This window comes from Pseudomonas sp. IT-P218 (assembly GCF_949767605.1).
GTDB lineage: Bacteria > Pseudomonadota > Gammaproteobacteria > Pseudomonadales > Pseudomonadaceae > Aquipseudomonas > Aquipseudomonas putida_AE.
In genome coordinates this window covers 1-108,724 of the sequence record NZ_CATKQQ010000007.1, presented here as the reverse complement: position 1 = coordinate 108,724, position 108,724 = coordinate 1, and the positions used below count along the sequence as shown (strand labels likewise).

The 108,724-nt window shown below is 61.8% G+C and carries 114 protein-coding genes and 3 pseudogenes; 49 read left to right on the top strand and 68 right to left on the bottom strand.

What is annotated here, in order from left to right; translation table 11 throughout:
• Positions 1-3: 3 nt before the first annotated feature.
• From ACM6I6_RS05600 to glnT, 4 genes are all read right to left on the bottom strand, one after another.
• A complete protein-coding gene (locus ACM6I6_RS05600; protein ID WP_046817536.1) occupies positions 4-1,326 on the bottom strand; it encodes an FMN-binding glutamate synthase family protein in 1,323 nt (440 codons plus the stop codon).
• A 20-nt stretch (positions 1,327-1,346) separates the two neighbouring features.
• Positions 1,347-2,030, bottom strand: a complete 684-nt coding sequence (locus tag ACM6I6_RS05595) for a protein glxC (protein ID WP_046817537.1) — start codon at positions 2,028-2,030, stop codon at positions 1,347-1,349.
• A gap of 11 nt (positions 2,031-2,041) precedes the next feature.
• A complete protein-coding gene (locus ACM6I6_RS05590) occupies positions 2,042-2,947 on the bottom strand; it encodes a class II glutamine amidotransferase (RefSeq protein WP_414919564.1) in 906 nt (301 codons plus the stop codon).
• A gap of 141 nt (positions 2,948-3,088) precedes the next feature.
• On the bottom strand, positions 3,089-4,423 hold the full coding sequence (glnT, locus tag ACM6I6_RS05585; RefSeq protein ID WP_274077848.1) for a type III glutamate--ammonia ligase: 1,335 nt from the start codon (positions 4,421-4,423) through the stop codon (positions 3,089-3,091).
• 274 nt (positions 4,424-4,697) lie between these two features.
• Between glnT and ACM6I6_RS05580 the strand changes: the two genes are divergently transcribed.
• Positions 4,698-5,297, top strand: a complete 600-nt coding sequence (locus tag ACM6I6_RS05580) for a helix-turn-helix domain-containing protein (RefSeq protein WP_008061438.1) — start codon at positions 4,698-4,700, stop codon at positions 5,295-5,297.
• A 730-nt stretch (positions 5,298-6,027) separates the two neighbouring features.
• Here ACM6I6_RS05580 and ACM6I6_RS05575 read toward each other — a convergent pair.
• Positions 6,028-7,230 (bottom strand): NAD(P)/FAD-dependent oxidoreductase, encoded by a 1,203-nt coding sequence (locus ACM6I6_RS05575; RefSeq protein WP_414919563.1) that lies wholly within the window; start codon positions 7,228-7,230, stop codon positions 6,028-6,030.
• A gap of 290 nt (positions 7,231-7,520) precedes the next feature.
• On the opposite strand from ACM6I6_RS05575, the gene ACM6I6_RS05570 reads away from it, so the two are divergent.
• Positions 7,521-8,090: an RrF2 family transcriptional regulator gene (locus ACM6I6_RS05570; RefSeq protein WP_274077398.1), complete on the top strand. Its 570-nt coding sequence runs from the start codon at positions 7,521-7,523 to the stop codon at positions 8,088-8,090.
• A gap of 3 nt (positions 8,091-8,093) precedes the next feature.
• Here ACM6I6_RS05570 and ACM6I6_RS05565 read toward each other — a convergent pair whose 3' ends face one another.
• Both ACM6I6_RS05565 and ACM6I6_RS05560 read right to left on the bottom strand, forming a co-directional pair.
• Complete coding sequence (locus ACM6I6_RS05565) at positions 8,094-8,432, bottom strand: hypothetical protein (RefSeq protein WP_274077399.1); 339 nt, start codon at positions 8,430-8,432, stop codon at positions 8,094-8,096.
• Positions 8,433-8,505: 73 nt separating this feature from the next.
• A complete protein-coding gene (locus ACM6I6_RS05560; protein WP_274077400.1) occupies positions 8,506-8,724 on the bottom strand; it encodes a hypothetical protein in 219 nt (72 codons plus the stop codon).
• A 180-nt stretch (positions 8,725-8,904) separates the two neighbouring features.
• Between ACM6I6_RS05560 and ACM6I6_RS05555 the strand changes: the two genes are divergently transcribed.
• Entirely contained in the window at positions 8,905-9,141 is a 237-nt protein-coding gene (locus ACM6I6_RS05555) for a hypothetical protein (protein ID WP_274077401.1), read from the top strand.
• A 92-nt stretch (positions 9,142-9,233) separates the two neighbouring features.
• Here ACM6I6_RS05555 and ACM6I6_RS05550 read toward each other — a convergent pair whose 3' ends face one another.
• From ACM6I6_RS05550 to ACM6I6_RS05530, 5 genes are all read right to left on the bottom strand, one after another.
• Entirely contained in the window at positions 9,234-10,247 is a 1,014-nt protein-coding gene (locus ACM6I6_RS05550; RefSeq protein WP_274077402.1) for an ABC transporter substrate-binding protein, read from the bottom strand.
• Entirely contained in the window at positions 10,244-10,786 is a 543-nt protein-coding gene (locus ACM6I6_RS05545; RefSeq protein ID WP_414919562.1) for a sigma-70 family RNA polymerase sigma factor, read from the bottom strand. Before ACM6I6_RS05545 ends, ACM6I6_RS05550 begins: the two co-directional genes overlap by 4 nt.
• Positions 10,787-10,954: 168 nt before the next feature.
• The gene (locus ACM6I6_RS05540; protein ID WP_414919561.1) at positions 10,955-11,746 is read right to left on the bottom strand and encodes a phosphate/phosphite/phosphonate ABC transporter substrate-binding protein; all 792 of its coding nucleotides are present in this window, start codon (positions 11,744-11,746) and stop codon (positions 10,955-10,957) included.
• A 134-nt stretch (positions 11,747-11,880) separates the two neighbouring features.
• Positions 11,881-12,822, bottom strand: coding sequence for a fatty acid desaturase (locus tag ACM6I6_RS05535; RefSeq protein ID WP_414919560.1), 942 nt, complete (start codon positions 12,820-12,822; stop codon positions 11,881-11,883).
• A gap of 168 nt (positions 12,823-12,990) precedes the next feature.
• Entirely contained in the window at positions 12,991-13,188 is a 198-nt protein-coding gene (locus ACM6I6_RS05530) for a DUF2188 domain-containing protein (RefSeq protein WP_274077406.1), read from the bottom strand.
• A 219-nt stretch (positions 13,189-13,407) separates the two neighbouring features.
• On the opposite strand from ACM6I6_RS05530, the gene ACM6I6_RS05525 reads away from it, so the two are divergent.
• A complete protein-coding gene (locus ACM6I6_RS05525) occupies positions 13,408-13,770 on the top strand; it encodes an NUDIX hydrolase (RefSeq protein WP_414919559.1) in 363 nt (120 codons plus the stop codon).
• A gap of 10 nt (positions 13,771-13,780) precedes the next feature.
• On the opposite strand, the gene ACM6I6_RS05520 is transcribed toward ACM6I6_RS05525, so the two are convergent.
• From ACM6I6_RS05520 to ACM6I6_RS05485, 8 genes are all read right to left on the bottom strand, one after another.
• Complete coding sequence (locus ACM6I6_RS05520; RefSeq protein ID WP_274077408.1) at positions 13,781-14,554, bottom strand: 1,6-dihydroxycyclohexa-2,4-diene-1-carboxylate dehydrogenase; 774 nt, start codon at positions 14,552-14,554, stop codon at positions 13,781-13,783.
• A 134-nt stretch (positions 14,555-14,688) separates the two neighbouring features.
• The gene (gene benC, locus ACM6I6_RS05515; RefSeq protein ID WP_406592445.1) at positions 14,689-15,702 is read right to left on the bottom strand and encodes a benzoate 1,2-dioxygenase electron transfer component BenC; all 1,014 of its coding nucleotides are present in this window, start codon (positions 15,700-15,702) and stop codon (positions 14,689-14,691) included.
• 10 nt (positions 15,703-15,712) lie between these two features.
• On the bottom strand, positions 15,713-16,201 hold the full coding sequence (gene benB / locus ACM6I6_RS05510) for a benzoate 1,2-dioxygenase small subunit (RefSeq protein ID WP_414919558.1): 489 nt from the start codon (positions 16,199-16,201) through the stop codon (positions 15,713-15,715).
• On the bottom strand, positions 16,198-17,562 hold the full coding sequence (benA, locus tag ACM6I6_RS05505) for a benzoate 1,2-dioxygenase large subunit (RefSeq protein WP_323608056.1): 1,365 nt from the start codon (positions 17,560-17,562) through the stop codon (positions 16,198-16,200). The genes benB and benA overlap by 4 nt, the downstream gene beginning before the upstream one ends.
• Before the next feature lie 235 nt (positions 17,563-17,797).
• Positions 17,798-18,757, bottom strand: a complete 960-nt coding sequence (locus ACM6I6_RS05500) for an AraC family transcriptional regulator (protein WP_274077412.1) — start codon at positions 18,755-18,757, stop codon at positions 17,798-17,800.
• A gap of 198 nt (positions 18,758-18,955) precedes the next feature.
• Complete coding sequence (gene catA / locus ACM6I6_RS05495) at positions 18,956-19,885, bottom strand: catechol 1,2-dioxygenase (RefSeq protein ID WP_414919557.1); 930 nt, start codon at positions 19,883-19,885, stop codon at positions 18,956-18,958.
• Between the two features lie 50 nt (positions 19,886-19,935).
• Positions 19,936-20,226 carry a muconolactone Delta-isomerase gene (catC, locus tag ACM6I6_RS05490; protein ID WP_007978984.1) on the bottom strand — a complete coding sequence of 97 codons (291 nt, stop codon included), beginning with the start codon at positions 20,224-20,226 and terminating at the stop codon, positions 19,936-19,938.
• A 10-nt stretch (positions 20,227-20,236) separates the two neighbouring features.
• Positions 20,237-21,376 carry a muconate cycloisomerase family protein gene (locus tag ACM6I6_RS05485; protein ID WP_274077415.1) on the bottom strand — a complete coding sequence of 380 codons (1,140 nt, stop codon included), beginning with the start codon at positions 21,374-21,376 and terminating at the stop codon, positions 20,237-20,239.
• Positions 21,377-21,503: 127 nt separating this feature from the next.
• Between ACM6I6_RS05485 and ACM6I6_RS05480 the strand changes: the two genes are divergently transcribed.
• Positions 21,504-22,403 (top strand): LysR family transcriptional regulator, encoded by a 900-nt coding sequence (locus ACM6I6_RS05480; RefSeq protein WP_274077416.1) that lies wholly within the window; start codon positions 21,504-21,506, stop codon positions 22,401-22,403.
• On the opposite strand, the gene ACM6I6_RS05475 is transcribed toward ACM6I6_RS05480, so the two are convergent.
• Both ACM6I6_RS05475 and ACM6I6_RS05470 read right to left on the bottom strand, forming a co-directional pair.
• Positions 22,400-22,639 carry a DUF1652 domain-containing protein gene (locus ACM6I6_RS05475; protein WP_323608055.1) on the bottom strand — a complete coding sequence of 80 codons (240 nt, stop codon included), beginning with the start codon at positions 22,637-22,639 and terminating at the stop codon, positions 22,400-22,402. The genes ACM6I6_RS05480 and ACM6I6_RS05475 overlap by 4 nt on opposite strands.
• Positions 22,640-22,735: 96 nt before the next feature.
• The gene (locus tag ACM6I6_RS05470; protein WP_414919556.1) at positions 22,736-23,635 is read right to left on the bottom strand and encodes a polysaccharide deacetylase family protein; all 900 of its coding nucleotides are present in this window, start codon (positions 23,633-23,635) and stop codon (positions 22,736-22,738) included.
• Between the two features lie 229 nt (positions 23,636-23,864).
• On the opposite strand from ACM6I6_RS05470, the gene ACM6I6_RS05465 reads away from it, so the two are divergent.
• Positions 23,865-24,548 carry an SOS response-associated peptidase gene (locus ACM6I6_RS05465; protein WP_414919555.1) on the top strand — a complete coding sequence of 228 codons (684 nt, stop codon included), beginning with the start codon at positions 23,865-23,867 and terminating at the stop codon, positions 24,546-24,548.
• A gap of 178 nt (positions 24,549-24,726) precedes the next feature.
• Complete coding sequence (locus ACM6I6_RS05460; RefSeq protein ID WP_274077420.1) at positions 24,727-24,996, top strand: hypothetical protein; 270 nt, start codon at positions 24,727-24,729, stop codon at positions 24,994-24,996.
• A 132-nt stretch (positions 24,997-25,128) separates the two neighbouring features.
• Here ACM6I6_RS05460 and ACM6I6_RS05455 read toward each other — a convergent pair whose 3' ends face one another.
• The 3 genes from ACM6I6_RS05455 to ACM6I6_RS05445 form a co-directional block, all read right to left on the bottom strand.
• Positions 25,129-25,275: a hypothetical protein gene (locus tag ACM6I6_RS05455; protein WP_274077421.1), complete on the bottom strand. Its 147-nt coding sequence runs from the start codon at positions 25,273-25,275 to the stop codon at positions 25,129-25,131.
• A gap of 70 nt (positions 25,276-25,345) precedes the next feature.
• Entirely contained in the window at positions 25,346-25,657 is a 312-nt protein-coding gene (locus tag ACM6I6_RS05450) for an AzlD domain-containing protein (protein ID WP_175649005.1), read from the bottom strand.
• Positions 25,657-26,355 carry an AzlC family ABC transporter permease gene (locus ACM6I6_RS05445; RefSeq protein WP_274077422.1) on the bottom strand — a complete coding sequence of 233 codons (699 nt, stop codon included), beginning with the start codon at positions 26,353-26,355 and terminating at the stop codon, positions 25,657-25,659. Before ACM6I6_RS05445 ends, ACM6I6_RS05450 begins: the two co-directional genes overlap by 1 nt.
• 412 nt (positions 26,356-26,767) lie before the next feature.
• Between ACM6I6_RS05445 and dapA the strand changes: the two genes are divergently transcribed.
• The 3 genes and pseudogenes from dapA (at position 26,768) to ACM6I6_RS05430 (ending at position 28,522) form a co-directional block, all read left to right on the top strand.
• Positions 26,768-27,643: a 4-hydroxy-tetrahydrodipicolinate synthase gene (gene dapA, locus ACM6I6_RS05440; RefSeq protein ID WP_323608051.1), complete on the top strand. Its 876-nt coding sequence runs from the start codon at positions 26,768-26,770 to the stop codon at positions 27,641-27,643.
• Positions 27,644-27,694: 51 nt separating this feature from the next.
• A complete protein-coding gene (locus ACM6I6_RS05435) occupies positions 27,695-28,063 on the top strand; it encodes a DUF2784 domain-containing protein (RefSeq protein ID WP_274077424.1) in 369 nt (122 codons plus the stop codon).
• A 29-nt stretch (positions 28,064-28,092) separates the two neighbouring features.
• Positions 28,093-28,522: pseudogene (locus tag ACM6I6_RS05430) on the top strand (LysR family transcriptional regulator).
• 3 nt (positions 28,523-28,525) lie between these two features.
• Here the strand turns inward: ACM6I6_RS05430 and ACM6I6_RS05425 are convergent.
• The 6 genes and pseudogenes from ACM6I6_RS05425 to ACM6I6_RS05400 form a co-directional block, all read right to left on the bottom strand.
• A complete protein-coding gene (locus ACM6I6_RS05425; RefSeq protein WP_414919554.1) occupies positions 28,526-30,079 on the bottom strand; it encodes a sensor domain-containing diguanylate cyclase in 1,554 nt (517 codons plus the stop codon).
• 95 nt (positions 30,080-30,174) lie between these two features.
• Positions 30,175-30,942, bottom strand: coding sequence for an ABC transporter ATP-binding protein (locus ACM6I6_RS05420; protein ID WP_406592437.1), 768 nt, complete (start codon positions 30,940-30,942; stop codon positions 30,175-30,177).
• Between the two features lie 20 nt (positions 30,943-30,962).
• Positions 30,963-31,676 carry an ABC transporter permease gene (locus ACM6I6_RS05415; protein WP_274077427.1) on the bottom strand — a complete coding sequence of 238 codons (714 nt, stop codon included), beginning with the start codon at positions 31,674-31,676 and terminating at the stop codon, positions 30,963-30,965.
• Positions 31,673-32,362 (bottom strand): ABC transporter permease, encoded by a 690-nt coding sequence (locus ACM6I6_RS05410; protein WP_406592436.1) that lies wholly within the window; start codon positions 32,360-32,362, stop codon positions 31,673-31,675. The genes ACM6I6_RS05415 and ACM6I6_RS05410 overlap by 4 nt, the downstream gene beginning before the upstream one ends.
• 58 nt (positions 32,363-32,420) lie before the next feature.
• Positions 32,421-33,119, bottom strand: a pseudogene (locus tag ACM6I6_RS05405) (ABC transporter substrate-binding protein); the annotation flags it as partial.
• Entirely contained in the window at positions 33,062-34,255 is a 1,194-nt protein-coding gene (locus ACM6I6_RS05400) for a M20 aminoacylase family protein (protein ID WP_414919553.1), read from the bottom strand. The pseudogene ACM6I6_RS05405 and the gene ACM6I6_RS05400, both read right to left, overlap by 58 nt.
• Before the next feature lie 132 nt (positions 34,256-34,387).
• Between ACM6I6_RS05400 and ACM6I6_RS05395 the strand changes: the two genes are divergently transcribed.
• On the top strand, positions 34,388-35,341 hold the full coding sequence (locus ACM6I6_RS05395) for a LysR substrate-binding domain-containing protein (protein WP_414919552.1): 954 nt from the start codon (positions 34,388-34,390) through the stop codon (positions 35,339-35,341).
• Positions 35,342-35,347: 6 nt separating this feature from the next.
• Here ACM6I6_RS05395 and ACM6I6_RS05390 read toward each other — a convergent pair whose 3' ends face one another.
• Positions 35,348-35,875 (bottom strand): DUF3087 family protein, encoded by a 528-nt coding sequence (locus ACM6I6_RS05390; RefSeq protein WP_414919551.1) that lies wholly within the window; start codon positions 35,873-35,875, stop codon positions 35,348-35,350.
• On the opposite strand from ACM6I6_RS05390, the gene ACM6I6_RS05385 reads away from it, so the two are divergent.
• The 4 genes from ACM6I6_RS05385 to ACM6I6_RS05370 all read left to right on the top strand — a co-directional run bounded on the left by ACM6I6_RS05385 (position 35,874) and on the right by ACM6I6_RS05370 (position 39,174).
• Positions 35,874-36,113, top strand: coding sequence for a hypothetical protein (locus tag ACM6I6_RS05385; RefSeq protein WP_274077433.1), 240 nt, complete (start codon positions 35,874-35,876; stop codon positions 36,111-36,113). The two genes, ACM6I6_RS05390 and ACM6I6_RS05385, sit on opposite strands and share 2 nt — an antisense overlap.
• Entirely contained in the window at positions 36,110-37,483 is a 1,374-nt protein-coding gene (gene ppnN / locus ACM6I6_RS05380; protein WP_323608044.1) for a nucleotide 5'-monophosphate nucleosidase PpnN, read from the top strand. Before ACM6I6_RS05385 ends, ppnN begins: the two co-directional genes overlap by 4 nt.
• Before the next feature lie 384 nt (positions 37,484-37,867).
• Positions 37,868-38,608 (top strand): response regulator, encoded by a 741-nt coding sequence (locus ACM6I6_RS05375; protein WP_323608043.1) that lies wholly within the window; start codon positions 37,868-37,870, stop codon positions 38,606-38,608.
• Between the two features lie 353 nt (positions 38,609-38,961).
• The gene (locus ACM6I6_RS05370) at positions 38,962-39,174 is read left to right on the top strand and encodes a hypothetical protein (protein WP_274077436.1); all 213 of its coding nucleotides are present in this window, start codon (positions 38,962-38,964) and stop codon (positions 39,172-39,174) included.
• A gap of 68 nt (positions 39,175-39,242) precedes the next feature.
• Here ACM6I6_RS05370 and ACM6I6_RS05365 read toward each other — a convergent pair whose 3' ends face one another.
• Complete coding sequence (locus tag ACM6I6_RS05365; RefSeq protein WP_323608042.1) at positions 39,243-40,673, bottom strand: FAD/NAD(P)-binding protein; 1,431 nt, start codon at positions 40,671-40,673, stop codon at positions 39,243-39,245.
• Positions 40,674-41,015: 342 nt separating this feature from the next.
• On the bottom strand, positions 41,016-41,579 hold the full coding sequence (locus ACM6I6_RS05360; protein WP_414919550.1) for a helix-turn-helix domain-containing protein: 564 nt from the start codon (positions 41,577-41,579) through the stop codon (positions 41,016-41,018).
• Between ACM6I6_RS05360 and ACM6I6_RS05355 the strand changes: the two genes are divergently transcribed.
• The 7 genes from ACM6I6_RS05355 to ACM6I6_RS05325 all read left to right on the top strand — a co-directional run bounded on the left by ACM6I6_RS05355 (position 41,574) and on the right by ACM6I6_RS05325 (position 48,907).
• Positions 41,574-42,599, top strand: a complete 1,026-nt coding sequence (locus ACM6I6_RS05355) for a DMT family transporter (protein ID WP_323628279.1) — start codon at positions 41,574-41,576, stop codon at positions 42,597-42,599. The two genes, ACM6I6_RS05360 and ACM6I6_RS05355, sit on opposite strands and share 6 nt — an antisense overlap.
• Positions 42,600-42,846: 247 nt before the next feature.
• Entirely contained in the window at positions 42,847-45,765 is a 2,919-nt protein-coding gene (locus ACM6I6_RS05350; RefSeq protein WP_323608039.1) for a monovalent cation/H+ antiporter subunit A, read from the top strand.
• Complete coding sequence (locus ACM6I6_RS05345; RefSeq protein ID WP_007986256.1) at positions 45,765-46,109, top strand: Na+/H+ antiporter subunit C; 345 nt, start codon at positions 45,765-45,767, stop codon at positions 46,107-46,109. The genes ACM6I6_RS05350 and ACM6I6_RS05345 overlap by 1 nt, the downstream gene beginning before the upstream one ends.
• A complete protein-coding gene (locus ACM6I6_RS05340) occupies positions 46,106-47,791 on the top strand; it encodes a monovalent cation/H+ antiporter subunit D (protein WP_274077441.1) in 1,686 nt (561 codons plus the stop codon). The genes ACM6I6_RS05345 and ACM6I6_RS05340 overlap by 4 nt, the downstream gene beginning before the upstream one ends.
• On the top strand, positions 47,788-48,276 hold the full coding sequence (locus ACM6I6_RS05335) for a Na+/H+ antiporter subunit E (protein WP_274077442.1): 489 nt from the start codon (positions 47,788-47,790) through the stop codon (positions 48,274-48,276). The genes ACM6I6_RS05340 and ACM6I6_RS05335 overlap by 4 nt, the downstream gene beginning before the upstream one ends.
• The gene (locus ACM6I6_RS05330) at positions 48,273-48,551 is read left to right on the top strand and encodes a K+/H+ antiporter subunit F (RefSeq protein WP_008063386.1); all 279 of its coding nucleotides are present in this window, start codon (positions 48,273-48,275) and stop codon (positions 48,549-48,551) included. The genes ACM6I6_RS05335 and ACM6I6_RS05330 overlap by 4 nt, the downstream gene beginning before the upstream one ends.
• Positions 48,548-48,907, top strand: coding sequence for a Na+/H+ antiporter subunit G (locus ACM6I6_RS05325; protein ID WP_274077443.1), 360 nt, complete (start codon positions 48,548-48,550; stop codon positions 48,905-48,907). The genes ACM6I6_RS05330 and ACM6I6_RS05325 overlap by 4 nt, the downstream gene beginning before the upstream one ends.
• A 186-nt stretch (positions 48,908-49,093) precedes the next feature.
• Here the strand turns inward: ACM6I6_RS05325 and ACM6I6_RS05320 are convergent, their stop codons facing one another.
• From ACM6I6_RS05320 to ACM6I6_RS05305, 4 genes are all read right to left on the bottom strand, one after another.
• On the bottom strand, positions 49,094-49,531 hold the full coding sequence (locus tag ACM6I6_RS05320; protein WP_274077444.1) for a DUF3995 domain-containing protein: 438 nt from the start codon (positions 49,529-49,531) through the stop codon (positions 49,094-49,096).
• A gap of 103 nt (positions 49,532-49,634) precedes the next feature.
• Positions 49,635-50,648, bottom strand: a complete 1,014-nt coding sequence (locus ACM6I6_RS05315) for an ABC transporter substrate-binding protein (RefSeq protein ID WP_414919549.1) — start codon at positions 50,646-50,648, stop codon at positions 49,635-49,637.
• A 118-nt stretch (positions 50,649-50,766) separates the two neighbouring features.
• Positions 50,767-50,970 (bottom strand): hypothetical protein, encoded by a 204-nt coding sequence (locus ACM6I6_RS05310; protein WP_274077446.1) that lies wholly within the window; start codon positions 50,968-50,970, stop codon positions 50,767-50,769.
• Entirely contained in the window at positions 50,970-51,419 is a 450-nt protein-coding gene (locus tag ACM6I6_RS05305) for a hypothetical protein (RefSeq protein ID WP_274077465.1), read from the bottom strand. Before ACM6I6_RS05305 ends, ACM6I6_RS05310 begins: the two co-directional genes overlap by 1 nt.
• A gap of 430 nt (positions 51,420-51,849) precedes the next feature.
• On the opposite strand from ACM6I6_RS05305, the gene ACM6I6_RS05300 reads away from it, so the two are divergent.
• The 3 genes from ACM6I6_RS05300 to ACM6I6_RS05290 all read left to right on the top strand — a co-directional run bounded on the left by ACM6I6_RS05300 (position 51,850) and on the right by ACM6I6_RS05290 (position 52,854).
• On the top strand, positions 51,850-52,089 hold the full coding sequence (locus ACM6I6_RS05300; RefSeq protein WP_274077466.1) for a hypothetical protein: 240 nt from the start codon (positions 51,850-51,852) through the stop codon (positions 52,087-52,089).
• 155 nt (positions 52,090-52,244) lie between these two features.
• Positions 52,245-52,475, top strand: coding sequence for a hypothetical protein (locus ACM6I6_RS05295; RefSeq protein ID WP_274077447.1), 231 nt, complete (start codon positions 52,245-52,247; stop codon positions 52,473-52,475).
• A gap of 139 nt (positions 52,476-52,614) precedes the next feature.
• Positions 52,615-52,854, top strand: a complete 240-nt coding sequence (locus ACM6I6_RS05290; protein ID WP_274077448.1) for a DUF2789 domain-containing protein — start codon at positions 52,615-52,617, stop codon at positions 52,852-52,854.
• A gap of 2 nt (positions 52,855-52,856) precedes the next feature.
• Here the strand turns inward: ACM6I6_RS05290 and ACM6I6_RS05285 are convergent, their stop codons facing one another.
• From ACM6I6_RS05285 to ACM6I6_RS05275, 3 genes are all read right to left on the bottom strand, one after another.
• Positions 52,857-53,066: a hypothetical protein gene (locus ACM6I6_RS05285; RefSeq protein WP_406592481.1), complete on the bottom strand. Its 210-nt coding sequence runs from the start codon at positions 53,064-53,066 to the stop codon at positions 52,857-52,859.
• Between the two features lie 120 nt (positions 53,067-53,186).
• Positions 53,187-54,410, bottom strand: coding sequence for a methyl-accepting chemotaxis protein (locus ACM6I6_RS05280; RefSeq protein WP_414919567.1), 1,224 nt, complete (start codon positions 54,408-54,410; stop codon positions 53,187-53,189).
• Between the two features lie 630 nt (positions 54,411-55,040).
• Positions 55,041-55,445: a TraR/DksA family transcriptional regulator gene (locus tag ACM6I6_RS05275; protein WP_007935965.1), complete on the bottom strand. Its 405-nt coding sequence runs from the start codon at positions 55,443-55,445 to the stop codon at positions 55,041-55,043.
• Positions 55,446-55,808: 363 nt separating this feature from the next.
• Between ACM6I6_RS05275 and ACM6I6_RS05270 the strand changes: the two genes are divergently transcribed.
• Positions 55,809-56,423, top strand: coding sequence for a glutathione S-transferase (locus tag ACM6I6_RS05270; protein WP_323608028.1), 615 nt, complete (start codon positions 55,809-55,811; stop codon positions 56,421-56,423).
• 271 nt (positions 56,424-56,694) lie between these two features.
• On the opposite strand, the gene ACM6I6_RS05265 is transcribed toward ACM6I6_RS05270, so the two are convergent.
• Positions 56,695-57,624: a hypothetical protein gene (locus ACM6I6_RS05265; protein ID WP_274077452.1), complete on the bottom strand. Its 930-nt coding sequence runs from the start codon at positions 57,622-57,624 to the stop codon at positions 56,695-56,697.
• Positions 57,625-57,943: 319 nt separating this feature from the next.
• Between ACM6I6_RS05265 and ACM6I6_RS05260 the strand changes: the two genes are divergently transcribed.
• Together ACM6I6_RS05260 and ACM6I6_RS05255 are read left to right on the top strand one after the other, a co-directional pair.
• Positions 57,944-58,627 carry a response regulator transcription factor gene (locus ACM6I6_RS05260; protein ID WP_020796732.1) on the top strand — a complete coding sequence of 228 codons (684 nt, stop codon included), beginning with the start codon at positions 57,944-57,946 and terminating at the stop codon, positions 58,625-58,627.
• A complete protein-coding gene (locus ACM6I6_RS05255) occupies positions 58,605-59,999 on the top strand; it encodes a HAMP domain-containing sensor histidine kinase (RefSeq protein ID WP_323628268.1) in 1,395 nt (464 codons plus the stop codon). Before ACM6I6_RS05260 ends, ACM6I6_RS05255 begins: the two co-directional genes overlap by 23 nt.
• A 137-nt stretch (positions 60,000-60,136) precedes the next feature.
• Here ACM6I6_RS05255 and ACM6I6_RS05250 read toward each other — a convergent pair whose 3' ends face one another.
• The 3 genes from ACM6I6_RS05250 to ACM6I6_RS05240 are packed head-to-tail and all read right to left on the bottom strand — an operon-like array spanning position 60,137 to position 62,390.
• Positions 60,137-60,547 carry an SRPBCC family protein gene (locus ACM6I6_RS05250; protein ID WP_323608027.1) on the bottom strand — a complete coding sequence of 137 codons (411 nt, stop codon included), beginning with the start codon at positions 60,545-60,547 and terminating at the stop codon, positions 60,137-60,139.
• A 26-nt stretch (positions 60,548-60,573) separates the two neighbouring features.
• The gene (locus ACM6I6_RS05245; RefSeq protein WP_274077455.1) at positions 60,574-61,371 is read right to left on the bottom strand and encodes an SDR family NAD(P)-dependent oxidoreductase; all 798 of its coding nucleotides are present in this window, start codon (positions 61,369-61,371) and stop codon (positions 60,574-60,576) included.
• Between the two features lie 2 nt (positions 61,372-61,373).
• The gene (locus ACM6I6_RS05240; RefSeq protein ID WP_323608026.1) at positions 61,374-62,390 is read right to left on the bottom strand and encodes an aldo/keto reductase; all 1,017 of its coding nucleotides are present in this window, start codon (positions 62,388-62,390) and stop codon (positions 61,374-61,376) included.
• A 117-nt stretch (positions 62,391-62,507) separates the two neighbouring features.
• On the opposite strand from ACM6I6_RS05240, the gene ACM6I6_RS05235 reads away from it, so the two are divergent.
• Both ACM6I6_RS05235 and ACM6I6_RS05230 read left to right on the top strand, forming a co-directional pair.
• A complete protein-coding gene (locus ACM6I6_RS05235; RefSeq protein WP_274077457.1) occupies positions 62,508-63,407 on the top strand; it encodes a LysR substrate-binding domain-containing protein in 900 nt (299 codons plus the stop codon).
• 161 nt (positions 63,408-63,568) lie between these two features.
• Positions 63,569-64,489 (top strand): LysR substrate-binding domain-containing protein, encoded by a 921-nt coding sequence (locus tag ACM6I6_RS05230; RefSeq protein ID WP_274077458.1) that lies wholly within the window; start codon positions 63,569-63,571, stop codon positions 64,487-64,489.
• Here the strand turns inward: ACM6I6_RS05230 and ACM6I6_RS05225 are convergent.
• The 3 genes from ACM6I6_RS05225 to ACM6I6_RS05215 form a co-directional block, all read right to left on the bottom strand.
• On the bottom strand, positions 64,410-65,003 hold the full coding sequence (locus ACM6I6_RS05225) for a DinB family protein (RefSeq protein WP_274077459.1): 594 nt from the start codon (positions 65,001-65,003) through the stop codon (positions 64,410-64,412). The two genes, ACM6I6_RS05230 and ACM6I6_RS05225, sit on opposite strands and share 80 nt — an antisense overlap.
• A 326-nt stretch (positions 65,004-65,329) precedes the next feature.
• Positions 65,330-66,643, bottom strand: a complete 1,314-nt coding sequence (locus tag ACM6I6_RS05220; protein ID WP_323608024.1) for an MFS transporter — start codon at positions 66,641-66,643, stop codon at positions 65,330-65,332.
• Between the two features lie 280 nt (positions 66,644-66,923).
• Complete coding sequence (locus ACM6I6_RS05215; protein ID WP_414919548.1) at positions 66,924-67,712, bottom strand: SDR family oxidoreductase; 789 nt, start codon at positions 67,710-67,712, stop codon at positions 66,924-66,926.
• Between the two features lie 155 nt (positions 67,713-67,867).
• Between ACM6I6_RS05215 and ACM6I6_RS05210 the strand changes: the two genes are divergently transcribed.
• Positions 67,868-69,034: an iron-containing alcohol dehydrogenase gene (locus tag ACM6I6_RS05210; protein ID WP_414919547.1), complete on the top strand. Its 1,167-nt coding sequence runs from the start codon at positions 67,868-67,870 to the stop codon at positions 69,032-69,034.
• Between the two features lie 12 nt (positions 69,035-69,046).
• Entirely contained in the window at positions 69,047-69,361 is a 315-nt protein-coding gene (locus tag ACM6I6_RS05205) for an NIPSNAP family protein (RefSeq protein ID WP_274077463.1), read from the top strand.
• 119 nt (positions 69,362-69,480) lie between these two features.
• Here ACM6I6_RS05205 and ACM6I6_RS05200 read toward each other — a convergent pair whose 3' ends face one another.
• Entirely contained in the window at positions 69,481-70,422 is a 942-nt protein-coding gene (locus ACM6I6_RS05200; protein WP_414919546.1) for a LysR family transcriptional regulator, read from the bottom strand.
• Positions 70,423-70,651: 229 nt separating this feature from the next.
• Between ACM6I6_RS05200 and ACM6I6_RS05195 the strand changes: the two genes are divergently transcribed.
• Together ACM6I6_RS05195 and ACM6I6_RS05190 are read left to right on the top strand one after the other, a co-directional pair.
• Positions 70,652-71,671 (top strand): GlxA family transcriptional regulator, encoded by a 1,020-nt coding sequence (locus ACM6I6_RS05195; RefSeq protein ID WP_274077903.1) that lies wholly within the window; start codon positions 70,652-70,654, stop codon positions 71,669-71,671.
• A gap of 100 nt (positions 71,672-71,771) precedes the next feature.
• Entirely contained in the window at positions 71,772-72,080 is a 309-nt protein-coding gene (locus ACM6I6_RS05190) for a DUF2388 domain-containing protein (RefSeq protein WP_274077904.1), read from the top strand.
• 72 nt (positions 72,081-72,152) lie between these two features.
• Here ACM6I6_RS05190 and ACM6I6_RS05185 read toward each other — a convergent pair whose 3' ends face one another.
• Positions 72,153-72,944 carry an SDR family NAD(P)-dependent oxidoreductase gene (locus tag ACM6I6_RS05185; protein ID WP_408600573.1) on the bottom strand — a complete coding sequence of 264 codons (792 nt, stop codon included), beginning with the start codon at positions 72,942-72,944 and terminating at the stop codon, positions 72,153-72,155.
• A gap of 125 nt (positions 72,945-73,069) precedes the next feature.
• Between ACM6I6_RS05185 and ACM6I6_RS05180 the strand changes: the two genes are divergently transcribed.
• Positions 73,070-74,014, top strand: coding sequence for a GlxA family transcriptional regulator (locus tag ACM6I6_RS05180; protein ID WP_274077906.1), 945 nt, complete (start codon positions 73,070-73,072; stop codon positions 74,012-74,014).
• 27 nt (positions 74,015-74,041) lie between these two features.
• Positions 74,042-74,701 (top strand): methyltransferase family protein, encoded by a 660-nt coding sequence (locus ACM6I6_RS05175; RefSeq protein ID WP_414919545.1) that lies wholly within the window; start codon positions 74,042-74,044, stop codon positions 74,699-74,701.
• 108 nt (positions 74,702-74,809) lie between these two features.
• Here ACM6I6_RS05175 and ACM6I6_RS05170 read toward each other — a convergent pair whose 3' ends face one another.
• From ACM6I6_RS05170 to ACM6I6_RS05150, 5 genes are all read right to left on the bottom strand, one after another.
• Positions 74,810-75,424, bottom strand: coding sequence for an HAD-IA family hydrolase (locus ACM6I6_RS05170; RefSeq protein WP_414919566.1), 615 nt, complete (start codon positions 75,422-75,424; stop codon positions 74,810-74,812).
• 103 nt (positions 75,425-75,527) lie between these two features.
• Entirely contained in the window at positions 75,528-75,935 is a 408-nt protein-coding gene (locus tag ACM6I6_RS05165; RefSeq protein WP_274077909.1) for a response regulator, read from the bottom strand.
• Positions 75,936-76,127: 192 nt separating this feature from the next.
• Positions 76,128-76,394, bottom strand: a complete 267-nt coding sequence (locus tag ACM6I6_RS05160) for a pentapeptide MXKDX repeat protein (RefSeq protein ID WP_274077910.1) — start codon at positions 76,392-76,394, stop codon at positions 76,128-76,130.
• A 54-nt stretch (positions 76,395-76,448) separates the two neighbouring features.
• Complete coding sequence (locus ACM6I6_RS05155; protein WP_414919544.1) at positions 76,449-77,234, bottom strand: molybdopterin-dependent oxidoreductase; 786 nt, start codon at positions 77,232-77,234, stop codon at positions 76,449-76,451.
• On the bottom strand, positions 77,231-77,848 hold the full coding sequence (locus ACM6I6_RS05150) for a cytochrome b/b6 domain-containing protein (RefSeq protein ID WP_323608016.1): 618 nt from the start codon (positions 77,846-77,848) through the stop codon (positions 77,231-77,233). The genes ACM6I6_RS05155 and ACM6I6_RS05150 overlap by 4 nt, the downstream gene beginning before the upstream one ends.
• 158 nt (positions 77,849-78,006) lie before the next feature.
• On the opposite strand from ACM6I6_RS05150, the gene ACM6I6_RS05145 reads away from it, so the two are divergent.
• Positions 78,007-78,948, top strand: coding sequence for a class I SAM-dependent methyltransferase (locus tag ACM6I6_RS05145; protein ID WP_414919543.1), 942 nt, complete (start codon positions 78,007-78,009; stop codon positions 78,946-78,948).
• Here ACM6I6_RS05145 and ACM6I6_RS05140 read toward each other — a convergent pair.
• The 3 genes from ACM6I6_RS05140 to ACM6I6_RS05130 form a co-directional block, all read right to left on the bottom strand.
• Positions 78,932-80,296, bottom strand: coding sequence for an MFS transporter (locus tag ACM6I6_RS05140; protein ID WP_414919542.1), 1,365 nt, complete (start codon positions 80,294-80,296; stop codon positions 78,932-78,934). The genes ACM6I6_RS05145 and ACM6I6_RS05140 overlap by 17 nt on opposite strands.
• A 37-nt stretch (positions 80,297-80,333) precedes the next feature.
• Complete coding sequence (locus ACM6I6_RS05135) at positions 80,334-81,410, bottom strand: C45 family autoproteolytic acyltransferase/hydolase (protein ID WP_414919541.1); 1,077 nt, start codon at positions 81,408-81,410, stop codon at positions 80,334-80,336.
• 151 nt (positions 81,411-81,561) lie between these two features.
• The gene (locus ACM6I6_RS05130) at positions 81,562-83,289 is read right to left on the bottom strand and encodes an amidohydrolase (RefSeq protein WP_414919540.1); all 1,728 of its coding nucleotides are present in this window, start codon (positions 83,287-83,289) and stop codon (positions 81,562-81,564) included.
• Positions 83,290-83,394: 105 nt separating this feature from the next.
• On the opposite strand from ACM6I6_RS05130, the gene ACM6I6_RS05125 reads away from it, so the two are divergent.
• Positions 83,395-84,306, top strand: a complete 912-nt coding sequence (locus tag ACM6I6_RS05125; RefSeq protein WP_414919539.1) for a LysR family transcriptional regulator — start codon at positions 83,395-83,397, stop codon at positions 84,304-84,306.
• Positions 84,307-84,310: 4 nt separating this feature from the next.
• Here the strand turns inward: ACM6I6_RS05125 and ACM6I6_RS05120 are convergent, their stop codons facing one another.
• Positions 84,311-85,084, bottom strand: a complete 774-nt coding sequence (locus tag ACM6I6_RS05120) for a helix-turn-helix transcriptional regulator (protein WP_414919538.1) — start codon at positions 85,082-85,084, stop codon at positions 84,311-84,313.
• A gap of 111 nt (positions 85,085-85,195) precedes the next feature.
• Between ACM6I6_RS05120 and ACM6I6_RS05115 the strand changes: the two genes are divergently transcribed.
• Both ACM6I6_RS05115 and ACM6I6_RS05110 read left to right on the top strand, forming a co-directional pair.
• Positions 85,196-86,299: a polyamine ABC transporter substrate-binding protein gene (locus tag ACM6I6_RS05115; protein WP_414919537.1), complete on the top strand. Its 1,104-nt coding sequence runs from the start codon at positions 85,196-85,198 to the stop codon at positions 86,297-86,299.
• A 154-nt stretch (positions 86,300-86,453) separates the two neighbouring features.
• Entirely contained in the window at positions 86,454-87,584 is a 1,131-nt protein-coding gene (locus ACM6I6_RS05110) for a P1 family peptidase (protein WP_414919536.1), read from the top strand.
• Between the two features lie 391 nt (positions 87,585-87,975).
• Here ACM6I6_RS05110 and ACM6I6_RS05105 read toward each other — a convergent pair whose 3' ends face one another.
• On the bottom strand, positions 87,976-88,599 hold the full coding sequence (locus ACM6I6_RS05105; RefSeq protein WP_414919535.1) for a TetR/AcrR family transcriptional regulator: 624 nt from the start codon (positions 88,597-88,599) through the stop codon (positions 87,976-87,978).
• Between the two features lie 146 nt (positions 88,600-88,745).
• Here ACM6I6_RS05105 and ACM6I6_RS05100 point away from each other — a divergent pair, with 146 nt between their 5' ends.
• Complete coding sequence (locus ACM6I6_RS05100; RefSeq protein ID WP_414919534.1) at positions 88,746-89,186, top strand: hotdog fold domain-containing protein; 441 nt, start codon at positions 88,746-88,748, stop codon at positions 89,184-89,186.
• Positions 89,187-89,224: 38 nt separating this feature from the next.
• Positions 89,225-89,332, top strand: a pseudogene (locus tag ACM6I6_RS05095) (outer membrane lipoprotein carrier protein LolA); the annotation flags it as partial.
• On the opposite strand, the gene ACM6I6_RS05090 reads toward ACM6I6_RS05095, so the two are convergent.
• The gene (locus ACM6I6_RS05090; protein ID WP_414919533.1) at positions 89,313-89,993 is read right to left on the bottom strand and encodes a GNAT family N-acetyltransferase; all 681 of its coding nucleotides are present in this window, start codon (positions 89,991-89,993) and stop codon (positions 89,313-89,315) included. The pseudogene ACM6I6_RS05095 and the gene ACM6I6_RS05090 overlap by 20 nt on opposite strands.
• Before the next feature lie 196 nt (positions 89,994-90,189).
• Here ACM6I6_RS05090 and paoA point away from each other — a divergent pair, with 196 nt between their 5' ends.
• The 3 genes from paoA to paoC are packed head-to-tail and all read left to right on the top strand — an operon-like array spanning position 90,190 to position 93,961.
• Positions 90,190-90,813: an aldehyde dehydrogenase iron-sulfur subunit PaoA gene (gene paoA, locus ACM6I6_RS05085; RefSeq protein ID WP_414919565.1), complete on the top strand. Its 624-nt coding sequence runs from the start codon at positions 90,190-90,192 to the stop codon at positions 90,811-90,813.
• Entirely contained in the window at positions 90,810-91,766 is a 957-nt protein-coding gene (locus ACM6I6_RS05080) for an FAD binding domain-containing protein (protein WP_274077920.1), read from the top strand. Before paoA ends, ACM6I6_RS05080 begins: the two co-directional genes overlap by 4 nt.
• On the top strand, positions 91,763-93,961 hold the full coding sequence (paoC, locus tag ACM6I6_RS05075; protein WP_414919532.1) for an aldehyde oxidoreductase molybdenum-binding subunit PaoC: 2,199 nt from the start codon (positions 91,763-91,765) through the stop codon (positions 93,959-93,961). The genes ACM6I6_RS05080 and paoC overlap by 4 nt, the downstream gene beginning before the upstream one ends.
• Before the next feature lie 103 nt (positions 93,962-94,064).
• On the opposite strand, the gene ACM6I6_RS05070 is transcribed toward paoC, so the two are convergent.
• The 3 genes from ACM6I6_RS05070 to ACM6I6_RS05060 all read right to left on the bottom strand — a co-directional run bounded on the left by ACM6I6_RS05070 (position 94,065) and on the right by ACM6I6_RS05060 (position 98,137).
• Positions 94,065-96,554 (bottom strand): TonB-dependent siderophore receptor, encoded by a 2,490-nt coding sequence (locus ACM6I6_RS05070; protein WP_414919531.1) that lies wholly within the window; start codon positions 96,552-96,554, stop codon positions 94,065-94,067.
• A 116-nt stretch (positions 96,555-96,670) separates the two neighbouring features.
• Positions 96,671-97,624, bottom strand: coding sequence for a FecR domain-containing protein (locus ACM6I6_RS05065; protein WP_323608006.1), 954 nt, complete (start codon positions 97,622-97,624; stop codon positions 96,671-96,673).
• Between the two features lie 3 nt (positions 97,625-97,627).
• Positions 97,628-98,137 (bottom strand): sigma-70 family RNA polymerase sigma factor, encoded by a 510-nt coding sequence (locus ACM6I6_RS05060; protein WP_323608005.1) that lies wholly within the window; start codon positions 98,135-98,137, stop codon positions 97,628-97,630.
• A gap of 315 nt (positions 98,138-98,452) precedes the next feature.
• Between ACM6I6_RS05060 and ACM6I6_RS05055 the strand changes: the two genes are divergently transcribed.
• Entirely contained in the window at positions 98,453-101,881 is a 3,429-nt protein-coding gene (locus tag ACM6I6_RS05055) for an Ig-like domain-containing protein (protein ID WP_414919530.1), read from the top strand.
• Between the two features lie 101 nt (positions 101,882-101,982).
• On the opposite strand, the gene ACM6I6_RS05050 is transcribed toward ACM6I6_RS05055, so the two are convergent.
• The 3 genes from ACM6I6_RS05050 to ACM6I6_RS05040 all read right to left on the bottom strand — a co-directional run bounded on the left by ACM6I6_RS05050 (position 101,983) and on the right by ACM6I6_RS05040 (position 104,646).
• A complete protein-coding gene (locus ACM6I6_RS05050; RefSeq protein WP_406592870.1) occupies positions 101,983-103,089 on the bottom strand; it encodes a DUF3616 domain-containing protein in 1,107 nt (368 codons plus the stop codon).
• 164 nt (positions 103,090-103,253) lie between these two features.
• A complete protein-coding gene (locus tag ACM6I6_RS05045) occupies positions 103,254-103,823 on the bottom strand; it encodes a YceI family protein (protein WP_414919529.1) in 570 nt (189 codons plus the stop codon).
• A 154-nt stretch (positions 103,824-103,977) separates the two neighbouring features.
• Positions 103,978-104,646, bottom strand: a complete 669-nt coding sequence (locus ACM6I6_RS05040) for a phosphoribosyltransferase (RefSeq protein ID WP_414919528.1) — start codon at positions 104,644-104,646, stop codon at positions 103,978-103,980.
• Between ACM6I6_RS05040 and ACM6I6_RS05035 the strand changes: the two genes are divergently transcribed.
• Positions 104,634-104,795 carry a hypothetical protein gene (locus tag ACM6I6_RS05035; RefSeq protein ID WP_274077928.1) on the top strand — a complete coding sequence of 54 codons (162 nt, stop codon included), beginning with the start codon at positions 104,634-104,636 and terminating at the stop codon, positions 104,793-104,795. The two genes, ACM6I6_RS05040 and ACM6I6_RS05035, sit on opposite strands and share 13 nt — an antisense overlap.
• Before the next feature lie 128 nt (positions 104,796-104,923).
• On the opposite strand, the gene ACM6I6_RS05030 is transcribed toward ACM6I6_RS05035, so the two are convergent.
• On the bottom strand, positions 104,924-105,829 hold the full coding sequence (locus ACM6I6_RS05030) for a LysR family transcriptional regulator (RefSeq protein WP_414919527.1): 906 nt from the start codon (positions 105,827-105,829) through the stop codon (positions 104,924-104,926).
• A gap of 242 nt (positions 105,830-106,071) precedes the next feature.
• On the opposite strand from ACM6I6_RS05030, the gene ACM6I6_RS05025 reads away from it, so the two are divergent.
• Both ACM6I6_RS05025 and ACM6I6_RS05020 read left to right on the top strand, forming a co-directional pair.
• On the top strand, positions 106,072-106,680 hold the full coding sequence (locus tag ACM6I6_RS05025) for a cysteine dioxygenase (protein ID WP_323608000.1): 609 nt from the start codon (positions 106,072-106,074) through the stop codon (positions 106,678-106,680).
• The gene (locus tag ACM6I6_RS05020; RefSeq protein WP_414919526.1) at positions 106,677-108,260 is read left to right on the top strand and encodes a rhodanese-related sulfurtransferase; all 1,584 of its coding nucleotides are present in this window, start codon (positions 106,677-106,679) and stop codon (positions 108,258-108,260) included. Before ACM6I6_RS05025 ends, ACM6I6_RS05020 begins: the two co-directional genes overlap by 4 nt.
• Positions 108,261-108,724 lie beyond the last annotated feature (464 nt).

Here is a 108,724-nt window from a genome sequence, read left to right as displayed (position 1 = left end):
GTATCAGTACCCCGAACCCGGAATCCAACTGGTCCCCGCCAGCGGCACCCGTGCCATGGCCGCCGATTCCACCGTCAACGCCACCAGGTCCTCCGGATCCAGGTTATGCAGGTGCGACTTGCCGCATGCCCGGGCCATGGTCTGTGCCTCCAACACCAACACCCGCAAATAATTGGCCAGACGGCGACCGCCTTCCACCGGGTCCAGGCGCTTGGACAATTCCGGGTCCTGAGTGGTGATCCCGGCCGGGTCGCGGCCGTTCTGCCAGTCGTCATAAAAACCGGCGGCTGACCCAATCTTGTGCAGTTCTTCATCCAGGCGCGGGTGGTTGTCGCCCAGCGCAATCAGTGCCGCCGTGCCAATCGCCACCGCGTCCGCGCCCAGCGCCATGGCCTTGGCCACGTCGGCTCCGTTGCGAATCCCCCCCGAAACGATCAGCTGCACCTTGCGGTGCATGCCCATCTCTTGCAAAGCCTGTACCGCTTGCGGGATGGCCGGCAAAATCGGGATGCCCACGTGTTCGATAAACACTTCCTGGGTCGCCGCCGTGCCCCCTTGCATGCCATCGAGCACGATCACGTCGGCCCCGGCCTTCACCGCCAGCTTGACGTCGTAGTACGGCCGGCTCGCGCCGATCTTCACGTAGATCGGTTTTTCCCAATCGGTGATTTCGCGCAGCTCGGCGATCTTGATCGCCAGGTCATCCGGGCCGGTCCAGTCCGGGTGACGGCAGGCGCTGCGCTGGTCGACACCGATCGGCAAGGTGCGCATGCCGGCCACCCGCTCGGTGACTTTCATGCCCAGCAACATGCCGCCGCCACCGGGTTTGGCGCCCTGCCCCAGGACGATTTCGATGGCGTCGGCCTTGCGCAGGTCATCCGGGTTCATGCCGTAGCGCGACGGCAGGTACTGATAGACCAGGTGCTGCGACTGCCCGCGCTCTTCCGGGGTCATGCCGCCGTCACCGGTGGTGGTGCTGGTACCGGCGATGGTCGCGCCGCGGCCCAGGGCTTCCTTGGCATTGGCCGACAACGCACCGAAACTCATGCCGGCGATGGTAACCGGAATCTTCAGGTGGATCGGCTTCTTGGCGAAGCGGTTGCCGAGGATCACATCGGTGCCGCACTTTTCCCGATAGCCTTCCAGCGGATAGCGCGACACGCTGGCGCCGAGCAGCAGCAGATCATCGAAGTGCGGTACCTTGCGCTTGGTGCCGCCGCCGCGAATGTCATAGATGCCGGTCTCGGCGGCGCGCTGGATTTCCTGGATGGTCAGGCGGTCGAAGGTCGCGGACTCGCGCAGCACCGGAGTATTTTTCTCGCTCATATCTATTCTCCTCGCGTGGATCAGTACGCGGACGCGTTATCGACTTTGAAGTTGTACAACTGACGGGCCGAGCCATAGCGCTTGAAGTCAGCCGCCTTGTGCTCAAAACCGGCGCGGTTGAGCAGCACCTGCAGTTCTTCCAGGTGCTCGGCACGCATCTCTTTCTCGATGCAATCGGAGCCCAGGGACGCGACGCTGCCCTTCACGTAGATGTGGGTTTCGTACAGCGAATCCCCCAGCGCATCGCCGGCATCGCCGCACACCACCAGGCGCCCGGCCTGGCCCATGAAGCAGCTCATGTGACCAATGCTGCCGCCGACCACGATGTCGATGCCCTTCATGGAAATCCCGCAACGGGCCCCGGCATCGCCTTCGATCACCAGCAAACCGCCATGGGCGGTGGCGCCAGCGGCCTGGGATGCACTGCCCTTGATGCGCACGCAGCCGGACATCATGTTTTCCGCGACACCGACGCCGGCGTTGCCGTGAACGGTGATACTCGCTTTCTGGTTCATGCCGGCGCAGTAGTAACCGGCATGCCCCTGGATATCGATGGACACGGCCTGGTTCACGCCAACGGCGAGGTTGTGCTTGCCGTTGGAGTGGGTCACCACCCATTCGCGGTCTTCTACGTTGTGCACCTGGTCATGCAGCGCCTGGTTGAGGTCGCGCACGCTGGCGATGGAAAGATCGATGGTTTTCATGTGTGCGCTCCTTAAGCTGACTCGCGTTCCCAGATGTACAAGGTGGCCGGTGCCGGCTCCCAGATCCTGGCGTTTTCAATGCCCGGCAGGCTCGACAGCGCCTGATACTCCGAGGCCATGGCCACGTAGTCGTCAGTCTCGGCGAGGATCGCCGGCTTGCAGGCGATCGGGTCGCGGATCACCGCAAAGCCGTTGCGGGTGCCGATGGCGAAGGTGAAGAAGCCGTCGAGGTCCTCCAGCGCATGGTCCAGCGCCTCTTTCAACGAGTCGCCTTGCTGCAGGCGCCAGGTCAGGTAACCGGCGGCCACTTCGGTGTCGTTGTCGGTTTCGAACTGGATGCCCTCACGCTTGAGTTCCTGGCGTAGGCGGAAGTGGTTGGACAGCGAGCCGTTGTGCACCAGGCACAGGTCGGCGCCGGTGGAAAACGGGTGGCTGCCTTCCATGGTCACCGCGCTTTCGGTGGCCATGCGGGTGTGGCCGATGATGTGGCTGCCCTGCATGCCGGCCAGGCCAAAGCGCTGGGAAATCTCCTGGGGCAAGCCCATGCCCTTGAGGATCTCGATGCTTTGCCCGGCGCTCATGATGCGCACGCCCGGCGCCAGTTCGGCGAGGGCCAGGCGTACCGGCGCCTCCTCGGCGTTGATCTTCAAGACGGCGGCGCTGGCGTTCTGAAACCAGTCCAGCGAGCAACCAAGCCGGCCTTCCAGTTCACCCATCAGGGCGCTCCAGTCGAAGCTTTCGCTGGTGGCCTGCAGGGTCAGCTTGACCCAGCCATCGGCCACTTCATCGCCATAGATGGCGAAGCCGGCACTGTCCGGGCCACGATCGGTCATGGCCTGCAACATCGGTTCGAAAAGCTGGCCCAGCCGGGATTCCAGCTGCGGGTTTTTCAGGTAAAGACCTACGATTCCGCACATTAGAACAGTCCTCACTTCGTTCGGGAGCTGCAAGCTTTGAGCTGCAAGCAATCCGCATAGATAGAAATATTCGTGACACGCCGCCAACCCGCTGTTACTTGCGGCTCGACGCTTGCAACTCGTAGCTGCCGCCCAGCAACCTCAGAAAAACTCCGTATAGCGCGCGATTTCCCAGTCACTCACATGGCGGCTGTACTCCACCCACTCCATGCGCTTGAGCTTGATGAACTCGCCGACGATCTGCGGGCCCAGCACTTCGGCGAACAACGGGTCGGCCTCCAGCGCATCGCAGGCTTCCTTGAGCGACTGCGGCAGGGTCTTGATGCCGCGGGCGGCGATCTGCTCCAGGCTCAGGCTGTAGAGGTTTTCGTTGCAGACGTGATCGATTTCCAGCTGGCGGTCGATGCCGTCCAGGCCCGCGGCGATGATCGCGGCGCTGACCAGATAGGGATTGCAACCGGCGTCCGGCAGGCGAAATTCCAGGCGGCCATAAGGCACCCGGACCATTGCCGAGCGGTTGTTGGCACCAAAGGCGATGAACGCCGGTGCCCAGGTCGCGCCGGACAACGAATTGCCCACCACCAGGCGTTTGTAGGAGTTCACCGTGGGGGCGGCGAAGGCACACAGCGCCGGCCCATGAGCCAGCAAGCCGGCAGCGAAGTGATAGGCCATTTTCGACAGGCCCATGCCGCTCGGGTCGCTGGCGTCATGGAACAGGTTCTTGTTCTCGGCGCTGCTGATCGACAGGTGAAAGTGCATGCCATTGCCGGCGCGTTTCGGGTCGGGCTTGGGCATGAACGAACAGATCATGCCCAAGTCATTGGCGATCTCGCCGGCGGCCATGCGAAAGAAGGTGAAGCGATCCGCCGAGGTCATGGCATCGCTGTAGGTGTAGTTGATCTCGAACTGGCCGTTGGCGTCTTCGTGATCGATTTGATAGACCTCGAAATCCACCGCCTGCAAGGCTTCGGTCAGGCGCTCGAGGAACACCCGGGAGCGCGACAGGCCTTTGTAGTCGTAGCAAGGCTTGTCCAGGTTGTCGCTGAGGTCGACCAGTTGCAGCTTGCCCTGCTCGTCGCGACGCATCAGGTTGAACTCCGGCTCCAGGCCGGTATTGAGGGTCCATCCCTTGTCCTCCAGACGGCGGATCTGCTGCTGCAACACGTAACGGCTGTCATAGGGATGGGGTTTGCCATCGACGTGACCGACGCACACCACCCGGCCATACCCCGGCTGCCAGGGCACCGGTGTCAGCGTGGACAGGTCGCCGCGGGCCATGAAGTCGGGACCGTGGGGCTCCATGCCCATGCCACTGATCGCGAACCCGGCAAAACCGGCGCCCTCTTCGGCCACCGTCTTGAGCCCACAGATCGGCACCGATTTGGTCTTGGCCGCGCCATGGATATCGACAAACTGCGCAAGCACGTATTTGATCCCGTGCTTGTCGATAATGCGCTGTGTCTCTGCTGGCAACATTGCTCGTCACTCCTCGCGAAAGGCAAATCAGTTGTGGGTTGGCCCTGACTTTCTCTTTATTCCTGAAAAGAAAGTTTGTTTCCCAATAGGAATGCAAGGCCCTTGCCAGCTTCGCGAGTGACTCGTGAAAAGCGTTATCTGTGCTGTTTATATGGGAAAATTCTTTTCCCCATGGGAATATTGATCGGTATATGCGCGCCCGGACGCCGCGATTTGCACTTTCCCAGTGCGAAACTAATATTACTGAACGGAAAGTGTGCAGGATCCGATGACTATGCCGACCGAAACCGCCCCGCGCCTCAAGCTTGAGCAATACCTGGGTTTGCAGATCAAGCGCCAGCGCCAGGCCCAGGACCTGAAGCTGGCCGATGTGGCCAAGATTGCCGATATCAGCCAGGGCATGTTGAGCAAGATTGAAAACGCCCAGGTCTCCACCAGCCTCGACACCCTCAGCCGTCTGTGTGACGTGCTGGGCCTGCCCCTGTCGAAACTGTTCAGCGAGTACGACCAGCAGGATGGCAGCGCGTTATTGGTCAAGGCTGATCAGGGGATGGAGGTGGTTCGCCGCGGGACCGAGAAAGGTCATACCTACCATCTGCTCAATCACACCCGTGGCCCGAAGAAGAGTTTCGAGGCCTACATGGTGAGCATGGATGACGCCAGTGAAGAGTTTCCGACCTTCTCCCACCCGGGGACGGAGTTTTTGCATTTGCTGGAAGGTGAGTTGATTTATCGCCATGGCAATCAGCTGTATCGCATGGAGGCCGGGGACAGCCTGACCTTCGAAGGGGAAATTCCCCATGGGCCGGAGGAGTTGGTGCAGGTACCGATCCGGTTGTTGTCGATCATGAACTACGGTAGCGACAAAGAATGATTTCGAAGGGCTCTTTGTCTTTCCCCGTAGGTGCTGGGCCAGCGAAGTCAGCATAACGGCCACCCTCGCATCGCCAGCAAGCCGGCTCCTACAGATTTGTGTACTGCCCCACAATCCGCAGGCACCCGAAAACCTGTAGGAGCTGGCTTGCCAGCGAAGGCAGCATAACGGCCACCCTCGCATCGCCAGCAAGCCGGCTCCTACAGATTTGTGTACTGCCCCACAATCCGCATGCACCCGAAAACCTGTAGGAGCTGGCTTGCCAGCGAAGGCAGCATCATGACCACCATCGCATCGCCAGCAAGCCGGGCCCAAAGAGGCGCGTCATGCCACAAACCCAACATACCCCGCAGATCCTGTAGGAGCTGGCTTGCCAGCGAAGGCAGCATAACGGCCACCCTCGCATCGCCAGCAAGCCGGCTCCTACAGATTTGTGTACTGCCCCACAATCCGCAGGCACCCGAAAACCTGTAGGAGCTGGCTTGCCAGCGAAGGCAGCATCATGACCACCATCGCATCGCCAGCAAGCCGGGCCCAAAGAGGCGCGTCATGCCACAAACCCAACATACCCCGCAGATCCTGTAGGAGCTGGCTTGCCAGCGAAGGCAGCATAACGGCCACCCTCGCATCGCCAGCAAGCCGGCTCCTACGGAGAAATGTCCATTTGCATTTAAAAATCCCGCCCGGATATTCCGGACGGAATTTTTTCAATCACACAACCTCACCCCATTCACGCAATCGGAATCAACGGATCCGCTGCCGCCCAGGCGCTTTCACGGTTGGCCGCCGGTGGGTAGATCCACACGGTGTTGATCTGGGTCTTCAGCGACTTGCCTTCCTGCCGGGTCAGCTTGACCTGTCGGTCCCAACCTTCGGTGTACACCGCTCCCCAGGCCCCCAGGTCCAGGCAGGTCACGTATTTCGGCTGGCTGTACGGTGTCGGGTCCACGCCGAGGATCTGTGCGGCGACGTTGTTGCCGGCATGACGGCCCAGCACGATGGCGTGCTGGCAGGTCATGAGTGCATGGTTGCCAATGTCATCACTGGCCGCGTAGGCCACGTCGCCGGTGGCGAAGATGTCGGGCTGGCCGATGACTTGCAGGTGAGCGTCGACGTGCAGTCGGCCCAGGTGATCGCGTTCGGCGGGGATCTGCTCGGTCAGCGAGCTGGCACGCACGCCGGTGGTCCAGATCACGGTCCTGGCGTCGATGCGCTGGCCGTCGGACAGGGTCACGCCGTTTTCATCGACGGCGACCACTGAGGCGTTGAGGTGCCATTTCACCCCGGTTTCCTCACTGGCTTCGGCAATCTTCTCGGTGATTTGCGGGCCCATGGAGCCGCCGACCTTATTCCCACGATCGACGATGATCACGTTGATGTCCGCCCCCTCCCCCAGGATAGCGCGCAAACGTGTGGGCATTTCAGTCGCCGTTTCGATGCCGGTGAAGCCACCGCCGGCGACCACGACCGTGTTGCGAGACTGGCTCTGCGGCTGATTGACCAGGGACTTGAGGTGGGCTTCCAGGCGCATGGCCTGTTCGATCTGGTCGACGTCGAACGCATGCTCGACCACACCCGGGGTGTCCGGCAGGGCGAGACGGCTGCCGGTGGCCAGAACGAGTTTGTCGTAGATGCAGACCTGTTTTTCGCCCTGGGCATCAACATACCCGACACGTTTCTGCTCGACGTCGATGGTCTCGGCGGCGCCCTTGATGAACCGCACGCCGATCTCATCGAACAGTTCGCCGATCGGCGCGGCCAGTTGGTGGGCGTTCGGCTCGTAGAAGCGTGGACGCACACGCAGTTCGGCTTGAGGCGCCAGCACCGTCACCTCAACGTCATTGTGGCCGTGGATATCGAACAGGCGAGTAGCGCTCAAAGCGGTCCACATGCCACCAAAACCTGCGCCAATTACCAGGATGCGTTGTTTCATTTTTAACTCCAGGGGAAAAACAGGCAATGAAATGGGCTCAGGGGGTTGGCACTCGCATTCGCTTGGATGCGGCTTTCGCTCCCGACCTGATAACTACGACTTTATTGTTCGCAGTTAAATCGAGCAAGATGTTTTTCTCAATGGTTCGAATCGATCCCATCGATACAGCGGCCAAACCGCACTGAATCTGCAGCCTGGAAGGCCTTTGCAGCGCCTGGAGAAAAATCGCGATCGTTGCCCGGCTAAGGGTCAGCTGCTAATATTTGCGACTACATTAGTCGGAGATCGATATGTCTCTTTACAGCGCGGGTGTCGAGTACGGCATTCACTGCCTGATTTTCCTGGTGGGCAATGGTGGTGAGACCCGCGAGGCGAGCGTGCGGGACCTTGCAGAGTTGCAAGGCGTGCCGCTGGACTATCTGGCAAAAATCTTCACCAAACTGGCCAAGGCAAAACTGGTGGTGGCCACCGAAGGCGTGCGTGGCGGCTTCAAGCTGGCGCGGCCCGCCGATGAGATCAGCCTGCTGGACATCGTCAATGCCATCGACGGGGCCAAGGCCATTTTCGAATGTCGGGAAATCCGCGGTCGTTGTGCGTTATTTGCAGGCGAGGTGCCCGAATGGGCAGTGGACGGCCATTGCTCGGTGCACGGCGCCATGTTGACTGCGCAGAAGCGCATGGAAGAAGCCCTCGCCCAGCAGACCATCCTGGACATCGCCAGGAGGGTCGGGCGAAAAGCACCGGCGCAGTTCAATGCGCAGGTCGAGAGCTGGATGAACGATCGGCGGGAAAAGAAAGGCACCGCGAGTGCCCAGGGCAATGTCGATCAGCTTATCCAGGTCACCGAGATCGACGGCTGAACCCTACAGGCAGTCCCGCACCGCCTGGCGCATGACCCCTGACTTTGCCCACGGCGGCCCCTGGTAAAGCGAAACCCGACTGCCGTCCTTGTACTTGACGATATCCAGCACTTCATCGGCGGTTATGATGCTCGGCGCGGTGATCCGGTAGCCGTTGGAAATCGATGTCTGGGTCGTCTTGGCGATCTCTTTTTGCCATGCCGGCAATACACACGCTGCTACTTCCTTGGGTAATTTGTCGCTCGGCTTATTGTAGTTCGGCTCCCCTGGCACCAGGGACGCGGGCAACGAACACCCCGCCAGCAACGCCATTACCACTCCCCCCATCAACACTCGACTCATGAAGCATCCTTAAACCTGAAAAAATAAAATGTAGCCTGTTGCCGCGCTGACAGCCATTTTGTTGCATCGAGCCTCAGTGACCGACGCTTTGATCGCCGGTGTCCGGGTAGGTTCGCTCGTTGAGATAAGTCGTCCATCGTTCGAAGGCTTCGTGTTGCCATAAACTGACCCGCTCCCATTCCGCCCCGCTGAACTGGTGCTCGGAAATCAGCTTCATCATTTCGCTGGTGGCCGCATCCAGATCGGCCTTCAGTTCCTGGGCATGCGCCCGGAAGTCATCGGTTGTCGTCATTTTGAATGGACCCTGCCCTGGTAAAATGTCGGCACTTCAATACGACAGCAAACGACAGCGAATCTTGCGAAGGGCGCAAAATTCCCGACCAAAGGTAGCCCTTTGGCATCAGAAGAACACTACGCCCCGCCGCGGGAATGGGTCTAAAATTTCGTAGCACGAAGTTACGGGAGATCAGTCATGTGGCTTAACGAACATGAACAAACGCTTCGGCGTGATCTGCAAGGGCTGGCATCGGACCTGCGCTGGTCGGCGGTTGAGCTGTTGCGCATCGCCGAACGATTGCGCCTGTCAGGCAACGAGGTCGACGCCGAAGCCGTGAAGCGCCTGTGCGATTTGTTCCAGGGCGATGAACAACGGCTGTCGGGTTATGCCGAGGAAGTGAAGGCCAAGATCATCAGTCGACACAAGGCCTAATAGCGGGGGGCATGGGGTGAAAAGGGCACTCTGCATCCTCCCTACCCTGATCACGGTGCTGGCGGGCTGCAGCACCGATTCAGAAAACCCGCTTACAATTTCGCGGTGACACGCTCAGCCACCTCCTCCGGCACCCAGCCCTTCCAGACCTGCGGCTGATCCCGCAGGAAGGCTTCTGCCACCTGACGCGGTTGCAGGCGCTTTTCGCTCATTTGGCCGAGAGTATGGTTGAGCAGGTCGATCGGCAGGTCGACCTTTTCGAAGAACGCCACCAGGTCCGGGTACTGCGCCTTGAAAGGCGCGGACACGCCGATCGCCAGGCTCGCCGGCATTGACCGGGTGCCCTTTGGATGCGGGTTGTTGGCGTCGGCCAGGGTCTTCCAGGCTTCGGCGTCGAACGCCGGCTCGTCGAGTTTCACCAGTTTGAAACGCCCCAGCAGCGGCGTGGGCGACCAGTAGTAGAACAGCACCGGTTTGCCGCGACGGATCGATGACGCCACCTCGGCATCCAGTGCCGCACCCGATCCGGTGCGGAAGTTGACGAAGCTGTCGGTCAGGCCATAGGCCTTGAGTTTCTGGCTGTTGACGATCTCCGAGGTCCAGCCGGTCGGGCTGTTGAGGAAGCGTCCACGGCCCGGGTCTTCCGGGTCGCGGAACACGTCCTTGTAGCGGGTCAGGTCGGCGACGGATTTCAGTTCCGGGGCCAGGGGCTTGATGCCACGTTCAGGGTCGCCCTTGATCACGTATTCCGGCACCCACCAGCCTTCGGTGGCGCCTTTGACCGTGTCGCCCAGACCGAACACTTTGCCCTGCGCAGCGGCTTTGACCCACGCCGGACTGCGCCCGGCCCACTCTTCGCCGATCACCTGGATATCGTTTTTGGCCAGTGCCGCTTCGAGGCTGACGGTGCTGCCCGGCAAGGTATCGGTCGGGTAGCCGTAACCTTTCTCGACGATCAAGCGCAGGATTTCGGTGATCAGGCTGCCGCTTTCCCAGGTGATGTCGCCGAAGTGGATCGGCGCGGCTTTTTCTGCGGCGGGAACCTGGGTTGCCACCAGGCTCAGGGCCAGCAGCGAACTGCCGAGCAAGGTTTTGAGCGATTTCATGCAGACCTCCAGTTCAGGGAATTCAAGGGTTGGTTGGCGCAGTGCCGGGCACACAGGGCTTGGGAGCGCGTCATGTAATCGCTGACCGAGCGTTGGGAAATGCCCAATCGGGCGGCAATCTGCGGGTAGGACAGGCCGTCGACTCGCGACAACAGGAAGGTCGCCCGAACCTTGCCCGGCAAGCGTTCAAGGGTGCGGTCGAGGCCATGCAATGTTTGGGTCAGTTGCGCCTGTTCTTCAGGCGAGATCGCTTGCTGTTGATCAACCTGTTGCAACTGTTCGAGGTGCTGGCGTTCCAGGTCGCGACGGCGCCACAGCTGATAGAGCAAGCGCTGGGCAATGGTGGTGAGCAAGGCGCGGGGCTCGCGGATCGGGGTCAGTGCTGGCGATTCGAGCAACTGCAGGAAGGTCTCGGCCGCAATGTCTTCGACGCTGGAACTGGCGCCCAGGTGCCGGCGCAACCGAGCGCACAGCCAAGGGTGATGGGCGCGGAACAATGCGCCCATGTCGTTGCGATGGGAAAGGTCGGTGCCGGACATAGAGGCTCCAAGGGTTAGGGGTCGCTGAATGTCCGGTGATCCGGTGGCGCGATCCTAGCAAGGAGCCTTATTCATTAATAATACTAAAAAAGAATTTTTATATTCCTTTTAAGGTCAAAAGATCGCAGCCTCGCTTTGCGAGATAACTCCTACAGGTGAAGATCCTGCCTACCTTAATCGTCCATACCCCAAATCCTCGGCCTCTCGCTGATAGGCGAGAACGATTTGATAGTCGCTTTCGCTGGCCGGCAAAACCTCCTGCAGTCTCAGGATTTCCCTGACTTCGGGCAATTGCTGCAGCGTCATGTTCATTACCTGCTGCATCTCCGCGACCTGTGCATCGGTGGCGCTCGCGGCCGTAATGAACGGCAAGGTCGGGCTGAATGCACTGCGACCGACTATTCGCAAGCCAGCCACTTCGTCTTCGGCGTGTCGCGCCAGATAGGCAAAGGTCACGCTGTCGATGGCCGCCAGGTCCGCTTTGTCTTCACGCACCCAGCGCAGGCTTTCCCGGTGGCTGCCGCTGATTCCGACACGGGCAAAAAACCGCCCCTCTCGCTGCAGCGCAGCCAGGCGGTGACGCAGCAGGTTCATGCCGCTGTTGGAATCTTCGCCGTTGATCACGCCACGGCTGCCGCGAAATGCGGGCAAGCTGCGCCGTGGATCATCGGCGCGACTGAGCAACAGGCTGCAATGATTGCCGCCGCTGGCGTCCGGCAGTTCGTAACGAGGACGACCGATGACCCGCACTCGCCCATGTAACACGGTCATCAGCGGGTAGCCGCAGGTTTGCGTCAGCAGCAAGTGCGGCGACAGCCAGAGGTCCAGTAGCGAAAGGCCCTCGGCATCGCGGCGCGTGGCGCCCAGTTGCTGGAGGATGAGTGCCAGCCAGCGCTCGTTGGCTTGGCGGACCGGTTCGGGGGCGACGTACATCAGTAATTCAGCCAGGTGTTGTGTCATCGAAATATTCCAATACAACGACATTCAAATGTGGGAGCGAGCTTGCTCGCGATAGCGGCGTGGCAGGCACATCAATGTTGGATGTCATGGCCTCTTCGCGAGCAAGCTCGCTCCCACAGGGAATTCATTCGCAATCAGTGAAAAGGGTGCCGCGGGCTGTCGATGGCCCTCACCCCGTGCCGGCGCCATAACTGGCCATAACCCTGCACCAGAAACCCGCCGCTGCGCGCCAGCCATTGCTCGCGACGCGCCTGATAAGCGCGGGGCAAGTCGTACCAGGGCAGCCCCGGCAAATCGTGGTGCACCAGGTGCAGGTTGAGGTTCAGGAACAGCCAGCGCCACGGCCAGGCGGCTTCATTGAGGACCGTCCTGTGCTCGGGCGCGGCATGGGGCCGGTGTTCGTAGTAGGAGCGAATCATGGCAATCGACAGCGCCGGCACGCTGACCAGCAACAGGTAATGCCACACCGGCAGCACGCTGTAGCGGGCGATGAACAGCAACATCAACAGGGTCAACGTGCCGTGGCTCAACCACATCAACCAGGCCTGTCGCTCACCCGCCTTCAAACGCTGCAGTTCTTCCCTTGCCAGCGCCAGCAAAGCCAGCGGAGCGCCCAGGAGGAAACGCCCCAGCACGGTTTTGTTCAGCCAGTGCAGGCCTTGCTCGAACACTGAACTGCCCTGCCACTGCCCGGCGCTCAGGTAGCGGCTTTCCGGATCGCGGCCCGGCAGGGTCAGGTCTTCATCGCGGTGATGCAGCAGATGGCTGTCGCGATACAGGGTGTAGGGATACCACACGGCGAACGGCGCGTAGCCGAGGATCTTGTTCAGCCATACCCAGCGGGTGGGATGACCGTGCAGCAGTTCGTGCTGCAGCGACAACCAGAGCACCAGCAACGGGATCAACAACAACGTGCTGCACCACAGGCCCAACCAGTGACCGCCCAGCATGATGCCGAACCAGCCGGCGTACACGCCGATCAGCAGCAGCCAGGTCGGCCACTCGGTGCGAGCGGTCAGGCGTTGGCGCAAGGTGTCGATTTCTACACGGTGGGCGTTGTCGAAGTAATGGGGCATGGCGTTGCTCGGATCGGGGACCAGTCCCCTTCTGTGCAACGGCGCCGGGTTTTCTTGCAGATTATTTTTGTCGAGTTCTACAGGGATCAATTGTGGGAGCTGTTCGCTCCCACATTGGTTGCGCAATCAAGACCCGGTATCCATAGGACCGGGGCCTTGAGCCTGCCTTCATGTCGCTTGCTGATTGCGAGGCTTGGTTGAGCGGGCTTTATAACCCGGCAGCGCAGCCGCAAAGGCCAGCGCCTCTTCCCGACTGGCAAACGAGCCCAGCCGGTCGCCCTGGGTGCAGACCCGCCATGGGCCGTTGTTCACACTCAGAACGTCATAGCCGTTCATGTGCATCTTGTTCAACATCGGAACGCTCATAGTCACCTCCATCTTGGCAGTGATCACAGGGTTGACTTGCCTACCTTACACCCCCCTGCCGTGAAGAGGCCGACCAGACGTCGAGTCAGGCCAGTGGCAGCGAGATTGCACTTTTAGACACCTTTGTTGTTCAAAATGTCCAGGAAAGCTTGCAACGGATTACGGCCCGAATATTGCATTTTTGTTACACTTATGTGACAGCCTGGATTGAATGAACAGATGAAAGTACGTGCAACCGTCATTTGCGAGCACGACCGCCATATCCTCATGGTGCGCAAGGCCAGAAGTCGCTGGATGTTGCCCGGCGGCAAGGTCGAGCGCGGTGAGACCGTGCAGGATGCTGCATTGCGCGAGTTGCAGGAAGAAACAGGGCTGGGCGCCGAGGATATGCTGTACCTGATGGAACTCGAAACAGGGGGCACCCGACACCATGTCTACGAAGCATCGTTGCTCGATGCGGAGCAGGCGCGACCGCTAAACGAGATTTTCGATTGCCTCTGGTACCCGCTGGATTCGGTGCAGAACTTGAACCCCAGCGACGCCACGCTGCAGATCATCAGAGCGTTTCAGCGTCGCCTATAGTCAACCCGCCTCAGCCTTGGTCGCCACCGCCCACCGGCATGACCATGCCGGTGATGTAGGACGCCTCGTCGCTGGCGAGGAACAGAATGGCGCCGGCCTGCTCATCCAGCGTGCCGTAACGCTTCATCAAACTGCTGTCGAGGGTCTGATCGACGATCTGCTGGTACCAGACCTTCTCTTGCTCAGTCTGCTCGGCCGCATTGCGCGGCACTCGCCGCGGCGGTGCCTCGGTGCCGCCAGGCGCCGTGGCGTTGACCCGAACGCCGCGACCGGCGGTTTCGAACGCCAGGCACGCGGTCAGCGCATTCACCCCGCCCTTTGCTGCGCCGTAGGGCACACGGTTGACGCTGCGGGTGGCGATCGACGACACGTTGACGATAGCGCCACTGCCCTGCTCCAACATGTACGGCAAGGCGGCATGGCAGCACCACAGGGTCGGGAACAGCGAACGGCGCACCTCGGCCTCGATCTGCGCCGCTTCGTAGTGCTCGAACGGCTTGGCCCAGATGGTCCCGCCGACGTTGTTGACCAGCACGTCGAGACGAGCGAAACGCTCGATGGCGGTTTGCATGACCCGGTTGCATTCCTCGTATTGCTCAAGGTCGGCGGTCAGGGCCAGGACCTGGCTGTGCGGGGCCAGTTGTTGCTGCACTTCGAACACCAGGTCCGAGCGATCGACCAGGATCAGCTTCGCGCCTTCAGCGGCCATGCGCTCGGCAACGCACCGCCCGATGCCCTGGGCCGCCCCGGTGATCAGCGCGACTTTGTCGTGGAATCTGTTCATGTGTACCTCACACGCCGCCCCCTGTAGGAGCTGCCGCAGGCTGCGATCGTTTGATCTTGATTGTAAAAAACAAAATCAAAAGATCGCAGCCTGCGGCAGCTCCTACAGGGGAGGCGTCGTCGTATGGAGTGGGTTCAGGCCGCGCTGGCGGCGAATTTCTCGTAGTAGAAATTGGCCGGCGCAATGCCCTGCTCACGGATGAACTGGCTGACCGCTTCGACCATCGGCGGCGGGCCGCACAGGTACAGATCTACGTCGCCATCGTTCAAGTGCTTGGGTTCGATGTGCTGGGTCACGTAGCCCTTGCGCGGGTGCTGGCTGTCGGGGCTGGCCACGCAGGCGCTGTAGGTGAAGTTGGGGATGCGGGTGGCGAAGGCTTCCAGGCGGTCGAGTTCCACCAGGTCGAAGTCGTGGGTCACGCCGTAGATCAGGTGCAGCGGGTGTTCACTGCCCTGCTCGGCGATCTTCTCCAGCATCGCGGTGAACGGCGCCAGCCCGGTGCCGCCCGCCAGCAGCAACAACGGCCGACGGATATCGCGCAGATAGAAACTGCCCAGGGGCCCGGCCAGGCTCATGCTGTCGCCGGCCTTGGCCATGCCGGTGAGGAAGCTGCTCATCAGGCCGCCGGGCACGTTGCGAATCAGGAAGCTGACTTCACCGTCGCGCTGCAACGAGCTGAACGAATAGGCGCGGGTCTGCTCGCTGCCGGGAATGCCCAGGTTCACATACTGACCCGGGAGGAATGCCAGCTTGCTCAAGGACTCGCCCTTGATCGACAGGGCAATGGTGCTGTCTGACAACTGGCGCACGGCGCTGATGGTGGCGTCATAGCTGGCCTGGCTGGTGCGGCAGACATCCGAGGACACCGGCACCCGCACCACGCAATCGCTCTTGGCGCGCATCTGGCAGGTCAGGACATAACCTTGCCCGGCTTCTTCGGGGCTTAAGGCGTCTTCGATGTACTCATCGCCCAGGTCGTAGCTGCCCGCTTCGGCAAAACACTTGCAGGTGCCGCAGGCGCCGTCACGGCAGTCCAGCGGAATATTGATGCCCTGGCGGTACGCGGCATCGGCCACGGTTTCGCCGGCATTGGCGTCGATGAACCGGGTGACGCCGTCTTCGAAGTTGAACGCAATGGAATGGGTCATGACGGCAGCCTCACAAGTGGTAAACATCGATGACCTGGCGAACGTAGTCGTTCTTCAGGATCACTTTCTTGGCCTTGATCAGAGGGTTTTCACCGCGTACGTCAAGGGTGTAGAAACTGCCGCCGAAATAGCTGTCGACGGTCTTGTAGCGAAAGCTCAGGGTGTGCCAGTTGAAGCGCACCTTGCACAGGCCGTCGGCTTGTTCCAGCAGCTCGATGTTGCTGATGTTGTGGGAGGTGCGGGTGTCCGGCACGGTGGCACTGGAACGCTCGGTCTTGATGCGGAAGATGCGGTCTTCGAGGCCGGTGCGGTTGCCGTACCAGATCAGCGAGATTTCCCGCTGCGGGTCTTCGGTCAGTTCGTCGTTGTCGTCCCAGGACGGCATCCAGTAGGTCGCGTCGGGGGCATACAGTTCCAGCCACTCGTCCCACTGGCGGTCATCGAGGTAGCGTGCTTCGCGATAGAGGAAATCGCGCACCGCTTCATAGGAAATGGTCATAACACATCCTCCACGGCGATCAGTTTCGACTGCTCGGCCGCCAGGGCCTTGAGCATGGTCTGCTGCCAATACTTGTGTTGCAGCACGAACAGGCCTTCGTCTTCGGTGCGCACGCCGCTGAGCAGCGGGTGCAGGTCGATTTCCTTGGCCGCGTCATCAGCGCCTTCGATCCAGTGTTCGGCGCCACGGGACATGTCGTTCCAGGTGGTAACGCTGCCCTGGTAGCTGGTCTGGCAGGAGCGGAACTCTTCCAGGTCGTCCGGCGTGGCCATGCCGCTGACGTTGAAGAAGTCTTCGTACTGACGAATCCGGCTCGAACGCGCGTGATCGCTTTCGCCCTTGGGGGCGATGCAGTAGATGGTGATTTCGGTGCGGTTGACCGAGATCGGCCGGGCGATACGGATCTGCGAGCTGAACTGGTCCATCAGGTAGACGTTGGGGTACAGGCACAGGTTGCGCGAGTTCTCGATCATCCAGTCGGCGCGGGCCTTGCCGAAATCTTGCGCCAGCTCATCGCGACGCTCGTACAGCGGACGGTCCTCGGGGTTGGCCCAGCGGGTCCAGAGCAGCATGTGGCCCTTGTCGAAGGAGTAGAAACCACCGCCCTGCTTGGCCCAGCTGCCGGCGCTCATGGTCGGGTTGGTGTCACCGGCTTCACGCTGTTTGCGCTGGTTCTGGGTGGCAGCATAGTTCCAGTGCACGGAGCTGACGTGGTAACCGTCGGCACCGTTTTCGGCGGTGAGTTTCCAGTTGCCTTCGTAGATGTAGCTGGAAGAACCGCGCAGCACTTCCAGGCCGTCGGTGGACTGGTCGACGATCATGTCGATGATCTTCGCCGACTCGCCCAGGTGCTCGACCAGCGGCAGCACATCGGCCTTGAGGCTGCCGAACAGGAAACCGCGATAGGACTCGAAGCGCGCCACCTTGGTCAGGTCGTGGGAGCCTTCGCAGTTGAAGCTCGACGGGTAGCCGGCGTTGGCCGGGTCCTTGACCTTGAGCAGCTTGCCGGAGTTGTTGAACGTCCAGCCGTGGAACGGGCAGGTGTATGAGCTTTTGTTGCCGGACTTGTGCCGGCACAGGGTCGCGCCGCGATGACTGCAGGCGTTGATGAAGGCGTTGAGCACACCGTCCTTGTTGCGCGCGATGAAGATCGACTGGCGCCCCATGGTGGTGGTGTAGAAATCGTTGATGTTGGGGATCTGGCTTTCGTGCGCCAGGTACAGCCAGTTGCCTTCGAAGATGTGTTCCATCTCCAGATCGAACAACCGGGGGTCGGTGAACATCTCGCGTTTGCAGCGATAGAGGCCCTGCTCTGGATCGTCTTCAAGCAGGGATTGCAAATATTCGGGTCGCAGGGTCATGGCCGCCGCCTCCATTGTTATTGTCCAGGCAGGGGTCATGCTAGGACGGGGCGATGGGGCGGACTATCCGCGGGGTGCAGACCTTTATCCGTTTTGTGCAGGGGCTTGGGATGGACACCGCCCCCCCCCTTGTAGGAGCTGGCTTGCCAGCGAAAGCGGTGGGTCAGGCAACTTCAATGTCGCCTGATACGCCGCCTTCGCTGGCAAGCCAGCTCCTACAGGGGGTCGGGTTGACTCAGTGGCGGCGCTTGAGGGTGTCCGATGGCAACTCGCCGAACTGCTTGCGGTAGCTGTCGGAGAACCGGCCCAGGTGCAGGAAGCCGTAGTCCATCGCCACTTCGGTGACGTTGCGCACGTTGCAGGTCGGGTCGCTCAGGCAGGCGTTGATGCGTTCCAGGCGTTTCTGGCGCAGGTAGTTTTTTGGCGTCAGGCCGGCGTTGCGTTCGAACAGTCCGTACAACGAGCGCAAGCTCATGTGCGCCTGGCGCGCCAGCTCTTCGCTGTCGATGTCCTGCTTGAGGTTATTGGCGATGTAGTCGGCAATCGCCTCGAAGGTGGCCGTTTGCGAGCCCAGTTCAAGGCGACAGACGTTGGTCTTCATCAGACTGAGCATCTTGCTGACGATGATTTGCGTGTAATGCTCCTGCACCCTGGGAATCTGCTCGCTGGATTCGGCCTCCTGGCAGATCATCGCCAGCAGATTGACGAAGCCTTCCAGTTCATTGAGCTGATAACGGTTTTCCAGGAACCGCACGCCCTGCCCCGGATAGCGCCAGCGCTGCTCATCGCAGACGGACTCGAACAAACGGGTGGGGACTTTGAGGATGAATTTTTCGCAATCGGCGGAATACGTCAGGTCCACCGGATCGTCGGGGTTGATCAGCAACAGTTCGCCGGGGGCGAAGTAGTGCTCCTGGCCGTGACCGCGCCACAGGCAGTTGCCGCGCAGCAGCACTTGCAGGTGGTAAATGCTCTCCAGCGCACCGGAGGTCACCCGCACACTGGCGCCGTAGCTGATGCGGCACAGGTCGAGACTGGCGAATTTACGATGATCGAGGCTGGCCAGCGGGCGGCCGGCTCGGGGCATGAGGATGCAGTGATTACCGACGTGCTGATTGACGTAGCCGGACACCGCGTAGGGGTCGGCCTGGTCGAATACTCTGCTGCGCTGACTCAACAGTTGAGTTTGCATCATCGGGTCACTCTCGTTGTTATTATGGTTTGCGTCGGGACATTCTAGAACACTGGGTCATTCGCTCGGGATAATCCAGACCGTTAACCGAAACCCCCTGTGGGAGCGGGCTTGCTCGCGAAGGCGGAGTGACAGTCAACATAAGTGTTGAATGTTAAACCGCCTTCGCGAGCAAGCCCGCTCCCACAAGGGGGGTTGCTATCAGTCTTCCAGTGCGCGAACCCGCTCGTGGCGCTGCTGCTCTTCAGGCTGGGCGGTAGACTGCAGGGTGAAATCGAACTCGATTTCGGCAAAACGACCGCTCACACCATGGGCCGCCGCGCGCTGTTGATCGTCGCTGAAAGTGATCTTGGCGATCAGCTCGTCACGGGTGGCGTAGGCGAAATCGTCATGCAGGTATTTCTCACCATCCAGGTTGATCTGGGTCGTCAGGTGGCGATGGTCCGGCGCGGAAATGAAGAAGTGCACGTGCGCCGGGCGCTGGCCATGACGGCCCAGTTGATCGAGCAGTTGCTGGGTCGGACCGTCCGGTGGGCAGCCATAACCCGACGGCACGATGCTGCGGAAACAGTAGCGGCCTTCGGCATCGGTGACGATGCGGCGACGCAGGTTGAAATCCGATTGCGTAGGGTCGAAGTACGAGTAGGTACCACCGGTGTTGGCGTGCCACACGTCGACCACGGCACCGGCCAGGGGCTCGCCAGCGGTGTTGAACACGCGGCCTTGCATGAACAGGGTCACACCCGGGTCGACGCCGTCATCCAGACGGGCTTCGCCTTGGGACAGCGGTGCACCGGCCACGTACAGCGGGCCTTCGATGGTGCGCGGGGTGCCGCCGGACTTGCCGGCCTGCTCGTCTTCGGCGTCCATCAGCAGGTCAAGATAGTGCTCAAGGCCAAGACCGGCCACCACCAGCCCGGCTTCCTGGCGCGCACCCAGCACGTTCAGGTAGTTGACCGCTTTCCAGAACTCTTCCGGGGTCACGGCCAGGTCTTCGATGATGTTCACCGAGTCACGCAGGATGCGGTAGATCAAGGCCTTGGTGCGTGGGCTGCCGGCATCGTTGTGCAGGCCGCTGGCCTCTTCGAGAAATTTCTGGACTTCGGCAGTGTGGGAAATCTTTACGTTCATCAGGGGTTCCTCATCTTGTAATTATTAGCGTAGCGCTGGACAGGCTGGGCTCAGCGGTCGTCGTCACGGATGGAAGAAGGATGCCGGCACATCGCGTCGATCTCGATGGCCATGTACGGAAACAGCGGCAGTTGCATCAGCAGGTCATGCAGTTCCTGGACGCTGTCGACATCGAACACGCTGTAGTTGGCATAGTGCCCGGCGATGCGCCACAGATGACGCCACTTGCCCTGCTCTTGCAGGCGCTGGGCCAGGGCCTTTTCGTCGGCCTTGAGCCTGGCCGCCGCTTCGGGATTCATGTCGACCGGCAGGTTCACGGTCATTTTTACGTGGAACAGCATAATGCTCTCCTCAGGCTTGATGAATAGTCTTGTCGCGACGGAAGAACGCCAGGCGCTCCTCATCCAGGCTCAGGCCCAGGCCCGGCGTGTTGGGGACATGCAGTTCGAAATCGCGATAGACCAGCGGCTCGCTGAGGATGTCCTCGGTCAGCAGCAGCGGGCCGAACAGCTCGGTGTCCCACGCCAGTTTGTTCAGGGTGACAAAGGCATGGGCCGAGGCCATGGTGCCGATTCCGCCTTCGAGCATGGTGCCGCCGTACAGGGCGATCCCGGCCGCTTCGGCGATCGAGGCGGTGCGCAACACGGCGCGTGGGCCGCCGTTCTTGGCGATCTTCAGGGCAAACACCGAGGCCGCGCCTTCGCGTGCCAGGTTGAAGGCATCTTCCACGCACTCGATGGATTCGTCGGCCATGATCGGCGCCGGGCTCATGGCATTCAGGCGTGCCATGCCGGCGCGGTTGTTGCGCGAGATCGGCTGCTCGATCAGGTCGATGCCGTTGGTGCCCAGGATCCGGCAGGCGCGCAATGCCACCGCTTCGTCCCAGGCCTGGTTGACGTCGACCCTGACGCTCGCGCGATCGCCGAGGGCTTTCTTGATCGCGATCACGTGGGCCAGGTCGCGATTGACCTCGCCGGCACCGATCTTCAGCTTGAAGATGCGGTGGCGGCGCAGGTCGAGCATTTTTTCCGCTTCGGCGATGTCCTTCTCGGTGTCGCCGCTGGCCAGGGTCCAGGCCACGGGCAGCGAGTCACGCACACGGCCGCCCAGCAACTCGCTGACCGGCAGGCCCAGGCGTTTGCCCAGGGCGTCGAGCAGCGCGGTTTCCAGGCCGGACTTGGCGAAGGTGTTGCCACGGATGCTGCGCTCGAGGCGCAACATCGCGGCATTCACATTGCTGCTGTCCTGGCCGATCAGCAAAGGCGCGAAGTGTTTGTCGATGTTGGTCTTGATGCTGTCGGGGCTTTCGTTGCCATAGGCCAGGCCACCGATGGTGGTGGATTCGCCGATGCCTTCGATGCCATCGGCACAGCGCACGCGAATCACCACCAGGGTCTGGTTCTGCATGGTGTGCATCGCCAGCTTGTGCGGGCGGATGGTCGGCAGATCGACGATGATCGTCTCGATCGATTCAATGGCTGTAGCAAGCATTTCGATACCCGTCAGGTTCTTGAAGTTCTGAGCCCGATTCTCATACGGCTTTTTCCGGGCGGCCAATATAGAATTGGTCTGGCTTGATACCTTCAAGGTATGCAACCGCTGAAGATCCGGAGGCTCCATGGAACTGCGTCACCTGCGTTACTTTCAGGTGTTGGCTCAAACCCTCAATTTCACCCGCGCCGCCGAACGGCTGCACATCGCCCAGCCGCCCTTGAGCCGGCAGATCCAGCAACTGGAGGATGAACTGGGGGTGATGCTGCTCGAGCGCGGCCGGCCGCTGAAGCTGACCGACGCCGGGCGTTTTTTCCATGAGCACTCCACCGCCCTGCTCGACCAGTTGCACAAGGTCTGCGACAACACGCGGCGCATAGGCCTGGGGGAAAAGACCTGGCTGGGTATCGGCTTTGCGCCATCGACGCTGTACGGCGTGCTGCCGCAATTGATTCGCCGCTTGCGCAGCGGCGAGCCGCTGGAGCTGGAACTCGGGCTGTCGGAGATGACCACGCTGCAGCAGGTCCAGGCCCTCAAGGCCGGGCGCATCGACGTCGGTTTCGGCCGCATCCGCATCGACGACCCGGCCATCGTCCAGACCGTGCTCACCGAAGACCGCCTGGTGGCCGCCCTGCCCGCCGGCCACCCGCTGCTGGCGGGCCCTGTCAGCCTGCGCGACCTGGCCAAGGAGCCCTTCGTGCTGTACCCCGGCAACCCGCGCCCCAGCTACGCCGACCACGTGATCGCGCTGTTCGAATCCTATGGGGTGAGCATCCATGTGGCGCAATGGACCAACGAGCTGCAGACGGCGATCGGGCTGGTGGGGGCCGGGATAGGCATCACCCTGGTGCCGGCCTCGGTGCAGTTGCTGCACCGCGACGACATCGGTTTCACCCCGCTGCTGGAAGACAACGCCACCTCGCCGATCATTCTCAGTCGGCGGGTCGGCGACGTGTCACCGGGGTTGAACCATTGTTTGCGGGTGATCGACGAACTATTGCCACATACGATCACGCGTGGTGTTTAACCGGCGAAGGCGCGGCGCCCGGCGCTCATCTCGGTGCGCAGTTCACCGATGAAGTCGGAGATGGCCCGCATGCTGGTCAACTGCTCGGTCGATACGCCGGCAAGCATCAGCTTGACTTGCCCGTTGGCGGGATCAAAGACCTCGATCCGCAGCAGCCCGCCACTCTCCGTGCATTGACAGGCCAGGGGCTTAAAACCGGACTCCAGAATGTTGCAAAGGGCTGAAATGGCGACCATGGCCGTTGCCTCCGTGGCGGGTTGATCAGAACGGATCCAATCAGAATAGATGCGTTTGGCCAAATGTGCGCCAGTCCATTAGTGATATCCACTTCATCAATGACTGTTGTCTTTCCAGATCCAGTTCCAGATCCCCGGTAATTGCGCCGGCTGTGAACTGTCGCGCAGCGTGCGCGCCATGGCGGCCCGTTGCAGCGCGGCGGTGTCGTCGTAAAACGCCATCGGGGCGACGCTCACCCCTGTCGCCCGTGCACTGTCGAGCAAAATCTGCAGGTACTCGCGGGCATGCCGGGCGGTGTAGCGATTGAGGTCGTGGAAAGTCACCACCACCGGAATCACCCCATCCACCACCGGTAGCTCGCCGCGGGCAATGCGCTCGCGCACCTCGGACATCGAACGCAGCATATGGGCGCGGCGCCGGGGGCTGGCGTTGAAGCCCCAGATCTTGCCGTCGTTGGCGCTCAGGTCGGTCAGCAGCACATGCAGGCCATGCTGCTGATAGGCGGCGAACGTGCGTTTGTCGTAGCTCCAGAATGGCGGGCGCAACAGGGTCGGCGGCGCACCGGTGATCGCGGCGATGTCGGCACCCCCCTCGTTGAGCGCCTGCTCCAGTTCCTGATCGTCGAGGGAGCGATGATTGGTGTGCGAAGGCGTGGCCGTGTGGAAGGCCAGGATATGCCCGGCATCACGTTCGCGGTGCATGACCGCCCGCCCGATGTCACTGGCGCCGGCCCGTGGGGCGCGGGTCTGGACGAAAAATACCGCCTTGATCCCGGGTTGCACAGGATTGATCGCCAGGCTGTCGAGCACGGTCTCGGTCGGGTTCCAGAAACTCGAGGCGCTGGGCCCGTCGTCGAACGTCAGCAGAAAGCGGATCGGTGGTTGCGCGCGCAAAGCCTGTTCGGTTTGCGGGGTCATTTCGATGGGAGCGGCGATACAGCCCAGCAGACCGACTGCCAGGGTGCACACCGATAGAACCTTGAGCAGCTGTTTCATGTTTCGCCTTGGGGCAGACCCGCACACAGCGGCGGGCCGAGGTTGGATAAGGTACACAGTGTTTGGTTCCGGTGCTCGCCCGGGCGTTGGCTCAGTTCGCCAGGGCCAGCCCGCGATGACGGCGTTACGGCCACCATCGCATCGCCAGCAAGCCGGCTCCTACAGCGCTCGGCTGAACTCAGATTGTTCAAACATCTATGCTCAATAATCCAGCCGGAGGGTTCGATCGATGTGTGGACGATTGTCGCAATACCGGGGCATCCACGATTTCGTGGCGGTGCTGAGCATTCCCGATGCCTTGCTCAACCAGGTCGGCGATCAGCCGCTGGGGCGCTACAACGCCGCGCCCACCACCCAGCTCGCGCTGTTGCACCTGGAGAACGACGGCCTGCACGCCGACTCGCAGCGCTGGGGCTGGCGACCGCACTGGGCGAAGGATCGTGCGGCGCCGATCAATGCGCGGGTCGAGAAAGTCGCCCACGGCCCGTTCTTTCGAGCGATCTGGCCCCATCGCGCCATCTGCCCGGTGGACAACTGGTTCGAATGGGTCGATGCCGGGGACGGCACCCGGCAACCCTGGCTGATTCGCCGGCGCGACCAGGGGCCGGTCTTCTGTGCGGCGATCGGGCAATTCCCGATGGGCGGTGCAGCCCCCAGGGACGACGACGGCTTTGTCATCATCACCGCCGACAGCGCGGGCGGCATGCTGGACGTGCATGATCGTCGACCGGTGGTGTTCAACGCCGAACTGGCGCGGGAATGGCTGGACCCGGCGACGCCCAGGGAACGTGCCGAGCAGATGGCGCTGCTACAGGGCGAAGAAAGTGGCGCTTTTGAGTGGTACCGGGTCGACAAGGCGGTGGGCAATGTCAGGAATCAGGGGCCCGGATTGATTGACGCTTTGAAGGAATAACACCTGTAAAAGCATGGCACTTTGATGCTTCCACCGCTTGTCAGACAACGCCATGGTCTTACATACATTTGTCGGCACTGCCGCTAGGATTCGCGCCGTATTGCCGAGTGGCATACCAATTGACCAAAGAGTCAACAATTAAGGAAATCCCATACATCAAGCCTTGCAGAGAACTCAATTGCGCGACGATTTTACAATTGATCAAGTCGCGAGTCTGGCGTGCATTTATCTTACAAAGACAGAGCACTACCAACTCGACTGTTTCATCGGGCAATACATACAGACCCGTAACTTGCTTTCCATTCCCAATATCAAAGAAGTCCTGAGTTCAATACTCGAAAGCTATCCGGGCAAGCCCCCGGTGATGGTCAACGAACTGAACGCCTGGATTGACAGGAAGCTGGGTTATCGGGCCACGCACCCTGATTTCCCGCCGTTGCTGGAATAAACGCAACCCTGTAGGAGCGGGCTTGCTCGCGATGGTCGTCAACGATGACGCGGGGTACCTGATGCCCCGCGGCGTTCTCGAGTTTTTCGCGAGCAAGCTCGCTCCTACACAGTTGCAGTGTTCGCAGGTTGCTTAAAACTTGCGGTCAGGTTCCGACAAATCCTTGCCATCGTCGGGATGTTTCCAGTCCGGAGTCGAACGCTTCTGCTGTTCGATTTCTTCTTCCGTCGGTTCATCCTCGTCTACATCCGGATCCGGTTGTTTTTGCTCTGTTGCCATGTGCTCACCTCTCTTCCTGAAAAGGGATTGGTCATCAACTTGAAGCGTAGAACAATTTCCCGCGCCCGACTTACAGCCACCAACGCAGCAAAAAGAAAAAGCCCATGCTCAACAACATGCTGAGCAGGGTGTTGCGGGTGTACAGCACCAGGCCGACGGCCACCAGCGAACTGATCAGGTAGGGGTTGTCCCATTGCAGGTTCAGTTGCTTGTCCGGCATGAACACGATCGGCCCGCAGATCGCGGTCAGCATGCCCGGCACGGCGAAGCCGAGGAACTGCCGGGCATTGCTGCTCAGGCGCACCGGCAGACGCGGTTCGAGGAACACATAGCGGTTGAGAAACACCAGCACGCCCATGCCGAAAATAACTGCCCAGACCATCATGTGCGTGCTCCATGGAATTTGTTGCAGATAAACCCGGCGGTCATGCCGGCCAGCCCCGACAGCACCAGGGCCGAGCCCCATTGCCAGTAGCTGAACAGCACCGAGCAGAACAGCGAGACCGCGACGCAGACCACGGTCGGCACGTTGCGCACCACCGGGGTGATCAGGGCGATGAAGGTGGCCGCGATGGAGAAGTCCAGCCCCAGGTGTTCCAGGCCGGGAATGCTGCTGCCAAGCACAATGCCCGCCAGGGTGAAGAGGTTCCAGGCGATGTAGAACGTCAGGCCCACACCCAGGGCGTACCAGCGATTGAACTGTTGCCTGTCGTGCTGGCTGACCAGGGCGAACAGTTCATCGGTGAGCAAGAAGCCCAGGCCCGCGCGCCAGCGCCCCGGCAACGGCGAGATCACCGAACGCAGGCTCATGCCGTAGAGCAGATGCTGGGAGGTCAGCAGCAAAGTGGTCAGCAGGATCGAAAAGATCCCGGCCCCGCCCTTGAGCATGCCGATCGCCACCAATTGCGCGGCGCCGGCAAACACGATGCTCGACAAGCCCTGGCCTTGCAGGGGTGTGAGGTTGGCTTCGATGGCCATGGACCCGGCCAGCAAGCCCCAGGGGGCCGTCGCCAGGGATAACGGCATGATCGCCACGGCGCCACGTAAAAACGCGCTGCGCGGCATGAGTGAGTTGGACATAACGCTCTGCAGCCAGGGAAAGACCGCAGACTTTGCCAGCAGTCACGGCCGATGGCTTGAACAATCTTGCGCAGTTTGCACTGGCTGCTGCCTCGCTCAACATGACGATGCCGCATTTTCCTGATTGACAAACCACCCGCCGGCTTTTAAAACTGGGCGCCTCATTCAGGGTGTAAACAAAGATGTCCGCAACCTTCAATCTCGACGCTTGTGTCATTGGCTTGACTGCCAAGGCCCAGGCTCGTGTTGCGCGCACCCTTAAATCGAAGAAACAGTCGCTCATGTGACCGGGGCGCGCTGTCCCGTCAGATGAGCTGACAGGACATTGAGCGCGACGGACCACCCGCCCCTTGCTTACCTCCTCCTGCCCTTCTGACGGTGACGAAATCGGTCAACCATCAGGAGAAAGTGCATGTCATCGTTCCAAGGTATCTGGGTTCCCCTCGTTACGCCGTTCCACCATGGCGCCATCGATTTCATCGGTTTGCGCCGGCTGGTCAGCCATCTGCTGGAAAGTGGCGTCGACGGCCTGATTGTCTGTGGCACCACCGGCGAACCGGCGGCCATGGGCAAGCACGAGCAGCTGGCGGTGCTCGATGCGGTGCTGGAGCAGGTGCCGGCTGAGCAGGTGGTCATGGGCCTCGCCGGCAACAACCTGATCGAGCTGCTGCACTTTCAGGAGGAGATTCTCAAGCGCCCGGTGGCCGGCCTGCTGGTGCCGCCGCCCTATTACATCCGGCCGTCCCAGGCCGGGCTCGAAAGGTTTTTCCAGACGGTCGCCGATGCCTCCAGCGTGCCGCTGATCCTGTACGACATCCCCTACCGCACCGGCGTGACCTTCGACCAGGGGACCTTGTTGAACATCGTCGCCCATGAGCGCATCGTCGCGATCAAGGACTGTGGCGGCAACCTGAACAACACCCTGGCATTGCTGGCCAGCGGCAAGGTCGACGTGCTGTGCGGTGAAGACAACCAGATCTTCAATGCCCTGTGCCTGGGCGCCAAAGGCGCGATTGCCGCATCGGCGCATGTCCATACCGATCGTTTCGTGACCTTGTACCGACAAGTTCGCGACCACCAGCTGGCGGCCGCCCGTGCCACGTTCTTCCAGCTGCTGCCGCTGATCCAGAGCCTGTTCATCGAACCCAATCCCGCGCCGGTGAAAACCGCGCTGGCCCTGCAAGGTTTGATCGGCGATGAGCTGCGCGCGCCGATGCAACGCAGCAGCGAGGCCATGGTCACGCGTTTGAAGGAGGTGCTCGGCGCGCTGGCCAGCGACAATCGATAGAGCGCCAGGCAGTATCATGGCGCGATTGAACTGCCGCGCCAGGAGGTCGACATGCTCTACCGAATCGCCGCCGACGGCCTGGTGCTGTTGCACCTGGCGTTCATTGTGTTCGTGGTGGGCGGCGGCCTGCTGGTGCTCAAATGGCCGCGCCTGATGATGTGGCACCTGCCTGCCGCCACCTGGGGCGTGGCGGTGGAGCTGTTCCACCTGCCCTGCCCGCTGACACGCTGGGAAAACAGCATGCGCCAGGCCGCAGGGGAAACGGGCTACGGCGCTGGCTTCATCGAACACTACGTGTGGCCGATCATTTACCCGGCAGGGCTGACGCCGGCCATCCAGCTCGGACTGGGCGGTGCAGTACTGCTGGTTAACGTACTGGTCTATCTTCGATTGATCCGGCAGAGGAAACGCCGACTGTAACGCCTACGGCAAACACGAGGACCCGGTCCATGCTGTCGACTGAAGACCTGACGCTGCTGCAAGCGATCCGCGAGACCGGCAGCCTGTCGCGGGCCGCCGCCTACCTCGGCAAGGCGCCCTCGACGGTGTCCTATGCCGCGCGGCAACTGGAAGAACGCTCCGATGCCCTGCTGTTCGATCGCCGGCGCTATCGCCTGCAACTCACCCCGGCGGGTGAATTGCTGGTCAACGAGGCGGCGCGCCTGATGCAGGACGTAGCTACCCAGGCACCGGGTCGGCTCGTTACTGAGCAATGGCTCGCTGGTTGAAAAGCAGATTGCCGACCCGCGCGAGCCGAACATCCTGTATGCCGGCTGGCGCGGTGATCACGACGGGCGTGCTTTGGGCTGGTGGCTGGAAAAGCTCAAGCAATCCTACCTGTGCACCCGGCTGGTACAGGGCAGCGACCGCTTTGCCTGAGCCTCAGTTGGCAATCACGCTCATGTTGCGCCCGCTGGCCTTGGCCACGTACAGCGCCTTGTCGGCCGCGCCGATCAGCTCGCCGGTCTGGGCTTGCGACGCCGGATCGTAACCGCAGACCCCCACGCTGACGGTGACCTTGCCATCCGGACTTTCACTGTGCGGCAAGCTGGCGGCCTGCACCGCATGGCGGATTTTCTCCGCCAGCAGGAAAGCGCCGACGTAGTCAGTCCCCGGCAGCACCACGGCAAACTCCTCGCCGCCAAAACGCGCAGCCAGATCGCCAGGGCGCTTGATGTGCTCGGTAATGATCCCGGCGATCTTGCGCAGGCACTCATCGCCGGCCAGGTGGCCGTAGCGATCGTTGAAAGGCTTGAAGTGATCGACATCGATCATCAGCAGCGCCAGTCCCGACACGTTGTGCCGGGCGCGGCTCATTTCCGCCTGGATGAACAGGTCGAACTGGCGTCGATTGGCCAGGCCCGTGAGCGCGTCCTCCAGCGCCAGCAACTCAAGGTTGCGATTGAGCTCCAGCAGCCGCTCCTGTGTGCCGAGCAACTCGCCCTGGATGCGGTCCTGCTTCTTCATCAACCGGATCAGGCGATAACCGAGCACCCCCAGTCCCCCGAGCAGCAGCGCGACGATGCCCGCACTGAGCAAGGACTCCTGGCGCCAGCTGGCCAAGACTTCATCCTTGTTCAGCGCGGTAAAGACGATCAGCGGATACCCCTCGACCCGGCGAAAGCCCACGACCCGCTCGACGCCATCCACGATCGATCGCATCGTTGCCGTCCCCGAACTGCCCTGTGGCAACAGCCGGGTGAACAATGGGCTCTTGGCCAGGCTGGTGCCGATCTCCGCCTCGTGGAACGGCCGGCGCACGACGATGCTGGCATCGTCGGCGATCAGGTTGATCACGCCGTTCCTGCCCATGTCGATGCCATCGTAAAGCTGCAGGAAATGGCTGAGGTAGATCGTGGCCAGGGCCACGCCGGCAAAACGGCCGTCCGGATAATTGATCCGCCGTGACACCGTCATGATCCATTCACCGCTGGAGCGGCTCTTGATCGATGGGCCGATGTGCGGGCCGCGGTCTGGATGGTCGCGATGATAGATGAAGTACTCACGGTCGGAGTTGTTCGCGCCCCCCACCTCGGCACCATTGGAGTTGGCGACCCACTTGCCGGTTTCGTCATAGACGAACAGCCCATGGAGCTGACGCAACTCACTGCGCTGGGCGCGCAGCAAGCGTTGCAGGCGATCGAGCCGGCCCTGTTCGATGCCGTCGTTCTCCAGGCGATCGACCAGGGTGAACAGCAGCGTGTCGGCTTGCTTGATCGACGCCTGTGCCTGGGAGGCCAGGGTCTGCGCAAGGTTGGACATCGCCACTTCCTTGTCATGCAGATGGTACTGGCGCGAGCTCCAGGTTTCCCAGCTCACGATCACTACCATCGACAGGCAGACGGCGATCATCAGCGTCACGGCCGAGCGAGTCTTGAGCCTGGCGACGCCGTAGCGGTTTTTTTCGATACGCTCGTTGTTAGACGGATGCCCCATGAAACTCCCTGGATACTCATGCCATGGCGAATTGTCCCATTCGCCATTTTAACCACGACCAGTATACATGGGCTGTTGCGACATTCCGTGCAGCGTTACTTCAGGCTCCCCGCCAGGAACTGCTGCAGCCGCTCGCTTCGCGGATACTCCAGGACGCTGGCCGGTGCGCCCTGCTCCTCCACCCGGCCCTGATGCAGAAACATGACGTGGTTGGAGACCTGCCGGGCGAACGCCATTTCATGGGTGACCACCACCATGGTCCGGCCCTCCTCGGCCAGTTGCTGCATGACCTTGAGCACCTCACCGACCAGTTCGGGATCCAGCGCGGACGTCGGCTCGTCGAACAGCATCACCTGCGGCTCCATGGCCAGCGCCCGGGCAATGGCCACCCGCTGTTGCTGGCCGCCGGATAGATGCACCGGATACTGCCCTTCCACCTTGGCGGGCAGGCCGACCTTGGCGAGGTAATGCCGCGCCCGCTCCGTCGCCTGCGCCCGACCGACGCCGAGCACGCTCATCGGGCACTCGATGATGTTGTCCAGCACCGTCATGTGGCTCCACAGATTGAAGTGCTGGAACACCATCGACAGCTGGCTGCGCATGACCCGCAATTGTCCGGGATCGACCACGCACAGCTGTCCCCTGGCATCGCGGCGGGTCCGCAGTTCTTCGGCATTGACGATGATGCGCCCGGCCGATGGCTGTTCGAGATGGTTGATGCAGCGCAGAAACGTGCTTTTGCCGGATCCCGAGGAGCCGATGATGCTGATCACGTCGCCGGCGCGGGCCTTGAGCGATACCCCCTTCAGGACTTCATGGCTGCCGTAGTTCTTGTGCACATCTTCAACGATCAATTTATACATTCGAGCAAGTCCAATAGGGGTCAGTGCGTGCGCGGCTTGAGGTAGGCCAGCCAATGCAGTTCGCCACGACGAAACAGCCAGATCAGCAAAAATGCGCTGGCGGCATACAGCAGCCCGGCAATACCGAAAGCGGTAAAGGAGGCGTAGGTCGCCGAATTGACGTCACGGGCAATCTTCAGCAAGTCGGGGACCGTGGCGGTAAATGCCACTGAGGTGGAATGCAGCATCAGGATCACTTCGTTGCTGAAGAACGGCAGTGCCCGACGCAGGGCCGACGGCAATACGATGCGCCGATAGAGGGTCCACCGCCCCATCCCGTAGGCCCTGGCCGCCTCGATTTCGCCATGGGGCGTGGCCCGGATGGCGCCGGCAAAGATTTCGGTCATGTAGGCACAGGTATTGAGCCCGAACGCCAGCACCGTGCAGTTGAATCCGTCACGGAAGAACGCGTTGAGAAAGTCCTGGGAGCGGACCACATGCAGGCTGTACACCCCGGTGTAGAAGAACAGCAGCTGGATGTACAAAGGCGTGCCGCGAAACACGTAGGTGTAGCACCAGACCGGCAAGCGCAGCAGCGGATTGCGACTGACGCGCGCGATCGACAACGGAACCGCCAGCACAAACCCGATCACCACCGAAAGAATCAGCAGCCACAAGGTCACCGCCAACCCGGAAAAGTGTGGCCCGTCGCTCCACAGGTAAGCCTGCCAATACTCTTCGAGAATACCGTTCATAGCGCGGTCTTCCTGACACCGACCGAGTAGCGGTGCTCCAGCCACAGCAGGACGACGTTGGACACACTGGTGATCGCCAGGTAGATCAGGCCGCCCACCAGGGTGAAGTAAAAGAATTGCATCGAGCCCTTGCCCGCATCCTGGGTGGCCTTGACCACATCGGTCAGGCCGATGATCGATACCAGCGCCGTGGACTTGATCAACACCTGCCAGTTGTTGCCGATGCCTGGTAGTGCGTGGCGCAGCATTTGCGGCAGGAGCACCTTGCGAAAGGTTTGCCCACGGCTCATGCCGTAGGCCCGCGCCGCCTCGACCTGGCCTGCCGGCACGGCCTGGAACGCCCCCCGGAAGGTCTCGGTAAAGTAGGCCCCGTAGATGAACGCCAGCGTCACCACGCCTGCCAGGAAGGGGTCGATCTCGATTTGCCCGATGCCCAGCCAGTCGGTCATGCGGTTGAGCAGCATCTGCAGGCTGAAGAACAGCAGCAACATGATCACCAGGTCCGGCATGCTGCGGATAACCGTCGTGTAGCCGGTGGCCAGCGCTCGCAACAAGCGATTGGACGACAGCTTGGAACTGGCCCCGAGCAGCCCTGCCAGGACCGCGATCAGCAGCGACCAGAGCGCCAGTTTGATGGTGGCCAGGGTGCCCAGCAGAATCTGCGGGCCAAAGCCTTCCAGAAGCATTTCACTCTCCTTCTTCTTATTGAGTGTTCTTATTGGATGGGCTGAACGGGCATGCCGGTCATTTCGCGCCGTAGACGTCGAAATCGAAGTACTTCTTGTTGATCCGTTCGTAAGTGCCGTCGGCGAGAATCGCCGCCAGGGCCTTGTTCAAGTCCTCGCGCAACTCGACATCGTTCTTGCGCACACCGATGCCATCGCCCACGCCGAAAAACTGCGGATCGTCCAGGGTGGCGCCGGCGAACTCGTAATCCTTGCCCACGGCCGTGTTCAAGAATCCGTAACTGGCCTGGATAGAGCCCTGCAGCGAAGCGTCGAGGCGTCCCACCACCAGATCGGCATACACCTGGTCCTGGTTCTGATAGGACAGGACTTCCACGCCTTTTGAACCCCACACGGCCTTGGCATAGGCCTCCTGCGTCGAGCCCTGCTCCACACCGATGCGTTTGCCCTTGAGCGATTCAAGGGTTGGCAGCAAACCCGAGCCGCGCTTGACCACCAGGCGAGCCGGCGCATTCGACACCTTGTCGGTGAACGCAATCTGCTCCATTCGCTTGGGCGTGACCGTCATCGAAGACGCCACCGCGTCGAACTTGCGCGCCAGCAAGCCCGGGATCATCCCGTCCCAGCTGCTCTCCACCCAGACGCAATGCGCCTGCAACTGCGCGCAAAGCGCCTCGGCAATGTCGACCCCGAAACCGGTCAGCGTGCCGTCCCGCTGCTTGTATTCCAGCGGCGGATAGGTGGGGTCCACCCCCAGTAACTCGCGCCGATCGGCAGGCACGCATCATTGAAGTCGTAGCCGGGGTTGTGCAGCAGGCAGCCGCTGTCCCCATCGCCGTTGCCGATCACCAGATAGCTGCCGGGGCATTGCTCGAGGATGAAGGCAAAGTCTTCACTGGCGGTGAAGGGGCGCAGGTCGTCGATCAGCTGCTCGTCGCCTAACCAGTCACGGGCGACGGCGCGGGCAAACGCGGTCGACGCGGGATCGTTGATCAGTACCGGATGGCAATGCTGGTAATCGATATGCGCCTGGGCGCCGAAACTGGCGGCCTGTGCAGTGACCAGCGCGGTAATCCGCGATTCGAGCAACTGGCGAATCTCGGGGGTCAGTGCGCGCACGCTCAGGCTCATCTCGGCGCTGGCCGGGATGACATTCGAGGCGCTGCCGGCATGAATGGAGCCGACGGTGATGATCGCCGTGTCTTGCGGGTTGACGTTGCGCGAGACGATGCTTTGCAGGGCGATCACGATCGAAGCGCAGACCACCACCGGGTCGACGGCCTTGTGCGGTACCGCACCGTGACCACCGGTGCCGATGATCTTGATCGTGACCGTGTCGGCAGAGGCCATGAACGGCCCGCTGTAGAATCCCAGATGCCCGACGGGATGACCCGGCACGTTATGCAGGGCGAAAATCGCATCGCAGGGGAAACGCTCGAGCAGGCCGTCCTCGAGCATTTTCCGCGCACCACCCAGACCTTCTTCAGCCGGCTGGAAAATCACCTGCAGCGTGCCTTTGAATGCCCGGGTTTGCGCCAGGTACCTGGCCGCTGTCAGCAGGGTTGCCGTATGCCCGTCGTGGCCACAGGCATGCATGACCCCGTCGTTGCGACTGGCGTAGGGCAATCCTGTGGTTTCCTGAATCGGCAGGGCATCCATGTCCGCCCGCAAGCCGATGGACCGGCCCTCACCATTTTTCAGGGTGCCGACCACGCCCGTCTTGCCCACACCGGTGCTGACCTCGAATCCCCACTGGCGCAAGCAGCGGGCCACCAGTTCGCTGGTAGCAAACTCCTCAAAGCCCAGTTCGGGATGCGCGTGAATCTTGTGACGCAACGCAATCATTTCATCTTGTAGCGCTGCAATACCTGGCAGCACCTGGCCGGCATCCATTGTCGTTCTCCTTCGATTGAGGCGGCGCGCCTTGGAAAGCGCTGCTGGAATCGATCTTAGGGAACAGCCCCTGGGCTGGGGAGGCCCAGTTTGGTTATGATGACAACCAATGGTTGTCTCAAGGGTTAGCAGATGAAACTGCATCAATTACAAGCACTGATCGCCAGCGCCGAGACCGGCAGCATCCGCGCCGCCGCCCGTTCGCTGAACATCTCCCAGGCGGCCGTGACCAAGGCGCTGCGGGAGCTGGAAACCAGCCAGCAGTTGCCCTTGTTCAGCCGAACCCCCAGCGGCCTGAACTTCACCGAGTACGGCAAAGTCCTGCTGACCCACGCGCGCCTGGTGATCAAACAACTCGAACATGCGCAAACCGAACTCGATCACATGCGTGGCAAGGCCCAGGGCAGGCTTTGCGTCGGGGTCACGCCCTGGATCGCCCTGACATTCCTGCCTGAAGTGGTCCTGGCATTTCGCGAGCGGATGCCGCACATCAGGCTGGAACTGTACGAAAGCCTGATGGCCGTGGCCCAACCACTGCTGCGCGACGGCAGCATGGATTTCGCCATCGGCCAGCTGCACCCGGCGCAGACCACCCAGGAATTTGCCTGTGAAACCCTGCTCGACTACCAGACGTCGGTGCTGATGCGCGAGGGCCATGCGCGACAAAATGCGCGTTCGATCCACGAACTGCTGGACCAGAACTGGACCCTGAACTATGCGCCGGACGGCCACGCCGGGTTGATGCAGGCATTGTTCTGGCAACACGGCGCGCAAATCGACGAGAACCGCATCGTCCGGGCCCATTCACTGGCCATCTTGCAGATGCTGGTCGAACGGGCGGACATGTGCACCTGGGGCCCTTCCATCGTCAGCATTGCCCCGCCGTTCCTCGGACGCCTGGTGGCCCTGGACCTGAACGAACAATTCGAATCCCGGCAGTTGAGCATCGTGACTCGGCGCAATGGCGCGTTAAGCCATTCGGCCCAGTGTTTCACCGAGTGCCTGCTGCAGGTCATTCGTCGGCATGCGCGTTCGGCCAGGAAGGAAGACCGGCAACTCTTCGAAACACTGCGCCTGCGGGTTTGAGCGGGTTCAACTGCGCGGCGGCTTCAGGGCTTCGAGCCAGGCCTGGTTCAATCGGGTTTGCCGGGGGTCGATACCCAGCGCCTGCATCCGCGCCTCATGCTGCTGCATTTCCCGGTGCAATTGCGCATCATCGCTGGAGTTACCGTCCAGTTGATGCATCTGGCTCAATCCCAGGTGATAGAAGCGCAACAGCTTCATGGCGTCCGGATCCCCCGCCTCCACGGCGGCCTTGAGGTGGTGCATGACGTTGGTGATGCTCATCAGGCTGCGCTTGAGCTGCCAGCTGTAGACCGCCGGTGCCATCCATTCCTGATGCCAGAACAGCTTGCGCATCAACCCGGCCATGATCAATACCGCGGCAAACACTCCGCCGATGTTGAAGCGCAGGTTGTCCCCGCCGGGCTCGCCGAACAAAGTCACCGCCGCGGTGGACAGGGCCATCGCCAGCGCCAGGAAGATCAGCGCGATCATCACCGTGCTGCGCCGCGTCCGTTGCCGATAGTCGTCGGCGTTCATCGGCTGGATTTCGAACATGACGTCGGGATTCCTTGGCTTCAATGGTAAAAAGGCTCGCAGGACAAAAAGACCGCGGGTCATTATCGCCTCTGCGACGGATTTAGCTATGCTGGGGCTCCTTTTCATCTATACATCATCAAAAGGAGGACGTGGCGAGACCGCGCAGTTCGTGCCATCTTCTTTCATGGATACTCTCTATTCGGATGCCATTCGTTGTTTGCGCGTGAATGACATCGTTTTAAGGATCATTGAATGACCCAACGACAAGTAATCAATGCTTCGGTCAGCCCGAAAGGCAGCCTGGAAACACTCTCTCAACGGGAAGTCCAGCAACTGAGCGAAGCCGGATCCGGCAGCACCTACGACATCTTCCGCCAGTGCGCCCTGGCCATCCTCAACACCGGCGCCCACGTCGATAACGCCAAGACCATCCTCGAAGCCTACAAGGACTTCGAAATCCGCATCCACCAGCAAGACCGCGGCGTACGCCTGGAACTGCTGAACGCCCCGGCCGACGCCTTCGTCGACGGTGAAATGATTGCCAGCACCCGTGAAATGCTGTTCAGCGCCCTGCGCGACATCGTCTACACCGAAAACGAACTCGACAGCCAACGCATCGACCTGAGCACCTCCCAGGGCATCAGCGACTACGTCTTCCACCTGCTGCGCAACGCCCGCACCCTGCGCCCCGGCGTCGAGCCAAAGATCGTGGTGTGCTGGGGCGGTCACTCGATCAACACCGAAGAATACAAATACACCAAGAAAGTCGGCCACGAACTGGGCCTGCGCAGCCTGGACGTGTGCACCGGTTGCGGCCCCGGCGTGATGAAAGGCCCGATGAAAGGCGCCACCATCGCCCATGCCAAGCAGCGCATCCACGGCGGGCGCTACCTGGGCCTGACTGAACCCGGGATCATCGCTGCCGAAGCACCGAACCCGATCGTCAACGAACTGGTGATCCTGCCGGACATCGAGAAGCGCCTGGAAGCCTTCGTCCGCGTCGGCCACGGCATCATCATCTTCCCCGGCGGTGCCGGTACCGCCGAAGAATTCCTGTACCTGCTCGGCATCCTGATGCATCCGGACAACCAGGGCCTGCCCTTCCCGGTCATCCTCACCGGGCCGAAACATGCCGCGCCCTACCTCGAACAGCTCGACGCGTTCGTCGGCGCCACCCTGGGCGAGGCCGCCAAGAAGCACTACCAGATCATCATCGACAACCCGGCGGAAGTCGCCCGGCAGATGACCCAGGGCCTCAAGGCGGTCAAACAGTTCCGTCGCGAACGCAACGACGCGTTCCATTTCAACTGGCTGCTGAAGATCGACGAAGGTTTCCAGCGCCCCTTCGACCCGACCCACGAAAACATGGCCAACCTCAAGCTGAGCCGCGACCTGCCGGCCCACGAACTGGCCGCCAACCTGCGCCGCGCGTTCTCCGGCATCGTCGCCGGCAACGTCAAGGACAAGGGCATCCGCCTGATCGAAAAACACGGCCCGTACCAGATCCGTGGTGACGCGGCCGTCATGCAGCCGCTGGACCAACTGCTCAAGGCCTTCGTCGCCCAGCACCGGATGAAACTGCCGGGTGGGGCGGCTTATGTGCCGTGTTATCGAGTGGTTGCGTGATCAAGTTGATGTAAATTGTTAAACGCGAGCCGAAGCCAAATGCTTCGGCTTGTTGTTTCCAGGATCAGCCGCTGCGGTGCATCTGTCTGACAGGCGACCACTCTCTCGCGGCCGTACCCGATCTACTGTGGGAGCCGGCCTGCCGGCGATGGCGTCCTGAGAGCCGACGATTGTCTGTCAGGTGTACTTAGTCAACAAATAATAGGTCGTCTCTCAGGCCGCCATCGCCGGCAGGCCAGCTCCCACAATGGGTTGGTTACAGCCGTGAGTGATTAGTTGGCTGTAAGGCCGTCATCGATGCGATGCGGCGACCAGACAAGCCAGCGTCTACAAAATGTATGGTTGGCCCAGCGGCCGGCAACGACAAAAAAAGAGGATCGACCGATGGACCACGTCAACCACATCCTGATCGTCGACGACGACCGTGAAATTCGCGAACTGGTCGGCAACTACCTGAAGAAAAACGGCCTGCGCACCACCGTGGTTCCCGACGGCCGGCACATGCGCAGCTTCCTCGAAAGCAACCAGGTCGACCTGATCGTGCTCGACATCATGCTCCCCGGCGACGACGGCCTGGTCCTGTGCCGCGAACTGCGCGCGGGCAAGCACAAGGCCACGCCGATCCTGATGCTCACCGCACGCAATGACGAAACCGACCGCATCCTCGGTCTGGAAATGGGCGCCGACGACTACCTGACCAAACCCTTCGCCGCCCGCGAACTGCTGGCGCGGATCAACGCCGTGCTGCGCCGCACCCGCATGCTGCCACCCAACCTGCTGATCAGCGAAAGCGGGCGAATGCTCGGCTTCGGTCGCTGGCGCCTGGACACCACCGCCCGTCACCTGCTGGACGAAGACGATACCCTGGTGGCCCTCAGTGGCGCCGAATACCGGCTGCTGCGGGTATTCCTCGATCATCCGCAACGGGTGCTCAGTCGCGACCAGTTGCTCAACCTGACCCAGGGCCGCGACGCCGACCTGTTCGACCGCTCGATCGACTTGCTGGTCAGCCGCCTGCGCCAACGGCTCAAGGACGACTCCCGGGAACCGACCTACATCAAGACCGTGCGCAGCGAAGGCTACGTATTCTCCTACCCGGTGGAAATGCTCGATGCGCACAGTTGATGGGGATCTTTGCGCAGGTTTGTATCCGTTTGTATAGAAACCCGGTCTGGATACGCACAAGCCCATTTCGGACCGTTCAGGCACACATCAGCGATACACCGAAATATCAGCGCTACTGATCGCGGTCTCCAAAACAACAGATATCCATTGTGGGAGCGAGCTTGCTCGCGATGACGGCGTGTCAGTCAACATCATTATCGACTGACCGGTCCCCATCGCGAGCAAGCTCGCTCCCACAGTTTTCGTACAAGGATCACTGTTCTCGATAACGACTATGCGTACAGGTGTTTTTTCATCGCGATGCTCCAGCCCTACAGTGGCCACATCTTCTTCCCACGCTCTGGAGCATCATCATGAAAAGCATCATCGGTATCGGCTTCGCCCTTGCGGTTCTTGGCAGCACTGGCGCCATCGCCGCCCCACACGCCACCTCGCCCATCGTTGCAGCGGTGAAAGTCAGCCAACCGGCCTCACAGAACATGAACACCGTCAGCGCTGACCACAAAGACAAACTCTACGTCGCGGAAAACCGTCCTGAGTTCGGCTCCAAATATCAGCGTTATTGATCAACGGCCTTGGGCTGCCTGAAACAGGAAACCCCGCCAAATGCGGGGTTTCTTCAATTGCGCAACCTTTACGGCGATGCCAGACGCGCGGCCAACGCCTTGGCCTGACTGGCCACGTCCGTCACGGCGGTGCTCTCCCACCACATCCCGCGCAACGGTGGCCCCATGGCAAACAAGCGGCTGGCAGCCTGGCCATCGGCATCCAGCACCGCGCCGTCGACCTTTGCGGCGATGCCGAGTGCCAGGTGTCCCGGCTGGATCAGCCCGCGCGCCAGCAGTTGCCGGGGCAGCGGTCGAGCCACCCGACGCCAGTCGTATTCGATGCCGCTGGAGTTGATCAACGCCGCGCCACTGACCACCACCGTTTGCCCTTCGCCCCGACGGCGGATACGAATACTCACTGCTTGACCCAAAGAAGGTTCCAGCCCTTTGAACGACGCTGCCTGAATCCGCAACCGCCCTTCCCCGTGCAAGCGCTCCACCAGCTCGGCGCTCAGCGGCGGCGAGCGATGGTGATGGCTTTCCCACCACGGCCGGACATGCCTGACGAACTGACGGCGTTGCACGTCGCTGGCCTGGTTCCACAAGCGCCCGATGTGCGCCCGCACCGTGTCCAGTGGGGCCTGCCAATCGATGCCCTGGTCGATGGCGTCGCGGCAATGTCGGCGCAATTCACGTACCAGCTGTCGCGGCGTGCGAATGCTCGGGTCCTCGGCGAGGAAATCGACCCAGGCCGGTGGCTGGCGCCGCACATGGGGCAGCAGGCCGTGACGGGAAAACACTTCGATCGGCCCGCGATGACCGGCCTGTTCCAGCGACACCACGGCATCGACCATGGTCAGGCCCGAGCCGATGATCAGCACCGTCGACTGCGGATCGAGCTGCTGCATCGCCGCCACATCCCACGGGTCGAGTGCCGCCGCGTTCAAGCCACTGGACTCAGTCTGCGGCGTGCGCGCAGCCGGGAACATGCCCGTCGCGAGCACCGCAAAAGAGCCTTGCAGTCGCTGGCCGTCGCTCAAGGTCAAGTGCACCGACTGCGGATCGGTTTGCAGATCAACCACCTCGGCCCGCACATGCTCGACCGTTGAGCCGCTCAATGCCCCCACCGCTTGCGCCTCGGCCAGGCGTTGCTGCACATACAGGCCGAAAATCCCCCGCGGCGGGAACAGTTCACTGATGGGTACATGCTGCTCATCCGACTCCGGCCAGCCACCGGCCGCAATGTAGTCGGTCAGCCACTGGGTCAGGTCATCGGCATTGTCCGGGTCGACGCTCATGCGCGCCGCGTTGCCGTTGAGCGTATGCCCCAGCTCCACGGCGCTGTAGGCCTCGCCGCGCCCCAGCTCGGCGCGCGGTTCGATCACCAGCACCTGGCGCTTGCCCGGCAGGCGCACCAACTGCGCCGCCAGCATCGCGCCGCTGAGGCCGCCGCCGATGATCAGGATGTCTGCGTGACGGATGGCGTCAGTTGCCTGTCCGTTTCGGGTTTCACTCATGCCGTTCTCACTGATCAGTGTTTATCCTCGACGATAATAGGCGCCAAACCCATGGAAGGCTCATCGAGCAGTACCAAAGTAGGATGCGTCGGTCGAGGTCATGGATGTTCAACCCACAGGCGTCGGCGCCAGGAGCCTCGGTCCAATGTGGGAGCGGGCTTGCTCGCGAAGAGGCCGGCACATCCAACATCGTTTTCGTCTGTCACACCGCTTTCGCGAGCAAGCCCGCTCCCACAGGGGGTTTGAGGCGACCACAGAATTTGTGAACGACCCAGGAACCTGTAGGAGCCGGCTTGCTGGCGATGGCTCGGCCCCCCCGCAGTCCCGGCGACTGGCCAACAGTCAGATCACCACGTTACGCACAAACCGCACCGCCACCGGCCCATCGTTGCGATAGGAGTGGGGCTGGTTACTGGCGAACATGAAGAACTCGCCAGCGGCGATCTTGTGCGGCACATCGCCGACCATCACCGTCAGGCAGCCTTCGAAGACGTAGAACTGTTCGCTCCAGCCATCGGCGTCCGGCTCCGAGGGGTAAAGCTCGCCCGGTTCGAGGCGCCATTCCCAGAGTTCGACTTCACGGCTGGCGTTGGCCTTGGCCAGCAGCACCGCCTTGCTGCCGGGGATCGTACCGGTCCAGGCCAGCTCGTTGATGCGGCTGTGGTCGCGCACATCGGGGGCCTGGATCAGGTCGCTGAAGGCCACGTCCAGTGCTTCGGCCACCCGGTCAAGGGTGGTCAGGCTGACGTTCTTTTCGCCGGCCTCGATGGCCACCAGCATCCGCCGGCTGACCCCGGATTTTTCCGCCAACGCGGTCTGGCTCATGTCGGCGGCATGGCGCAACCGACGAATGTTCTGGCTGACGTGCTGCAGGACCGAAGCCCGGGGCGAGGAATCTTTGTGCACTATATTGCTCACTTGGTGGTGTTGCGCAGTATACTGCCCAACTTGCGACGCATTGTGCGTCCCCCTCATATAGTGTGCAAGATCATGACGTCGGCGAACTCCTCCCAGGCTTCCTCCCGTTTCCTGCGGCTCAGCAAGGCCGAATGCGTGCTGGTGCTGATCACCATGGTCTGGGGCGGCACCTTTTTGCTGGTCCAGCATGCGATGACCGTCAGCGGCCCGATGTTTTTTGTCGGCCTGCGCTTTGCCGCCGCCGCGATCATCGTCGCCCTGTTCTCCTGGCGCAGCCTGCGCCAATTGACCCTGTTCGAACTCAAGGCCGGGGCCTTTATCGGCGTGGCGATCATGCTCGGTTACGGCTTGCAGACGGTGGGGTTGCAGAGCATCCCCAGCAGCCAGTCGGCATTCATCACCGCGTTGTACGTACCCTTTGTGCCGCTGCTGCAATGGCTGGTGCTGGGACGTCGTCCTGGGCTGATGCCCAGCATCGGCATCATGCTGGCGTTTACCGGGTTGATGTTGCTGTCGGGGCCTTCCGGCGCGGCGCTGAACTTCAGCCCCGGTGAAATCGCCACGTTGATCAGCGCCATTGCCATTGCGGCCGAGATCATCTTGATCAGCAACTTTGCCGGCCAGGTCGATGTGAAACGGGTGACGGTGGTGCAATTGGCGGTGACGTCGCTGCTGTCGTTCCTGATGGTGGTGCCGACCCAGGAACACATTCCAGACTTCTCCTGGCTGCTGTTGTGCAGTGCGCTGGGATTGGGCGCGGCGAGTGCGGCGATCCAGGTGGCGATGAACTGGGCGCAGAAGAGTGTTTCGCCGACCCGGGCGACCTTGATCTATGCCGGCGAGCCGGTGTGGGCCGGAATTGTCGGGCGGATCGCCGGGGAGCGGCTGCCGGCGATTGCGTTGCTCGGTGCGGGGTTGATCGTGGCGGCGGTGATTGTCAGTGAGTTGAAGACCAAGGGTAAGGCCGTTGTTATTGAGGAAGAGTTGGAGCGGGAAACCCAGGGTTGAACCGCAATATTTGCGGCGTTTGATAAACAGCTTTCGCGAGCAAGCCCGCTCCCACATTTGGAACGCGTTTCACCCTGTGGGAGCGGGCTTGCTCGCGAAGGGGCCAGACCTGCTGATTACCACCCTTCGAAACAATGATAAACAAGACTTTTCCGTCTACCTTGTAGGATTCTGCGACAGCTTGGCGTTTGGCGATCCGGGAGCTGGCACGTATGATGCTTCATAAACTTCCGCAGATTAGAAGCCTATGTCCCTGATAGTTCTACTGCTTCTGCCTTTTTTAGGCAGCTGTCTGGCAGCGGTGCTGCCACACAACGCGCGTAATACCGAATCACTTCTGGCTGGCCTGGTTGCCCTGATCGGCACTGTCCAGGTCGCCCTCCTGTACCCGCAAATCGCCCATGGCGGCGTGATCCGCGAAGAATTCTTCTGGCTGCCGAGCCTGGGTCTGAACTTCGTCCTGCGCATGGATGGCTTCGCCTGGCTGTTCTCGATGCTGGTGCTGGGCATCGGCACGCTGGTGTCGCTGTACGCCCGCTACTACATGTCGCCGGACGATCCGGTGCCGCGGTTCTTCGCGTTTTTCCTGGCGTTCATGGGCGCCATGCTCGGGCTGGTGATCTCCGGCAATTTGATCCAGATCGTGTTTTTCTGGGAACTGACCAGCCTTTTCTCGTTCCTGTTGATCGGCTACTGGCACCACCGCGCCGACGCCCGACGCGGCGCCTACATGGCGCTGATGGTCACCGGCGCGGGTGGCCTGTGCCTGCTGGCGGGGGTCATGCTGCTTGGCCATGTGGTCGGCAGCTATGACCTGGACAAGGTCCTGGCCGCCGGCGACATGATTCGCGCACATGCCCTCTACCCCATCCTGCTACCCCTGATCCTGATCGGCGCACTGAGCAAAAGTGCGCAATTCCCCTTCCACTTCTGGCTGCCCCACGCCATGGCCGCGCCGACACCGGTATCGGCCTATCTGCACTCGGCGACCATGGTCAAGGCCGGGGTGTTCCTGCTGGCCCGGCTGTGGCCGTCGCTGTCCGGCAGCGAAGAATGGTTCTACATCGTCAGCGGCGCCGGCGCCTGCACCCTGTTGCTCGGCGCCTATTGCGCGATGTTCCAGAACGACCTCAAGGGCCTGCTGGCCTACTCGACCATCAGCCACCTGGGCCTGATCACCCTGCTGCTGGGCCTCAACAGCCCGCTGGCCGCCGTGGCCGCGGTGTTCCACATCCTCAACCATGCCACCTTCAAGGCCTCGCTGTTCATGGCCGCCGGGATCATCGACCACGAAAGCGGCACCCGTGATATCCGCAGGCTCAGTGGCCTGTTCAAACTGATTCCGTTCACCGCGACCCTGGCCATGGTCGCCAGCGCCTCGATGGCCGGGGTACCGCTGCTCAACGGCTTCCTGTCCAAGGAGATGTTCTTCGCCGAGACCGTGTTCATCAACGCCACGGCCTGGATCGAAGCCACCCTGCCGATCGTTGCGACCATCGCCGGGACCTTCAGCGTCGCCTACTCCCTGCGCTTTACCGTGGACGTGTTCTTCGGCCCGACCGCCACCGACCTGCCCCACACGCCCCACGAGCCGCCGCGCTGGATGCGTGCGCCGGTCGAGCTGCTGGTGTTCACCTGCCTGGTGGTGGGGATCTTCCCGGCGCAAGTGGTCGGCCCGTTGCTCGCTGCCGCTGCGCAGCCGGTGGTGGGCGGCACCCTGCCGGAGTACAGCCTGGCGATCTGGCACGGCCTGAACGCGCCGATGATCATGAGCCTGGTCGCCATGTCCGGCGGCATTCTCTTGTACCTGCTGCTGCGCAATCAGCTCAAGCGCGGACGTTTCCGTTACCCACCGCTGATTGGCCGGTTCAACGGCAAGCGTCTGTTCGAACGCCTGCTGGTGATCAAGATGCGCCTGGCCCGGCGTCTTGAGCGACGGATCAGCACCCGGCGCCTGCAAACCCAATTGTTCCTGATGGTGCTCGCCGCCGTGCTGGCCGGGTTGATCCCGATGCTGCACAGCAGCCTGCATTGGGGTGATCGGCCGAAGATTCCGGGGTCGATCGTGTTCGTCATCCTCTGGCTACTGGCGATTGCCTGTGCCCTCGGTGCCGCGTACCAGGCCAAGTATCACCGCCTGGCCGCCCTGACCATGGTCAGCGTCTGCGGCCTGATGACCTGCGTGACCTTCGTCTGGTTCTCGGCCCCGGACCTGGCATTGACGCAACTGGTGGTCGAAGTGGTGACCACGGTGCTGATCCTGCTGGGCCTGCGCTGGCTGCCACGGCGAATCGAAGAGGTCTCGCCACTGCCGAGCAGCCTGCGCAAGGCGCGCATCCGCCGTATTCGAGACCTGCTGCTGTCGGCCGTGGTCGGCGGCGGCATGGCGTTGCTGGCCTATGCGATGTTGACCCGGCAGACGCCAAACGACATCTCCTCCTTCTACCTGAGCCGCGCCCTGCCCGAGGGCGGCGGCAGCAACGTGGTCAACGTGATGCTCGTGGACTTCCGCGGCTTCGACACCCTGGGTGAAATCACCGTGCTGGTGGCGGTGGCCCTGACCGTGTTCGCCCTGCTGCGACGTTTCCGCCCGCCGAAAGAAAGCATGCAGCTGCCAGCCCAACAGCGCTTGCTCGCGCCCGACGTGGTCACCGACCTGGTCAACCCGCGCCACGCCAGCGACACCGCACTCGGTTTCATGATGGTCCCGGCGGTGCTGGTGCGCCTGCTGCTGCCGGTTGCGCTGGTGATCTCGTTCTACCTGTTCATGCGCGGCCACAACCAGCCAGGCGGCGGTTTTGTCGCGGGCCTGGTGATGTCCGTGGCGTTCATCCTGCAATACATGGTCGCCGGCACCCAGTGGGTCGAAGCGCAAATGAGCCTGCGACCGCTACGCTGGATGAGCGTCGGCCTGCTGTTCGCCACCGTCACCGGCCTCGGCGCGATGGTCGTCGGCTATCCGTTCCTGACCACCCACACCTGGCACTTCGAGCTGCCGTTGCTGGGTGACATCCACATCGCCAGCGCCCTGTTCTTCGACGTTGGCGTGTACGCCGTGGTGGTCGGTTCGACGCTGTTGATCCTCACCGCCCTCGCCCACCAATCGGTACGGGGCCACAAGACCGCGGCCCAGCCAAAACCCGCCGTCATGAAGGAGGCTGTCTGATGGAAGAAGTCATCGCCATCGCCATCGGCGTCCTGGCCGCTTCCGGCGTCTGGCTGATCCTGCGTCCACGGACGTTCCAGGTGGTCATGGGCCTGTGCCTGCTGTCGTATGGCGTCAACCTGTTCATCTTCAGCATGGGCAGCCTGTTCATCGGCAAGGAGCCGATCATCAAGGACGGCGTGCCGCAGGACCTGCTGCACTACACCGACCCGCTGCCGCAAGCGCTGGTGCTGACCGCGATCGTCATCAGTTTCGCCATGACCGCGCTGTTCCTGGTGGTCTTGCTGGCCTCCCGGGGCCTGACCGGCACCGACCATGTGGATGGCCGGGAGCCTAAGGAATGAATCCGTTGTCGCACCTGATCGTCGCGCCCATCCTCCTGCCGCTGCTGACCGCCGCGATCATGCTGATGCTCGGCGAGAAACACCGCCCGCTCAAGGCGAAAATCAATCTGTTCTCCAGCCTGCTCGGGCTCGGTATTTCCGTCGTGCTGCTGCAATGGACGCAAAGCACCGACATCGCCGGCTCCATCGGCGTGTACCTGCCCGGCAACTGGCAAGTGCCGTTCGGCCTGGTGCTGGTGGTCGATCGCCTGTCGGCGCTGATGCTGGTGCTGACCGGCATCATCGGCGTCTGCGCCTTGCTGTTCGCCATGGCGCGCTGGGACAGTGCCGGTTCGAGCTTCCACGCGCTGTTCCAGATCCAGTTGATGGGCCTGTACGGCGCCTTCCTCACGGCGGACCTGTTCAACCTGTTCGTGTTTTTCGAAGTGCTGCTGGCCGCGTCCTACGGCCTGATGCTGCATGGCTCGGGGCGGGCGCGGGTATCGTCGGGGTTGCACTACATCTCGATCAACCTGCTGGCCTCGACCCTGTTCCTGATCGGCGCGGCGCTGATCTACGGCGTCACCGGCACCCTGAACATGGCCGACCTGGCGCTGAAGATCCCGCTGGTGCCGGAGGCCGATCGCGGCCTGCTGCACGCGGGCGCGGGCATCCTGGCGGTGGCGTTCCTGGCCAAGGCCGGGATGTGGCCGCTGAATTTCTGGCTGGTGCCGGCTTACTCCTCGGCCAGCGCGCCGGTGGCGGCGATGTTCGCGATCATGACCAAGGTCGGCATCTACACCTTGCTGCGCCTGTGGACCCTGCTGTTTTCCGGTCAGGCCGGCGCCTCGGCCTACTTCGGTGGTGACTGGCTGATCTACGGCGGCATGGCCACCATCGTCTGCGCGGCCCTGGCGATCCTCGCGGCGCAACGCCTGGAACGCATGGCCAGCCTGAGCATCCTGGTGTCGGCGGGGATCCTACTGTCGGCCATCGGCTTCGCTCAGCCCAACCTGATCGGTGCGGCCCTGTTCTATGTGGTCAGCTCGACCCTGGCGCTGAGCGCGCTGTTCCTGCTGGCGGAGTTGATCGAACGTTCGCGCTCGGCCAACGAAATCCCCCTGGAGGATGAAAACGAAATGCTGCCACGGCCGCTGGAGTCGTTGCATCCGGTCAAGGGCATCAACCTCGACGACGACCAGAAAGCCGTGGTCGGCCAGGTGATTCCCTGGACCATGGCGTTCCTCGGCCTGAGCTTCATCGCCTGCGCCTTGTTGATCATCGGCATGCCGCCGCTTTCCGGGTTCATCGGCAAGCTCAGCCTGCTCAGCGCCCTGCTCAACCCGATGGGCCTGGGCAACGGCAGCGACGCGCCGGTCTCGAATGCCGCCTGGGGCTTGCTGGCGCTGCTGATTCTCTCGGGACTGGCGTCGCTGATCGCCTTTTCCCGTGTGGGCATCCAGCGTTTCTGGACCCCGGCAGAACGCCCCTCGCCTGTGCTGCGGCGCCTGGAATGCTTACCGATTTTCGCCCTGCTGTGCCTGAGCATCCTGCTGACGTTCAAGGCAGAACCGCTGTTGCGCTACACACAAGCGGCGGCCAATGCCCTGAACAACCCGCAGCAGTATGTGATGGCCGTGCTCGGCACCCGTGCGGTGCCAAGCCCTGAGGCCAAGGCGGCGTTGCTGGAGGTGCAACCATGAAGCGCCTGTTGCCTGCGCCGTGGCTATCGCTGGCCCTGTGGCTGTTGTGGTTGCTGCTGAACCTGTCGCTGAGCCCCGGCAACCTGCTGCTGGGTGCCCTGCTGGGGTTTTGCGCGCCATTGATGATGCGCAAGCTGCGCCCGCTGCCGATCCGTATCCGCCGGCCCGGGGTGATCCTGCGCCTGTTCCTGCTGGTCGGTCGCGATGTGCTGGTATCCAACCTGGCGGTCGCCGTTGGCGTGCTCACTGCTGGCCGCCGACCACCGCGTTCGGCGTTCATCAAGGTACCGCTGGACCTGCGCGACGCCAACGGCCTGGCCGCGCTGTCGATGATCTGCACGGTGGTGCCCGGCACGGTCTGGTCGGAACTGGCGCTGGACCGCAGCATCCTGCTGCTGCACGTCTTCGACCTGGATGACGAAGCGCTGTTCATCCAGCACTTCAAGGCGACCTACGAGCGCCCCCTGATGGAGATCTTCGAATGAGCAGCTTGCTGTCGAACGCGATCCTGCTGAGCCTGTTCCTGTTTTGCGTGGCAATGATCCTGACCCTGATCCGCCTGTTCAAGGGACCGTCGGCCCAGGACCGGGTCCTGGCCCTGGACTACCTGTACATCGTGGCGATGCTGATGATGCTGACGCTGGGCATTCGTTATGCCAGTGACACTTACTTCGAGGCCGCGTTGCTGATCGCGCTGTTCGGCTTCGTCGGCTCGTTCGCCCTGGCCAAATTCCTCCTGCGTGGCGAGGTGATCGAATGAATGCGCATTTGTCCCTGTGGGTCGAAATACCCGTGGCCATCCTGCTGGTGCTCGGCAGCCTGTTTGCCCTGGTGGGCGCCATCGGCCTGGTGCGGATGAAGGATTACTTCCAACGCATGCACCCACCGGCCCTTGCCTCGACCCTGGGCGCCTGGTGCGTGGCCCTGGCCTCGATCATCTTCTTTTCGGCGCTCAAGTCAGGGCCGGTCCTGCATGCCTGGCTGATTCCGATCCTGCTGGCGATTACTGTGCCGGTGACCACATTGCTGTTGGCCCGGGCGGCGTTGTTTCGCAAGCGCATGGCTGGGGATGATGTGCCGGCGGAGGTGTCGAGTCGGCGTACGGAAAGTGGGTGACCGCGTGCACCTCCTGTAGGAGCGAGCTTGCTCGCGAAAAACCCGAGAGCACCGCGGGGTGTCAGGCTCCCCGCGTCATCGTTGACCTCCATCGCTCGGTCAACAAACAATAGGTCGTCTGTCAGGACGCTATCGCCGGCAGGCCGGCTCCCACAGTAGATCGGGCATGGCCGCGAGAAATGGGTTTCAGACCCACGCCACCGCCAACAACCCCGCCCCCAACACCACACACAACGGCGAGTAGACCCAGGTGTCCAGCCGCGCAAATCGCGACCCCTTGACCTCCTTGAAAAACCCCACCAGCTCCGAATCACCAATGGCCCGGGCGAACAGCAACAGCGCAATGACGCTGATCACCCACTGCAACCCTCGGTGATCAACCTGCGGCAGCCACCAGCCAACCCGCAGGCACACCAACAGGGCAATGATCAGCAACGCCGCCGCCACCAGCATCGTCATCCAGCCACGGGGCTGGAAGGCCGGCTGCAACCGCGTACCGCCCTCCACCGGCACCTGCGGCACCGCCGCCACGGCGGCCCATTCACCGCCAAACGCCCAATACAGGTGTACCAGAGCGATCACCGCAATTACCGTCGCCAGCCATTGAGCCAACACGAAGGTCATGGTCTGCAATCCTTGAAAGGGATTTGAACAGACTCATCCTAGTCGGCTTTTTTGGCCCTGCACGCACTCACACCCGCGACCCGACCAACGAGGCAGCCAGCGCCTACAGAGCGGCAGAAACCTTGTCCGCCACCTCTTGCGGCAACCACGCCTTCCAGACCTCCGGATGCGCCTTCATGAACGCTTCGGCGGCTTGGCGCGGTGGCGTGTGCTTTTCACTCATCTCGGCCAAAGCCCGGTTCAACGGGTCAATGGGGAAATCGACCTTGGCGAAGAACTCGGCAATTTCCAGGTGCTGCTTCTGGAACGGCGTGGACACGCCGATGGACAGCTTCGAGGGCAGCGAGCGGGTCGGTTGCGGATTCGGGTTGTCGGCGTCGGTCAGGGTTTTCCAGGCCTGCGCATCGAAAGGCGGTTCCTCCAGCTGGATCAACTTGAAGCGACCGAGCAGCGGCGTGGGCGACCAGTAATAGAACAGCACCGGTTTGCCCCGGCGAATCGACGAGCTGATCTCCGCATCGAGCGCCGCCCCCGAGCCGCTGCGGAAGTTCACATAGCTGTCCTCGAGCCCATAGGCCTTGAGCTTCTGCTTGTTGACCACTTCCGAGGTCCAGCCGATGGGGCTGTTGAGGAAGCGGCCCTTGCTCGGTGCTTCAGGGTCCTTGAACACGTCCTTGTACTTGGGCAAGTCCGTGACACTGCGCAAATCCGGAGCCATCGCCTTGATGCCCTTGGCCGGATCGCCCTTGATCACGTACTCCGGCACCCACCAGCCCTCGGTAGCACCCTTGACCGTGTCGCCCAGGCTCGCGACCTTGCCTTCGGCCTCCGCCTTGACCCAGACCGGGCTGCGTCCGGCCCACTCTTCGCCAATGACCTGGATGTCATTGTTGGCCAGTGCGGTTTCCAGGGTAATGGTGGTGCCCGGCAAGGTGTCGGTCGGCAGCCCGTAGCCCTTCTCGACGATGATCCGCAGGATATCGGTGATCAGGCTGCCGCTTTCCCAGTTGAGGTCGGCAAAGTGGATCGGTGCGCTGGCAGCCAGCACCGGAACGGGTGACGCCAACAATCCGAACGTGGCCACGACAGCGGCCAGCAACCGGCGAATGCCTTTCATGCTTGTGCACCTCGTGCTGTTCACAGCAATAGCAGGATGGCCTGGCAGAAGACCGCGAAGCCTCTGAATACTCAGTCAACTGACTGTAGTAGAGGTTCCTGCTTTCGAGGGACGGGGATCAGTTATCGGATATTTCCTGCAGGCGGGCCAGCTCTCTCCTGACCATGCTGGCGTACGCCGCGGGTTGCAACGCGTAGATCTGCGAAGCCACCCAGTTCAGCCAGGCACCTTGCAAGACGGCCTTGTGCTCGAACAGGCGCAGGGCCTCGGCTTGCGCGCTGGCCTGGTGCTGCTGGTGGAAATCGGCGCGGGGCAGGCTCACTACTCACTGGCCTTGAACGTCACCAGTTCACCCTTGCGCCATTTCGCGGCCTTGGCGGTCACGGCCTTGAGGGTCTTGGTCAGGCCTTCCTGCAACTGCTGGTGGGCGGCGAACACCGTCACCACGCTATGGCCTTCCTTGAACAGGATGGCATGGCCATCGGCGGTGGTCACGAAGGCGTAGTCGCCCAGGCCGTAGACCGTCAGCTTGATGTCGCGGAACTTGATTTCCAGCTTGCCGCCTTCGCGGCTGGGCAACACCGATGCGCTGAAATGATCGCCGACCTTGAGCTTGAGCCCCGGTTTATCGTCCACCACCAGCGCGGCTTCGGTGTCGATTTCGGCAACATAAATGCCTTCGGCGCTCTGTTCGGTAAGGTAAACGAAACGTGACTGAAACTGTTTAACCAGCTTTGCGCGCAAATCGCCCAGCACGAACAAAGCATGCATATCGAGATTACTTACTGCCAAGGAAACATCCCCACATCTGAAAATGACGCCGCACGCGAAAAAAGCGCGCAGCCAAAAAAGCGGCAATGCCGAGGTGAAGCCAGATAACCCGGGTTGAGATCCTGGGATGAGCAGAGTGCTGATCCCTCTCGAGGCTTGAGCAGATTACTGGATGCCGTTCACATCGTCTCGCCCGGCGTTCGACAAAGGCTGAAGGAAAAAGCCCTCGGAACGGCCAGAAAAATACGGACTATCAACTTTAGGGAAAAAACTCTTATAAAAAAGCACTTTTCTGACATATCGCCAGGCGAAAATTGCTTTAGATAACCCTTGTCCACCCACCAGTAAGGCTGATTCTAGAGCAGCGATGCTCACCGAGACTACCCATAACGACGAACATTACGTCGGCAAACCACGAAAAGGACTTCATATGTGCACACTGACACACTTTGCCCATCCCCAGGCATCTTACTCCAACACCCCATCTTCCCTGCACCCCGCGGTGTTTCTTGCCAGCGAAGCCGATGCTGCGCCGCCACGATTCCAGGTGGTCCTGGCGGGCAACGCTTTCTTCCATATCAAGGAAACTTCCACGGGACACGTAAGAGGTTTCCGCGGCGACCATAACCAGGCCTGCGCCCTCGCCCGCGCACTTGAGTCACGTATGTGACACATTCGTCCCGTTTTCCCCTTGAAGCTTTCGTCAGGCCGGCGACTTTACTCAGCCGCCGGCCTGCAACTGCTGCCATACTGCCCGACCAATCAAACGCGCCTGCCGGTGGCGGGCGCGTCAAACAACAATATTTTTCATGGGAAGGCTGCAACGTGACGGAATTTGATATCGGCGAGTTTTTCATCAGGGGCGAAGCCAGGGAAATCGACGGCGAATTCCAGGCCGTGATCGTGATGCGCGCCAAACCGCCGCTGAAAACCGTGACCTATCATCAGGTCGAGAAAGATCGCTGGTTCAAATCCTCCGACATCGCCGCCCTCGCCGCCCAGCAATCGGCCAGGGAACTCAAGGACGCCGTCGATGCGGGCGCCTTGAAAAGCTGACAGGCGAATTTGCGGTCTATGCTCACTGCTGCGTTTGAACATCGTTTTCGAACTTACTGAAGCCCGCCTCCCTCAGATGTAACGCAGGCGCGCTTCATATCTTTCACTCGACACGACCGATGACCGCAAGGAGATCAAGATGGAATCACCGACCCACGACCTGAAAGGCCTGTTCGACCAGCTCGGCCTGGACTCCAGCCAGCGAGCCATTGACGATTTCATTGCCGACCATTCCCCCCTGCCCGACGACAAAAAACTCATCGACGCCGATTTCTGGACCCCGCAACAGGCAGGCTTCCTCAAAGAACAATTGCGTGAAGACGCCGACTGGGCGCGGGTGGTCGACGACCTGAACCTGCGCATGCATCAGGTTCACTAGCCTCAGGCACAGTGCCGGCTGCCTGCCATTTCGGCGCGCAATTGCGCCAACCAGGCAGCCTTGCACTCTTCGGCTTCATAACGACTGGAATAGGCAGTGCCACGGCGTTCGCCATTGAGCAGCACCACCCAGCAGATGCTTTGGCCCAAAGCCCGCAGACTGGCGGGTACTCCGCTGCCGATCATGACCGCGACATCAACTTTATTGTGCATGCTGCGCCTCCAATTCCGTTAGCTACCTAACTAATAGAGGTATGGTAACGACTTCACAGGCATGCAAACAATATCGACTTTGTATAGCTTCGTTACCAAAATTGTAACAATAGCCTTCCATCATCGAGGGTTTTCCGGTTTGTAGCCCAGGCGCAAACCACCCCAATGGCGGCCCTTGAGCATGATCGGCACCGACAGGTCGTGCATCAGTTCGCCGGTGTCGCGGGTGTAGGTCTGCAACAGCACCGCCTGCTGATGACTGCCACAGCGGATCCCCGTGCGGTCGGCGAATTTGCGTTTGCTGCGGTTCTGCAGGGTATCGCGCTGTACGTCGCCGGTCAGTGGCTGGCTGAACGCCTTGTTATGCGTTGGCACATAGCCCTGCTGGGTGCAGGCGATGGCGAACACCAGGCCTTCGTGGCGTGGCAGCAGTGGCTCCTGGATCCCTGGCAAGACCTGATCGGTGTAGCGATCGAAACGCGTCCGGTATTTGGTCGGGTGGGTATCGGGGATCGCCTGATAATGGCGGTCGAACAGGTCTTCGAGGCTGATCTGCCCCGCCTCGATGTCGGCCTCGAAACGCGCGGCGATCAGGCTCGCGCCTTCCCGGGCCAGGTCGTAGATCCGCTGGTGGTAGTCATCCAGGCCGACTTCGGCGAGGCGCTCGCTGATGGTCTCGGCCTGGCCTTCCATCTGCACCGCTGCCAGGGCCAGGCGCTGGGTCTGTTGGTCGCTGATGGCCAGGTCGCTGCGCATCTGCTCGATGGCGTGAAACAGGCTATCGAGTTGTTCGCGGTTGGTTTCCGCACCGCGGGCGATCTCACCGACCTGGCTTTCGACGCTGGCAGCCAGGCGGGCGATATTTTCCAGGTGCTGGCCAGTCTGTTCGACCTGCTGGACCCCGGTGTCGAGGTCGCCCGACAACTGGCGGATCTGCTCGACCACTTGCGCGGTGCGTTGCTGGATATCGGCCACCATCTCCCCGACTTCGCCGGTGGCCGTGGCAGTGCGCGCGGCAAGCCCGCGGACCTCATCGGCCACCACCGCAAAGCCTCGCCCGTGTTCTCCAGCCCGCGCCGCTTCAATCGCCGCGTTCAAGGCCAGCAGGTTGGTCTGGCTGGCGATGGACTGGATCACCAGCGTGACCCGCTGGATCTCATCGCTGCGCAGGCTCAGGGCCTCGATCAGTTCACGGCTGTTGCTGGCCCGCTGGCTGAGCTGGTGCATGCGGGCGATGGACTCGATCAATTCGGTGCGCCCTGCCACGCCGCTCTGATGTGCTTCGCTCGCGGCACTGAGCGCCTGGCGACTGAGGGTGGAGGTGGCCTGCTCGGTGGCGATCATGACTTCGGCATTGCCGACGATTTGCGCCGCCGCGCCCAGTTGCGATTGCAACTTGTCCGCCAGCTGCTTGACCGAAAAGGCCACGCCAGCGGCTGACAGGGCGTTATGACTGGTGGTGTAGGAAAGTTCGCGGGTCAGCGCCGAAAGCGCGCTGGAGGTATTGGCAGGTACCGCTTCGGGCGATGCGCGAGTACGCAGGCGCGGCAGCCAGATGATCAGCACCGCCACAGGCAGGCCCAGGTAGAGCGACCAGCCGCCCAGGGTCATGCCACACAGCAACAGCACCAGGGCGATGCTTTGCAGAGTCGGCGTCAGCCAGCGGTTTTTCGGCAAAAGCACGGGTGCAGGCACTGCCGCATCCCGAGATCCGTCTCTCGTCATATTTGTCACCCCGCAAAATATTCTAGTTGTTGTCTTCGCATTAAACGCCGGCACAAGGCCATTATCCATGAGCCTTTAGTCGGGGACGTTGCAGCAGATCAATAGAAGTCAGCGGGGATTTGTGTAGACGTCAAAAAGCAAAGATCGCAGCCTGCGGCAGCTCCTACAGGGTTCGCTTAAACCTGTAGGAGTTGCCGAAGGCTGCGATCTTTTCAAGCAGCCCACCTTTAATGGGCTACTGCACGGGAATCAGGCCTGACGCTGGTGCTTGTCGATCTGCTCGTGACGCTCTTGAGCTTCGATGCAGTACTTGGTGGTCGGGCTGATCAGCAGGCGCTTGAGGCCGATCGGCTCGCCGCTGTCATCGCACCAGCCGAAGCTGTCTTCCTTGATACGTTCCAGGGCTTGTTCCAACTGGGGCAGCATGCGCTGATCGCGATCGATCGCGTTCACCAGCCAAGTGCGCTCTTCTTCGACGGAAGCGGCGTCAGCCGGGTCGGCCGGGGTGTCCAGGCTTTCGATGGCGATGCGGTTCTGCTCGATGCGCTCGTGGGTTTCGACTTTCATGTTCTGCAACAGCTCGGAGAAAAAAGCATGTTGCTCGGCATTCATGTAGTCATCCGCCGGCATGGCCAGCAACTTGTCCTTTGTCATTGATATCTCTATAAAAAAACGTGCATTAAGGCGAATTAGGGAGCGTTGCGGCGGACCATCGAAGGTCATCGCAAAGGCGCCGTTTATACCAAGCGCCACCCGGCACTCAATTTAAGAGGGGCGGCAGTCTAAGGCCGACTTGAGGCCTCAGCAACTGAAAAGACAGCGAATTTGTCCGACAAGGCCTCGAAAATGCTCTATGACAGGCATCCAGGCGGATATCGGAGTGCGTTTATAGCAAGAAATTCAATCCCGCACAGGGATATGCAAGACAAACCGCTGAGCTGCATGCCCCACTGTGCGGGTCGATCGGGCTCAGCTAAGGTTGTGGCTCGGCAAATGGTTATCTCAAGGAGCGGTTATATGAAGCTGATCGGCATGCTGGACTCACCTTACGTGCGACGCGTCGCCATTTCGGCCAAGCGCCTGGGCATCGACCTGGAGCAGCAATCGGTGTCGGTGTTCAGGACCTTCGAGCAGTTCAAGCAGATCAACCCGGTGGTCAAGGCGCCTACCCTGGTGCTCGACGATGGCGAGGTGTTGATGGATTCGACGCTGATCATCGATTACCTGGAAGCCCTGGCCGGGCCTGGCCGCAGCCTGATGCCCCAGAGTATCGAGCAACGCCTGCGTGCATTGCGCCTGATTGGCCTGGCACTCGCAGCCAGCGAAAAGTCGGTGCAGCTTTATTATGAGCGCAACCTGCGCCCGGCAGAGATCCAGTTCCAACCCTGGGTCGAACGCGTCGTGGGGCAACTGGCGGCGTCTTATTCGGCGCTGGAACGGGAGTTGGAAAAGCAGGCGCTGCCGAGTGACGGCTTGATTGGTCAGGATGGCATTACCCTCGCCGTGGCGTGGAGTTTTACCAATCTGGTAGTGCCGGATCAGGTTGATGCCGCGCAGTTTCCGCTGATTGCTGCGTTTACCGCTTATGCCGAGGGGCTTGAGGCGTTTGTTGCTACGCCGATTGATGGATGAATTTATAGCGCCTGATAAGGCCTCTTCGCGAGCAAGCCCGCTCCCACAAGGGAATGCGGTCCACTGTGGGAGCGGGTTTGCTCGCGAAGAGGCAGTTACAGCCAACATCAACGTAACTGTCGAAAATAAAAACGCCGCTCCTGCGCAAGGCAGGAGCGGCAGAGGCACAAGCCTCAGTAGATCAGTGCATGAACAGAGCGATCAGGATGATGATCGGGATAGGTACGCCGAGAAAGAACAACAATAATGAACGCATGATGATTCTCCTGGGTTAACGAATCGGTGCGGGGCTGACGTAGGTGTCGGTTTCCACATACACCACGGCATCCCGGCGACGACCGCCGAAGGTGGCGGCAAGGCTGGCGAAGAACGCACCGGCCAGCAGCGCGACGAACATCCACAAGGTGGTCCAGGCAGCGACTTTGGCGGCAGTGTCAGCAGCCTGTTGCGCAGCCAGCTTGGCGTCGGCCACGGCTTTTTGCGTACGGGCATAGACTTCGTCCACACGACGCTCCGCGTCCGCTTGCGTCAGGTTGGTCCGCTGCGCCACCAGTTGAGCCAGGTAGGTGCGGTCTTCAGGGGACAACTGGCCATCGCTCAGGGAACGTACGAAAATGCGCGTCACAGTGCCGCGGGCGGCATCATCGCTGACGGCAGCCGGACGGTCATCGCGAAACAGGCTGTCGATGTAGTAGCCGTACTGGTCGCTGTCGGTATTGGCTGCCGCGGTGCCTGCCGCCTGGGTCACGGCGTTGGCGGCGCCACCGGCGACCTGCGCCCCGGCTTGCACCCCGCCACTGACGATGCTGCTGACCGAGCCGGCCACCAGTGTCGCCGTCACCAGCGTCGCCACGCACCAGGCGAGAAAGCCGTGGGCGGTGTCGCGAAAGTAGACTTCATCGCCATGCATGTAAGCCCACTTCACCCGCAGCCGGCCTGCGATGTAGCCACCGGCCCCGGACGCAACGATTTGCGTGACGGCCAGCCAGACAATCGTCGAAATGCCCAGCCCCTTGGCGCTCATGCCTTCATTGGCCCACGGCGAAACCGCCGAGAACCCCAGGCCGAAACCGAGCAGTACCAGGATCAGCGACAACGCCGCGGCAGCCGCGGCCCCGGCGAATATCGCACCCCAGGACACGCCGGACACTGTGCTCGACTCATCCGTGGCGGGATAGAAACCCTCAGAGGATCTATTCATTGTTGTATCGCTCCAGGCAGAAAGATGGTGTTACAAGTCTCGAAAGAGCAATTGCAGTCACCGTGCCAGTCGCGTTTTTTTAATAAATCGTTGTCCGTCATATAGTTACAAAGTTTGAACTTCTACGGGCCATGCAATATGCAACGTAGGGGTCTGTTCAGCGGGTTTTATGCATTGATTTGAAAGATCAAAAGATCGCAGCCTACGGCAGCTCCTTGGGGTGGATAGTGCTTCAAATGAACTTTTATTTAGTAAGCCTGCGATCATTTCTTGGCAAAATGGCGCACAAACGTTGTGAACACTCAATCAGGCCAGCCCTATGACCCGCATCTTGACCATCGAAGACGACGCCGTGACCGCCCGGGAAATTGTCGCCGAACTGAGCAGCCACGGCCTTGACGTCGATTGGGTCGACAACGGTCGAGAGGGCCTGGAGCGTGCGGTCAGCGGCAATTACGACCTGATCACCCTCGACCGCATGCTGCCCGAGCTCGACGGCCTGGCGATCGTCACCACGTTGCGCACCATGGGCGTGGCCACGCCCATCCTGATGATCAGCGCCCTCTCCGACGTCGACGAGCGCGTGCGTGGCTTGCGTGCCGGGGGCGACGATTACCTGACCAAGCCCTTCGCCACCGATGAAATGGCCGCCCGGGTCGAAGTCCTCCTGCGCCGCCAGAACACAGTGACCGCGCAAGCCACCACGTTGCGGGTGGCGGACCTGGAACTGAACCTGATCAGCCATGAAGCCAGCCGCGACGGCCAGTTGCTGACACTGTTGCCCACCGAGTACAAGCTGCTGGAATTCCTCATGCGCAACACCGGGCAGATCCTTTCGCGGATGATGATCTTCGAAGAGGTCTGGGGTTATCACTTCGACCCCGGCACCAACCTGATCGACGTGCACATCGGCCGCCTGCGCAAAAAGATCGACCCACCTGGCAATGTCCCACTGATTCGAACCGTGCGAGGCTCGGGTTATGTCATTGCCGAACCCGTCTAAAGGCTGGCGCTCCTCCAGCAGTCGCTTGCTGGCGCTGTACAGTGCGCTGTTCGTGGTGTGGAGCGGGATCCTCATGGGGGTCATGTACTACGAGGTGTCCGCTTACCTGGACAACCTGGCCAAGCATTCGCTGATGCAACGCCAGCACCTGTTCTCGCGTTTCCAGGGCGAACAACTGGTGGACGCCCTCGCCGTCAGCATGACCTTCGACATCCGCGGCATCGACGCCTATGGCCTGTTCGACCGCCAGCATCGCTACCTCAGCGGTGCGCTGACCCATATCCCGCGCGGCTTGCCCCTCGATGGCAAGATCCACATGCTCAGCGACTGCGCCGACTCCGACGACCCGACGCTGCCCAACGACAGCTGCGACGCCGTGGCGACCCAGACCCGCGATGGTCTCTGGCTGGTGCTGGTGCGTGACAACGGCTCGCTGTTCGCCGTGACGCGGATCATTTTGCACGCGCTGTTCTGGGGGGTGACCCTGACCATCCTGCCGGGCATCGTCGGCTGGCACTTGTTGCGCCGCCGCCCGCTACGGCGGATTCGTGCGATCCAGGGCAGCGCCGAAGCGATAGTCAACGGTGACCTGACCCGACGCTTGCCGCTGTCCAATCGCCGCGACGAACTGGACATGCTCGCCGCCATCGTCAACGCCATGCTCGAACGCATCGAGCGCCTGATGCACGAGGTCAAGGGCGTGTGCGACAACATTGCCCACGACCTGCGTACTCCCCTGACCCGCCTGCGCGCGCAGCTCTACCGCATGCAACAACAGGCCGGCGAAGGCTCGGCGCAAGCGGCGCAACTGGACCTGGTGCTGGGCGAGGCGGATACGCTGATGGCGCGCTTTCGCGGCTTGCTGCGAATCTCCGAACTGGAGGATCGCCAGCGCCGTTCCGGCTTCGTGCAGCTCGACCCGGTGCCGTTGCTGCAGGAACTGCATGACTTCTACCTGCCCCTGGCGGAAGACGACGGCCTGAAATTTGAACTGCAGTTGCCGCAGTGGTTGCCACCGCTCAATGGCGACCGCGCCTTGCTGTTCGAGGCGGTGGCCAATCTGTTGAGCAACTCGATCAAGTTCACCCCGCCCGGTGGCCAGGTGATTTTGCGTGGGCTCAATGAAAACGGGCATACCCGCATCGAAGTGCTCGACTCCGGCCCGGGTATCCCGGAGGAAGAACGGGTGGCGGTGTTCCAGCGCTTTTATCGCGCCGAGGCGGGCAACCAGAAAAGCGGTTTTGGCCTGGGATTGTCGATCGTTGCGGCGATTGTCAGCCTGCACGGGTTTACGCTGGAAGTGGGTAACAGCGAACTGGGTGGCGCGCGGTTGGTGCTTGATTGTCGGCAGAGTCTGATTGCTACGACCTGACCCAAATCTCCCTGACAACCACGATCAAATGTGGGAGCGGGCTTGCTCGCGAAGAGGGAGTGTCAGACACCATTGATGTTGTTTGACACTCCGCCTTCGCGAGCAAGCCCGCTCCCACAAAGGGATATGTGGTGTTGTCAGGTTGGGTAGTTGGCCCGCAGGGCCTCGAGGCCGCCCTGATAGATCCCGGCAAACAACGCCACCACTTCCTCATTGCTCACACCCACCGGCTCGAACCGGCCGGACCAGGTCACCCGGGCCCCGCCGCCCTGAGCTTCGACCTTGATCGTCGCCAGGTACTCCGTCGCCGGAAACGGCGCCTGCTCGATCGAGTAACTGTAGGTCTTGCCCTCGTTGTCAAACGCTTGCAGCCGCTCGATCACCACAGCGCCGTCCGCCGTCTGCAGGCTACGCACCCGCCCGCCTTCGCTGAGCTCACTCTTGGGAATGAACGGCAGCCAGTCCGGCAGCGAGTTGAAGCCGCCGATCAATTGCCAGACCTGATCGGCCGAGGCCGGGATGTCGATGGTTGCTGATGCAGTTGCCATGTAAAGCTCTCTCTCAATGAATAAGGTCAGATGGCCATGCTGTCGACGACGCCGCCGTCGACTCGAAGCGCCGCGCCCGTGGTGGCCGAGGATAGCGGAGAAGCAATGTACGCCACCAGGTTCGCCACTTCCTCGACATTCGCCACGCGCTGGATGATCGACGTCGGCCGCGCCTTGCGCACAAAGTCGTCGGCCTCTTCCTGGACACTGCGACCGGACGCGGCAATCGCATCCTTGAGCATCAGCTCCACGCCATCGGTCAAGGTCGGGCCCGGCAGGATCGCATTGACCGTCACCCCGGTGCCCGCCAGCCGCTTGGCCAGGCCGTGGGACACCGCCAGGTTGGCGCTTTTGGTCACGCCATAGTTGAGCATGTCCGCGGGGATCGCGATGCCGGATTCCGAAGACAGGAAAATCACCCGCCCCCAGCCCTGCTTGACCATGTCCGGTACGTAATGCCGGGACAGGCGCACACCGGAGATCACGTTGACCTCATAGAAGCGCGTCCACTCGCTGTCGGGCGTGTCGAAGAAATCCACTGCGTTGTAGATCCCCAGGTTGTTCACCAGGATGTCTGCCTTTGGTTCGGCGGCGAACAGTTGTTCCGCGCCTTCAGCGGTACCGAGGTCGGCCGTCAGCCCGCGCAGTTGCGCATCGGGCACCTGCTGGCGAATGCTCGCCAGCGCCTGCTCGACCTTGGCCGCCTCGCGGCCGATCACCACCACCGTGGCACCGGATTCGGCCAGTGCCTTGCTGATGCCCAGGCCAATGCCGGCGGTGCTGCCGCTGACAATCGCCAGTTTTCCACTCAGATCGATTTTCATGCTCAAGCTCCAATGATCGGCAAGGGTGCGCGCTCGGACACCAGCTTCGCTTCACGCATCGCTTGCCAGAAAGCGGCGGGAATCACCGTCGACAAGGCGGCCACATCTTCAGCAATCCGCTGCGGGCGACTGGCGCCTGGAATCACCGCGGCCACGGCCGGGTTGGCCAACGAGAACTGCAACGCCGCCGCCTTGATGTCGACACCGTGGGCCGCCGCGATGCGCTTGATCTGCTCGACCTTGCTGACGATCGCCGGGCTGGCCTTCTGGTATTCAAAGTGCGCGCCACCGGCCAGGATGCCCGAGCTGTAGGGGCCGCCGACCACGATCTCGACGTTCTGCGCCAGCGCCGCGTCCATCAAACGCTGCAACGCGCGGTCATGGTCGAGAAGAGTGTAGCGACCCGCCAGCAGAAATCCGTCCGGCTGCGCTTCGCTCAGATCAAGGGTCAATTCGCACGGCTCGACCTTGTTTACCCCCAGGCCCCAGCCCTTGATCACGCCTTCTTCGCGCAAGCGGGTCAGCACCTTGAAGGCACCGGTGCGGGCCTGGTTGAAGTACTCCAGCCACTGATCGCCGTAGAAATCCTGGGCGATGTCATGCACCCAGACGATGTCCAGGCGATCGGTTCGCAGGCGCTTGAGGCTGTCTTCGATCGAACGCAGGGTCGCGTCGGCGCTGTAGTCGTTGACGATCTTGTTCGGGCGACCGTGTTCGAACACCCCGCTTTTCTCACCCAAGTCGCGTGCCGCGGCGTCTTCGACTTCATCGAGGATCACCCGGCCGACCTTGCTGCTGAGCACATAGTCGTCGCGGTTGTAGCGGGACAACGCCTCGCCCAGGCGAATTTCCGAAAGACCGGAACCGTAGAACGGCGCGGTATCGAAATAACGCACGCCGGCCTCCCAGGCGGCGTGGACGGTGGCTTGCGCTTCTTCCTCGGGAATGGCGCGGAACATGTTGCCCAATGGCGCGGTGCCGAAACCCAGGGCGCCGGGCAGTTTGTCTTTCAAGCTCATACGTGAATCCTCTTGGTGTCAGTGGTCAGTTCAAATGACCGATGAGCCAATCCTAGATTGCCGTCTTCGGACCGTCCAAGACATAATGTGCAGCACTTGAGTCCCTATAGGTCTTACATGATCGACATCCGCCAATTGCGCTACTTCGTCGCCGTCGCCGAGGAAGAACACGTCGGTCGCGCCGCCGAACGCCTGCACATTTCCCAATCGCCCCTGAGCCGGCAGATCGCCCAGCTCGAAGAGCGCCTGGGCCTGACCCTGTTCGAGCGCAGCCAGCAACGCATTCGCCTGACCCGCGACGGCCAGACCTTCCTCGCCGAAACCCGTGCCCTGCTCACCCACGCAAACCGCCTGGAATCCCTGGGTAAACGCCTGGGCCGCGGCGAAGAAGGCGGCCTGTGCATCGGCTACATCGAAAACGCCATGCACGCCGGCGTCCTGCCCAATGCCTTGCGCGTGCTGCGGGTCGATCGGCCGAACGTGCACGTCGCGCTGTACAACCAGAGTTCCGCCGAACAACTCGAAGGCCTGCGTCAGCGTAGTCTGGATATCGCCCTGGTCAGCGAACCGCCGACAGACGACGACCCCGACCTGCTGGGCTTCCAGGTGCTGGACGATCCGATGCTGCTGGCCCTGCCCGAGGACCATCCGCTGGCGCAGCAGGCCGTGCTGACCCCGGACGATCTCGCCCACCAGGAATGGATCGGCGTGCAGCACCACCAGAATGTCAGCAGCCGCGAAAACTTCGTCAGCGCCTGCATCCGCGCCGGCTTCACCCCGGATATCCGCATGGAAGCCACCGGCCCCTTCACCGCCATGGCCCTGGTGGCCTCGGGACTGGGCATCGCGATGATTCAGAAAGGCTTGAGCCGCAACGCACCGCCGGGCGTGGTGCTGCGGGAAGTGCCGTGGATTGCCCTCACCAGGCCGCTGTGGGCGGCGTGGCACCGGATCAATCTGCGGCCCTTGGTGGAGACGTTCAGGAAGGTGCTGACGGATTCAGAATCCAGCACATGACAAAATGTGGGAGCGGGCTTGCTCGCGAATGCGGTGTGTCAGACACATAAATGTCGACTGACACTCCCTCTTCGCGAGCAAGCCCGCTCCCACAGGTTGCGCGTCTTTCCTGAGGGTTTGGTGCTTTACTGAAAAGACTCCAAACCCAGCGAGCCCCCACCATGAACCGCAACGACCTGCGCCGCGTGGACATGAACCTGTTGGTGATTTTCGAAACCCTGATGTTCGAGAAGAACCTGACCCGCGCCGGGGAGAAGCTGTTCCTCGGCCAGCCCGCCGTCAGTGCGGCGCTGGCGCGGTTGCGGGATCTGTTCGACGATCCGTTGCTGGTGCGCAACGGGCGGGTGCTGGAGCCGACCCCGCGGGCCCTGGTGATTCTCAAGGAGCTGCAGCCGGCGATGGACACCATTTCCGGGGCGGTCAGCCGGGCCAAGGATTTCGATCCGTCGATCAGCCGCGATGTGTTTCGCATCGGCCTGTCCGACGATGCCGAGTTCGGCCTGTTTCCGCCGCTGCTCAAGCAGATTCGCGAGGAAGCGCAGAACGTCGTGGTGGTGGTGCGCCGGGTCAATTACCTGTTGATGTCGTCGATGCTCGGCAGCGGCGAGATTTCCGTCGGCATCAGCTACACCACGGAGTTGCCGGCCAACGCCAAGCGCAAGAAGCTGCGGGATCTGAGTGTCAAGGTGCTGCGCGGCGATGACCGACCCGGGCCCCTCACCCTGGATGAATTCTGCGAGCGTCCCCACGCGCTGGTGTCGTTTTCCGGGGACTTGAGCGGCGCCATCGACAATGACCTGGCGCGCATCGGCCGCTCGCGCCGGGTGGTGTTGGCGGTGCCGCAGTTCTCGGGCCTGCGCGCCTTGCTGGCGGGCACCGACATGCTGGCCTCGGTGCCCGATTACGCCGCCTGTGCGTTGATCGATGGCAGCAGCCAGCTGCGCGCCGACGACCCGCCGTTTGAGATCAACCTGTCCGAACTGTCCATGGTCTGGAACGGCGTCAACGATAACGATCCGGCAGAACGTTGGTTGCGCTCGCGAATAGTGGAGCACATGTCGGCGCCACTGCCGGGGCATTGAGCGAGTTGAAGTGCGGGTCGGTCTCGCGCAGGTAGACCGGCAAGTCCGTCATCGGCGGCATGGCCGGGATCTCGAAGTACATCTGGATCACCCAGCCCCGGTGATAGCTGGCGTGGTTGACCACGTGCATCAGCATCGCGCCGGCACTCATGGTGCCGCTTTCGCCAGAAACGAAAGTGAACCTGACGGGTTTGTCCAGCGAAGCATCGGTCTGCCTCGTGCTCCAGTTGCAGTACCAGCGATCTGCGTCCTGTTGCGCCAGGCGCAGCACCGCCAGTTCAGGGTGCACCAGGTCATGGGAGGTCTTGAAGCCGTGCCCTCGGCCTTCGAGGTGAGCCTGCCAGATTCGGTCCACCACGTAGATGTGATTGAGCGTGCCGATGATGTTCTTGAAGACCCCGGCACGTTCTTTTTCGACTTCCCCCGGCGGCAGCAACGCCAGGTTCTCGAACAGGCGCTGGTTGGCCCATTGCTTGTAATCGGCAAGCATGCGGGCAGTGCGTACGTTGATCATCAGACTTCTCCGATGGCGAAGAGCACATCTTCCAAGGATAGCGCTATCCGCGGGCTGTGGCGCAGCCGCTGATCATCGGTCACCCCTCTCCTGTAGGAGCGAGCTTGCTCGCGATTGTCGTCAACGATGACGCTGAGTTCCTGACACCCAGCAGCGCTCTCGGGTTCTTCGCGAGCAAGCTCGCTCCTACAGGTGGTCCACCACCCGTTCGGCCAGTGCCAGGCAACTGGTCAGGCCCGGCGATTCGATGCCGAACAGGGCCGAAACGCGCTTGGCCACCGAGAGCAAGGGTCATGTGCACGCGTCCAGCCCGTCGTTTTCCCATATCAAACCAGCCCTCGCTCCCGGTAATCGATCAGGCTGGAGAATATCGCCAGCAGCATGGCCATGACCACGAAGAAGATCAGCACCAGGAAATACGAGCCGGTGAACTGCACGATCAGGCCGATCAGGATCGGCACGATCACCCCGGCCATGTTCCCGCAGAAATTCATGGTGCCGGCCAGTACACCGGTTTTCGAGGTGCCGCCGAGGATCGACGGAATGCACCAGTACATGCCGCACCAGCGAATGAAAAACATCGCCACGCACAGCAGGCCAATCGCCTGGCTCGCCTGGGCGGTATAGGCCGTGGCCAGCATGCACAGCGCCGCGACCAGCGCCGAACCGCTGAACATGCTGCGCATCACCAGGTTGGGCGAGGCGCCGCTGGATTTCCATTTGTCCCCCAGGTAGCCGCCGACCAGTTCGCCGATGAAACCGCACATGAAAATCAGGAAGGTCGCCCCGCCCATGCCGGAAATGTTCAGGCCGTGGGTCTGGTGCAGGTAGCTCGGCATCCAGGTCAGCAGGCCGTAGAACACACTGAGGATGCAGCAGTAACCGGCGAACATCGCCAGCACCGAACGGTCCTTGAGCAGTTCCTTGAACGGGATGCTGGTGACGGCGCCGGGCTGGCTGAGCGTGGCGTTGCCTGCGGTGATGTGCGCGAGTTCAGCGGCATTGACACCTGGATGCTCGCTGGGGTGGTTGCGGATGTATTTCCAGGCCAGCACGCCGGCGAGCATGGTGCCGACCCCGGCGATCACGAAGGCGATGCGCCAGGAGTCGAACCAGCCGATCAGCCCGGCAATGATGATCGCACCGAAGGCACTGCCCAGCGGCGCACCGCCATCGACCAGCACCGCGCCGCGTCCGCGTTCGTTGGGGGTCAGCCAGGCGCCGTTGAGCTTGGCGCCGGCGGGCATGATCGGCGACTCGGCGACGCCCAGGCCCATGCGCGTGATCAGCAGGGTGATCCAGTTGTGCGCCCCGGCGGCCAGCGCCTGGAACGCGCCCCAGGCGACGGTCGCGACGACGATGACGCGGCGGGTGTGGAAGCGGTCCAGCAGCATGCCGCCGGGAATCTGCATCAATGCGTAGGACCAGAAAAACGCGCTGAGCATCAGGCCTTCGAGGGCCGGCGGAATCTGGAACTCGCTGGAAATCAGCGGCAAGGCCACCGACAGCGAGGCGCGGTCGATGTAGTTGATCGCGGTCAGCAACAGCATGATGAGGAATATCCGCCAACGCACGTTGGTGGCGCGTTCGGTTGCGGACGCGGCTGGCAACGCCAGGCTTTCGGCACTCGGATTGTTCATGTGGGGCGCTCTTATTGTTGTGGAGACGAGCTGCCCGATGCCTGTCATTCAAGGTTGTGCATACCGCATTCTCCTGTGGGAGCCAGCCTGCTGGCGATGGCGGCAGCACATCCAACATTTATGTGACTGACCCACCGCTATCGCCAGCAGGCTGGCTCCCACAGTTTTTTGCGTCTTGGCTGACCGGCATGAGGCAAGCGGCCCCACTCTAATCACGCCCCCGAGTGCTGAATAATGATGGGATCTGATTGGGGGATCACCCACGGTCATCCCCCGCCGATCAGAACGTACCGGGATAACTGCCGCCGTCCAGCAACAGGTTTTGCCCGGTCAGGAAACCCGATTGCGCGCCGCAAATGAACGCGCAATAAGCCCCGAACTCATTGGGCTGGCCGAAGCGCTGGGCCGGGACGTTTTTGCGCCGCTGTTCGGCAATGCTTTCGACGCTGCTGCCATTGGCCTCGGCGGCGGCATTCAGGGTCTTGTGCAAGCGTTCGGTCTCGAACGGCCCCGGTAGCAGGTTGTTGACCGTGACGTTGTTGCCCGCCAGTCGCGCCTGACGCGCCAGCCCGGCGATGAACCCGGTCAGGCCGCTGCGGGCGCCATTGGACAGCCCGAGTACATCGATCGGCGCCTTCACCGCGCCGGAGGTGATGTTGACGATGCGCCCGAAACCACGCTCGGCCATGCCATCGACACAGGCCTTGATCAGTTCGATGGGCGTGAGCATGTTGGCGTCCAGCGCCTTGAGCCAGTCTTCGCGCTGCCAGTCGCGAAAGTCGCCCGGAGGCGGCCCGCCGGCGTTGTTGACCAGGATATCCACCTGCGGACACGCCGCCAGCACCTGCGCGCGCACCGCAGGTGTGCTGATGTCCCCGACCACGGTGCGCACTTCGATGTTCGGCGCCAGGCCGCGCAACTCATTGGCGGCGGCCTGCAAGGTGTCGTTGCCACGGGCGTTGATCACCAGGTTGACGCCCTCCTTCACCAAGGCCCGCGCACAGGCCAGGCCCAAGCCCTTGCTGGCGGCGCAGACAATCGCCCAGCGCCCCGAAATACCCAAATCCATGTCCATGCTCCTGACTGTTCAAAGCGCCCACGTTACCACCGCGCAACCGTCGCTCGGGGGATGACAAAGCGTGATCGGTGTATCAGGCCTTTTCATTATCGACAGCCAGCAGCGCTCATTACTGTTGCGGGACCAACAAGAAACCGGAGAGCCCCATGAACCCGTTCCAGTTCCATTTCCCCACGACCCTTAAAAGCGGCAACGGCCTGGTGCGTCAGGCCGGCGCTTTGCTCAAGCCCCATGTTCGCAACAAGCTGCTGGTGGTCACCGACCAAGGGCTGATGGCCTCGGGGGTCATGGACAGTTTTTTTGCCTCGCTGGCCGAAAGTGACATTGGCTACGAAGTGTTTGCCGGCGTCGAACCCAACCCCACCACGGATGTGCTGGAACGCGCCGTCGCTTTCCTGAAGCAGCACGATTGCGACTCGGTGATCGGCGTCGGCGGCGGCAGCAGCATCGACACTGCAAAGGGTGTCGCGGCCATGGCCACCAACCCTGGCAACATCCTCGACTACGAGGGCTACGACAAACTGCTGCACCCGCCGCTGCCGATCTTTGCCATCCCGACCACCTCGGGCACCGGCAGTGAGTGCACGGCGTCCACGGTGTTCACCAACACCAAGACCCAGTTCAAGACGGTGATCATCAGCCCGGCCTTGTTTCCAAAACTGGCCATTCTCGATGCTGAACTGACCCTCAAATTACCGCCGTCGATCACCGCCGCCACCGGCATGGACGCCCTGACCCACGCCATCGAATCCTACGTCTCGAAGCAGGCCAACCCGATCAGCCAGGCCTTGGCCCTGCAGGCGATCAAGATGATTTGCACGCACCTGCCCAAGGCGTTTTTCGCTGGCGTAGACCTGCACGCCCGGGAGCAGATGCTGCTCGCTTCGTTCCTCGCCGGGGTCGCGTTCGCCCAATCGAAACTGGGCAACGTGCATGCGATTTCCCACACCTTCGGCGGCGTGTTCAACATCCCCCACGGCATCGCCAACGCCACGCTGTTGCCCTATGTCATCGAGTACAACCTGCCGGCCTGCCCGGAGCTGTTCCGCGATATCGCCATCGCCATGGGCGAAGACGTCAGCGGCCTGAGCCCTGCCGGTGCCGGGCACAAGGTGGTGGAGCACGTGATGGCGCTGAACAAGGCCATCGGCATTCCCGACAACATCAAGGACCTGGGCGTGGACCTGGAGTGCATGGCGCAAATGGTCAGCGACTCGATGCGCAGCGCCAATGTGCTGGTCAACCCGCGCCTGACCACTGCAGCCGACGTCGAGCGAATCATCGGCAACGCCTTCCATGGCATTCACTGCTGAGAGACAAACCCCATGTTCTACGAAATGCGCACCTACACCCTGAAGATCGGCACGATGCAGACCTACCTCAAGCACTTCGAGGAAAACGGCCTGCCGGTAATCTCCCGCTACGCCACTCTGGTGGGCTGGTGGTACACGGAAATCGGCGAGCTCAACCAGGTGATTCACATCTGGGCCTATGAGAGCCTGGACGAGCGAATCAACAAACGCGCCGCGCTGTACCAGGACCCGGACTGGCTCGAAGGCTTCGTGCCGATCGCCTTCCCGATGCTGGAAAAAATGGAATCGAAGCTGCTGATGCCCGCGCAGTTTTCGCCCATCAAATAACCCCTGCCCCGACCTGACAGGCAAAACGAAAACCTGTAGGAGCTGGCTTGCCAGCGAAGAGGGCGTGCCAGTCGACACAAGTGCTGGCTGACAATCCGCTTTCGCTGGCAAGCCAGCTCCTACAGGTTCCGTTCAGGACATGGGTCCCGTTGCAACTCGTTGATCAGCAGCGTCGCCGCTGGTGACAGATTGGCGCCGGCCCGGCTGATCACGCCGTAAGGCTCGATCAGCGCACGCAAGGACACCGGCAGCTTCACCAGCAAATCGAATTTTTCGCAGAACTCCGCCACTTCCCCCGGGATCACCGCCAGCAATGTCGGGTCCTGTTGCACCAGCAGAATGGTGCCGAAGGTCGACGAGGTTTCCAGCGGATAACGCGGGATCTCCAGCCCTGCCTCGTTCAGTTCCCGCTCCAGGGCCTGGCGCATCGGCATGTCCTTGGGGTAGACCACCCAGCGATAGTCGCTCAACTGTGACAGCTGCAACGACTCGGCGCTGGCCAGCGGATGATCTTTGCTGGCAACCACGGCCAAGGGCTCTTCGCTCAGTTCGATGCAGTCATAGGCGTCCGAACGCTGGCCGACGCTGGTTCGACAGATGGCCAGGTCCAGGCGCCCCTGATCCAGCAGCCCAAGCAAGGTGGCGCTGGTGTTTTCCACCAGTTCCACCGACAACTCCGGTTGCTTGAGGCGCAACTCGGTCAATGCCCGGGTCAGCAACGGCACCGCGCCCATGATCACCCCCACCGACAAACGCCCGCCCTGACCGCGCATGATGCTGACCATTTCCTCGCGCAGGTGCTCCACGTCGCTGTAGATCAGCCGCGCATAACGAATCATGCATCGCCCCATCTCATTGGCCACCAGGCCCTTGGACTGGCGTTCGAACAGCGGCATGCCGAGCAGCGACTCAACCTCCTGCAGGGCCTTGGTGGCGCCGGACTGGGAAATCGAAATCTGCTCGGCGGCCTTGTGCAGGGAGCCGCGGTCATCCAGCGCGATCAACAGGCGTAGTTGTTTGAGGCGCAAGCGTGAAGCGATGCTGCCAAGGGAAGGAACCATGTCTGTGTGTGCTCGATTCAATAGCGAATCGTCAAGGGTACGCTGGCTTTTTGTGCGAAAACAGACAGGTAATGACAATGCAATTGTTCCGGATTTTCACGAGTGGGTGAACTTGAAGTTTCCCCCGACTAATGACATAAAACCCTGAATTGCGGACAGCCGACCAGCTGCGATAACGCTTATGCCGTTTGCGAATTATCATTATTCCAACGAGTCAATGCACAAGCCCATGAACGATATCGCCAGCACTTCCGTCACCTCCCAGTCTCCGTCTGACCAGCCGCGCTTGATCGTATTCCTCGCCTACCCCGAAATGGGCCTGCTGGATTTGACCGGCGCGCAAACCGTGTTCTGGGCTGCCTCGCGCTACCTCAACAGCAGCAACCTGCCAGGTTACAAGCTGCAGACCGCCAGCCTGACCGGGGGCCTGATCCAGACTGCCGAGGGCCTGGCCGTCGACACTCTGCCATTGAGCGCCTTCGACGACCAATCGATCGACACGCTGATCGTTCCCGGTGCCCCGGCCATTATCCTGGCGATGAACAATTCCCTGAGCCTGGTCGACTGGCTCAAACAGGCATCGAGTAATGCGCGGCGCACCGCTTCGGTGTGCAGCGGCACCTTCCTGCTCGCCGAGGCCGGATTGCTCGAAGGTCGGCGCGCCGCCACCCATTGGGCAATGTGCGGCATGCTCAAGGAGCGCCATCCGTCCATCGAAGTCGACCACGATGCGATCTTTGTCCAGCAGGGTTCGGTCTGGACTTCCGCCGGGGTCAGCGCCGGCATCGACTTGGCACTGGCGTTGGTCGAGGAAGATTGCGGGCGGGAACTGGCGCTGCTCACGGCTCGGGAAATGGTGGTGTTCCTCAAGCGCCCCGGTGGCCAGGCGCAGTACAGCCAGTTGCTGCAAGCGCAAACCAGTGAAGGCGCGGCCTTCGATGACCTGCACCTGTGGATCACGCAGAACCTGTCCGGTGCCAACCTCACCGTCGAGACACTCGCCCAACAGGTACAGATGAGCCCGCGCAACTTTGCCCGGGTGTACAAACTCAAGACCGGCCGCACCCCGGCCAAGGCCGTGGAAGTACTGCGCGTGGAAGCCGCCCGGCGTCTGCTGGAAGATTCCGGGCGCAACATCGATCAAATTTCCCGGTTGTGTGGCTTCGGTGACGAAGAGCGCATGCGCCTGACCTTCCAGCGCAACCTGGGGGTTTCGCCGAGGGATTATCGCAACCGGTTTTCCCGCTGAATCGCCGGTTCAAGCATCGACAAGGGAACTCCTGGCGACAGTCGTGCATCCTAAGGGTGAGGTACTTCCTTTTTGCATCACGCCTTCAGAGGACTACGTCATGCGCCGTCTGATTATCATTTCTTCCCTTTTGCTGTGCTTACCCGTGGGCTCCGCGATGGCCGATGTCGACGCGAAAGATGTCGCCACCTCGGCGGGGGTTTCCGCCTCGCTGTATTCGACGTTCAAGGATGACAAACTGATGATTCCCGCCCGGGATGACGCCTCCAGCTTCGTGGCCAGTGGTGGCGCGATTCGCGGTGTTTACCTGGAGCAGGTCATGCAGCGGGTGCGCCAGGAACATCCCGACCTCAACAGCGCCAGCGACGAAGAACTGGCTCGCGCCATTCTTGTCCAGGAAGGCCAATAACCGAGATTTGAAGATCGCAGCCTCGCTTCGCCTGTAGGAGATGTCTCGCGAAGCGAGGCTGCGATCTTTCAATCAACGATAACGCGGTGCCGACGTAGAGTTGCCAAACAACCCGGACAGCACCTGGCGCTGGGCTTCATAACGATCCCACTGCTCACCCTCATGCAAGCCTGGAATAGTCACCACTTCCCCCCTCTCCAGCCCCACCAGCGCCGCATCGACCATGTCTTCAGCGGACATCACGATCTCCTGCGGCAGGTTCTCTACCGGGTTGCCGGCCTCGCTCCAGAAGTCGGTGGCGGTCGCGCCCGGTAGCACGGCCTGGATGCGAATGCCCTTATCGGCCAGTTCCCGGTGCATCGATTGGCTCAGGCCGAGGACAAACGCCTTGGTCCCGCCGTACACGCCGTTGAGGATTTCCGGGGCGATGGCGACGATCGAGGAAATGTTGATCACGGTTCCGGCACCGCGTGCGACAAAGCCTGGCACCACCGCATAAGCCAGGCGTGTCAGCGCGGTGATGTTGAGGTTGATCATGTCTTCCATGTCATCCACCGGGCTGCCGAGCAACGGCATGACCGCGCCGACCCCGGCGTTGTTGACCAACAGGGTGATGCTCGCGTCGCTGCGCAGGATCTGTTCGACCCGCGACAAGTCAGCCTTGTCTTTCAGATCCGCGGCGACCACCTCCACGGTGCGGCCCGTCTGGTCGCTCAGGCGAGTGGCCAAGGCGTTGAGTTTTGCCTGGCTGCGAGCGACCAGGATCAGGTCGTAACCCTGCCGGGCGAGACGGCCGGCATACACCGCGCCAATGCCGGAAGAAGCGCCAGTGATCAGCGCGGTACCTTTGGAAGAGAGAGCCATGTGCAATTTCCTTCACAATGAGGCGAGACAATCGCCCGGTGAGCGCAGTTATAAATGGTCTCGCGCTCGTCTCAAATGACGTTTAACCTACGTTTTTCTGCCATCAGCGTTTTGAGGACCTGGCGATGATCAGCGTGGCGTTCGTGGTTTTCGAGGGTTTCCAGTCCATGGCGCTGGCGGCCATGCCGGTGTTCGAGTACGCCAACTTCAGCGCCGGCGAAGCCCTGTATGACGTGCGTGTACTGTCCGAAGACGGGCGCACCTTGCGCGCTTCCGGTGGCCTGAACGTCGGCACCGAAGCGTTCGGTGAACGGCTGTTCGACACGGTGATCGTGGTGGGCGGCGACACCATCCTCGAACAGGCGCCCGAGGGCGTGCTCGACTACGTGCGAGCCAGCGCCAGGACCGCGCGCCGCACCGCGTCGATTTGCTCCGGCGCCTTTGTCATGGCCCAGGCCGGACTGCTCGAGGGCCGCCGGGCCACCACGCACTGGGCCTATGCGCGACAACTGCAGGAACGCTTTCCATCGATCAAGGTTGAACCCGACCGCATCTACGTGATCGACGGCTCGATCTGGACCTCCGCCGGCATGACCGCCGGTATCGACCTGGCGCTGGCCATGGTGGAAAAGGATCACGGCGGCGAACTCGCGCGTGCCGTGGCGCAGAAACTGGTGATGTACCACCGCCGTGCCGGCGGCCAGTCGCAACACTCGGCGCTGCTGGAACTGGCACCGAAATCCGACCGTATCCAGACTGTCCTCACCTACGCCAGGGAACACCTGGCCCAGACGTTATCGGTGGAACAACTGGCGCAAGAGGCGCGGCTGAGCCCGCGCCAGTTCAGCCGTGCGTTCCGCGCCGAAACCGGTCAGTCGCCGGCCAAAGCCATCGAGAACCTGCGCCTGGAAGCGGCACGGCAGCTGCTCGAACGCGGGCGCCTGACGCTGGACCAGATCGCCCTGGAAACCGGTTTTATTGACCCTCGGCGCATGCGCGAAGCCTTCCTTCGAGCGTTCGGGCAGCCACCCCAGGTGATCAGGCGCAATGCACGGTCAGAGGTACAATGACGGGGTGTGTTCACCTGTGGAGACATCATGAAAATCTCGGCCAAACTGGCGTTTTTCGCCTTCGTCTCCACCCTCGCCTACCTTTGGCTGGCGATTTGGGGGCTGGGCGGCTTTGCCGCATTTTTCTCCCATGCCGCCTTGGTGGTGGTGGCGCTGGCAACCCTGGCCATGGTCATCGCTTCGCTGTTTACCGAAGTCAACCTGAGTTCCGGCGAACGCGAGGACCGGGCCAATCGCTGGGTGCTGCCGGCGTTCGGGGTGATCGGACTGTTGAGTGGCTTCTTGCCCGCGTACACCGACCGGATCGACTTCTGGACCTTTGGTGGTGAGGGCGTGCGTTGGCTGGGCGCGTTGCTGTTCATCATCGGCGGCGCCCTGCGGCTGTGGCCGGTGTTCGTGCTGGGCAAACGCTTCAGTGGACTGGTGGCGATCCAGCCGGGCCATCGCCTGGTGACCGATGGAATCTATCGCAGCCTGCGTAATCCCAGTTACCTGGGGATGCTGGTGATTGCCGTAGGTTGGGCGCTGGCGTTTCGCTCGGGGGTGGGGTTGTTGCTGGCGGCGTTGACGGTGATCCCGTTGGTTGCGCGGATACATTCGGAAGAGGCGCTGCTACGGACACAGTTTGGCGATGAATACGAAGCTTATTGCGCCCGGAGTTGGCGATTGATCCCCAAAATTTATTGAGCCATACACAACCCCACTGTGGGAGCGGGCTTGCTCGCGAAGGCGGCGTGTCATACAACAGAAATGTCGACTGATACACCGCTTTCGCGAGCAAGCCCGCTCCCACATTCAGATTTTCTGCAGCCTGATGAAACTGTCCACATCCAAGCGGGCAACAACCGTGTCATAACTCCCCAACGTCGCATGCGCCGTCACAATCGGCTGCTCATGCGTCGACGTGACGATCAACAAATCCGCCCCCGCCGCCTCGGCCGCCAGGATGCCTACCGTCGCATCCTCGAACACCAGGCAATCCCTGATCTCGACACCCAGCCGTTGCGCAGCCAATCGATAACCCGCCGGGTCGGGCTTGCCGGCGCTGACATCTTCGGCAGTGACCATCACAGCCGGTTCGGGAATCCCCGCGGCGGCCATCCGCCGCAACGCCAGCGCCCTCGGTGCCGAGGTGACGATGGCCCATTGATGAGCCGGCAACGACTGGAGAAAACCCGCCGCGCCAGCCACCTCTTCAACGCCGTCGACATCCTCGATTTCAGCAAGGGTGATCCACGCCGCTTCGGCCTCGGCATCGACGCCAGGCAAGCCCAGGCGATTGATGGTGTCGATGGCGCGGGCACCGTGGATGGTGGGCAGGAAGGTCTCTACGTCGACGCCGTGGTGAACGGCCCACCTGGCCCAGACTCGCTCGGCTGCGGCTATCGAGGTGAGGATGGTGCCATCCATGTCGAACAGGAAGGCACGGTACGGGACATTGAAAATGGTATCGGGAACAGGCAAAGGGTCCTTCCTATCTCAAGGATCAGCGGGATTTGCGCAATGTACACGATCATAAGGTACGGCGGGATTTCAGGGCGCCGTCTACGCAATCGAGCAATTGCCCGAGCGCCCAGGGTTTCTTGATGAACGACACTTCATGCCGAACCCCTGAACTTTCCGGGGTTTCAAATCCGGACATGATCATGATCGGTTTGTCCGGCCAGCGATCACCGAACAGGTTGGCCAGATCGGCACCGTTGAGCGTGCCCGGCATGGTGATGTCGGTCAGCAACAAACCCACTTCCGAAGCGTGCCCCTGCAGGTACACCGACGCCGCATCCGCACTGGATTGCGGCTGCACCACATAACCTTCGTCCTGAAGAATTTCACAGAGAAATTCCAGGATCAGCGGGTCGTCTTCAACCACCAGAATCAACCCGCCAGGAAGGTGTTCGCCCGCCGTCGATACTCGACCCATGACTGCTGCTCCCTGATCGTACTAAAGTTTTCGCGGGCTCTAAATCCGCTACCTACAGGTATGAGCAACGGTATCCGCGGAAATTCATTTTTGATACAGGCGGTCGATGAAATCGGTGGTTGCGAGGCTTTGTGCTATCAATCGTCATGGGGGGGGGGCAAGCCGCGTGCCCCCCCCAGGACAGGATTGGAGTTACTGCGACATGGCGTCCTTTTTCATCGCGTCCTTGGACATGGCATCCTTCTTCATGGCGTCCTTGCTCATGGCATCCTTGGACATCGCGTCTTTTTTCATGGCGTCCTTGCTCATGGCATCCTTGGACGTCGTGTCCTTCTTCATCGCATCTTTCGACATGGCGTCCTTGGACATCGAATCATTGCTCATGGTGTCAGCAGCAAAAACACTGGCAGCACCGACGGCCAGGCACATGGACAGAACAACGGTGGTCAACTTCTTCATGATGAAACTCCTTGATGCAGGGTGTGTGGACGAGGGGGAAATGGCGGATTCTCGTCAGCTGCCACCAAACCAGTTGTAGCCCTGGTCTTCCCAGTAGCCGCCGCTGTAGGTGTTGCTGACGAAGATCGCCTGGATGTGTTTGGGGTTCTTGTAGCCGAGCTTGGTGGGCATGCGCAGCTTCATCGGGAAGCCGTATTCGCGCGGCAGCACGGCGCCGTCGTAGGTCAGGGTCAACAGGGTTTGCGCATGCAGTGCGGTGGCCATGTCGATGCTGGTGTAGTAGTCGTCGGCGCACTTGAAGCCGACGTATTTGGCGTCAGTGTCGGCGCCGACCCTTTTCAGGAAATCGCTGAAGCGCACGCCACCCCAACGGCCGATCGCGCTCCAGCCTTCGACGCAGATGTGCCGGGTGATCTGCTCGGTCTGTGCCATGGCGCGCAGTTCTTCAAGGCGCCAACTGCGCTTGTCCGCGACCAGGCCGGTGACTTCCAGTCGATAACTTTCCTCGTCCACCGTCGGCGCCTCGTCGATGCCATAGAAGGCATTGAACGGAAATGGCCGGGTGATCATCGACGCCGGATAGGTCGGGGCCATGGCATTGGGGTTGAACAGCCAGCCTTGCACCCGGTCGTTGAAGCGCGACATGGACGACAACGCGGTCTCGACGCTGTCGTTGTCGGTGAGGTTGCAACCGGACAACATGGCCACACCGCCGAGGGTCAGGCCACGCATCAGGAACGAGCGGCGTGAGCGGTCTTCGATCTGCGGGGCGAGGATTTTCCGGGCGTCGATGAGAATGGATGACTCGTCCAGCCCGGCGTCTTGAATGCGCTTTTTCATACGTGCTCCTTGCGACCGACAATCATGGCCAGCAGTGTTTTTGGCACCAGCGCGACCATCAGCAGATGCACCGCAACGAAGGCCACCAACAGCGCCATGGCGAAAAAATGCACCCGCCGCGCGCCTTCGTAGCCCCACAGCAATTCACGCAACAGCGGGAACTGCACCGACTTCCACAGCACCAGCCCGGAGAGCACCAGCAGCGTGATATCTACCATCACGAACAGGTACGCCACACGCTGCACCTGGTTGTAGTGACTCAGGTCCGCATGCCCCAGCTTGCCGCGCAGCGCGGCCCACAGGTCATGCAGCACGCCTTTGGGCGAGACCGGGAAGAAGCGTCGTTGCAGGCGCCCGCTGAACAGGTTGCAGGCCAGGTAAATGAGACCGTTGACGCCCAGGAACCACATCGCCGCGAAGTGCCACTGCAGGGCGCCGCCGAGCCAGCCGCCAAGGGTGATCGACGTGGGAAAGCTGAAGTCGTAGAGCGGCGAGGCGTTGTAGATGCGCCAGCCGCTGGTAACCATCACCAGCACCGCCAGGGCGTTCAGCCAGTGGGTGAGCCGCAGCCAGCGTGGATGGCTGGCCTTGGGTGAAGCAGTTGGCTGCGACATGTCCGGCTCCCGGTTGTTGTTCGTTGGAGCCGATTATGGAAGCCGCAAGTTCGCCAAATCCTCACGTAAAGTTAAATTAATCGTGATAACTGACTGCCCAGTGTTTTGGGTGTAACTATGGTTAAATGCCGCCCCCCAAAGATTGCCGACCCAGACCGATGAACCCTGAAGCCCTCGCCACCCTCAACGAACACCTGCTGACCGCCCTGGCGGCCGCCCCCGCCGAAACCCGTCGTCTGTTCCACGGGCGTGGGCGCTGCTGGCCGGGGCTGGAGCAAGTGACCGTCGACTGGTTGCAGGGCGTGGTGCTGGTGGCGCTGTTCAAGGAGCCGGAAACGGCGCAGCTGGAGGCGTTGAAAGCGCTGTTGCTGGAGCTCACGCAATCAGCGGCATGGACGCAATCCGGCGCCCACACCCTGCTGCTGCAACATCGCTACCTGCTGCAAAGCACCACCGAATGGCTACTCGGGGACGTCATCGAGGAAATGACCATCACCGAGGGCGGGCTGAAATATCGAGTGGACCTGGGGCGCAAACAGAACACCGGGCTATTCCTCGACATGCGCTACGGCCGCGACTGGGTGCGGGCCAACGCCCAAGGCAAACGGGTGCTGAACCTGTTCGCCTACACCTGCGGTTTTTCGGTGGCGGCCATCGAGGGCGGCGCGACCCATGTGGTCAACCTGGACATGTCGAGCCCGGCCCTGAGCCGAGGCCGCGACAATCACCGGCTCAACGGGCATGACCTGGGCAAGGTGACCTTTCTCGGCCACGACCTGTTCAAGTCCTGGGGCAAGGTCATCGGCAAGGGCCCATACGACCTGGTGATCATCGACCCGCCGTCGTTCCAGAAAGGCAGCTTCCTGCTGACCAAGGACTACCAGCGGGTACTGCGTCGCCTGCCGGAGCTGCTCAGCCCCGAGGGCTCGGTGCTGGCCTGTATGAACGACCCCGCCTTTGGTGCGGATTTCCTCATCGACGGTGTGACCCGTGAAGCGCCGAGCCTGCGGTTCGAGCAACGCCTGGACAACCCGCCAGAGTTTCCCGACGCCGATGTCGAGTGCGGGTTGAAGGCGTTGGTGTTTACGTTGAACGGTTAAGAGACCGAGCCTGTTGCTGGAAACCGGCGACAGGCGCCCCCGAACTCTCCACCGTCTCACCATCAATCTGCGCCATGCTCAAATGCGCCGTCTCCCTGAGGAACAACGAGCAGACAGCGACGATGGCCAGCGCAACCGAGCCATACACGGCAACACCGAATGGATCATGATCGGTGGCAATCAAAATCGCCGTGGCCACGCTCGACGCAGTCCCGCCACCGAGCGCCGCGCCGACCTGGTAGGCGGCGGACATGCCCGAATAGCGCATCTCCCGGGGGAACTGCTCGGCGAGAAATGCCGGAATCGGTCCCTGGGTCGCGCCCATGAAGGCGCCGATGGCGATGTAGGCCAAAGTCGACACCAGCAGGCTTTTCAGGCCCACCAGAGGGAAGAACGCGAAGAACCCCAGCGCCATGATGATCGCCCCCAGCACCATCACTGTGCGTCGGCCAATCCGGTCGGAGAGCAAGGCAAACAGCGGTGCCGTGATCACGATGGCTACCGACAGCGAGAAGTCGAAAATCAAGGCGTCCGTGCTGCCGTAACCGATTTGCGTGGCGTACGACAAAAAGAACGTGCTGCCGATGTAGGCGATGGTGACGTAACCAAAGGCGATGCCCGTGCACAGCAGCATTTCCCTGGGCCGCGCCCGCAGTGCCGCGACCAGCGGCATGCGCACCTGCGCCTTGTGTTCGACGGGCTGTTCAACCGGCTTTTGCAGCCGCGCATAGAGACCGATCAGCACCAGCACACCGCCGAGCCAGAACGGAATGCGCCAGGCGAAATCGGCCAGGTTATCGTTCGACGCGACGCTGACAATGCCGAACACCGCCGCCCCGAGGATGCCGCCGATACCGATGCCCATGCTGGTGAAGCTGCCCCAGAGTCCACGGCGTCCCGCTGGCGCCGATTCAATGCCGAACAGCGCGGCACCACCCCACTCACCACCGGCGGCAAAGCCCTGGACCAGGCGCAAGAGCACCAGCAACGCCGGGGCCGCCAGGCCGATTGAGGAGTAACCGGGCAGACAGCCAATCAGCAGCGTGCTCAGCCCCATCAGCAACAGGGTAATGACCAGCATCTTCTGCCGGCCGATCCTGTCGCCATAGTGACCGAACACCATGCCACCCAAGGGACGGGCGAAGAATCCCGCGCCAAAGGCGCCGAAGGCGAACAGGGTGGCGGTGAGCGGGTCCATCTGCGGGAAGAACACCTGCGGAAACACCAGGGCGGCCGCCGTGCCGTAGATGACAAAGTCATAAAACTCCAGCGCCGTGCCCATCCCGGACACGAAGAAGGTTCTCAACGCGGACGGGGACCCCGCCTTGCAATTACCGTAAGTAGCCATGTGCAATGCTCTTTTTGTCGTTATGGATGACTTGGCTTCAGAAGCGCGCAAACCCGTTTCTGGCCAGCTGTTTCGGGTTGCCCGCCGCATATTCGAGTACTGTGTTTTGTGTGTCGATGCCGATGGTCAGCAGGGTTTCCCAGCGTTCGGTGGCGGGCATGCTCAGGTCCGGATGGAAGCAGATCGGCGCCTGGTCCCCGGCGGCTCCGCACATGGCATCGGCACGCAGGGTCAGGTCAGCGGTGACCATGTTGGCGCGCACGGCGTTCACATGGGCCAGTCGGGCATAGGTGGTCGAGACATCCGCAGTGCGCTCGCCGGCGATAAGTTCGGCATCGAGGAAGTGGTTGGTGTGGGTGATCCAGCCGTCCTCGCCGGGCACCACCACCGCGGTCCTGGCGGCGGACATTTCAATGCTCGCCGCACGCAGCCCATGGTCGGCTCGGGAAAACACGGTCAGCACCGTCGACGCGCTCACCCGGGCCGATCGCGCCAGGGCTATCGCCTCTTCAACGGTGGTGGCCTCCTCCAGGATTCGCCGGGCGATGGCGTGCACCGGCACGCCGGCCCTGGCGTTGTCACTGGCGTGGTGGAGGATGTTGAAGTGCAGCCCCAGGCCCGCGCTGTTCACGCCGATCTTGCCGAGCATGCCGAACTCGGTGAACAGCTTGACGGTGATGCCGGAACTGGCCGTGAGCTGCAACATCAGGCCGTGGGGGACCAGGCTGTCATGCCAGTCCCAGGTCTGAATGGTGCGCGGTGCGTCGGGCCCGGCCGGTGCGAACACCGCCGTCGAACATTCGCCTTCGGCCGACGCCGGCATCACCGCGAGAATCTCGGTACGGGCGTTCAGGCTCGCCAATTGCCACACGGGAATGCCGGCCCCCTCGGCGGTCGCGACGATTTCCCGGGCTAGATTCGGGCACCAGTCCTCAAGGGCCTGCAGACTGGCTTCGCCCAGGGCACGGACCTGCTCCGGGGGCACGCCCACCTGATTGAAGAAATCGAGGTACAGCGCCACCGTCTGCCCGATCTGCGCGCCCCAGGTTTCGCCAATCTGCTGGCCTCGCAGCTGCGGGTTGTGGGTGTCGGTGACGAAGCAATGGAGTTTCACGAAGGGTGTTCCTTTTGATAGGCGTGGGTATGCAACCCTGTAGGAGCAAGCTTGCTCGCGATGACGGCGTCACATTCAACATGGATGTCGACTGGCACACCGCAATCGCTGGCAAGCCAGCTCCTACAGGTTTTTTGTGTGTGAGCGAAAATCAGGGCTTGCGGGTATAGATCTCTCGACCGGCGAACCAGGTCTGCAGCACCCGGGTATCGCGCAGGGCTTCTGGCTTGACCGTAAAGACATCGCGGTCGAGCACGATCATGTCGGCCTGCTTGCCCGGCTTGAGCGAACCGATGCGGTCTTCAAGACGCAGGGTCCGGGCGGCATTGAGGGTGTAGGCCTGGAACATGGTTTGCCGGTCGATGTCTTCGGCGGCATTGAGCACCCCTTTCGGGCCTGTGCGGCTGACCGCCTGATAGATCGCTTTCCACGGGTCCGGCGTGGTGATCGGCCAGTCGCTGGCACCGGCGATGGTCGCGCCGTTCTTCAGCAGCGAGCGGGCCGGGTACGAATACATGAAGGCCATGGCACTGACGTAGGGCTTGACCAGGTCGATGCTCGACTCATCGGCCATGGCCCAATAGAGCTGCATGGACGCGATGACGTCGAGGGTCTTGAAGCGGGCGAACTCCTTCGGATTGACCATCTGCAGGTGCGTGATGGAATGGGCGATGCCGCTTTGGCGATCCTTGCGCGCCTGCTCGATGCCATTGAGCGCTTCACGCACCGCGCGGTCGCCGATGGCATGGATGTGCACCAGCCAGCCACGGGCATCGGCGGCGCTGACCAATTCGCCAAAGTGCGCCGGGTCGATCAGCAGTTCACCGGATTTTTTCGAGTTCTTGTAGGGCTCGAGCATGGACGCACTTTGCGCCGGGATTTCCGCCACCCCGTCGGCGAAGACCTTGATCCCGGGCAGGGTCAGGTTGGGCACGCCGAGAAACTGCTGGCGGATCTTGTCCAGTTCATCGAGGTCGGCCGGCGTAGCCTTGGAATCCGCCATCAGCAGCGCGGCGACATGGGCGCTGAGTTCACCCTGCTCGGCGAGCGCCTTGTAGATCGGCAACACGCCCAGCGACTGGCTGTTCACGTCGCCGCCGGGGATTTCATTGGCAATCGGGTCCATCCAGCCGGTGATGCCCAGGCTCTTGTAATAGTCGAGTGCCGCGCGGGCACCGGCCATCAGTTCATCGGTGGTCGGCGGCGGCAACAAGGCCTGCACCGGATACAGGCCGGCATCGACCAGAAAGCCATTGGGACGCCCGTCGGCGTGATGGCCGATGGTCGCCATTTCCTCGTCCTTGAGCGCCTTCACCCGCGCCGCATCGATGCCGGCACGCTTGAGCATGGCCTGGTTGGCCCAGCCCGTGTGCAGGTCCCAGCCGGTAAAAAGAATCGGCGTGTCGACCCATTCGCCCTGGTTGAAACGCTGCTCGAACGCCTCGACCTGACTCCAGTAGGTCGACGGCAATCCACCGACACTGAGGACGTCCCCGCGCCGGGCCTTGCCATCGTCGCGCCACTGGCGCAGGCGTTTTTCCAGTTCGGCCAGCGCCAGCATCTGCCCGTCCAGATTGGCCTGGCGCAATTGCAGGCCGCCCTTCACCGTGTGCGAGTGCGAGTCGAGAAACCCCGGCATCAGCACCTTGCCGTGCAGGTCGATGATGCGCGTGCCCGGTTGTTTCAACCGCAGTACCTGGGCATCGGCACCCACCGCCGCCACCTTGCCGTCCTCCACCGCGACCGCCTGCTGCAGCGGCTGGCCGGGTTCGGCGGTGTACACCTTGGCGTTGTGCAGGATGAGATCGACAGCGGCCATACTTTCCGCAGAGGAACAGGCCAGGACAAGCGACGCCGCCAGGGTCAATAGCTGTTTCATGGAAGACTCTTTATTTTTGTTGGGCTGTAGCGAAGACTATCCAAGCCGAATCGATAACTGAATGCCTGTCCCCGCACAACTTCTGTGCCCATCAGGAATAGATCCATGGACAAAATGAGTGCCCTGACCATGTTCGTCGCCACCGCCGAACACGGGAATTTCAGCCGAGCCGCCGACCTGCTCGGCAAAACCCCCTCCGCCCTGACCAAGGCGGTGGCGCAACTGGAGGAAGAACTCGGCACGCGCCTGTTCGACCGCACCACCCGGCGCATGGCCTTGACCGAAGCCGGGCGCATTTACCTGGAGGGTGCGCGTCAGGCGCTGATGCAGCTGCAGCTGGCCACCGAAGACGTCGAGCAGTTGCAGCATGAATTGCGCGGCGACCTGCGCATAACCGCCCCGCCCTCCTTCGCACCGGCGTTTCTCAATCAGGTGTGTTGTCGCTTCTTGAGCGCGCATCCGCAGGTCAGGCTGGAAGTGGACCTGAGCGATCATTTCGAAGACCCGGTGGACGGCGGCTACGACCTGGCCTTGCGCGATGGCCCCATCGATCTGCCGGGGGTCATCGCCCAGCCCATCGTCGAGAACCAGATGTTGTTATGCGCAAGCCCTGCCTATCTGGCGCGCAAGGGCCAGGATGTCTCGCTGGACAATTACCAGCAGCACGACTGGCTGATCTTCCGCCACCCGTTGCTCAACCGGCATTTCTGGTGGGTCAAGCAAGGCGAACAACGGATCCGCCTGACGCAGCCGACGCCGCGGGTGGCCAGTGACAATTTTGATTTTCTACTGGCGTGCCTGCTCGATGGGCAGGGTTTGCAGTTCATTCCGAACTGGAGTGCCGCGCCATATCTGGCGCGCGGCGAGCTGGTCGAATTGATGCCGCAGTACTGGCGCGAGCCCAGCGCGTTCGGGCCCTGGATCTACGTGCTGTACCTGGCCCACCGGCGCAATACGCGCAAGGTCAAACTGTTCATCGAGTTCCTCAAGGCGCATTGGCAAACGCCGACACCCTGAGGCCTCATCGTGGCTGCAAGACCAGGGCAAACAACTCACCGTGCCCGTTCACATTGAGCTTGTGATAGAGATTGCGCCGGTGCACCTTCACCGTTTCCGGGGAAATGCCCATCTGCTGGGCGATGGCCTTGCTGGAGAAACCCTGGAGAATCAGGCGCGCGGTTTCGATTTCGCGCACCGTCAGGCGCGCATCGAAGCGGTCGAGCAAGCTCGCCAGGTCCCCGGCTACCGCTTCGGCAGCGGGGCCTTCTGGTGGTAACAATTGCAGGTGCCGGCGCATCGCCGCCAGCACCCAGTCGCGCATGCAGAGCAAGCGGCCTTGTTCTTCCAGGGTGAAGCGGGTCGAGCGGCCCAGGGACAGACCGAGGACGGCGCCGTCGAGGTTGAGCATGAACTGCAATTCGTCGCCACCCACCACCGTGCGGAAGTAGCTCAGGTAGTACTCGCTCTGCTGGAACTGGTCGGGTGCCACGGAATCGAGGCTGTGCAAGCCATCGGCGATGCCGGCGCAGACGGCCAGGTAAAACGGGTCGAGCAGGTACATGCCGGCGCTGTAGTCGGCCAGTTCTTCATGCTCGTGGGCACTGTCGCGGGAGTCGAAATCGATCAGCAACCTGGGTACTCGACCGGCCTGCATGACTGCCACCAGCGCGTTATCCAGCGGCACCAGCAGGCGCAGGGTGTCGACCAGCGCGCGCCAGAATCCGTCCTGGCCCACGGCGGCAAACATTCGCGCCAGTCCCTGGTGCAGCGGCAACTCTTTCAACAATGCGTCCACGCACTACCCCTTTCGAGTAACCCATGATGGGAATGGGTAACGACCACCCCGGTCGATACGCTGCAAACTCTTGATTATCACCGGCCTGCAGCAGGCCAGGAGTGCCGCATCATGAGTGGTCACCGCTCGTATTTCAATCTGGGGCTTGGCGCCTGCCTGGCGGTGTCGCTGACTGCGGTGGCGGCCGAAAGCCCGACCGTGCACGTGTACAACTGGTATGACTACATCGGCCCGACCACCCTGCATGACTTCAAGCGCGACACCGGTATCCAGCCGGTCTACGACACCTTCGACAGCGCCGAAGTCCTCGAAGGCAAACTGCTGACCAGCCGCAGCGGCTACGACGTGGTGGTGGCCAGCAACTTCAGTTTGCCGACCCTGATCAAGGCGGGCGCCCTCGCCCCTTTGCCCCACGCGCAGATGCCGGATTTCCAGAACATGGACAGCGATCTGCTGGCGAAACTGGCCAACAACGATCCGGGCAACCAGTACGCCGTGCCGTACCTGTGGGGCACCAACGGCATCGGCTATAACGTCGACAAAGTGCGCGCTGCGCTGGGCGACAAGGCGCCGGTGGATTCCTGGGACCTGGTGTTCAAGGAAGAGAACCTGGCCAAGCTCGGCGAATGCGGCGTGGCGATGCTCGACTCGCCATCGGAAATGCTGCCAGTCGCCCTGCATTACCTGGGCCTGCCGCCGAACAGCACCAACCCTGAGGACTACAGGAAGGCCGAAGCGCTGCTGCTGAAGTTGCGCCCGCATATCGCTTACTTCAATTCGTCGAAGTTCATCAGTGACCTGTCCAACGGCAACATTTGCGTCGCCGTCGGTTGGTCCGGCGCGATGCTCGAAGCCAAGGCCACCGCCGAGCAGGCCGGCAATGGCGTGAAGATCGCTTACAGCCTGCCCAAGGAAGGCGCGCCGGTGTGGTTCGACACGCTGGTATTGCTCAAGGACGCCCCGCACCCCGAACAGGGCCTGGCCTTCATCGACTACCTGATGCGCGCCGAGGTCATCGCCCCGGTCAGCAATCACCTCAACTACCCCAACGGCAACCGCAACGCGAAAGCCTTGTTGGCCGAGGCGACACGGACCAATCCTGCGGTTTACCCGTCGCCCGAGGCCCTGGCCACCTTGTTCACTCTGCAACCGCTGCCGCCTGCGACAGAGCGCGTGCGTACGCGGATCTGGAGCAAGGTCAAGAACGGCCAGTAAGTCCACCTCTACCCCCTGTGGGAGCGGGCTTGCTCGCGAAGGCGGTGCATCAGGCAAAGAAGATGTCGACTGACACGCCGCCTTCGCGAGCAAGCCCGCCCCACAGGGTCTGCGTCCACTTTTTTCCTCCATGAATTTGAAGATGAGAAAACCGATGAAACCACGTGCCCGCGACCTCAACATCCAGTTCGGCCAACTGCAACCCGGCCCCCTCAACGCCATCACCGATGTACCCGGCGTGCGCGTCGGCCACAGCAATGTCCGCGGCCGCAGCGCCAAGGGTCGCGACATCGTCACCGGCGTCACCGTGATCGAACCCCGTGCCGGTTCCACCAGCCAGCAGCCGTGCTTCGCCGGCGTCCATGTGCTCAACGGCAATGGTGACGCCACGGGCCTGGAGTGGATTCGCGAGGCTGGATTGTTGACCAGCCCGATCGCCTTCACCAACACCCACAGCCTGGGCGTGGTGCGCGATGCCTTGATCGTGCTCGACCGTGAGCAGCAACCGGACGACGGGCGGCTTTACTGGAACATGCCGGTGGTGCTGGAGACTTTCGATGGCTTGCTCAACGACATCAACGGCTTTCACGTCAAGGTCGAGCATGTGGCCGAAGCACTGCGCACGGCAGTGGGCGGACCGGTAGCCGAAGGCAATGTCGGCGGTGGCAGCGGTATGATTTGCCATGAGTTCAAGGGCGGTATCGGCACCGCTTCGCGACGTTTGAGCAGTGCCCAGGGCGGCTGGACGGTGGGCGCGATCGTGCAGGCCAACCATGGTATCCGCAGTGAGCTGCGCGTCGATGGCTACCCGGTCGGGCGCTACATGGAGCAGGTCGACTCACCGTTTCTCAAGGCATCGCTGCCGCATCCGGGCATGGGCTCGATCGTCGTCTGCCTGGCCACCGATGCACCGTTGCTGCCGCACCAATGCACGCGCCTGGCCCAGCGCGCCAGCCTCGGCCTGGCCCGCACCGGCGGCGGCAATGAAGACCACAGCGGCGACATTTTCATCGCGTTCGCCACCGGCAATCAGCACGTACCGCCGGCGGCGTACGAGAGCAAAAAAGCGCCGACCAGCGACAACCTGAGCATGGTCAACAACGATCACATCAGCGAATTGTTCCTGGCGGCTACCGAAGCCGTTGAAGAAGCCATCATCAACGCCCTGCTCGCCGCCGAAACGACCGAAGGTAACGGCCACGCGGTGCCGGGGCTGGATGCTGAAACCCTGCTCAAGGCCCTGAATCAGGCCGGTTGGCCGGGGGAGCGCAATCGCCGAAGCTGACAGTTGTGGGGGGGATTCGACTAGCGGTACTTGAGGCGCAACCCCCATCTTCCTACGATGGAGTTGCGCAGCCGCTTGCTTGTCCAAGCCGTTGCGTAGGTGGTGAGTGCACTGAACCCCTATCAAGCTCACCGCCTGCTTCATGCGCATCTTGAGCCTCAATGGCTCCACTTCTCCCCATCAAAGAGCTTTGAGGCTCTTTTTTAACTGCGCGAAAAAACGACATGAAAAAGCCCGGCATTTGGCCGGGCTTTGTGCATTCAAAATCCCACCGCAAATCCTCTGTGGGAGCGAGCCTGCTCGCGATGGTCGTTAACGATAACGCTATGAGTCTGATGCCCCGCGGCGTGCTCGAGTTTTTCGCGAGCAAGCTCGCTCCTACAGGGGGGCGTCAGTGATCCTGGGTGGCAATCGAACGCCACGCCGAGTCCGCCAACAGATCGCGGTACGCCTTCGGACTGCCTTTGGCCCGGCCCGACAACCAGGCGCGGCAGTAGCTCTCGGCCTGGCCGATGATCAATGACGGCAGTAACTCCGGCGGATAACCGCGCAACACGTCGACCCGCGCCGAAGCCCCCAGCCACTCGAACAGCAGCTTGTTGCGCGCCTTGTTGCGCGCGACCAGTTCGTCCTTGAACGGTCCCTTGGTGACGGCAAATCGCGCGTGATACTGGAAACGCGCCCATTCCGGCTGGTTATCGACCCAGTCGACGTAGCTGTGCACCAACGCGTGCACACCCGCCTGGGTGGATTGGGCGTCGGCCAGGTAGCTATCTCGCAGCTTGGCTTGATCGTCCAGTGCGGTGAAAAACAGCGCCGCCACCAGGCCTTCTTTATTGCCGAAGTGGTGGTAGATCGCGCCGACGCTGGTATCGCATTCGGCCCGGATCATCTCGATGGTGGTGGCCTCGATGCCCTGCTCGTTGAACAGTTGGAGGGCCTTTCTGAAGATGTCGCGCTTGAGTTCGGCGCGGCGGCCGGGGTAGCAGCGTTCGAGTAAATCGGCAGTTTCCATGCGGGATGCGGTCCAAAAAAATCAACGGTTGAGGCTGGCGCTAGGTTGACAGATTTCCCGTCGACAGAATACTGTTCCGTCACAGAACATTATTCTGTAACGGAACATCATTCCGTTAACCAACCCCGCAGTGAGGCTTCAACCCCATGAGTCAGTTCCTCAGCCTGTTCAACAGTGCCGGCCCGCAAGCCTTCAGCCAGATGGCCTGCCAGGTGGCGCCGTACTTCAGCACCATCAATCCGCTGGTTACCGATTTGCGCAAAGGTTCGGCCATCGTGCAGGTGCCATTCGCCAAGGAAATCACCAACCACCTGGGCACCGTGCACGCGATCGCGATGTGCAATGCGGCCGAACTGGCGGCCGGGATGATGACCGACGTGTCAATCCCGGCGGGTGCGCGCTGGATTCCCAAGGGCATGACGGTCGAATACCTGGCCAAGGCCAAAAGCGATGTGACGGCGGTGGCTGACGGCGAGGCGGTGGACTGGACCAGCGATGGCGACAAGATCGTGCCGGTGGACATTCACGATGTGGAAGGCAAGAAGGTGTTCACGGCACGGATCACCATGAATGTGAAGCTGTCCTGAGCATCACGCAGCCCCCTGTAGGAGCGAGCTTGCTCGCGATGATCGTTAACCATAACGCTGGAAGCCTGACACCCCGCAGCGTGCTCAGGTTTTTCGCGAGCAAGCTCGCTCCTACAGTTGAACCTGTTATCCCAACCGTTCGCGGGCGAACTCGCTGGCCTTGCGCGTCAATTGGTCCAGGTGCCGGTCACGCTGCTTTTCCGCATCGAGCATTGGGCGCTTGCCGTGCTTTTGCAGCAGGTAGGTATGAATCTGCCGCACCTCCAGCGAGTTGTAGATCGGCGCCACATCCAGCAGCGCCATCAAGCCGTCGCTGCCGTGGTCGCGGGTGTTCATCAGCACTTGCGTACTGCGCGCACCGACCACCTGAAAACCCATCGACTCGAAATACGGCACCTTGGCCACGGCGCAGGCCAGCTCGGCATGCGGGTAGCGGCCGACCATCTCGCGCAGCATCCGGCGCGCAATGCCTTGGCGCCGATGGCCGGCATCCACGGCCATGTAGGCCACGCTGCAGGCGTCGGGATCGTCCTTGACCGGCAGGTACAGCAGGAAACCGACGACCTTGTCCGGATCGTCCAGATCGGTGGCAACGATCAACTCCACCGCCATCCCTTTCGCCCCGTTTAAAGCCTCCAGATACAGGTGCACCTCGTAGCCGATCGCGTACTGGTAGATGTTGTACAACAGGTTGCTCGGCGCGATGGCGACCATGCTGATGTCGGTCAGGTTGTCGACCACCAGCTGCAGGATCTGACTGTTGACCGACTCCGGGCACGGGGTTTTGTAGTGGGTGATCTGGGGCATTGCGGGGACTGACTCCGGAGAATGGGCGCGGCTGCCTATCATACCGCGCCGGAGCCTGCCTTGATCGATTCATGAGCCACACACATGAGTCTATAGCCGAAATCCGCATGAACATTTCCCTTGGCACCGGGGTCAGTCAATGGATGAGGGCTGTTATCGCCAATCAACCATAGGAAGCGCACCGATGCTCGACGTGATGACGATTTCCCGACGAGAACTGCTGATCGTGGGCGTGGTGACAGCAGCGGCCGTGATCCTGCCACCGTTCATATCTGCGCAGGCAACGGCCGCCAACGCCGCGCTGCCGGTCAAGAGCAAAGTGTCGATCTGGGTCAACGGGACACAGCAGGTGATGGAACTCGACGCCCGCACCACCCTGCTCGACCTGTTGCGCGAACACCTGCAGCTCACTGGCACCAAGAAGGGTTGCGACCACGGCCAATGCGGCGCCTGCACAGTGATCGTCGACGGCCGGCGGATCAATTCCTGCCTGACCCTGGCCGTGACGCACGAAGGCGCGAAGGTCACCACCATTGAAGGGCTCGGCACGCCGGACAAGCTGCATCCGATGCAGGCGGCGTTCATCAAGCACGACGGCTATCAATGCGGTTACTGCACGCCGGGGCAGATCTGCTCGGCGGTCGCGGTGCTGGGGGAAATCCGCGACGGCATTCCCAGTCACGTAAGCCCGAGCCTAACCGAACCACCCAGGCTGATCGCCAGCGAACTCCAGGAGCGCATGAGCGGCAACATCTGCCGCTGCGGTGCGTACTCCAACATCATCGAGGCGATCACCGAAGTCGCGGAGGCCAGCGCATGAGGCCCTTTACCTATCTACGCGCCAAGTCGCCGGCCGAAGCCGCCTCGCTCGCCGCACAGGTCGATGGCTCGCGCTTCATCGCCGGCGGCACCAACCTGCTGGACCTGATGAAGCTGGACATCGAGACGCCGTCGCAACTGATCGACGTCAATGACCTGGCCCTGGACCGCATCGAAGCCACGCCGCAAGGCGGCTTGCGAATCGGCGCGCTGGTGCGCAACACCGACCTCGCCGCCGATGCACGCATCCGCAAGGATTATGGCGTGCTGTCCCGCGCCCTCCTCGCCGGCGCCTCCGGCCAGTTGCGCAACATGGCCACGACCGCCGGCAACCTGCTGCAACGCACGCGCTGCCCGTACTTCTATGACACCCATCAAGCCTGCAACAAGCGCCAGCCCGGCAGTGGCTGCGCGGCCATCGGCGGGTTCAGTCGGCAGCTGGGCATCATTGGTGTCAGCGACGCCTGCATTGCCACCCATCCCAGCGACATGGCCGTGGCCATGCGTCTGCTCGATGCCCAGGTCGAGACGGTTCGCCCCGACGGCACGACCCGGGTGATTGCCATCGCCGACCTGCATCGCCTGCCCGGCAACACGCCGAACATCGAAACCACCCTGGCGGCCCACGAGCTGATCACTGCCGTGACCTTGCCGGCGCCGCTGGGCGGCACGCACCTCTATCAGAAAGTCCGTGACCGCGCCTCCTACGCATTCGCCCTGGTCTCGGTGGCCGCGGTGGTCCAGCAGGACGGTTCCGGCCGCGTAGCCCTCGGCGGCGTCGCGCACAAACCGTGGCGCGTGGAAAGCGCTGAAGCAGCCATGGCCAAAGGCGCCAAAGCGTTCAGCGAACAGCTGCTGGACGGCGCCACACCCACTCCTGAAAACACTTTCAAACTGACGCTGGTCGAGCGCACGCTCGCCTCGGTGATGGCACAAGCGAGGGCCCAGGCATGAAATTCGAAACCCCGGCCACCACCAACCCCATCGACCAAGGCAAGGTCATCGGCCAGCCCACGCCCCGCATCGAAGGCCCGCTGAAAACCACCGGGCAGGCGCCCTACGCCTACGAACACCACGACGTCGCGCCGAACCAGGCCTATGGCGTGGTGGTCGGTTCGGCCATTGCCAAGGGGCGCATTGCTTCAATGAACCTGGAAGCGGCTCAATCGGCACCGGGAGTGATCGCCATCGTCACCGCCGCCAATGCCGGCAAGCTCGGCAAAGGCAAATACAACACCGCCAAGCTGCTCGGCGGGCCGGAGATCCAGCACTACCATCAGGCAGTGGCGCTGGTGGTGGCGGACACCTTCGAACAGGCGCGCGCCGCCGCGGAACGGGTGGACATCACCTACTCAACCACTGAAGGCGCGTTCGATCTCGCCAGCGCCCGCGGCTCGGCGGTGGAACCCAAGGACCAGATGGCGGACACCCTGCACGGGGATTTCGAAACGGCCTTCGCGGCGGCGCCGGTGCAACTCGACGCCACCTACACCACGCCCGACCAGGCCCACGCGATGATGGAGCCCATGGCGTCGATGGCCGCCTGGGACGGCGACCGACTGACCTTGTGGACCTCGAACCAGATGATCGATTGGTCGGTCACGGACCTCGCCACCACCCTCGGCATCCCCAAGAAAAACGTGCATCTGATTTCGCCCTACATCGGCGGCGGCTTCGGCGGCAAACTGTTCATCCGTGCCGACGCGGTCCTTGCCGCCCTGGGTGCGCGCATGGCCGGCAGGCCGGTGAAAGTGGCGCTGGCCCGGCCGCAGATCTTCAACAATTGCACGCACCGCCCGGCGACCATTCAACGCATCCGCATCGGCGCCGGCAGCGACGGCAAGATCACCGCGATGGCCCACGAAGGCTGGTCCGGCGACCTGCCCGGCGGCAAGGTGGAACTGGCCGCGCAACCGAGCAAATTGTTGTACGCCGGGGAAAACCGCCGGGTCACCATGCGCCTGTCGACGCTCGACCTGCCGGAAGGCAACGCCATGCGCGCGCCGGGTGAAACGCCGGGCATGATGGCGCTGGAAATTGCCATGGACGAGATGGCGGAAAAGCTGAAACTCGACCCCATCGAGTTTCGCATCATCAATGACACCCAGGTCGATCCGACGAAACCGGAGCGGCCGTTTTCCCAGCGCCATCTGGTCGAATGCCTGCGCACCGGGGCCGATCGTTTTGGCTGGAACCAACGGCTTGCGCAACCGGCCACAAAGCGCGAAGGCCGCTGGCTGATCGGCATGGGCGTCGCCGTGGCCTTTCGCAATAACCTGCTGGTAAAGTCCGGCGCCCGTGTCCGCCTGGATGACCAGGGCAACGTGACCGTGGAAACCGACATGACCGATATCGGCACTGGCAGCTACACGATCATCGCGCAGACGGCGGCGGAAATGCTCAGCGTCGGCCTCGACAAGGTGGTGGTGCACCTGGGCGATTCGAGCTTTCCGGTCTCGGCAGGCTCGGGTGGCCAGTTCGGCGGCAACTGCTCGACGGCGGGGGTGTATGCCGCCTGCGTCAAACTGCGTGAGGCCGTTGCGCAACGCCTCGGTGTGAACGCCCAAGAGGCTGAATTCGTCGGTGGCGAGGTACGCGCTGGCGGCAAAAGCATGCCATTGCGCAGTGCGGCGCAGGCCGGCGAAATCGTCGCCGAGGATAGCATCGAATTTGGCGAGCTGGACAAGAAGTACCAGCAATCGACCTTCGGCGCGCATTTTGTCGAAGTTGCAGTCGATAGTGCCACCGGGGAAACCCGCGTGCGCCGGATGCTGGCGGTGTGCGCCGCCGGGCGCATTCTCAACCCGACTTCGGCCCGCAGCCAGGTCATTGGCGCGATGACCATGGGGGTCGGCGCGGCGCTGATGGAAGACCTGGTGGTGGACAAACGCCTGGGCTTTTTCGTCAATCATGACCTGGCCGGCTACGAGGTGCCGGTGCATGCCGACATCCCCCACCAGGAGGTGATTTTCCTCGATGAAACCGACCCGATTTCGTCGCCGATGAAAGCCAAGGGTGTTGGTGAGCTGGGTATCTGTGGCGTCAGTGCGGCCATCGCCAACGCGGTGTACAACGCCACCGGGATCCGGGTGCGCGAGTACCCGATTACCCTGGACAAGATGCTGGATAAAATGCCGGCGATGATATGAGCGCAGAAATGCAAAAGATCGCAGCCTTCGGCAGCTCCTACAGGGTGTACGCATTCCAACTGTAGGAGCTGCCGAAGGCTGCGATCTTTTGATCCTGGCGTGATTACCAGTCGTAAGTCATCTCGACCGAAGCCACCCGCTCCTGCCCGTAATAGCAACCGAACGCGTAGTTGCAGTCCGACACGTATTCACGGTCGAAGATATTCTGCACGTTCACCCGGGTCTGCAACCCACGCAGGCTCGGGTCCAGCTTGCCCATGTCGTAGCTGACGGTAGCGTCATAGACGACGTAGGACGGCACATCGAACGAGTTGGCCGCATCCCCCGGTTTGCGCCCGGTGTAGCGCGCGCCCGCACCGAAGGTCAGGCCGTTGAGGCTGGCCTGGGTGAAGTGATAGTCGGCCCACATCGAGGCCGATACCGGCGACTGGGCTTCGTTGCGGTTGTCCTCGTTGCCCCAGGTGTCCTTGGTGTAGAACGAGTCCATGTAGCTGGCGGCGGCCATGACGTCGATGTTGTCGAGGCTGGATTTGACTTCCAGCTCGACGCCGCGCGAGCGCACTTCACCGCTCTGGGACATGTAGTCCGGATAATCATCGTCGCCGGTCAGGACATTTTTCTGCTTGATCTCGTACACCGAAGCGGTGATCAGCGTCTTCTCGAACGGCTGGTACTTCACGCCCACTTCGTACTGCTGGCCCTCGGTCGGGTCGAAGGACTTGCCGCCGCGCTGGGGTGCGGCCGTGCCCAGGGTGGGCAGGAACGACTCGGAGTAGCTGACATAGGGTGCCAGGCCGAAATCGGTGACGTAGGTCAGGCCCACCCGCCCGGTGAACTTGTTATCGCGCTTGGATTCGTGGGTCGAGGCCAACACATCCTTGTTGTCGATCTCCGCCCAGTCCTGGCGACCGCCGATGGTGAGAATCCACTTGTCCAGCTTGATCTGGTCCTGCAGGTACACACCCGTCTGGCGCAGAGTGTTATCCCATTTAGTGTCGAGTACCGGGGTGACGCTGCTGGTGTCGAAATTGTTCTTGCCGTACAGGTTCACCGGCAACACGTTGTAGGCGTTGTAGCCGTCGTATTTGCGGTTGAAGTGCCGGTAGTCCACGCCAGCGAGCGTGGTGTGCTCCAGGGCGCCAGTGTTGAATTTGTATTCCAGGTTGTTATCGACGGTGTAGGCGATGTTGTGCTGGCGCCAGTCGAGCTTGGTGCGGTAGGCCCGGGTGTAATCGGTCACGCCGGCGTCATCGGTGACGAAGCTGCGCAGGTAGAAACCCTTGTAGCGGTCGCGTACGTCGGTGTAGCGCGCCGTGGAGCGGTATTTCAGGTCGTCGCTGAGGTTGTGGCTGAAGTCGTAGCCGAAGATGTACTGGTCACGTTTGTAGTCATTGAAGTTGGTGTCGCCGGAGAAAAAATCGCGGTCGATGCGTTCGCCGTTCGGACCACGGTCGAGCGAGCCGATCCTCGGCAGCGACTGATAATCGGGTACGCCGTCATCGCGCTGGACCTGCGCCAGCAAGGTCAGGAAAGTGTCTTCAGTCGGCGCCCACGTCAGGCTCGGCGCCAGCAGCATGCGCTCACTTTCGTTGTGCTCGACCATTTCGTTGCCTTTGTCGGCCACACCGATCAGGCGATAGGTGAACTGCTTCTGATCATCGAGCGGACCGCTGGTGTCGAAGGCACCGTTGACCCGGCTGTAACTGCCCGCCCCCAGCTTGACCTGGCTGCGCTGCTCGGTGGTCGGGCGCTTGGAGACCATGTTGATCAGGCCGCCCGGCTGGTTCTGCCCGTAAAGGACCGACGACGGCCCCTTGAGCACTTCGATGCGCTCCAGGGTGTAGGGATCGATTTGCGGGGCGCCACCGAGGCTGCCGGCGTACGGGATGTAGGCGCCATCGAGGTACAGCGGCGTCGGCGCGAAACCACGGCTGGTGATCTCGTCGGCAATCGAGTTGCGGTCAGTAAAACCACCGGTGTTCACCCCCGGCGTGTAGCGCAGCGCCTGTGTCAGGTTGCGCGCGCCCTGGGCTTCCACCTGGTCGGCGGTGACCACGTTGATGGTCTGCGGAATTTCCAGGATCGGCGTATCGGTCTTGGTGCCGGTGGCGCTGCGGGTGGCGACATAGCCGTCCACCGGGCCGTAGGCCGATTCCACGGCAACTCCGGAAATGCTGGTGGCGCCCAACTGCATGGCCGCGCCTGAGGCAACGATCGGCAACAAGGAATAGCTGCCATTGTCGTGGCGCACGGCTTCGAGCCTGCTCCCGGCGAGCAACTGGCGCAGGCCGGCGTCAACGCTGTAGCGCCCGCGCAGTCCCGAGGTTTGCTGGCCGTTGGCAGCGCTTGGCTCGAAGGAAACGGTCACCCCGGCCGTGCCGGCGAATTGGGTCAAGGCCGAACCCAAAGGACCCGCCGGAATGTCGAACTCGGTTTCGACATCGGTTTGCGCCCAGGCAGCGGGTGCAACCATCGTCATGCCCAACGGAACGACCAGCGCCATCCCGAGCAGTGCAGCATGCACGGCGCGGGTCAAGGGTCTGACGGATGGCTTGGCGGAACAAATGCGGAGTTGGGGATCACGAGGGGTCATGCAATTTCCTTTCGCCCGTTGGCAGTGAATGGCGGCGTCTGTGTGCGCCTCTAACACCTAAGTCGAACGAGAATCGAAATCAGTAACCCCTGAGCAGATTTTTTTTCGGGAAATCCTCAAACCGGCTCCACCCGCGTCCAGTAACGGCTGAATCGACGAATGCGTACGGGCAGGGTCGAGGTCAGGTTCTCGAGGATGGTGTCGCTGCTGGCCAGATGGAAAGCCCCGGAGATGCGCAGCGCAGCGACCGCCGGATCACAGCCCAGATGGCCTGGGCGATAACGCTGCAGCTCCCGGATAAACTCACCCAGGCGCCAGTCGTTGACCACCAGCATGTCGCGGGTCCAGGCGTCGGCCTGAGGGGTGGCCCGTTGCACGGGTTCGATGGCGTCCTGGCGCAAACTCACTTGCTGGCCGGCGTCGACCCGTACGGCGGTGCCCGGCACGTTGGCCGAGCGCACCTCGACCGCATGCTCCTGCACGCTGACCTGCGTCAGGTCCGCTTCGCGGCGCACGACAAAACGGGTGCCCAAGGCGCGAATGCTGCCTTCGGCGGTGTGTACCAGGAAGGGCCGCGCGCGCTCGTCCCGCGCCGTTTCGATGAAGATCTCACCTTCGAGCAAGCGGATTTCACGCAGGTTGTCGTTGTAGCGGATGTCCACCGCGGTCGCCGTGTTCAGTTGCAGTTGCGTGCCATCGTCCAGCCGCAGCCGACGGCGTTCACCGGTGCCGGTGCGCTGGTCGGCCATCAGCGTTGGCAAGGGCGTGGTGTTCCACGCCAGGGTCCCCGCCCCGCCCGCCATCAGCAGAATCGACAGGACCTTGAGCACATCGCGGCGTTTGGCGCGGGCACTGGCCAAGATCGGGCGCGCGATGCCGGGGGTGACTTGTTCGAGTTTGTCCTGCAGGCGCGCAAGGCGTTCCCACGCCTGCAGATGCCGTGGATCACGCTCCAGCCAACGGCGATGCGCCTCACGCAGGGCTTCGTCCGGTACCTCGCCACGCAAATCGACGTACCAGCGCGCGGCGGCTTCGAGGGTGGCGTAATCCAGCGGTTGCACACGGGCCACGGCTCAGTCCTCGATCAGCAACAGGCAGTGCGTCAGGGCGCGCACCGCGTGCTTCTTGACCGTGGTTACCGAGACATCCAGGCGCCGACCGATCTCGACATAGCTCAGGCCATCGAGCTGGGCCAGCAGGAAAATCTCCCGGGTCCGCTCGCCCAGGCCATCGAGAAGCCGGTCGATTTCCATCAGGGTCTCGATGATCAGCGAGCGGGTTTCCGGGGACAACGCCACCGGCTCCGGGAGGTTGGCCAGGGTGTCCAGATAGGCCTGCTCCACCGCGCGACGGCGGAACATGTCGATCATCAGGCTGCGGGCAATGGTGCTCAAGTATGCGCGAGGCTCGCGCAGCTCGAAGGACTTGCGTTGGGTCAGCACGCGAATGAAGGTGTCCTGGGCCAGATCCGCCGCATGGTGGTGGCAGCCGAGCCGTTTACGCAGCCAGCCACACAACCAACCGTGATGGTCCTCGTAAAGCGTATGCACGGCCTGTTGCAGCGAGAGATCGACAGAGGACATGGAGAAAGCCCGACACAAAATTTATTTGATAATGACTCTCATTTTCTTCCAAGCCGACACATTTTGGCAAGAGCACCCGTGATTGGTGAAAGTAACCCAATGAAATAAGGGAATTTTCCCCGCATATGAGGAACTGCACCCACCGCTGACTGATGCGCCAATGAAACAATCTGTAACAACTTATTAATTAATCACATTTTTTATTCCCGATTTTGACATGGCCCATCTGTTGCACCAGCCCCTTGCACCGCAGCAGTCATCCCCAACTCGGGGACGGCGGGTTTCGCCAAATTGGCACGTGCAAGGGGAAACCAAATGAAAAACGCACCACCCGCATTCCGTTCCTTGAACTACATACGCAGGTCCAGTGTGGCCTCCGTGATGTTGATCACCGCCAGCCTCGCCACTGTCAGCGCGGCCCCCATGGACGATGAAAGCCAGCCGCCACCGACCGACCCTTCGGCCTACTACACTGCGCCCGCCGACCCGATTGCCGCCGCCGCAGCGCTCGATGCCCTGAAAACCATGCCCGAGACCAACCAGGGCGCACTGGCCCTGCCCAACGGCGCCTACGGCGATCGCAACACACCCCGTGCCGACAATGTGCTGCCGCCGAGTTTGCAGACCTCGTTCAATTACCCCACCAACGGTAAACCCAGCCCCCTGTACGGGGCCCTGCCGTTCACTCAGCAATTGCTGCTGTTCGAGGAATTCGGCACGGAAAAACTGGACCCGACGATCCCGGCCCCGCCCCTGACCTTCCCCGTCCCCACGGTCGGCCCGGCCCCCGCGCAAGACCCGAACATTGTTGCGCGCAGCGCTCCGTCGGGTTCGGCGCTGGATGCGTTCATGCGCCAGCCTGGCCTGTTCCCGTTTCCGTCGCAGTACTCCAACGTACTGGACCGCAACCCGTGGAAGGCGCAGATCGAAACCTTCCTCAACCGCCAACCCGTGGGTTCGCCGGCCGAGGGGCGGCCACCGGGAAAAGGCTGGTCGCACCAGCGCTGGAACGAGTTCTACCCGCAGGTCGCGTACAAGACCGTGCAAGTGGGCGCGCGGATCAACACCGGCATGCGTGACCGCCGGCAATTGCACAATTACGCCGTCGGTGAATTCGGCCCCGGCGGACTCTACTACCAGACCTCGGACATCCCCACCACCACGGGCACCACCAAAGGCATCGATACGCGCTTCCACCCGAATTTTCCGCTGCAGAATCACAATGCGCTGTGGACCTTCGACGGCACCTTTCCAGTCAAACTGCTAATGGTCCGCTATGGCCAACCGGTGCTGATGCGTCACTACAACGGCCTGCCGATCGACCCTGCGGCCAACATGGGTTTCGGCCTGCACACCATCAGCACCCACGAACACAACGGCCACTCCCCGGCCGAAAGCGACGGCTACACCAATGCGTTTTTCTTTCCGGGGCAGTACTACGACTATCGTTGGCCGCTGCAGCTGGCCGGCTATGACACCATCAACACCAACGCCCAGGACCCGCGCGCGGCGTTCCCTTGCGCACCGGGCGAGAAGCTGTTCGTCAACGACGCCAGCCCCGGCCTCAAGACCTGCGAAAACGGCACGATCAAGATCCGTGGCGACTGGCGCGAAACCATGAGCACCCACTGGTTCCACGACCACATGCTCGATTTCACCGCGCAGAACGTCTACAAGGGCAACGCGGTGATGATGAACTACTACAGCGCCCTGGATCGCGGTAACGAGGCCATCGAAGATGGCGTCAACCTGCGCCTGCCCAGCGGCTCGGCCCTGCCCTGGGGCAACCGCGACTACGACGTCAACCTGGTGGTCGCCGACAAGGCCTGGGACGCCAACGGCCAGTTGTGGTTCAACCCGTTCAACACCGACGGCTTTCTCGGCGATCAGATCCTGGTCAACTGGCAATACGAGCCACGCCTGAAAGTGCGCGCACGCAGCTATCGCTTCCGTATCCTCAACGGCTCGGTATCGCGCTATTTCAGGATCGCCCTGGTGCGTGAAATCGCCGGCAACGGCGGCGAGTTTCCCGGGCCGTCCGGTTCCGGGGTGTCCTACAGCCGGGTGCCGTTCCACCTGATCGGCAACGACGGCAACCTCATGGAACACGCCGTGCCGTTCGACGGCAGCATGGACCTGGATGGCGATGGAGACAAACAGAACCACAACGCCATCCTGCCGACCCAGGGCATCGCCGAGCGCTTCGACATCATCGTTAACTTTGCAAAAAACGGGATCAAGACCGGCGACAAGCTGTACTTCGTCAACCTGATGGAACACAAGACCGGCAAGGGTCCGGAAAAGAACGGCCTGAGCCTGGCCGACGTGCTGTCCGAGAAGTACAAGGCGGTGATCAAGCAGGGCAGCAAAGGGCCGGAGTGGGACAAGGGCGACCCGGTGGTGGGTAAGTTCATGCAAATGATCGTGCAGCCCTACACCGGCCAGGACGTGAGTATGAACCCTGCCGATTATGAACCGGCCAAACCCGGTAAAGCGGCGGGCAAGAAAATGATCCCGCTGACCCTCGATCGCGACAACGCCGCCGACATGGTCAAAGTCAAGGCGGCCCGGCATCGCGAGTTCATTTTCGGCCGCTCCGACGGCACCGACGAAGCCCCGTGGACGATCAAGACCGACGGCGGTTTCGGCTACGACATGGACTCGCGGCGCATCAGTGCAGCAGCGCAACTGTCCACCGGCCCGACCGATGGCGGCTACGGTGGCGACGGTACGCTGGAAGTGTGGAAAATCAAGAACGGCGGCAACGGCTGGAACCACCCGGTGCACGTGCATTTCGAAGAAGGCATCGTCCTCAGCCGCGACGGCAAGGCGCCACCGGAATGGGAAAAATGGGCGCGCAAGGACGTGTATCGCATCGGTGAAGGCATCGACAGTTCGGTGGACGTGGAAATGGCCATCCACTTCCGCGAGTTCGCCGGGACCTACATGGAGCACTGCCACAACACCCAGCACGAGGACACGTCAATGCTGTTGCGCTGGGATATCGAGCATCCGGGGCAGTTCCAGTTGATGCCGACCCCGCTGCCCGGCTGGGACGGTGTCACCTACGTCAACTCCGCCGCCCTGCCGACCTTCCGTACCCCAGGCAATGGTGACGGCAACGGTGACGATGACGACAATGAAGACCAGAACCAGAAACCCGTCGCCAACCCTGACAGCGCCAGCAGCAGCAACGGCCAGCCGGTGACCATCAACGTGCTGGCCAACGACACCGACCCGGACGGCAACCTGCCGCTCAAAGTGGTGGGCCTGGCCCAACCGGACTCCGGCCAGGGCTCGGTCAGCACCGACGGCGTGCGCGTGATCTACACGCCGCCGGGCAGCATCCCCGCACCCTTCACCGCGGCCTTCACCTACCAGGCCAGCGACGCGAAGAATGCGGTGTCGGAACCGGCGACGGTGTCCGTGGCGGTGACGCCAAAACCTGCGGTCAATGAAGAGCTGGTGATCACCAGTGCCACCGTCAGCGTGCGCAGCAACAACCGCTACACCTGGGACCTGGCCGGGACCACGTCGAAAGGTACGGGCAACACGCTGACGGCCACCGTCACCACCACCGCCGGGCCGCTCAACCTGGGTAATGCGATCCTCACCCCAACCGGCACCGGAGCGCGCTGGAGGATCTCGGTCAGCACCACGGGCGCCGGGCCAACACCAGGCGCGACCGTGACCGTACGCTCGACGTTCGGGCAGGCCGTTACGGTGCCGATCGTGGCGCATTGATAGGGTATTGATGGGCGCCCGGTTCATGCAAGGTGGACCGGGCGCGTATAAGTCAACGGAACTTGCCAGCGTCCAATTCTCTGGACTGAAATACAACGTGCCTAAAGATCGAAAAGATCCCCCTCGACGCTGCCGTCTTTTCCACGCCCGATCGGGGTGTCGTACACCACAAGCAACTGCGCTGCGCGGCCATCGGCGGGAGTGAAAAGCGTCATTCCTTCCGCATGGTCGCCGCGTTGACCAAAGGGAACATCCAGCACCTTCGAAAGCCCCTCTCTGAATACAACGCTGTCCCCGCAAGTGCGCACGCCATTTACCCAGCGACTGACCGTCACCGGGCCGTCGAGGTCCATGGTGGGTCCGGCGAGAATCAACAGATCGTTCCCATCCACGCACAGATCGCGTATGCCCAGGCCGTCCAGCTGGAGAAAATGCTTGTGATACAGATGACAATCCTCACCGATTTTCGCCAGTTTCAGAATGTGGCTATCGTCCTCGGACACTTGTGGTTCGATTTCAAGAATGACTGCCCATCCTCTTAACACCGGGCCACGCAAGCCAATGAAAAGACGCTTGCCGGCGATGGCCAGGCCCTCGATGTCGAACCCGTTGTCCTTGCCGGGAATCGCAAAAAAATTACCCAGATGTTCATCATGCTTGAGCGCTTTGGTCAGCGCATTCCACGTCTGATCGCCGCTTAGTTGTGCGGCTGTTTTCTGCAAGTCCGAGGTCGAGCGCACAAGTTTGAGTACGCCGTCTTCTTTCACCACAGGAATACGGGCCAACAAATAACGGTTTCCATCGCTGCTCACATTGCTCAGGCGTTCGATGTTCTGGCCTGGTTTTTTTCCGGCTTCCGGTTGCTTGCGCTTGAGGCTGTGGGAACCGATCAACCACAGGTACTCTCCAGCCTCGTCGTAGGCCAGCCCTTCGATATCGGCCTCTTCGAACTTTTGCGCTGATGCCGGTGGCGCAGGCAGGTCGAGTAATGTGTTCAGTGAGAATTGTCGATGGCCTTCGTAAACGATTTCTCCACCGGCCGGCTCGCTCTTGAAGGTAAGACATTCCAGGCTCAGCGTTTCATCATTGGCAAGCCAAAGCGTCTGACCAATCTGTAAAACCGCCGACAAACCGTCACGCAGCTTCTTCTTGTCATCTACATCAAACTGTCTGTCAAAGTTAAGTAACACTTTCCCTATACGACTCATTGGAGCCACCTTCAGATACAGGTTTGCAAGATTCGGGCAACACCGACAAAACACTATAGATGCGGGCAACAAACCCGGCATTTGCGGCTCAAGAAAGCGTCAGGCTGTTTTGGAATAATGCTTAAACCCAACGACAGGGACATCCACCAATTGGTCGTAGAAAATCAACGCTGCGGCGCAACCATGCGAAAGCGGATATTGATTTCGTTGGAGACGACGCTATCCGCCCATTCTCCCTCGCCTATCTTGAAATTATCCCGTTCAAGCGTCAGCTCACCATCGAATATGCCGATTTCATTTTCCGACTTGAGGAGCACCGGCACGACCACCTCACGTGTAATCCCCCTGAGCGTGAGGTGACCGGTGATCTGATAGCGGTTATTGCCCAGGTCCTTGACGCCCGTCGACTCAAACGTCGCCACCGGAAAAGTGGCCGTATCGAACCAGGGCGACTTTTTCAGTTCCTCGTTGGCGTCGCTGCTGCCGGCATCGATGCTATCGAGGTCGATGGACAATGTGGCGTGGGCAGCTTCGGGATGAGTCGTATCGAAATCGAGGGTGCCTTCGAACTTGCTGAACGTGCCGTACACCCGCGACCCCATCTGGTTGTATGTGAAGCTGATGGTGCTGGCCGTGGGGTTGACGTCGGTGTATTCGACGGCTCGGGCGCCGTGAACAATCCCGAACATGAGAGCGGCAGTCAGCATGGCGGAGCGCGCAAATCGCTGAGTCATTGGGTTCTCCGGGTGCTGTCGATCAGGCCACCAACAGATGGACTTAAGCAAAGAATCACCGATTGTTCCACCGCAAGGGCCGGGCTTGAACAGCCCTCTCATGACAGTCCGACCGCCGCCACTTCCGACTTCGCTGTTGCGGTGGTGGCAACCATCAACTTTCCTCTTGCCGCCACGCCCGTTGCAACAGATCGATGACCTCTTTATCCGAGGTCTGGGAAAAATCCATGTACCAATGCCCGATCGACATGAACCAATCAGGCATGATCGGGCAGATCACCTCATCCACTTCCCTGCGCAACGCCTCTGCCGTTTCCACCGGTGCCACCGGCACCGCCACCACGACGCGCGTCGGTTCCTGCAGCCGTACCGCCTGCACCGCCGCCAGCATCGAGGCCCCTGTCGCCAACCCGTCGTCGATCAGGATCACCACCTGATCCTTGAGCTGCACCGGCGCCCGCGTGCCCCGGTAAACCTGCTGACGACGTAACAACTCCCGGGTTTCCCGGGCGACCACGGCCTCGAACGCCGCCTTGTCAATGGGGTGCGCCCGCAGCGCCTGCTCGTTGCGAATCTCAATACCGCCACTGGCAATGGCGCCCATGGCGTACTCCGGGTGGGACGGAACACCGAGCTTGCGCACCAGCAGCAGGTCCAGGCGCACGCCGAGCACGGTGGCCACTTCATAGGCCACCGGCACCCCGCCCCGGGGCAAGGCCAGGATGATCACATCGGGTTTGTGGGCGTACTGGAGTAGCGGCTCCACCAGGCGTCGCCCGGCAGCCGCGCGGTTTTGCAGGATGGTTTGCGATGAGTGATTCATTTGAAACCTCCCCAGGCGATCAACGCCTGTCGGTTCGCATCACATCATCAATTGTCGGTTCGACGGTGGCTGTCAGCAAGCCCGAACACGAGACCCGGCCTGCCGGCGATGGCGTCCTGACAGCCAACCAATCTCTCGCGGCGGTATAAGACCTACTGTAGGAGCGAGCTTGCTCGCGATGGAGGTCAACGATGACGCGGGCAGCCTGACACCCCGCGGTGCTCCCAGGTTTTTCGCGAGCATTCGAGCGCCGACCGGCTGCTCTTACAAAAATCATTCAGGCCGCGCTCTTGATCTTCTGCAACGACCCGGCCACCAGCTTGCCAAAGGCATCGACCGGCCCCTGCAGGTTGCCGAGAAAATGCGGATAGATCAGCCACAGGTCCATCACCGGCTTGAAATCCTTGAGCGGCATGGCCGCCAACTGATCGCGGTGAACGCTGCGTTCCAGTAATGGCCGCGGCACCAGGCCCAACCCGAGGCCGTCGGCGACCAGGCCCAGCTGCAATTCGGTGCCGAAGGTTTCCAGGTTGACGCGCAGGGCCAGGCCCTGGTCCGACAGGGTGCGTTGCAAGCCGGCGCGGAAACCGCAGCCGTCGGGATTGAGTATCCAGCCACTCTGGTAAACGTCCGCCAGCTTGCTCGGGCGCTTGGGCAATTGGGCCTTGGCGCAGACCACCACCAGTTCCATCTTGCCAGTCGACTCACCGATTATGTTGTCCGGGAAAATCTTGCCGGCCGGGAACAGCGCCGCGGCGGCATCCAGTTCACCGCGCTCGATCTTGCCCACCAATTGACTGCCCCAGCCCGTAGCCACCTGGGCCCGCAGGTCGGGGTATTCGCTGCGCAGGTGCTTGAGCGCGTCGAGTAACACCACGTCGCCGATGGTCTGCGGCACCCCCAGGCGCAGCAGTCCGGTCGGTGGCGCGTCGGTGGCCACCAGTTCGCGCAGCGCATCCATTTCCCGCAGGATCAGGCGGCACTGTTCATACACCCGCGTGCCAATCAGCGTGGGCTTTAGCGGCTTGGTATTGCGATCGAACAACTCCACACCCAGGGCCTGCTCGAAGTTCTGCACGCGCCGTGTGATGGCCGGCTGGGTCAGTTGCAACGACTCGGCGGCATGGCTGATGGACTGGCAACGAATCACCTCGACAAAGGCATCGATATCATCAATTTTCATTTGGCCCGCACATAGAGAACAGTCAATAAGATGTCTGAAAAGCATAGTTCCTTCACCATGAGAAGGATAGCCCGCCGCACCCCGGGCCACTGATCAATAGCTTCTGGTGCTATGCCAAAGGGCTATACGGAGACTCTATAAATTACATTCAGCTATAACCTAATCATTAAACAATCGCATATTGATCTAAAACATTATGCTTAAATCAAAGGGTCACTTTCACAACGAACGATGGAATCGCCATGACCCAGGCCCGACACCCGGAGAGACTCAGAGCATTCATAGGCGCCCTGGCGGAATTGATCGACAGCAACCCCCGCGAGGGTGATCTGTTGCACCGTGGCGGCAAGCTACTCGGCCAATTGGTCAGCCATGACGACTGGCTGCCCGAGGAGTTTGCCCGCCCCGATCCGGAGCGCTATCAGCAATACCTCCTGCATGCCGATTCACGGCAGCGTTTCAGCATCGTCAGTTTTGTCTGGGGACCGGGACAAAGCACGCCGATCCATGACCATCGGGTCTGGGGGCTGATCGGCATGCTGCGCGGTGCGGAGTACTCACAAGGTTTCAAACGCAACGGCGACGGTGCCTTGATCGCCGATGGCGGCCGGGTACAGTTGCGGCCAGGCCAGGTCGAGGCCGTGTCGCCGAAGATCGGCGACATCCATCAAGTCAGCAACGCCTTTGCCGACCAGGTCTCGATCAGCATCCATGTGTATGGCGCCAACATCGGTGCGGTGCGTCGCGCGGTGTATCAGCCCGACGGTAGCGAGAAGCTGTTCATTTCCGGTTATTCCAACGCCTACCTGCCCAACATCTGGGATTTGTCCAAAGAGAACCAAGCCCTATGAGCACCCTGTCGACCCGCTCTTTCGCCGAGATTCGCCAAGCCCTGCTGAACCGTGAAGAACTGGCGCTGCTGGATGTGCGCGAAGAAGCGCCCTTCGCCGAATCCCATCCATTGTTCGCCGCCAACATTCCCTTGTCGAAACTCGAACTGGAGGTGTTCTCGCGGATTCCCCGGCGCGATACCCAAGTGACCGTCTACGACAATGGCGAGGGCCTGGCGAGCATCGCTGCACAGCGCTTGCTGGACCTGGGCTACCTCGATGTCAGCCTGCTCGAAGGCGGCCTGGAAGGTTGGCGCCGCGCCGGCGGCGAATTGTTCATCGACGTCAACGTGCCTAGCAAAGCCTTTGGCGAACTGGTGGAAAGCCAGCGTCATACGCCGTCCCTGGCAGCCGAAGAAGTCCAGGCGTTGCTCGACAGCGAAGCTGACGTGGTGGTGCTCGATGCCCGGCGTTTTGATGAATACCAGACCATGAGCATCCCCACCGGCATCAGCGTACCGGGAGCCGAGCTGGTGCTGCGCGCCCGTGAGCTGGCACCGGACCCGGCCACGCGCATCATTGTCAATTGCGCCGGACGCACCCGCAGCATCATCGGCACGCAATCGTTGATCAATGCCGGCATCGCCAACCCGGTTTCGGCCCTGCGCAACGGCACCATCGGCTGGACCCTGGCCGGGCAGAAACTGCAGCACGGCCAGTCGCGCCGCTTTGCCCCGACCAGTGAAGAGCATCGGCAAACAGCGGCGCGCGATGCCCGTCATGTCGCCGACCAGGCCCTGGTCGGCCGCGCCACATTGGCGGACCTGCAACGCTGGCAACAGGAGTCGACCCGCAGCACCTACCTGTTCGACGTGCGCACCCCGGAGGAATTCGAAGCTGGCCACCTGCCTGGCGCGCGCTCGACACCTGGTGGCCAACTGGTGCAGGAGACCGATCACTTCGCCAGCGTACGCGGCGCGCGCCTGGTACTGGTGGACGACGATGGCGTGCGCGCCAACATGTCGGCGTCCTGGCTCGCGCAACTGGGCTGGGAAGTGCATGTGCTGGATGATTTGAACCCTGCTCACTTCAGCGCACAAGGCGCGTGGCAGGCACCCGTTCCGACGCCACCACAGGCCGAGGAAATCAGCACCGAGACCCTGGCCCAATGGCTGACCCACGGTGATACCGCCTTGCTGGATTTCACCGCCAGTGCCAACTACGTCAAACGCCATATCCCCGGTGCCTGGTGGGCATTGCGCGGGCAACTGAAAGAAGCGCTGGCCAACGTGCCCGCAGCCGAGCGTTATGTGCTGACCTGCGGCAGCAGCCAGTTGGCGCGACTGGCGGTGGCCGAAGTCGAGGCGTTGACCGGCAAGGCGGTGTTTTTGCTCAAGGGTGGCACCGCCGCCTGGATCGCCGCCCAGTTGCCCCTGGAAGAAGGCGAGACCCGCCTGGCATCACCGCGCATCGACCGCTATCGCCGTCCTTATGAAGGCACCGACAACCCGCGCGAAGCGATGCAAGCCTATCTGGACTGGGAGTTCGGACTGGTCGACCAATTGGCCCGCGACGGCACCCATGGATTTTTTGTGATCTGACAGGGTGAACGGGCTTGTCGGGACGCCGCATCGCAGCGATGGCGGCATAACGGCCACCATCGCATCGCCAGCAAGCCGGCTCCTACAGATCAGTGTCGCGCCACAAATTCAACATACCCCGCAAACCCTGTAGGAGCTGGCTTGCCAGCGATAGCGGCATAACGGCCACCATCGCATCGCCAGCAAGCCGGCTCCTACAGATCGGTGTCACGCCACAAATTCAACATACCCCGCAAACCCTGTAGGAGCTGGCTTGCCAGCGATGGCGGCATCAGCTTCACCATCGCATCGCCAGTTCAAGCCGGCTCCTACAGATCGGTGTCACGCCACAAATTCAACATACCCCGCAAACCCTGTAGGAGCTGGCTTGCCAGCGATGGCGGCGTCAGCTTCACCATCGCATCGCCAGCAAGCCGGCTCCTACAGATCGGTGTCACGCCAAAAATTCAACATACCCCGCAAAC

Excerpts from the sequence above, each read along its gene's own strand:
- ACM6I6_RS05600 (WP_046817536.1), bottom strand. The coding sequence starts at position 1,326 with ATGAGCGAGAAAAATACTCCGGTGCTGCGCGAGTCCGCGACCTTCGAC.
- ACM6I6_RS05595 (WP_046817537.1), bottom strand. The coding sequence starts at position 2,030 with ATGAAAACCATCGATCTTTCCATCGCCAGCGTGCGCGACCTCAACCAG.
- ACM6I6_RS05590 (WP_414919564.1), bottom strand. The coding sequence starts at position 2,947 with ATGTGCGGAATCGTAGGTCTTTACCTGAAAAACCCGCAGCTGGAATCC.
- glnT (WP_274077848.1), bottom strand. The coding sequence starts at position 4,423 with ATGTTGCCAGCAGAGACACAGCGCATTATCGACAAGCACGGGATCAAA.
- ACM6I6_RS05580 (WP_008061438.1), top strand. The coding sequence starts at position 4,698 with ATGCCGACCGAAACCGCCCCGCGCCTCAAGCTTGAGCAATACCTGGGT.
- ACM6I6_RS05575 (WP_414919563.1), bottom strand. The coding sequence starts at position 7,230 with ATGAAACAACGCATCCTGGTAATTGGCGCAGGTTTTGGTGGCATGTGG.
- ACM6I6_RS05570 (WP_274077398.1), top strand. The coding sequence starts at position 7,521 with ATGTCTCTTTACAGCGCGGGTGTCGAGTACGGCATTCACTGCCTGATT.
- ACM6I6_RS05565 (WP_274077399.1), bottom strand. The coding sequence starts at position 8,432 with ATGAGTCGAGTGTTGATGGGGGGAGTGGTAATGGCGTTGCTGGCGGGG.
- ACM6I6_RS05560 (WP_274077400.1), bottom strand. The coding sequence starts at position 8,724 with ATGACGACAACCGATGACTTCCGGGCGCATGCCCAGGAACTGAAGGCC.
- ACM6I6_RS05555 (WP_274077401.1), top strand. The coding sequence starts at position 8,905 with ATGTGGCTTAACGAACATGAACAAACGCTTCGGCGTGATCTGCAAGGG.
- ACM6I6_RS05550 (WP_274077402.1), bottom strand. The coding sequence starts at position 10,247 with ATGAAATCGCTCAAAACCTTGCTCGGCAGTTCGCTGCTGGCCCTGAGC.
- ACM6I6_RS05545 (WP_414919562.1), bottom strand. The coding sequence starts at position 10,786 with ATGTCCGGCACCGACCTTTCCCATCGCAACGACATGGGCGCATTGTTC.
- ACM6I6_RS05540 (WP_414919561.1), bottom strand. The coding sequence starts at position 11,746 with ATGACACAACACCTGGCTGAATTACTGATGTACGTCGCCCCCGAACCG.
- ACM6I6_RS05535 (WP_414919560.1), bottom strand. The coding sequence starts at position 12,822 with ATGCCCCATTACTTCGACAACGCCCACCGTGTAGAAATCGACACCTTG.
- ACM6I6_RS05530 (WP_274077406.1), bottom strand. The coding sequence starts at position 13,188 with ATGAGCGTTCCGATGTTGAACAAGATGCACATGAACGGCTATGACGTT.
- ACM6I6_RS05525 (WP_414919559.1), top strand. The coding sequence starts at position 13,408 with ATGAAAGTACGTGCAACCGTCATTTGCGAGCACGACCGCCATATCCTC.
- ACM6I6_RS05520 (WP_274077408.1), bottom strand. The coding sequence starts at position 14,554 with ATGAACAGATTCCACGACAAAGTCGCGCTGATCACCGGGGCGGCCCAG.
- benC (WP_406592445.1), bottom strand. The coding sequence starts at position 15,702 with ATGACCCATTCCATTGCGTTCAACTTCGAAGACGGCGTCACCCGGTTC.
- benB (WP_414919558.1), bottom strand. The coding sequence starts at position 16,201 with ATGACCATTTCCTATGAAGCGGTGCGCGATTTCCTCTATCGCGAAGCA.
- benA (WP_323608056.1), bottom strand. The coding sequence starts at position 17,562 with ATGACCCTGCGACCCGAATATTTGCAATCCCTGCTTGAAGACGATCCA.
- ACM6I6_RS05500 (WP_274077412.1), bottom strand. The coding sequence starts at position 18,757 with ATGATGCAAACTCAACTGTTGAGTCAGCGCAGCAGAGTATTCGACCAG.
- catA (WP_414919557.1), bottom strand. The coding sequence starts at position 19,885 with ATGAACGTAAAGATTTCCCACACTGCCGAAGTCCAGAAATTTCTCGAA.
- catC (WP_007978984.1), bottom strand. The coding sequence starts at position 20,226 with ATGCTGTTCCACGTAAAAATGACCGTGAACCTGCCGGTCGACATGAAT.
- ACM6I6_RS05485 (WP_274077415.1), bottom strand. The coding sequence starts at position 21,376 with ATGCTTGCTACAGCCATTGAATCGATCGAGACGATCATCGTCGATCTG.
- ACM6I6_RS05480 (WP_274077416.1), top strand. The coding sequence starts at position 21,504 with ATGGAACTGCGTCACCTGCGTTACTTTCAGGTGTTGGCTCAAACCCTC.
- ACM6I6_RS05475 (WP_323608055.1), bottom strand. The coding sequence starts at position 22,639 with ATGGTCGCCATTTCAGCCCTTTGCAACATTCTGGAGTCCGGTTTTAAG.
- ACM6I6_RS05470 (WP_414919556.1), bottom strand. The coding sequence starts at position 23,635 with ATGAAACAGCTGCTCAAGGTTCTATCGGTGTGCACCCTGGCAGTCGGT.
- ACM6I6_RS05465 (WP_414919555.1), top strand. The coding sequence starts at position 23,865 with ATGTGTGGACGATTGTCGCAATACCGGGGCATCCACGATTTCGTGGCG.
- ACM6I6_RS05455 (WP_274077421.1), bottom strand. The coding sequence starts at position 25,275 with ATGGCAACAGAGCAAAAACAACCGGATCCGGATGTAGACGAGGATGAA.
- ACM6I6_RS05450 (WP_175649005.1), bottom strand. The coding sequence starts at position 25,657 with ATGGTCTGGGCAGTTATTTTCGGCATGGGCGTGCTGGTGTTTCTCAAC.
- ACM6I6_RS05445 (WP_274077422.1), bottom strand. The coding sequence starts at position 26,355 with ATGTCCAACTCACTCATGCCGCGCAGCGCGTTTTTACGTGGCGCCGTG.
- dapA (WP_323608051.1), top strand. The coding sequence starts at position 26,768 with ATGTCATCGTTCCAAGGTATCTGGGTTCCCCTCGTTACGCCGTTCCAC.
- ACM6I6_RS05435 (WP_274077424.1), top strand. The coding sequence starts at position 27,695 with ATGCTCTACCGAATCGCCGCCGACGGCCTGGTGCTGTTGCACCTGGCG.
- ACM6I6_RS05425 (WP_414919554.1), bottom strand. The coding sequence starts at position 30,079 with ATGGGGCATCCGTCTAACAACGAGCGTATCGAAAAAAACCGCTACGGC.
- ACM6I6_RS05420 (WP_406592437.1), bottom strand. The coding sequence starts at position 30,942 with ATGTATAAATTGATCGTTGAAGATGTGCACAAGAACTACGGCAGCCAT.
- ACM6I6_RS05415 (WP_274077427.1), bottom strand. The coding sequence starts at position 31,676 with ATGAACGGTATTCTCGAAGAGTATTGGCAGGCTTACCTGTGGAGCGAC.
- ACM6I6_RS05410 (WP_406592436.1), bottom strand. The coding sequence starts at position 32,362 with ATGCTTCTGGAAGGCTTTGGCCCGCAGATTCTGCTGGGCACCCTGGCC.
- ACM6I6_RS05400 (WP_414919553.1), bottom strand. The coding sequence starts at position 34,255 with ATGGATGCCGGCCAGGTGCTGCCAGGTATTGCAGCGCTACAAGATGAA.
- ACM6I6_RS05395 (WP_414919552.1), top strand. The coding sequence starts at position 34,388 with ATGAAACTGCATCAATTACAAGCACTGATCGCCAGCGCCGAGACCGGC.
- ACM6I6_RS05385 (WP_274077433.1), top strand. The coding sequence starts at position 35,874 with ATGACGTCGGGATTCCTTGGCTTCAATGGTAAAAAGGCTCGCAGGACA.
- ACM6I6_RS05390 (WP_414919551.1), bottom strand. The coding sequence starts at position 35,875 with ATGTTCGAAATCCAGCCGATGAACGCCGACGACTATCGGCAACGGACG.
- ppnN (WP_323608044.1), top strand. The coding sequence starts at position 36,110 with ATGACCCAACGACAAGTAATCAATGCTTCGGTCAGCCCGAAAGGCAGC.
- ACM6I6_RS05375 (WP_323608043.1), top strand. The coding sequence starts at position 37,868 with ATGGACCACGTCAACCACATCCTGATCGTCGACGACGACCGTGAAATT.
- ACM6I6_RS05370 (WP_274077436.1), top strand. The coding sequence starts at position 38,962 with ATGAAAAGCATCATCGGTATCGGCTTCGCCCTTGCGGTTCTTGGCAGC.
- ACM6I6_RS05365 (WP_323608042.1), bottom strand. The coding sequence starts at position 40,673 with ATGAGTGAAACCCGAAACGGACAGGCAACTGACGCCATCCGTCACGCA.
- ACM6I6_RS05350 (WP_323608039.1), top strand. The coding sequence starts at position 42,847 with ATGTCCCTGATAGTTCTACTGCTTCTGCCTTTTTTAGGCAGCTGTCTG.
- ACM6I6_RS05345 (WP_007986256.1), top strand. The coding sequence starts at position 45,765 with ATGGAAGAAGTCATCGCCATCGCCATCGGCGTCCTGGCCGCTTCCGGC.
- ACM6I6_RS05340 (WP_274077441.1), top strand. The coding sequence starts at position 46,106 with ATGAATCCGTTGTCGCACCTGATCGTCGCGCCCATCCTCCTGCCGCTG.
- ACM6I6_RS05335 (WP_274077442.1), top strand. The coding sequence starts at position 47,788 with ATGAAGCGCCTGTTGCCTGCGCCGTGGCTATCGCTGGCCCTGTGGCTG.
- ACM6I6_RS05330 (WP_008063386.1), top strand. The coding sequence starts at position 48,273 with ATGAGCAGCTTGCTGTCGAACGCGATCCTGCTGAGCCTGTTCCTGTTT.
- ACM6I6_RS05325 (WP_274077443.1), top strand. The coding sequence starts at position 48,548 with ATGAATGCGCATTTGTCCCTGTGGGTCGAAATACCCGTGGCCATCCTG.
- ACM6I6_RS05320 (WP_274077444.1), bottom strand. The coding sequence starts at position 49,531 with ATGACCTTCGTGTTGGCTCAATGGCTGGCGACGGTAATTGCGGTGATC.
- ACM6I6_RS05315 (WP_414919549.1), bottom strand. The coding sequence starts at position 50,648 with ATGAAAGGCATTCGCCGGTTGCTGGCCGCTGTCGTGGCCACGTTCGGA.
- ACM6I6_RS05305 (WP_274077465.1), bottom strand. The coding sequence starts at position 51,419 with ATGCATGCTTTGTTCGTGCTGGGCGATTTGCGCGCAAAGCTGGTTAAA.
- ACM6I6_RS05300 (WP_274077466.1), top strand. The coding sequence starts at position 51,850 with ATGTGCACACTGACACACTTTGCCCATCCCCAGGCATCTTACTCCAAC.
- ACM6I6_RS05290 (WP_274077448.1), top strand. The coding sequence starts at position 52,615 with ATGGAATCACCGACCCACGACCTGAAAGGCCTGTTCGACCAGCTCGGC.
- ACM6I6_RS05285 (WP_406592481.1), bottom strand. The coding sequence starts at position 53,066 with ATGCACAATAAAGTTGATGTCGCGGTCATGATCGGCAGCGGAGTACCC.
- ACM6I6_RS05280 (WP_414919567.1), bottom strand. The coding sequence starts at position 54,410 with ATGATCGCCACCGAGCAGGCCACCTCCACCCTCAGTCGCCAGGCGCTC.
- ACM6I6_RS05275 (WP_007935965.1), bottom strand. The coding sequence starts at position 55,445 with ATGACAAAGGACAAGTTGCTGGCCATGCCGGCGGATGACTACATGAAT.
- ACM6I6_RS05270 (WP_323608028.1), top strand. The coding sequence starts at position 55,809 with ATGAAGCTGATCGGCATGCTGGACTCACCTTACGTGCGACGCGTCGCC.
- ACM6I6_RS05265 (WP_274077452.1), bottom strand. The coding sequence starts at position 57,624 with ATGAATAGATCCTCTGAGGGTTTCTATCCCGCCACGGATGAGTCGAGC.
- ACM6I6_RS05260 (WP_020796732.1), top strand. The coding sequence starts at position 57,944 with ATGACCCGCATCTTGACCATCGAAGACGACGCCGTGACCGCCCGGGAA.
- ACM6I6_RS05255 (WP_323628268.1), top strand. The coding sequence starts at position 58,605 with ATGTCATTGCCGAACCCGTCTAAAGGCTGGCGCTCCTCCAGCAGTCGC.
- ACM6I6_RS05250 (WP_323608027.1), bottom strand. The coding sequence starts at position 60,547 with ATGGCAACTGCATCAGCAACCATCGACATCCCGGCCTCGGCCGATCAG.
- ACM6I6_RS05245 (WP_274077455.1), bottom strand. The coding sequence starts at position 61,371 with ATGAAAATCGATCTGAGTGGAAAACTGGCGATTGTCAGCGGCAGCACC.
- ACM6I6_RS05240 (WP_323608026.1), bottom strand. The coding sequence starts at position 62,390 with ATGAGCTTGAAAGACAAACTGCCCGGCGCCCTGGGTTTCGGCACCGCG.
- ACM6I6_RS05235 (WP_274077457.1), top strand. The coding sequence starts at position 62,508 with ATGATCGACATCCGCCAATTGCGCTACTTCGTCGCCGTCGCCGAGGAA.
- ACM6I6_RS05230 (WP_274077458.1), top strand. The coding sequence starts at position 63,569 with ATGAACCGCAACGACCTGCGCCGCGTGGACATGAACCTGTTGGTGATT.
- ACM6I6_RS05225 (WP_274077459.1), bottom strand. The coding sequence starts at position 65,003 with ATGATCAACGTACGCACTGCCCGCATGCTTGCCGATTACAAGCAATGG.
- ACM6I6_RS05220 (WP_323608024.1), bottom strand. The coding sequence starts at position 66,643 with ATGAACAATCCGAGTGCCGAAAGCCTGGCGTTGCCAGCCGCGTCCGCA.
- ACM6I6_RS05215 (WP_414919548.1), bottom strand. The coding sequence starts at position 67,712 with ATGGATTTGGGTATTTCGGGGCGCTGGGCGATTGTCTGCGCCGCCAGC.
- ACM6I6_RS05210 (WP_414919547.1), top strand. The coding sequence starts at position 67,868 with ATGAACCCGTTCCAGTTCCATTTCCCCACGACCCTTAAAAGCGGCAAC.
- ACM6I6_RS05205 (WP_274077463.1), top strand. The coding sequence starts at position 69,047 with ATGTTCTACGAAATGCGCACCTACACCCTGAAGATCGGCACGATGCAG.
- ACM6I6_RS05200 (WP_414919546.1), bottom strand. The coding sequence starts at position 70,422 with ATGGTTCCTTCCCTTGGCAGCATCGCTTCACGCTTGCGCCTCAAACAA.
- ACM6I6_RS05195 (WP_274077903.1), top strand. The coding sequence starts at position 70,652 with ATGAACGATATCGCCAGCACTTCCGTCACCTCCCAGTCTCCGTCTGAC.
- ACM6I6_RS05190 (WP_274077904.1), top strand. The coding sequence starts at position 71,772 with ATGCGCCGTCTGATTATCATTTCTTCCCTTTTGCTGTGCTTACCCGTG.
- ACM6I6_RS05185 (WP_408600573.1), bottom strand. The coding sequence starts at position 72,944 with ATGGCTCTCTCTTCCAAAGGTACCGCGCTGATCACTGGCGCTTCTTCC.
- ACM6I6_RS05180 (WP_274077906.1), top strand. The coding sequence starts at position 73,070 with ATGATCAGCGTGGCGTTCGTGGTTTTCGAGGGTTTCCAGTCCATGGCG.
- ACM6I6_RS05175 (WP_414919545.1), top strand. The coding sequence starts at position 74,042 with ATGAAAATCTCGGCCAAACTGGCGTTTTTCGCCTTCGTCTCCACCCTC.
- ACM6I6_RS05170 (WP_414919566.1), bottom strand. The coding sequence starts at position 75,424 with ATGGATGGCACCATCCTCACCTCGATAGCCGCAGCCGAGCGAGTCTGG.
- ACM6I6_RS05165 (WP_274077909.1), bottom strand. The coding sequence starts at position 75,935 with ATGGGTCGAGTATCGACGGCGGGCGAACACCTTCCTGGCGGGTTGATT.
- ACM6I6_RS05160 (WP_274077910.1), bottom strand. The coding sequence starts at position 76,394 with ATGAAGAAGTTGACCACCGTTGTTCTGTCCATGTGCCTGGCCGTCGGT.
- ACM6I6_RS05155 (WP_414919544.1), bottom strand. The coding sequence starts at position 77,234 with ATGAAAAAGCGCATTCAAGACGCCGGGCTGGACGAGTCATCCATTCTC.
- ACM6I6_RS05150 (WP_323608016.1), bottom strand. The coding sequence starts at position 77,848 with ATGTCGCAGCCAACTGCTTCACCCAAGGCCAGCCATCCACGCTGGCTG.
- ACM6I6_RS05145 (WP_414919543.1), top strand. The coding sequence starts at position 78,007 with ATGAACCCTGAAGCCCTCGCCACCCTCAACGAACACCTGCTGACCGCC.
- ACM6I6_RS05140 (WP_414919542.1), bottom strand. The coding sequence starts at position 80,296 with ATGGCTACTTACGGTAATTGCAAGGCGGGGTCCCCGTCCGCGTTGAGA.
- ACM6I6_RS05130 (WP_414919540.1), bottom strand. The coding sequence starts at position 83,289 with ATGAAACAGCTATTGACCCTGGCGGCGTCGCTTGTCCTGGCCTGTTCC.
- ACM6I6_RS05125 (WP_414919539.1), top strand. The coding sequence starts at position 83,395 with ATGGACAAAATGAGTGCCCTGACCATGTTCGTCGCCACCGCCGAACAC.
- ACM6I6_RS05115 (WP_414919537.1), top strand. The coding sequence starts at position 85,196 with ATGAGTGGTCACCGCTCGTATTTCAATCTGGGGCTTGGCGCCTGCCTG.
- ACM6I6_RS05110 (WP_414919536.1), top strand. The coding sequence starts at position 86,454 with ATGAAACCACGTGCCCGCGACCTCAACATCCAGTTCGGCCAACTGCAA.
- ACM6I6_RS05105 (WP_414919535.1), bottom strand. The coding sequence starts at position 88,599 with ATGGAAACTGCCGATTTACTCGAACGCTGCTACCCCGGCCGCCGCGCC.
- ACM6I6_RS05100 (WP_414919534.1), top strand. The coding sequence starts at position 88,746 with ATGAGTCAGTTCCTCAGCCTGTTCAACAGTGCCGGCCCGCAAGCCTTC.
- ACM6I6_RS05090 (WP_414919533.1), bottom strand. The coding sequence starts at position 89,993 with ATGCCCCAGATCACCCACTACAAAACCCCGTGCCCGGAGTCGGTCAAC.
- paoA (WP_414919565.1), top strand. The coding sequence starts at position 90,190 with ATGACGATTTCCCGACGAGAACTGCTGATCGTGGGCGTGGTGACAGCA.
- ACM6I6_RS05080 (WP_274077920.1), top strand. The coding sequence starts at position 90,810 with ATGAGGCCCTTTACCTATCTACGCGCCAAGTCGCCGGCCGAAGCCGCC.
- paoC (WP_414919532.1), top strand. The coding sequence starts at position 91,763 with ATGAAATTCGAAACCCCGGCCACCACCAACCCCATCGACCAAGGCAAG.
- ACM6I6_RS05070 (WP_414919531.1), bottom strand. The coding sequence starts at position 96,554 with ATGACCCCTCGTGATCCCCAACTCCGCATTTGTTCCGCCAAGCCATCC.
- ACM6I6_RS05060 (WP_323608005.1), bottom strand. The coding sequence starts at position 98,137 with ATGTCCTCTGTCGATCTCTCGCTGCAACAGGCCGTGCATACGCTTTAC.
- ACM6I6_RS05055 (WP_414919530.1), top strand. The coding sequence starts at position 98,453 with ATGAAAAACGCACCACCCGCATTCCGTTCCTTGAACTACATACGCAGG.
- ACM6I6_RS05050 (WP_406592870.1), bottom strand. The coding sequence starts at position 103,089 with ATGAGTCGTATAGGGAAAGTGTTACTTAACTTTGACAGACAGTTTGAT.
- ACM6I6_RS05045 (WP_414919529.1), bottom strand. The coding sequence starts at position 103,823 with ATGACTCAGCGATTTGCGCGCTCCGCCATGCTGACTGCCGCTCTCATG.
- ACM6I6_RS05035 (WP_274077928.1), top strand. The coding sequence starts at position 104,634 with ATGAGTGATTCATTTGAAACCTCCCCAGGCGATCAACGCCTGTCGGTT.
- ACM6I6_RS05040 (WP_414919528.1), bottom strand. The coding sequence starts at position 104,646 with ATGAATCACTCATCGCAAACCATCCTGCAAAACCGCGCGGCTGCCGGG.
- ACM6I6_RS05030 (WP_414919527.1), bottom strand. The coding sequence starts at position 105,829 with ATGAAAATTGATGATATCGATGCCTTTGTCGAGGTGATTCGTTGCCAG.
- ACM6I6_RS05025 (WP_323608000.1), top strand. The coding sequence starts at position 106,072 with ATGACCCAGGCCCGACACCCGGAGAGACTCAGAGCATTCATAGGCGCC.
- ACM6I6_RS05020 (WP_414919526.1), top strand. The coding sequence starts at position 106,677 with ATGAGCACCCTGTCGACCCGCTCTTTCGCCGAGATTCGCCAAGCCCTG.